This window comes from Yimella radicis (genome assembly GCF_054778255.1).
Window position 1 is genome coordinate 171,876 of the sequence record NZ_BAAGZR010000010.1, and the last position, 113,923, is coordinate 285,798.

Sequence of the window (113,923 nt, forward strand, 5' to 3'; positions counted from 1 at the left end):
CGGTCGCCGAGTCCCGCGGTCTTGTACGGCTTCTTGGCGGGGTCGGGCCCGTCGTCCTTGGACGAGGCCCCAGCAGTTCTGATGTACTCATGAGACCACTCCACCGCTGGGCCAGGCGACCAGTGAGAACCAATCACTGATGCCGGTCAGCGGCCACCGCCTGGTCGCCACCTCCACCGCAGTGCCGGACGATCAGTGGTCGACGATCCAGGCGATGCTGACCCCAACCACAACGGTGAGGACGTTCAGGATTGCGAAGACCAGACCGACGACGCCGAAGACACGTGGCGCGCCGGCCGAAGGCGTCCGGTCGCGGGTCAGGCCGGCGAGGAACGCCGCGGTAGCGCCGAACATGCCGGGGGTGCCGGAGAAGAACAGGATGATCGTCGGCACGGCGAGCGCGCCGAAGATCATCGCGCCCATCTTGGCGCGTTCTTCGGTGCGAGAGAACCACCAGGCACCCAGCAGCGAGATGGTCAGGCCCCCGATGCCGAACCCGATCACTCCGGTGAGTTGCTCGTGCAGGGTGCGGGGTCCTTCATCGACATGATCAGTGGCGATGGCGGCCAACAGGTTGAGGGCCATGCCCACGGTGCAGATGGCGAACACGATGCCGAGCAGGACCCGATAGGAAGGAACGACTCCTCGTCCGGGTGTGGTGGGGGGTGGTTGGGTCATGGGAACTCTCCTGAAATTCATCATTCCGTCTGTCCGGGAGGCAGTTGGTGGTGGACTTCTAGGATCGACCGGGCGACGGCCTGCGGTCGATGCCGTGCCCACCCCTGCCGGTCCCGGAGTCGTCCCGGCCGGTCCCGGAGTCGTCCCCGATGTGCCGACGACCCGTGACTGCCGCCTGAGAAGACACGACAATGGTGTGGTGACCACCGTCCTGAGCGCACCGCCGACACCGCTGGAGCCGGCTCCGTCCGCGGTGCCGACGAGCGTCATTACGGGGTCGCTGCTGCTGACTGCGGGCTGCTGCGTGCCGCTGGTGGCCGAGTTGCCGCGCGATGGGACACCCGCCGGTGTCGCCCTGCCGCTCATCGCATGGCTCGCGCTCGGCATCGCGGGCGTCGTCCTGTTGGATCGGCGACCTCGCTCACCGATCGCGTGGGCCTGCGTGACGGCGGCCGCGACCCCGATGGTCGTCATGTGCGCCGGATACCTCTGGCCTGGCGGCGAGCACGGCGAGCCGCAGATGCCGCGGTTCGCAGCCGAGTGGGGGCCGCTGACGCTCGCGGCGCTGGTGCTGCCGATTCTGGCCGCGACAGTTCCACAGGCCCGGTCTCGCGGCGATCGGCGATGGCGGGTCTGGATTGTCGCGACTTGCGTAGGCGCGCTCGGTGTGGCCTGCCTGACCTGGTTCGCAGCAACGGCCGAGAGCTATGGCATCTGCGCGGCGGCTGGGATCGGGGTCGTCGCGCTGGTCGTCGCGACGTCGGGATTCGTGGCCGAGCCACGTCCGGTCATCGAGCCGCTGGTCGACATCGCTCTCGCCGCATCCGGCATCGCGGTTGCTGCCGGGGCGGGTGGCGTTGTCCTGGCGGTCGCCCGGCATGAGCAGATCTTCGGACCCGAAGCGCTCGGAGCCTTTGCGACGGCGGCGACCCTGGCACTCAACATCCCGGCGGCGTGGTGGCTGCGGCGCGAGTTCCTGACCCGGCGCTACGGAACCGGCGTACTCTCCGCCGACGAGATCGCCGCCCTGACGGCCGATCTGAAGACCGCGGCCGATCCACGCGCGCTCCTTACCAAGGCCGGTGCGATGGTGACCGCCACCAGCGGCGTCGGCGAGACGAGGCTGCTGCTCGACGACGTTGCGGCGCCGGACGGATGGGTCCGCTGGCCGTTGCTCGTCGGTGACGAGTTGGTAGGCACGATGCTGCTGCTCCCGTCGCATCCAGGCGGGCTGGAGGCACGTCAGACTCGCGTCTGTCGTCAGTTGCTTCCGACCGTCGCGCTCGTTGCGCGAGCCGTGACATTGGCGATCGATGCCGAGTATGCACGCCACGACGTCGCCCACCAGCGCGATCTCGAACGGTCGCGCATCCTGGCCGACCTGCACGACGACCTCGGACCTGTGCTCGCCGGCATGAGCATGCGGGTGCAGGCTGCGCTGGAGGCGCACCACCTGCCCGAGCTCGATGATCTCGCCGACGACCTCGCGGCCTGCCGGGCCGATCTGCGCCGGATCGTCTCGGGACTCGCGCCGGTGGCGCTGCACGAAGGCGACCTGGACGCCGCCATCACTCACCTGGTCGAGTCGTTCAACGACGGCGTCACCCGCGTCACGCTGACGACCGAGGTCCCCGACCGGGTCGACACCGACAGGGCCGTTCTCGTCTACCGTGCGATCGCCGAGGGAATCACCAACGCGATCAAGCACGCTCACCCGGCACAGGTCTCGATCGGCTTCGATGACGGCCCGGACGGTCTGCGGGTGTCCGTGACCGACGACGGCATCGGCGGCGCGGTGGTTCCCGGTGTCGGCCTGCAATCGCTGCGCGGCAGGGCAGCCGAGGTCGGCGGAACACTGTCGATCGAGCCGATGCTGCCGACCGGCACGCGGCTCCTGCTCACCCTTCCCTCGGTGGCACGATGATCCGGGTGGTCGTGGTCGACGACCACCCGGTGGTCCTTGCCGGACTCAGTGCGCTCATCGCAGCCGACCCGGAGATGACGGTGGTCGGCAGCGCCGCGAGCGCGCGGGAAGCCGAATCGCTCGCGTTGGAGACCGAACCCGACGTGTGTGTGCTCGACCTCCAACTGCCCGATGGCGACGGCATCAGCCTCGGCACCGCACTGAAGTGCCGCTGGCCAAGCACCCGGGTGCTCGTGCTGACGATGGCATCCGATCCCGGTGCGGTGATCCGCAGCCTCGGCGCCGGACTCGACGGCTACCTGCTCAAAGACTCCGATCCAGCCGAGCTCCGCGCAGCAATACATTCCGCCGCACAAGGCTCCACCGTGCTCGGGCGGGGTGCGAGCGGCCCCGTCGTGTTCGCCGCGACAGTGCTACCGGACACCAACCCCCTGGCTGCCCTCGACGCCCGCGACCGCGAGATCCTCACCCTCCTCGTGAAGGGTTTCAGCCCGGGGCAGATCGCCGAGCGGCTCTTCCTCGCACCCAAGACCGTCCGCAACCGCATCTCCACGATGCTCACGAAGCTCGCAGTCACCAGCCGCGAGGATGCCATCGCCCTCGGCCTGGCCGGTGGCCTCGGCACCTGACCGCCGCTCCTGATTGTCCCGTCGTATCGCACCCGGACACACCGCCTCGGCCGTCACGCAAGAACATGCATCTGCTGCACCCAGGTCCGCCGCGGACGAGTCTCAGTGACGATGGCGTTCGGGCAGCGCGATAACTTGTCGTCGACGACACCGAGGGCGACCGACAGGGGCAGCACGTGACCACCGATGCGACCGATGGCTTTGTGCATGTTCGCGGTGCCAATGAGAACAACCTGCGCAATATCGATGTGGACATTCCTCGCAACGTGATGGTGGCGTTCACCGGGATCTCCGGGTCGGGGAAGTCGTCGCTGGCCTTCGGCACGCTGTACGCCGAGGCGCAGCGCCGCTACTTCGAGTCGGTCGCGCCCTACGCGCGCCGGCTGCTGCAGCAGGTCGGCGCCCCGCACGTGCAGGAGATCACCGGCCTGCCGCCTGCGGTCGCGCTTCAGCAGCGCCGGGGCGCGGCCACCTCGCGCTCGTCGGTCGGCACCATCACCACGCTGTCCAACCTGCTGCGGATCCTCTACTCGCGGGCCGGCGATTACCCGGCTGGTGCCGATCACCTCGCGGCCGAGGCGTTCTCGCCCAACACCAGCGCGGGCGCGTGCCCGCGCTGCCACGGCCTGGGCGTCGTCCACGACGTCACCGAGGAGCTGCTCGTCCCTGACCCGTCACTGAGCATCCGTGCAGGGGCGATCGCCGCTTGGCCGGGCGCGTGGCAGGGCGCCAACCTGCGCAGCATCGTGATGGGGCTCGGCATCGACGTCGACAAGCCCTGGCACAGTCTCAGGAAGCGGGACCGCGACTGGCTGCTGTTCACCGACGAGCAGCCCTCGGTGCTCATCGAGCCGGAACCAGGTCGCGTCGACCACGGCTACTACGGGAAGTTCTGGAGCGCGCGCAGCCACGTGATGCACGTGCTGGCCGACTCCACGAGCGAGCGGATGCGCGAGCGGGCCATGCGGTTCGTGCAGGAAGCGCCCTGCCCGGATTGCCAGGGCAGTGGACTACGGCCCGAGGCCCTCGCGGTGACCTTCCTCGGGCGTTCCATCGCCGAGGTCAACGACCTGCCCTTCACAGCGCTGGTGACTCTGCTGCGTCCGGTCGCTGAGCGGCCCGCGGGTGCCGACGAGGTCGCGGTGCGGATCTGCGCGGACCTGGTCGCGCGCGTCGAGGTGCTCCTCGATCTGGGCCTGGGCTACCTGAGCCTGGGACGGAGCTCGACGACGCTGTCGCCCGGAGAGGCGCAGCGCCTGCGGATCGCCACCCAGCTGCGTTCGGGTCTGTTCGGGGTCGTCTACGTCCTGGACGAGCCCTTCGCCGGACTGCACCCGGCCGATGCAGAGCCGCTGCTGGATGTCCTGGACCGCCTCAAGGCGTCCGGCAACACGCTGTTCGTCGTGGAGCACGACCTCGACGTCGTACGACGAGCAGATTGGGTCGTCGACATCGGCCCGGGTGCGGGCGAGGCCGGAGGTCGGGTGCTTCACAGCGGCCCAGTCGCGGACCTCGAAGAGGTGACGGATTCGGTCACCAGCGCCTACCTGTTCGGTCGCTCTGAGCGGCTTGTGCACGATGCGCGGGCCCCGCAGGGCTGGCTGCGACTGACCGGCGTACATCGCCACAACCTGCACGACCTGTCTGTCGACATCCCGCTGTGCGTGCTGACCGCCGTCACCGGGGTGTCCGGGTCCGGCAAGTCGACCCTGGTCACCCAGGTCCTGGCCGAGGACCCGACTGCTCGTGAGTCGTTCGACCGACTGGTATTGGTCGATCAGCGCCCGATCGGCCGGACGCCGCGGTCCAACCTCGCGACATACACGGGGATGTTCGACGCCGTGCGGAAGCTATACGCCGCCACGGACGCGGCCCGTGCCCGCGGCTACGGCGCCGGCCGCTTCTCCTTCAACGTCGCCGGGGGCCGGTGCGAGACCTGTCAGGGCGAGGGATTCGTCTCCGTCGAGCTGCTCTTTCTGCCTGGCACCTACGCTCCCTGCCCGACGTGCCACGGCGATCGCTACAACCCCGAGACGCTCCAGATCACCTATCGCGACAAGAACATCGCGGAGGTCCTCGCCCTGTCCGTCGACGATGCCGCGAGGTTCCTCGCCGACGTGCCGACCGTTGCACGCAGCCTTCGGACGCTGCGCGAGGTGGGCTTGGGATATCTGCGACTGGGACAGCCTGCGACCGAGCTGAGCGGCGGTGAGGCGCAACGCATCAAGCTCGCTACCGAGCTCCAGCGGGCGCACCGGGGCCACACTCTCTACCTGCTCGACGAACCCACCTCAGGACTGCACCCCGCCGACACCGCGCTGCTGCTGCGCCAGCTGCACCAGCTCGTCGACGCCGGCAACACGGTGGTTCTCGTCGAGCACGACCTCGACGTGATCGCCACAGCCGACTGGGTCATCGACCTCGGCCCGGGCGGAGGAGACGCCGGCGGTCGGGTCGTCGCGACCGGGACGCCGGCCGGCGTCGTGCAGGCCGACGGGAGCGTGACCGCGCCCTACCTCGCGCGGCGGCTCGAGCGGACATGAGCTGGCTGCGGTCGCCGCTGCGCACGTCGAAAAGGATGACGACATTGACCGTCTACCTCGCTTGGACCTCGGAAGACCTGGCCGACCTAGCCGACCTGGAGGGGCCGTGGCATGAAGCGATGCTTATTGCCCCGGGACTTATCGCCGTGAACAGCACTGAATCGCTGTCAGCCGTCTATCACGCCATCAAGTGGTCCCTGCGACGTGAGGCTTCGCTCATCGTGGTCCCGGTGCACCAGACGCCCAAGTCGCGGGGCATGGCCGCCGGAACGACTACCTGGTTGCGTGAGCGGACCGCGAGGCATCCGACTGGCGCGGGTGAGCATGCCTGACTTCACCTGCATAGGTGCCTGCGGCCAGGGCATCGACGATCGCACGCTCGGCGCCCCGTTGGACCGCGAAGTCGCTCTGGTGGGTGGTCATGGATGCCAACCTACGATCGCCACTGCGTGACGGAGCCACACCAGACTCATTTAGCAGGCGTCAGTCTCCCAACGCGGCCCGTGTCACCCGCCCGTGGCCCCGGCGATCGCGAGGTCGACAAGCTCGACGAGCCGCCGCTCGACGGTCCCCCGGCTCGCCCGCGCCGTCCGGGTCCGGTTCAGCTCGAGGATCGCCCCGGCGACGATGAGCCGGGCCGCCGCCTCGGCGCGCTCGGCGCCGGCGTTCTCGTGCAGGGTCCGTGCGATCTCCCGCTCGAGGCTCGCGACGAGTTCGATGACCTCGCCGCGGTGGGGGCCCTCGGTGCCGAAGAGGAGCTCGCGGGCGATGGCCGCGCTCGTGTCGGGGTCCTGCAAGGCCCGGGTCGCGAGCGGCTCGAGGAGCTGGCGGACACGCGCGGCCGGGGCCTGCCGGCCGGCCCGGGAGCGCAGCACCGTGGGGATCGTGTCGGCGTACTCGTCGGCGACGACCATCATGAGCAGCTCGGCTTTCGAGGCGGCGTACTGGAAGACGGTACCGACGGCCACGTCGGCGCGATCGGCGACCTGCACGACGGTCATGCGCTCGAAGCCGTTCTCGCGCAACAGCTCTCGGGCAGCTCCCAGGATGCGGGCGCGCTTGTCCGCCTTCGCTCGCTCCCGTCGTCCGAGCGCCGGCGACTGCGCCCGGTCAGGGTCGGCGGATGTGATCTTCGGCATCCCTTCATCGTAGCGGGGTACAAATATGAAGGCGTTCATGTTTGAATGAATTACACGAATCGATAAGGAGCACTCCATGGCCACGATGACCGCCGTCCGCGCCGACCTCCAGGCACACACCGTCTCCGTCGAGCAGGTGCCCGTCCCCACGCCCGGCCCCGGTGAGATCCGCATCGCCGTCAAAGCCGCCGGCGTCTGCCTCTCGGACGTCCACCTCGTCGAGGGAACCATCTCGCCGCTCTTCCTCGACGGGCACGTGGTGACCCTCGGCCACGAGGTCGCCGGCGTCGTCGACGCGCTCGGGCCCGACACGCACGGCCCGGAGGTCGGCACCCGAGTGCTCCTCCAGGCCGGGCACCGGACCCGCGAGGGACGCGTCCTCACCCGTGGCGTCGACTACGACGGCGGCTATGCCGACTACGCCGTGGCCCGCGCCGAGACGGTCGTCCCGATCCCGGACAGCCTCCCCTTCGAGCAGGCCGCGATCATCCCGGACGCGATCTCGACGCCCTGGGCAGCGGTGAGCACAACTGCGCACGTCCGCGCCGGTGAAGCCGTCGGCGTCTGGGGCCTCGGCGGGCTCGGCGCGCACGCCGTCCAGCTGCTCCGGATGAGCGGGGCCGCCCCGATCATCGCCGTCGACCCGATCGAGGCCGCGCGCGACCGCGCCCTCGCCCTCGGAGCCGACGCCGTCGCCTCCCCGGACGAGGCGCCCGAGGTCATCGCGAGCCTCGCCCCGGGCGGCCTCGACGCGGCCTTCGACTTCGCCGGCGTCGGCCCAGTCCGGACCCAGGCGCTGCGCGCCCTCGGGGTGCACGGCCGGCTCGTCGTCGTCGGTCTCGCCGGCAAGGGCTTCGAGATCGAGAGCGACACCGCGTTCGCCTTCAAGGGCCAGGCCGTCCTCGGCAGCTACGGCAGCGAGGGCAAGCACGTCCTCGAGCTCGTCCACCTTCTCGAGCACCAGCGGCTGGACTTCTCGACGAGCGTCACCCAGACCTTCCCCCTCGACCAGGCGCCCGAGGTCATCGACCGGCTCGAGCGCAAGGAGGGCAACCCGATCCGCTTCGTCCTCATCCCCTGAGCCCTGCCTCCGCAGGCGCGCCCAGACCCACAACCGCACAACCGCATTCGCACACGGAAGGACAACCATGTACTACGCAAGTGGCAACTACGAGGCCTTCGCCCGCCCGCGCAAGCCGGAGGGAGTCGACGCCAAGCGCGCCTACTTCGTCGGCGCCGGCCTCGCCTCGCTGTCCTCGGCGGTCTTCATGATCCGCGACGGCCAGATGAAGGGCGAGAACATCACGATCCTCGAGCGGATCAGCCTCCCCGGCGGAGCGCTCGACGGCATCCGCAAGCCGAAGAAGGGCTTCGTCCTGCGCGGTGGTCGCGAGATGGAGGATCACATGGAATGCCTGTGGGACTGCTTCCGCTCGATCCCGAGTCTCGAAGTCCAGGGCGCCTCGGTCCTCGACGAGTTCTACTGGCTCAACAAGGACGACCCCAACTACAGCCTTCGTCGCCAGACCGAGAAACAGGGCCGACCCGTCGAGAGCGACGGCAAGTTCACCCTCTCCCGGCAGGCACAGAAGGACCTGACCCGCGTCTTCCTCGCGACGCGGGAGGAGATGGAGGGCAAGCGGATCAACGAGGTCTTCGGCAAGGACTTCCTCGCGAGCAACTTCTGGCTCTACTGGCGCACGATGTTCGCCTTCGAGGAGTGGTACAGCGCCCTGGAGATGAAGCTCTACCTACACCGCTTCATCCACCACGTCGGTGGCCTGCCGGACTTCTCCGCGCTGAAGTTCACCCGCTTCAACCAGTACGAGTCCCTCGTCCTGCCGATGACGCGGTGGCTCATCGACCAGGGGGTCACCTTCCAGTTCGACACCGAGGTGACCGACGTCGACTTCGACATCACGGCGGCCCGCAAGCGCGCGACGAGGATCCATTGGCTACGTGAGGGCGTCGAGGGTGGCGTCGACCTCGGTCCCGACGACCTGGTCCTCATGACGATCGGCTCTCTCGTCGACAACTCCGATGACGGCGACCACCACACGCCGGCCCGGCTCGACGAGGGCCCGGCGGCGGCCTGGGACCTGTGGAAGAAGGTCGCCCGCAAGGACCCGGCATTCGGCCGCCCGGAGGTCTTCTGCAGCAGCATTCCCGAGACGAAGTGGGAGTCGGCGACGGTCACGACCCTCGATGAGCGGATCCCCGAGCACATCCGCCGGATCTGTGGCCGTGACCCCCTCTCCGGCCGCACGGTGACCGGCGGGATCGTCACGGCGCGCGACTCCTCGTGGCTCCTGTCGTGGACGGTCAACCGTCAGCCGCAGTTCAAGGCCCAGGGCCCCGGCCAGGTCGTCGTCTGGGTCTACGCCCTCTTCAGCAACGTCCCCGGCGACTACGTGAAGAAGTCGATCCAGGAGTGCACGGGCGAGGAGATCGTCCAGGAGTGGCTCTACCACATGGGTGTCCCCGTCGAGGAGATCCCCGAGCTGGCGGCCAACGGCGCGACCTGCGTGCCCGTCATGATGCCCTACGTCACGAGCTTCTTCATGCCGCGCAAGGCCGGCGACCGCCCCGACGTCGTCCCCGAGGGGGCGCAGAACTTCGCCTTCATCGGCCAGTTCGCCGAGACGAGCCGGGACTGCATCTTCACGACCGAGTACTCCGTGCGCACCGGGATGGAGGCGGCCTATTCGCTACTCGGCATCGAGCGAGCCGTCCCCGAGGTGTGGGGGTCGACCTACGACGTGCGGGCGCTCCTCGACGCCTCGGCCCGACTCCGCGACGGCGACCCGATCAAGGTCCCCGGCCCCGGGCGGGTGCGCTCCAAGCTCGTCGACCGGCTCGACGACAACCAGATCGGACGCCTCCTCGAGCAGGCCGGGCTCCTGCGCGGCTGAGCCGTCAGGCGCCGGCCGTGCGGCCCGCCTCGATGGCGACCCGCCGGGCGAGCCGGTGCTCACACGCCGGACCTCGGCCTCGCGCTCCCGACGCCGGTCCTCCTCGCTCTCGGTGGGCAACGTGGAGACAATGGTTTCCGTGAGCACCCTCGCTGACGCCGTACTCCCACTGATCCGCACCCGATCGGACCTCTACCGATACAGCGCCGCCAACGCGCACGGCCGGGACATGCACGAGGCAGTCGACATCCTCGAAGCCGCCATCCCCACGACCGAACCGGCCGAGATCTACTCGGTCACGCACCGGGCGCTCGCGTCGTCGCTCAAGGTAATCGCGCGCGCGGACGACTCCAGCGGTATCATCGGCGACGCGTGCCGTCGGCTGCTGGCGCTCCACCCGCAGGCAGCCGCCGCGGCCCGGACGCCGGTCGGGAAGCTGATCGACTGGATGATGAAGTTCCAGTTCGATGACGACGAAGTCGACTACTTCGAGCTCGACCCGGTGGCGTACGCTCCGGCACTCGGCGACGTCGGGATGGCCTCCTACCGGAAGAAGCTGGCCGAGGTCGAGGCGAAGCTTGGTCCCCGTCCGTCCGACCGGTGGAACTCCGGCCACTCCCATACATGGTTCACGCTGGACTGGAACGCCCAACGGCTGGCGGTGCTGGACCACGACAGCGAGGCGATCGTCCGCACGCATGCCAGGGACCGGAAGGTCGCGGCCTGGCTGGAGGACACCGCCGAAGCATTCGAGGAGATCGGCGAGATCGATCTCGCCATCGACTGGGCGAAGCAGGCCACCGACTTCGACCGCGGCCATCAGGCACGCAAGGCCGCGGACTACTGGTGCGGCCTCTTGGAGGCACACCGGCCAGCCGAAGCGCTCGACGCGCGGCTCTCGGTGTTCCGCAAGTGGCCCTCGTCGACGTCCGCGGCCCGTCTGCACAAGGCCGCCGGCAAGGCGTGGTCCGATTACCAGGACGAGGTTGTAGCCAGCCTCGCGGCGAGTCCGAGCGACGCGGTCCTCTTTACCCTGCGCACGCTGAAGGAACCCGAGTTCGCCTGGAACCTGGCGCATTCACTCGCACTCGACAGTTGCTCCACGTGGGCCGAGCTTGTGAAGGTCTGCGAAAAGATCGATCCGCTTGCCGTGCTTCCCATCCATCAGCGCCTTGTGGAGGAGCTCCTCCAAGAGGCGAGCGCCAAGAACTACAGGCTCGCCGCCAGGCGGCTGGCGACGATGCGCAAGCTCAGTGCAGGGTCGGCGAAGTCAGCGGAGGTCAACGCCCTGATCGCGGATCTGCGCGAGACCCATCGGAGGCGAGCGCGTTTGCAACAGGAGTTTGACCGAGCAGGGTTGCCCTGACAACGACAACTTCAGTCACCCGTCCTTGCGCACTCCAATGCTGCGTCAGCTCGTCTCCTTCGGCAGCCTTGAGGTAGCGCTGCCTGTGCCCGCGTTCGATCGCCTGGCGCAGCATGTACGTCGGTGTGCCGTAGACAACGCATTGCGCGGTGGCCGTCGCCGGAGTGACCGTCGGGATCTCCTGCCACCAGCCGATGTGCTTCGCGGCCAGGTCGTCGTGGTGCACGACGTAGTCGTCTCCGTCCGCGCGCCTGAACCGTCGCCGCTTGGCGATGGTGAGGTGGATGCGGTTGGGATTCACGTCGCTGATGCCGTAGGCGTCGAGCGCGGTCTCGTGCGATAGCGCGGCTTCCGGCACCGTGGTCCACAGCACGGCGAGCATGAGACTGTCGCGCTGGCCAGCCGGGAACTGCGGGAACCGGTAGACGCCATGAGCTGCTCGTTCAAGGGTTCCCCGATGTACGAGCATCTGGAGCGCGTGCTTGCCGATGCCGGCGTCCCTGGACTGCTGCGAGGTGACGAAGCCGCGTAATTCGGCCGCGATGTCCCACAGCACCGGCCTGGCGAGCCGCTTGGCACTCACGGCAGAAGTGTCATGAGAACGTAACACTATTGCTTGGGTGCGTCGCCGTCCGGAGAACTTGAGGAGCGATATCTAAGCGGATATCATGATGGGCATGGCTGGAACGATCATCGAGCGCGCACGCCGCGGAAGTGGACTGTCGCAGCGCGAGTTGGCGCGCCGCTCCGGCACCTCGCAGCCAACGCTCTCGACGTACGAGCACGGCACGAAGTCGCCGACGCTCGCTGTCGCCGAGCGAATCGTCAACAGCAGCGGCTTCGACCTCGACCTCGTGCCCCGCGTCAGTTTCACGACCCACTCCGGCGCCCGGGGCGAGCCGTTCGTTGTGCCTGATCGCTTGTGGCGCCTCGACACCGCGGCGGCCTTCGGGACTGTGACTTTGCCTCAGCACCTGCACTGGTCCGGCCCGTCACGGGCTTACAACCTTCGCGACCGGCGCGACCGGGCCAGGGTCTACGAGATCGTCCTCCGCGAAGGCGAGCCCGCCGATCTGCTCACCTACATCGATGGAGCACTGCTGGTCGACCTCTGGGGCGACCTTGTCATCCCGGCGGGGATCCGGAACGAATGGGAGCCGCTCATCACCTCATTCGGCGCGATCGCATGAGTGACTCTGGGCTCAGCGAGTTCCAGGTAGTGCTGGCCACGCTTTTCTTCTCACTGCCCGAGTCGGCCGGGTTCCTGCTTGCAGGCGGCGGAGCTCTCATCGCCCAGGGCATCGTGCCTCGGCCAACTGAGGATCTCGACTTCTTCACCGCCCGCCAACTCGGGAGGGTCGATACCGCCAGCGATGCGCTGGTCACCGCTGTCACTGAACGCGGGTGGTCCGTCGAACTTAAGCGCACCGGCGAGGAGTTCCGGCGCTGGGCGATCACCGGCCCAGAAGTCGTCCTCATCGACCTTGCCGTCGACAGCCCGCCGACCGGTGCACCCACCGTCACCATGGCAGGGCCGACCTTCGCCCCCGCCGAGCTCGCCGTGCGCAAGACGCTCGCGCTGTTCGGGCGCGCGGAGCCGCGCGACTTCGTCGACGTCTACGTGCTCAACCAACGGTTCGATCGAGCCGACACAGTGCGGGCTGCAGCCGAGACAGACTTGGGTTTCGACCTCCCCGTGTTTGCGCAGACGCTCCGGTCGCACCAGCGCATCGGCGACGAGGACTTCCCCGACGTCGGCGTGCCGATCGCCGAGATCCGCGCACACTTCGACGCGTGGGCCGACGAGCTCGATCGGCGTTAGTCATCGTCGCGCGCGAACGCCTGATCAAGCAGCTCGGCGGTCAGCGGGTTCACTTGCTCGTTGCGGCGGATGTAGTGCTCGATAGTCACCTTCGGATCGGTGTGGCCGAGCAACTCCGAGGCCAAGTTCAGGCTGGCCTGCTCGTTGATCACCGTCGCGACCGTACGGCGGAACATGTGCGGGCTGACGCCCTCGATGCCCGCGGGACCGAGGACCTTGCGCAGTTGGCGCCGCACGTTGGCCGTCGTGAGCGGGGTCCCCTCCCGGCTGCGGAACACGAGCGCGTCCAGCGAATGATCAGCCATGATGGCCAACCGTCGTCGGAGTGCCTCGGCTGTGAAGGACGGCAGCGCGACCACCCGGTTGGAACGTTCGGTCTTCGGGTGCTCCTGTCGGTAGGTCCCGACGTCGCGCTCGGAGATGACCCCGCCGCAAATCCGTAGTGTCGCCGGCGTCGTCGTCAGGTCCAGATCGCGGCGGCGGATCGCGAGGACCTCGCCAATCCGGGCGGACGTGCCCAGCATGACTTCGACGATCTGGCCGAGTTGGCCGTCGGGATTCGGGCCCGAGGTACCGCTGGACTGTTCCCACGCCTTGATCACGGCGCGGATCGCGTTGCCCTCGGTGGCGCTCAGGGCCGTCGGGGTCCGCTTCGGCTTGTGGAGTCGGGAGACGTTGTCGATCGGATTGCGCACCAGCACTTCGTGCCGCACCGCCAGCGCGAACGACTGCCGCAACACAGTCCGCGCCCGCTTCGCCGCGGAGTACGACTCCTGACCCAACTGCTTGAGCAGGGCATCGCAGCGCGCGACGCCGATCTCGCGCAGCGAATAGCCGCGGAAGGCCGGGAGGACCAGCCGCTCCATGTCCCGCTCGTAGTTGAAACGGGTCGCGGGAGCGATCCGGTTCTCCAGGTCCAGGTCCAGGTCCGCCAGCCAGTAGTTGACCAACGCCAGAAAGGGACTGTCGGGCGTGAGCGTGGTGTCTACGGGCTGAAAGACGTTGCGCTGGGTGAGCTTCTTCTTCAGAGCCGCCTCAGCCGCCGGTCTCGACGTCGCCGTCGCCTGCACCAGTCGCGTCTGCCCGTCCCAGTCACGGAACCGGGTCCGATCCTCAACGTTGCCCTTTGCCCGCGGGATGAACGTGATCTCGCCATACCCGCCAATGGGGATGCGTGGCCTCCTCAAGAGAGCCGCCCTCGTGCCGTTCCTCCAGCCACGCGGCGATGTCACTCGCCGCGCACCGCAGGTGCTTGCCAAACTTGTAGGCCCGCGGCGCCCGGCCGGACAGCCGCCAGTCGTAGATGGTCCGCACGGGGACACCGAGGTACTCGGCGAGTTCCTCGACCCCGATGAGGGGCTCCAGCCCCAGGTCCGTGGCGTTCATACACATCAGGTGTGCGAGGCGAGACGAGCAGTCCCGAAGCGACCGGATCGGTCTCGATACGCCCGCTCGTTCCTCGCGGGCTACTCGACCACCGACGGTCAATGTGATGGGTAACGATGGGAACGCATGTTTGCCCCCAAAGCGAGAGTCCAGGTCAACCTGTGGCTGACCTGGACTTTCCTGGTAGCGGGGGCAGGATTTGAACCTGCGACCTCCGGGTTATGAGCCCGGCGAGCTACCGAGCTGCTCCACCCCGCGTCGGTATGTCCATAACCATAAATCACCGGTTCGCCGTTCACCAAATCGACGCGTTGACTCACGCTAAATGCCCGCGTGGGTGGAGTCATTGACTCATCCCAGAATGCCCGCGTGGGGTGCAGCCTCGATGGATGGAGCTCACGGTGGGTCAGCGCAAGGCGGTCCTGGTCTCGCAGGTGAAGGCGTGGCCGAAGGCGACGAAGGCGGAGAAGACAGCGATCCTGGACCATCTGGTCGCGGTCAACGGGTGGCACAGGGACCACGCCCGCAAGATGCTCCGCCGCGCGGTCGCCGGTCACGACCCGAATCGTCCCCGAGCACAGCGTGATCCGGTCTACCGCTACGACCCTGCCGTGATCGATGCCCTGGTGACCTGCTGGGTGGTCCTGGACGGCCCCACCGGGAAGCGACTGCACCCTGCGCTGCCCGACCTGACCACCGCGCTGATCGCCCACGGCGAACTGCACTGCACCCCTGACACGTTGGCCGCGCTGCTACGAATGTCACCCGCCACGATCGACCGGGCCCTACCCCCGGATCTTGGACACGGGGTGTGATTACGCAGCAGGTCGCAGCGTAGCGGTGTAGCCGGTCTCGAAGGCGACCGGCGAGGTGTAGCGACACCACGAGTGGCGTCGCTTGGTGTTGTAGCGGACGAGCCATCTGAAGACCTGCCGACGGCAGGTCAGCTCGTCACTCCAGCAGGCGGCGTCTTGGAGGACTTCACGCTTCATCGTGGCGTTGAACGACTCTGCGAGGGCGTTGTCCGCGCTGGATCCGACGGCGCCCATGGACTGGGTCACGCCGAGCTTGCGGCAGAGCTTGGCGTAGGCCTTCGAGCAGTAGACCGACCCGTGGTCGCTGTGGAACACAGCGCCCTTGAGGCTGCCCCGGGTCGCGGCGGCGGCCTTGAGGGCGTCCTCGACGAGTTCGGTGCGCATGTGGTCGGCGATGGCCCACCCGGCCAGCCGACGGGAGTAGCAGTCGATCACGGTCGCCAAGTACAGGTTCGTCCCGTCGGCCAGCGGCAGGTAGGTGATGTCGCCGACATAGCGCTCGTTGGGGCGCTCGGCGGTGAAGTCACGCTGGAGCAGGTCGGGGTACTTCTGCCCCGACGGCTCGGGGATCGTGGTGCGGACCCGGCGCTTCTTCATGTAGCCGCGGATGCCCTCAAAGCGCATCACCCTCGCGACACGCTTGTGGTTGACCCGCTCACCGGCAGCCGCGCTGTCACCGAGTTGAGCGTTGAGCTCGGCGGTGATCCGCGGCGCGCCCTGAGTGTTGTCCTCGGCATGGACCGCTCTGATCCGCTCAGCCAGCGCTGCGTCGTCAGCTGCTCTGGCTTCGCGGGCCGGCGCGGCCTTGAGCCAGGCGTAGTAGGACGAGCGCTCGATCTCGACGAGCTCGCACAGTCGCTTCACCTCGAAGGTGGCGGAGTTGTCGGCGACGAACTGGAAGCGACTCACCAGCGCGTCTCCCCGGCGAAATACTTGGCCGCCCGCTGCAGGATCTCCCGCTCGGTCGTGAGCTTGGTGGTCTCCGCTCGCAACGCCGCGTTCTCGGCCTCGAGCCGGGCGATCCTCTGCTCCGGCGTCTCGTCCGTCGGTGCCGACGAGCTCGCGGCGGACGTCTTGGCTTGCAGCGGGCTGGAGGTCAACGTCCCGTCAGCGGCGGTCTTCTTGCCGGTCCCGTAGACCTCGAGCCAACCCCGCAGCGTGCCACGCACGATGCCGAGGTCCTCGGCGATGCCGCGGACCGTGGCACCCGGGGTGGACTCGTACAAGTCGACGGCCTGACGACGGAACTCCTCGGAGTAGTTCTTCCTGGCCATGATTCTCGGATCATCTCGCTTCCCCAGCACCAGGTGCTGGATTCAGCGTGTCCAAGAACCGGGGTCAGGCCCCGCGACAACAATGGAGCCTTCCACTACACCCTGGACGCCACCGACATCGCGACCGGTTGGACCGAAGCGATCAGTGTCCGCTCCAAAGGCGAACGAATCGTCGCCGCCGGCCTGACCGACCTGATCCTGCGATTCCCGTTCGGCATCAACGGAATCCACTCCGACAACGGGGGCGAGTTCATCAACCACCACCTCGCGAAGTGGTGCGACGCGCGACGTATCACCCTGACCCGCGGCCGGGCCCACCACAGCAACGACCAGGCCTACGTCGAGCAGAAGAACTGGTCCAGCGTCCGCCGCGCGGTCGGTTACTACCGGTACGACACCCGCCACGAGCTCGACCTGCTCAACCAACTGTGGCCCCTGCAAGCAGCACTCGACAACCTCTACCTGCCCCAACAAAAGCTGCGCAGCAAGTCTCGCAACGGCGCCAAGGTCACCAAAACCTACGACACCGCCGCGACCCCGCTGCACCGCCTGACCCGGGACCACCCGCAGTACCTCACCGATCAAGACACCGCTGACCTGAGCACACGAGCCACCCAGATCAACCCCGCCGAACTACGCCGTCAGATCCACGCAATCCAAGCCAGTCTCATCGAACTCGCCCGCCGCAGAGGCAAAGTCGAACAACGACCCAAGCGCAACGCGACCTACCTCAGCCGCAAGAAAATCCACCCCACCAAGCGGGCAAATTCAGATGAGTCAACGACTCACTCCACGCGGGCATCTTGACGTGAGTCAACATGATCGACAACTCAGCGTCATTCGGAGGCGAGCGCGGCCAGTGCTGAAAGTCCCTGCGCCTCAACGCTGTTCGACCAGCGCGAACACCGTCGGCCACCCAGCCCTTGACTTCGAGCCGACATTCGAGGACATTTCAACACATGATGAATTCAACGCCTGATGAGTTCACCTCGCGAGCGGCAGTCTCCGCGCGTGACCTCGTCGTCAGCCGCTCCGGCAACGAGGTTCTGCACGGCCTCACCTTCGAGGTACCGCGAGGCTTGATCGTCGGGCTGATGGGCCCGTCCGGCTGCGGCAAAACCACCCTGATGCGCTCGATCGTCGGGGTGCAGAAGATCGAGCGCGGTGAACTGAGCGTGCTCGACCACTCCCCGACCGACGCCGGGCTGCGTCGCAAGGTCGGCTACGTCACCCAGGCGGTCAGCGTCTACCGCGACCTCACCGTGCGCGACAACGCTGCCTATTTCGCTGCACTGCAAGGCTTTTCGAAGCACGACGCCGATCGAGCGATCGAGACCGTCGGGCTGGGCGAGTTCGCCGACCGCCCCGTGGAGAACCTCAGCGGCGGCCAGGCGAGCCGCGCATCCCTGGCCTGCGCGCTCGTCGGCGAACCGGAGCTGCTCGTGCTCGACGAGCCCACAGTCGGACTCGATCCGCTGACCCGCGAGGACATCTGGGCCCACCTGCGGGGGCTGTCCGAAGCCGGCACGACGCTGCTGGTGTCCAGCCATGTGATGGACGAAGCCGCCCGCTGCGACAGCGTCATGCTCGTGCGCGACGGTCGCCTACTGGCCCATCTACCGCCGGACGACCTGCTCGAACGCACCGGCAAACACTCCATGGAGGACGCGTTCCTCGCCCTCATCCGCACTGGAGGCAACCGATGAACCCGCGAATCGCAACTGCCACGATCAAACGCATCCTGCAGCAGTTGAAGGCCGATCACCGCACGATGGGGTTGATCGTGATGGTGCCGACCCTGTTGCTGACGCTCTTGTACTTCGTGTTCAACGACGAGCGCACCTTCGACCGGGTCGCGCTCACCATGCTCGGCATCCTGCCGATGCTCGTGATGTTCCTGGTCACCAGCGTGGCCATGCTGCGCGAACGCACCAGCGGCACACTCGAACGCCTGCTCACCACTCCCCTGCACCGAGCCGATCTGCTGATCGGTTACGCGGTCGCCTTCGCGGTGACCGCTCTCGTCCAAGGGCTGGTCCTGGTGGCTGTGACGCACTGGCTGCTCGGCGTCGACCCGGCCGGGCCGATCGCCTGGGTGCTCGTGGTCGCGGTCATCGCCTCGATCGTCGGTGTCGCCACCGGCCTGCTCGCCAGCGCGTTCGCCCACACCGAGTTCCAGGCCGTGCAGTTCATGCCGCTCGTCATCGGCCCGCAGATCTTCCTGTGCGGGTTGCTCGCACCGCGCGAGGGAATGCCAACCGTCCTGCAGTGGCTCTCGGACCTCCTGCCGATGACCTACGCGGTCAAGGGACTGCAAGCGATCAGTTCGCAGGCCGACCCGTCGGCGGACGTCCTGACGAACGTCGGTGTTCTCGCCCTCTTCGCGCTCGGCGCGTTGGCTCTGGCCGCATGGTCGATGCCGAGGCAGACCAAGTGAGCCGCCGCACCGGACGCCGCTCCGCAGGCTCGAGCGCGAAGGACGACATCCTGGACGCGGCACGAGAACTGTTCAGCACCAACGGTTTCGACCGCACGACGCTGCGCCGGGTGGCCGACGAAGCAGAGGTCGATGTCGCACTGATCAGCCACTACTTCGGCAACAAGCGCGGCCTGTTCGTGGCGGCGGTCGAGTTCCCGTCGGACCCGGCCGTGGTGCTCGAGCCGGTCCGCACCTGCCCGATCGACGAACTCGCTGCGACGGCGTTGCGCCAGATCCTCACCGTGTGGGCCTCACCGGCCGGGCCGAGCATCGTCGCCCGGTTCCGTCAGGCTCTCATCAACGGCGAGGACGAACTCGTCCGCGGCCTGCTGACCGGCGTCATCCTGACCCCCATCCGCGAGCGCCTGGACGACCATCGGGATGTCGAACTGCGACTCACCCTCTTCGCCAGTCAGATCGCCGGGTTGCTGGTGACCCGCCAGATCCTGGGTCTCCCTGCGGTCCGGGACGCCGAGATCGACGAACTGGTCGACGCCGTCGCGCCCAATCTGCAGCGCTACCTGACCGGCGAACTCTGACTAACGCGTGGCGGAAGCCGGTGCTGCGGACGAGCGAGCCGTGGCAGGCGCAGACGGCGACGGGCTGGGAGAGGGCGACGGGCTCGGAGACGGTTGGGTCGGCGTGCCCGCAGCTCCGTTCAACCGCACGGCTCGGTCGAGCGCGGCCTTCATCTCGTTCATCGCCTTCTGGTAGCCGGCCAGGTCACCCTTCTTGAGGGCGTCCTGCCCACGCGTCCACGCGCTGTTGGCGTCCGAGAGAGCCTTGTCGACGGTGTCTGATTGATCGGGCTGCTCGTCGTCGTCGCTGCCGGCGGCGCTGGCACCGAACAGATCGTCGAGCGCGTTCTCAAGAGTCACGCCCCAGGCAAGCTTGTTGCCGAACTGCACGACAACCGCCCGTTGTAGCGGGAATCCCGTTGTGCCGGAGGCCTTTACGTAGATCGGCTGGACGTACAACAGCCCGCCCGCGAGGGGAAGCGTCAGCAGGTTGCCGCGCTGCACTCGGTCACCGTTGGCCTGCATGAACACCGACAGCGTCTGGGGGAAGGTCGTCGATGCCTCGTTGGAGGTGTTGACGTCGTTCTGGAACTGCGCGGGCCCCTTGATCGTGACATTACGAGGCATCGTCCACAGCCGCATCGTGCCGTAGCTGCCGTTCGGCTGACCGGGTCTCGGCGTCGCATCTGAGTCGACGGCGAGGTACGCAGCGAGGTTCTGCCGGCTTTGACCGCCGCTGCTGACCGGGATGTAGGACGAGGTGAGCGAATAGGTGGGTTGCTGCACCCCCGGCATGGAGATCGACAGGTAGTACGGCGGCTGCTGACCGCTGCCCGCCCGCGTCGGGTCGGCCGGCACCTGCCAGAAGTCCGTGCCGCTGAAGAAGGTCGCCGGGTCGCTCACGTGGTACTTGCCGAGAATCTCGCGCTGCACCTTGAACAGGTCCTCGGGGTACCGGACGTGCTCACGCACCGCCGTCGGCATCTGCGACAGCGGCAGCACCGTGCCACCGAACGACTTGCGCCAGACCTTCAGCACCGGGTCCTGCTCGTCCCAGGCGTACAACTTCACCGAACCGTCGTACGCATCGACGGTCGCCTTCACCGAGTTGCGGATGTAGTTGATCGACCCCTCGCGGATCGAGCGGACGTTGTCGGCGTTGTTGGTGATCGAGTCCTCGGTCGAGGAATCGAGCGACGACATCTGGGAGTACGGGTAGCGCGCGCTCGTGGTGTAACCGTCGATGACCCACTGGATGCGTCCACCGGCCATGATCGGGTACGGGTCGCCGTCGACAGTGAGCCAGGGAGCGACCTTCTTCACCCGGTCCGAAGGGTTTCGGACGTCGAGGATGCGCGACTGTTCGTTGATGCTGTCGGAGAACAGGAAGTTGTACTCCTGGTACTTGACCGCGTACGCGAGCTTGCGGAACACCCCGCCGAGCGCGACGCCGCCGTTTCCGGCGTAGGTGGTGCGACGCTCGCCGCCGGTGCTGCTGTCGGGGTAGTCGAGTTCGGCCGGAGCCGCACCCTCCGGTCCGCCGACGATCGAGTAGTTCGGCGACATCTCGCCGAAGTACACCCGCGGCTCGAACTTTCCGACCTTGCTCTGCTGCGGCATCGTCGAGGCGAGCCAGTTGGGCTGGCCCTCGTCACCGCGCTGGTTGCCGTACGCCGCGACCACGCCGTACCCGTGCGTGTAGACGGTCTTCTCGTTCACCCAGTTGCGCTGTCCCGCAGGGATACCCGACTGATCCAATTCGCGGACGCCGACCACGACGTCGGTCTCCTTGCCGTCGACCTTGTACCGGTCGACATCGAGCACGTCGGCGAACTGGTAGTACTGCTTCTGGCCCTCGTACTGCCGGAAGGTCGGCGAGATGATGTACGGGTCGACCAACCGGATGCCGGGAATCGCTGCGGCGTCCTTGCGACGTTCGGCCGGCTTGGCTGCCGTCTCCGGCTGCTGATTGGTCGCCACCAGGTTGGTGATCCCGTACGCCTGTTTCGTGGCTTTGATGTTGTGCGCAATGTACGGCGACTCCAGCGCACGCGCGTTCGGGTTGACCTTGAAGTTGGCGATGATCGTGGGGTAGATCGCCGACAGCACCAACGTGAGTACGACCATCGAGGACAGCCCGATAACCGGTAGGCGCCAGGTACGCGTCCAGATCGTCGCGATGAACATGCCGGCGCACAGCACGGCGGCGACCGCGAGCACGGTCTTGGTGGGGATCTGCGCGTGGTCGGCGGTGTAGTCGATACCGGTGATCAGCCGCGCATCCTTCGTGGTGAGGGCATACCGGTCGAGCCAGTAGGCCGCAGCCCGGACGAGGACGAGGCCGGCCGCCGCCAGCGACAGATGCAGCCTGGCCGCCGAGGTGAATCGGGAGCCGGGTTCGCGGGTGAGCGAGATGCCGCCGTAGATGTAATGCACCACCACCGCTGCGACCAGAGCAAAGATCAGCACCATCGTCAGCAGCGCGGTGACCAACTGCCACCAGGGCAGGCTGAACACGAAGAAACCGATGTCCCTGCCGAACTTGGGATCCTTCACCCCGAAGTCGGTGCGGTTCCACCACAGCAGAAAGGTCTTCCACTGACTACCGGCGACTCCGGCGCCGAACAGACCGACCAGGATCGGGATGCCGTTGAACGCGGTCGACCGCGCCGGCTCGACCAACGCGCGGTAGCGCTCCATCGCGTCGGGTTCGATAGACCCCGGCGGAAGGAAAGGACGGTGTCGGTAGGCCAGTCGCATGCTCAGCCACACCAGGCCCGCCGTCAGCAGGAAGCCGGCGATGAACAACCCGGTCCTGGCCAACATCTCGTTACGGAACACCTGCGAGTAGCCGATGGCGTCGAACCACAACTTCTCGGTCCACAGGCGAGCCCCGAATCGGATCGCGAGGTAACCGAGGAACAGCGCGACACCCAGCATCAGCCAGCGCCGGCGTCCGGCCCCGCGTCGCCGCGCTTCGTCCAGCGCGGTCCACGCGTCGTCGCGTCCGCCCGGCCCGTCTGCCGAACCGCCGCGTGCGTTGTCGTCGGCCGAACTCACGTGTACCTCCGTCGGGCTTCGCGCCAACTGGCGTCCTGGAGACCTTAACCCGGCGACCCCGCCGAAGGACCGCCGGTTCGCCGGGATCAAGACCTGTGCGAGACGATGACGCACATGACCGACGAGCAAGCGCCCGATCAGCCGATCTCCGAGCAGTCCCTCGACCAGCCCGAGTCACGGCCCGAGTCACGGCCCGAGTCACAGCCCACGGCCAAGCCGCTTCTCAGCCCGTTGGGTGAGTGCGCCGTCGACACCGAACGTCACGTCGCCGCCGCCGGCTGGGACCAGGCGCCGCGCCTGTTCGCTCTCGCGACCAACTCTGCGCTGCTGGCCAACGAACCGGCACTCGCCGATCAGTTGAAGGGCGCCGACCCGGACTCCTTCAGCGCCATCGAGCAGGAGGGCATGCCGCGTACTTCGTCCATCGAGTCGATGCTCGGACGCCTGGCGTGGCCGCCCGAGGTGGAGGGTGTGCTGCTGGCGATCGAACGCATCGTGGTGCCGCCGGAGGCCGAGAACGACCTGCCCGACAACGCCGAACAGGCCGCCGAGGTGCTGGCCGCGCACCCCGACCGACGCGACGTCCGGCTGCTGGTCGGTGTGCTGCGCGACGGTGAGGCGATCTGCCTGCTGCGGCAACGCGAACACGACGAGGACGACAAGGTCGCCGTGGGCACGGACATCGCACCCGGCTTGGTGGCCGCACTGCGGGCCAGTCTCGACGACGAGGACTGACGCCTTATTTCGTGCAGGCGGGGAATCCGGTGGTCTCGCCCTTGGCGATCTTCGGCATGGCGGCGAGCGCCTCCTTGAGGCTCGCGACCTTGATCACCGTCACACCGTCCGGCTCGTGGCCGACGACCTCGTCGCAGTCGGACGCGGGCGCGAGGAAGTAACCGACCCCGGCGTCCTTCGCACCGACCATCTTGTGGCGCACTCCCCCGATCGGCCCGACTTCGCCCATCTCGTTGATCGTGCCGGTGCCGGCGATCTTCTTGCCGCCGGTCATGGCGCCGGGCGTGATCTTGTCGTAGATCGCCAGCGTGAACATCATTCCGGCCGACGGTCCGCCGACATTGCCGGCGTTGACCTTCACCTCGAACGGCATCGTGTACTCCGGGTCGAGTCCGATACCGAAGACCGCCCGCCCGTTCTGGGCGGCAGCCGTCTTCGCCGACACCGACACTGTCTTTCCACCGCGCAGCACCTGGACGGGCACCGACGAACCGGGTTTCACGCCGTCCATCGCGGCGTGCACGGACGCGAGGTCGGTGACCTTCTTGCCGGCGATGCTCAGCAGTTGGTCCTTCACGACCAGCGCCTTCCCCACGGGCGCGCCCTCGGCGATCATGCCGACGAGCACCTTCTGCGGCACCGTGAAGCCGGCCGAACGCATGGCGACGACCTCGGCAGTCTCCTGCGAGTCGGTCATGTCGGCGGCGTTCTTCTGCTTGATCTGGTCGCCGCTGACGTCCTTGGGGAACCACGCCTCCTCGGGCTCGATCTGCGCGTTCTTGTCCAAGAACTTCGCCTGGAGGTACTCGATCACCGAGACCGGATAGTTGGGTCCGCCGGCGAGCGAGACGGTGGTGAAATCGAGCGACCCGGACGTCGGGTAGGTCTTGGCGCCCTGGATCGCGATGACGTCCTTGCCGTCGACCTTCCCGAGAGTGTCGGTCGCCGGGCCGGGCCGCAGGATCACAACCGGCACCTTGATGATCGACATCAAGGCGATCGCGATGACGACCAGCACGGTGACGACGATCAGCAGAATGTTGCGGAACGACAGTCCGCGCCGGCTGACCGCCGATTGCGCGGACGGCTGCCCTTCGGCGTGTTCGGGCGATGGGTCGTGCGATCGGTCGGGCGTCGGTGCGCTCACAGGCCGACCCACTCGTCCGAACCGTCCGCGAAACTCTGGTGCTTCCAGATCGGCACCGTCACCTTGAGGTCGTCGATCAGGCGGTGGCACGCGTCCAGCGCGGCGCCACGGTGCGGCGCGCTCACCGCGACGACCACAGCGAGGTCACCCACCTGCAACGAACCGACGCGATGGACCGCTGCCACCTTGCTCACCTCGTCGCTCAGCACCTGCTCGCACACCCGCCGCAATCCATCAACGGCACTGGGATGCGCCGAGTACTCCAGCCCGTCGACATCCTTGGCGTTGTCGTGGTCACGCACGACTCCGACGAAGAGTCCGATGCCTCCCGCAGCGGGGTCCTGGACGGCCGTCAGCACCTCGTCCACGGACAAAGGGGTGTCGCGGACGTCGGTCAGCGTGACCCGCGCTTGGTTCATCAGGACTCCAGGTGCTTCTCGGGCGGCGTACCGACGTAGCGTAGGCACTGTGGGCTCGACTTCTCGAACCTGCCACCGGGAACGATTCGCATCGCCGTGTGGTTGACCCGAGCAAGTGACCTACGACCGACCGACGACCGGACCGAGGATCAGACCCACGATCCGTTGCGCGAAGGAACGAGATGAACCCCGAAGAGCGCCCCGACGACGTACCCGACCTCAACGAGTTGCTCAAGCACCTGATGGGCGGCGGCGACGACATGCGCGAGGCCATGTCCGAGCTCGGCCTCGGCCACATCGATCCGGCCATGTTCGCCCAGATGCAGCAGCAGATGGCCGCGATGATGGCGGCGCCGTCCGACGGCAGCAGTTTCAACATCGATGCCGCCCGTGACGTCGCCCGCCGTACCGTCTCGACCGAGGGCGACCCGAGCGTGTCGGCCGCAACGGCCAAGGACGTCGACCAGGTGGTGATGGTCGCCAACCTGTGGCTCGACCAGGTCACCGACTTCGCCTCGACCGGAGCCGGCAAGGCCTGGAGTCGTTCGGAGTGGGTCGAGGCGACGATGCCCACCTGGCGCCGCCTGGTCGAACCCATCTCGGACGCCGTCAACGCCGCCGTCATGCGCGCGATGCGCGACCAGATCGGCAATCTCGGCGCCGAGCAGTTCGGCATGCCGCCGCAGATGATGGGTCAGCTCGAGCCGATGCTCGGTCGGATGAGCAGTGCCGTGTTCTCGATGCAACTCGGCCAGGCCGTCGGCACGCTCGCCGGTGAACTGGTCACGGGCACCGAGGTCGGGCTTCCCCTGGTCGAGGGCAACCCGGTGGTGATCATGCCGACGAACGTCGCCGCGTTCGCCGACGGACTCGGCATGGACGCCGGCGAGATCCACCTGTACCTCGCGGTGCGCGAAGCGGCTCGCACGCGCCTGTTCCAGAACGTGCCCTGGCTCGGCCCGGCCCTCATCGCCGCCGTGCAGTCCTACGCCGCCGACATCTCGATCGACACCGAGGCGATCGACGAGGCCATGCGCAACGCCGACATGCAGGACCCGGCTGCACTGCAGGAGTCGATCTCCGGATCGATCTTCCGCCCGGAGCCGAGCGAGGCCCAGAAGCGCACCCTCGCTCACCTGGAGACATTGCTCGCCCTGGTCGAAGGCTGGGTCGACACCGTGAGCGACCGTGCGGTGCGCCCGCACCTGCCGCACGCCGACGCCCTGTCCGAGGCGGTTCGCCGTCGCCGCGCGACCGGTGGTCCGGCGGAGAAGGTTTTCGCCAGCCTGGTCGGACTCGAATTGCGCCCACGTCGCATGCGTGACGCCGCCAATCTCTTTGCCGCACTTGAGGATTCCAAGGGAACGGCGGGCCGCGACGGGGCCTGGAAGCACCCCGATCTCGCTCCCGGCGCCGACGACCTCGACGACCCGATGGGTTACGTCAACGGCGAGAAGGAGCAAGCCTGCGAGAAGTCCGCGCAGCCGGACGAGATGGACGACGCGCTCGCCGCATTGCTGGCACAGGGCCGCGAGGAGATGGAGTCGGAGAAGTCGGACTCCCCGGCCGACGAGCCCGGCAACGGTGACGAGTCCGGCGACGATCCCAAGGCATGAGCTTCGCACACCTGCAGGCGGACGTCGTCCGCCTGCTGGAGCATTGGGACGCGCCCACTGCCGAGCTTAACGACGTGCGCGAGGAGTACCTCGCACACCTGGCGGTTCATCCGGACGCGGTGAGCCGCGACGGAGTGTCCGACCACCTGACCTGCGGTGGCTTCGTCTTCGACCCAAGGCTGGAGCATGTCGCCTTGATCATGCATCGCAAGGCCCGGCTGTGGCTGCAGCCGGGCGGTCACTTCGAAAGTGATGACGCCGGCGTCATCGATGCCGCGGTGCGCGAGGTGCGCGAGGAGACCGGGCTACCGGTCGATGATGCGAACGCGATGATCGTCGACCTGCACCATCATCAGCTCTCGGCTGCGTTCGGCCGCTGCACCTCTCACCGCGACGTGCGGGTCGCGATCGTGCTGGACGAACCGGCCGAGTGCGTCGTCTCCGAGGAGTCGGACGCTGCCGCGTGGTGGCCGGTGGACGCGATCCCGCAGCCGACCGATCCCGATCTACCCGCGACCGTACTGCGGATCAGGGATCTGCTGGCTCGTCGGGCAGGTCGTCCATCGGCACCGGCGGCAGCCCCGAGCCGAAGCTGACTCCCGCGAGAAACGCCTCTGCGCGTTCGAGCTGCGGATAGCGCGCCACGAGCGCCTTGAAGGCCGGCCCGTGGTCGGCGTGCAACAGATGCGCCAGTTCGTGCACGAGCACATGGTCGATGACGTACTGCGGCATGTTCTGCAACCGGTCCGACAGCCTGATCTGCTTCGAACTCACCGAGCACGAACCCCACCGGCGTTGCTGGTTGCCCACCCAACGCACCGATGCCGGCACTGCTTTGCCGTCGAGGTAACGCTCGGACGACACCCGTGCCCGCTGCATCAACGCCTGGTCGGACGCGGCCGGGCGGCGTTGCCTTGCCATCACCCGACGCACCAGCCCAGGGACGAGACGGTCGAGCTCGGCCGAGGAGATGGTGCCCGGCACCCGCACCACGACGCGTCCGTCGACCAGCGTCGCCGAGAGCGTCGAGCGGCGGCGGGAGGAGCGGACGATCTCCACCTCAGGCGTTGGTTCCATGCCGGTGAACCTACGTCCGAGCACCGACACGGCACGAATCGTCCACCACCTCGCTCAGAACCGGCACCATGAGCCGGGCGCTGTGGAGAACCGGAACCGGCTCGGTTGATCAGTGGCACTCTGACCGGACGCCCCGGTCGCAGCCATCCTCCACGTCACGGAGAAACCACCATGATCGAACCGATCACCCTGTCGCCCAACCGTTCTCGCGCGCTGCGCTACGACGAGTCACATCTGTTGATCGGCTTGGGAGCACGCTCACCCCAGGTCGTCGGGCCGTTCCGACCCGCGGTGATCAACCGCATCGTCGCTGCCGGCGCCCTCACCCGTTCGCAATGGGCGACCGCCTTCCGCGGACTCGACGCACGCGCCGCCGACGCACTGCGCGACGCGGTCACTTGCACGCTGCCGCCGGATCTGCGCGGACTCGACTTCGCGGTGCACGGGTGTGGCCCGGTGGCTGTCGCGATCGCGCACCTGCTCGACCAGCTCGGCGCCACCGCGAATCCGCACCTTCCGATGCTGGGCATCACGGTCGGCGCACCCGGCGCACGCCTGGGCCCGGGAGTCTCACGATTGGTCATCGAACTCGGCCCGGATCAGATCGTCGTCGGACCCCTGCTGCAAGCGGGTGCCGGTCCGTGTGAAGGGTGCCTGAACGCCCGACGGCACGATCTCGACCGGCGCTGGGAACGCATTCGTCCCCAGGTGCTCGGCAACGATCTGTACGACGACGAACCCACCACATCCCCCGAACTCGCCCATGTAGCAGTCGGATTCGCCGGGCTGGTCGCACGCGGCCTGATGAGCGACAACCCGCTTCCCATCGGCTCGGCGATGTCGGTCTCCAGTTCGCTCGGCCGGGTCATGCATCACGTCTGGCCGATCCACCCGCTGTGCGTGTGCCAGGAGCAGCAGGCGGGGTGATCCTGCCTTCCCGGTCGCATCTTGTCGTCCACGTCTGGTCGTCCGGGCATGAGCGGGACGTCGGTCAGCCGGACTCAGCCCACCGTCAGTCACAATGTCCCCATGACGGATCTTCCTCGCAAGGCCGTCGTGCGAACCGCACGGCTGGCATCGCTACCTCTCGGGATAGGGGCGCGGGCCGCGGTCGGGTTCGGCCGCCGGGTGGGAGGTGCGCCCGCCGAAGCCGTCACCGCCAAGATGCAGGAGCAGACAGCCGCACAGCTGTTCAAGGTGCTCGGGGAGCTCAAGGGCGGAGCGATGAAGTTCGGGCAGGCGTTGTCGGTCTTCGAGGCCGCGCTGCCCGAGGAACTCGCCGCGCCGTACCGCTCGATGTTGACCAAACTGCAGGACTCCGCACCGGCCATGTCACAGGAGTCGGTCAACAAGGTGCTGCGTGAACAACTGGGCACCCGCTGGCGCGGCAAGTTCGAGTCGTTCGAGAACACGCCGGTGGCCTCGGCCTCGATCGGTCAGGTGCACCGAGCGGTCTGGAAGGACGGCCGTGAGGTGGCGGTCAAGGTGCAGTACCCGGGAGCAGCCGAAGCGATGCTCTCCGATCTCAACCAGTTGGCACGCGTCATGCGCGTCTCGACCTCGTGGGTTCCCGGGCTGGATGTCGTGCCGATCCTGGACGAACTACGCGCCCGGATGAGCGAGGAGACCGACTACCGCCTGGAGTCGGTGATGCAGGAACAGTTCGTCGAGGCTTATGAGGGCTCCGAACACTTCGCCCTTCCCCACGTCGTCCACGCCACCGACCTCGTCCTGGTCAGCGAATGGGTCGAGGGCACCCCGCTGTCACGGATCATCGCCGAGGGCAGCCAGGAAGAGCGCGACCTGGTCTCGCGTCGTTACCTGGAGTTCCTGCTCGGCGGGCCGGGACAAGCAGGGTTGCTGCACGCCGACCCGCACCCCGGCAACTTCCGACTGCTGCCGGACGGGCGCCTGGGCGTGCTTGACTTCGGCGCGGTCAACCGTCTTCCGGACGGATTGCCGCCGGTGCTCGGCGAACTGGTCACGCTCGCGCTGGAGGAGGATGCCGAGGGCCTGCTCGACCTGCTGCGGGAAGCCGGGTTCGTGAAGTCGTCGATCGACATCGACGCCGACCAGCTGCTGGAGTATTTCGCTGTCCTCATCGAGCCACTACGGCACGACGAGTTCGAGTTCACCCGCACCTGGCTGCGCAGCGTGTTCAACTACATCAACGACCCGCGCAGCTCCCAGTTCAGTGTGGGCCTTCGCCTCAATCTGCCGCCGGAGTTCGTGCTGATCTACCGCACCTGGTTGGGCGGGGTGGCGGTGCTCTGCCAGATCGACGGCACCGTGCCGGCCCGCCGGATCTTCGCCGAGAACGTTCCCGGCGCCGACTTCTGAGTCAGCCCGCGACGAGAGCGCAGGGGTGGTGGGCGTGGTGCGTCCCCCGAAATCGCACCACACTCATCACCCCTGCGCCCTTGCCGACCTGCTGTCGACCGTTCACCCGACTTCCGCCGGACGAGACGGTGGTCATGCCGCGATCGCGTTCTTGCGCGGACGTCCACGAGGACGCTTGCGCGCGATCACGACGCCGGCCTGGAACAGCTCGCCGCCCCAGACGCCCCACGGCTCACGCCGCTCGACGGCTCCGGCGAGGCATTCACGCCGCAGCGGGCACGTGCCACACAGCGCCTTGGCGAACTCGATGTCGTCCGGCCGTTCGGCGAACCACATCTCCGGGTCGTTGACCTGGCACGGCAGTTCGATCCCGCCCTCCTGAGAGTCGATGGTCTGGTCGATGAAGTCACGGAGCCCCGTGTCTATCGCTTCGAACATGTCTGTTGATCTTTCGTGGTCGTGTGCTTCGTCCGCGGAATACACGAAGGCCGCGGACCCTGTCAGGGTTCCGCGGCCTTTGAATGAGGACCGTCAATCTGCGATCAGATCGAGACGGTGACCTCCTGCCGCGGAGGGTTTTCGACATCGGTGCCGAAGAAGGGGGCATTGCCACTGCGCTCACGCGAGTACTCGGCGGCGACCATCGAGACGACGGACACACTGCTCCCCTGGGTCGAGGCAGAGATGCCTGCGAGGGTCGGCGAGGACGAGTGCGCAAAACGCAGATCGGACAACAGGTCCGTCTTCGTGCACATGGTCTTGGTCTCCATCAGGCCAACCCTCCTCTCGACTGATCAACGACCCCAGCAAACCCACGACGGGGCCGGGCTGAACGTGTCTCAGGCTACGTGCGCCTTCTCACACGGGGCAACTTATTTAATAACCAATTTCTCGATGCACTAAGAATCAGTCGGATTCCATTGCAGCACAAGACTTTTCGATCATGTCATCGGCAGACTCGCCGCGCAGGACGCCCAGCACCGACGGTCCGTAAACCTTGAGCTTGCGGGCGCCCACCCCGGAGACCCCGACCAATCCACTCTCGTCGACCGGACCGCGCTCGGCGATCGCGATGAGGGTCGCGTCGGTGAAGACGACGAACGCCGGCACCCGCTGGCGGTCGGCGACGCCCTTGCGCCAGGTGCGCAGAGCCTCGAAGGTCTGTTCGTCGTAGGTGGGCGGACAGTCACTGCAACGGCCGATCTTTCGCTCGGCCGCCGTATAGAGATCCTTCGCGCAGGTGCGGCAGCGCACCAGCTTGGCGCGCTCGACCTTCTTACCCCGGCCCGTCGAGCGCTTCTCGCTGCGCTGCCGCGGCGCCACACCGTCGAGGATTCCGTCGGCGGCGTGCAGGAAGCGCGAGACCGAACGGGTCGGCTTGCCGCCCGGTTGACGTGCCTGCGCCCAGGTCAGCACCAGGTGCTTGCGGGCACGGGTCAGGCCGACGTAGGTCAGTCGGCGCTCCTCCTCGATCGCTTCGGGGCCTTCGGCATGCGACAGCGGCAGCAGGCCGTCGGAGCATCCCGCCAATACGACGGCGTCCCATTCCAGGCCCTTGGCCGCGTGCAGGGAAGCGAGCGTGACCCCCTCGACGGACGGCGCGTGCTGCTCGGCCATCCGTCGGTCGAGTTCGACGATGAGGTCTGGCAGGCGTGCCTGCGGGTTCGCGGTCACCAGATCGTCGGCGACGGTCGCGAGGGCTTCGAGCGATTGCCAGCGTTCGAGCAGGGCCCCGCCGGTGGGCCGTTGCGGCGACCATCCGGCCGCGGTGATGACGTCACGCACCAGCGCACCCAAGGGCGCCGAACCGTCGTCCGAACGAGCCGCACCTCGCAGGAGGACCACGGCCCGCTTGACCTCGTCACGACGGAAGAAGCGTTCCCCGCCGCGCACGAGGTAGTTGATGTCGGCTTCGGCGAGCGCCTGCTCGATCGGCTCCGACTGTGCGTTGATGCGGTAGAGGACGGCGATCTCGCTGGCCGGAACGCCCTGCGCGAGAAGCGTTTTGATGCGCTGGGCGATGCCGGACGCTTCGGCGACGTCGTCGGCGAACTGGTGCAACTCGACTGCCGGACCGTCGTCGGACTGCGCCTGCAGTTGGGCGTATCCCCCGCCCTTGGCGGCGCCGAGCACGGCGTTGGCCAACTGCAGCACCTGCGGGGTGGAGCGGTAGTTGCGCACCAGGCGAACGGTCTGTGCGCCGGCGTGCTTGGTGGCGAACTCGCGCAGGTGTCGCGGGGAGGCACCGGTGAAGGAGTAGATCGTCTGGGCCGGGTCGCCGACCACACACACGTCGCTTCGGTCGCCGACCCACAGATCGAGCAAGGTCTGCTGGACGAGGTTGACGTCCTGGTACTCGTCGACCACAAAGTGGCGGTATTGCTCGCGGACGGCGCGCGCCACGTCATCCCGCTCGACCAGGAAGCCGGCCATGAGCAGCAGGACGTCCTCGAAGTCGATCACGTGGCGCCCCGACTTCACGTCCTCGTACATCTCCCACAGACGCGCCATCGCGATGTGGTCGAGGTCGGCGACATTGCGCCCCGCCTTGGCCGCGTGCCGCGCGTACGTCTCGGGGGTGAGCATGCCGACCTTGGCCCACTCGATCTCGGAGGCGATGTCGCGGATCGCCACCCGATCCAGCTGCAGCCGTAGCCGAGCCCCGGCTTCGCCGATCACCGGCGCCTTCTGCCCCATGATCTGCGGCGGAGCCCCGCCGATGACCTTCGGCCAGAAGTAACCCAGCTGACGCAGGGATGCTGCATGGAAGGTGCGCGCCTGCACCTTGTCGAGCCCCAGTCCGCGCAAACGCGTGCGCATCTCTCCCGCCGCTCTGGCGGTGAAGGTCACGGCCAGAACGCGTTGCGGTTGGTAGGCACCGCAGTGGAGGCCGTAGGCGATCCGGTGGGTGATGGCGCGGGTCTTACCGGTGCCGGCGCCGGCGAGAACGCACATCGGACCGAGCGGGTTCGAGGCGACGATCCGTTGCTCGGGATCGAGGCCGTGCAGTACCTCGTCGGGCGTCACGAGACGTCTCCGGGCTGCGCCGGCAAGGCCGCGCCGTACCAGCGCTCGATGAGGTGGCGAGCGATCGACAGGCGCGGCGGGACCGTGAGTTCGCCGCCGGCCAACGCGTCCTCCAACTGGGCCCGCGTGAACCAGCGGGCAGTGCGGATCTCCACCGGATCAAGGCGCAACCGCGTCTCGTCCGTGCGTGCGGCGTAACCGATCATCAACGAGGCCGGCATGGGCCACGGCTGGTTGCCGACGTACTCGGCCTCCACGATCGGCAAACCCACTTCCTCCATCACCTCCCGAGCCACGGCGGCCTCCATCGACTCACCTGGCTCCAGGAAACCAGCGAGCACCGACATGCCCGTGGGAAGCACGAAACGGGTGCCCTGGGCCAGCAACAGCCGGTCGTCCGGATCGACCACCGACATGATGACCGCGGCATCCGTGCGCGGGAAATGATGATGCCCCTCATCGCAGGTCATGACCCAGCCCGCTTTGGTCAGTGCGACGGGGCGTCCACAACGGGCGCAGAACCGTTGGGTAGCAACCCAGTTCGCCATGGCGACCGAAGTTGTTGCCAAGCCGAGATCGGCGACGGGCAACCCCGGTGCCAGCGATCGCAGGCTGCGGTGCGTGCGGTCGCTCTGCCGGGCGAGGTCCCCCGGATCAGTGGTACCGGCATCGCCGGGCACCTTCTGCTCCGGGACGTCGAACACGGCGACGAAGTCGGCTCCCTCCTGTCGGCCGAGGTACGCAGCCGGAAGGTCGCTGTCGGCCGGCTGCGGAGCCCGCAGCAGCAACCGCACCACATCGCCCTGGGTGGTGACCGGCATTCGCTCACCACGCAGGTGCAGTACCCGGGTCCGGGGCGACGACAACAGGCTCTGCAGCAGCGATGGATCCTCCCGGCGCAAGGAGTCACGGTCGAGGATGCTGCGCGACAGCATCAGATGCGCGTGCCGGTCATCCCCGCCGGGGGTCGGAACGAGATCTGAATCGCGATGAGTTGGGGACGAATCGGCCACGGCTCCCAGGCTAGGCGACCGTATCCGCGTACCGTGAGGCCGTGCTTCGCAGTCCCTACGTTCTGGCCGCCCTCGCTGATGCAGCCCTCCCCCGCGTGCAGCCCCGCTCCGTGGTCGCGCTGCCGACCCGCGTGACCGACAAGTACCAGCAGGCCCGGGTCGAGTCGTCCGACGGGCAGCCCTGGACCGTTCGCGTCTCGCGCAACGCGGCGGCTGCGGCTGCCGCCGAGCAGGCCGGCAGTTTCACCCGCCTGCTCGCCAAGCGGGTGCCCTTCGCGGTGCCCGTGGCCGAGGGACGGATGACGCTGGCCGATCGCAATCTGGTCACGGTGGCCCCGCAGCTTCCTGGCGACCCGATGGTGTGGCGCGGCCTGACCGGCGGCAGCCAGGAGGCGATCGAGGTCGGACGCGCCCTGGCCGCCCTGCACGACGTCGACCCTCGAGTTGCCGACGAAGTCGGGGTGCCCAGCTACGACTGCGACGGCTACCGCTCGCGCAGATTGGCGATCCTCGACCGCGCCGCCGGTACCGGACTCGTGCCCTCGGGCCTGCTGGCCCGCTGGGAACGGGCCCTGGAGGAAGTCTCGCTCTGGCGCTTCCCGACGTGTGTCACGCACGGGCCGCTCGAAGGTCATGACGTCTTCTGGGGGTCGGGTAAGGTCTGCGCGATCGCGTCCTGGGAGAACGCCGCGGTCTGCGACCCGGCCGACGATTTCGCGGCCCTGTGGGTGCTGGCGCCGTCGGAGGCCTTCGACACCGTGCTCGAGTCCTACTCCGCGGTGCGCACGGAGGCACCGGACAAGCACCTGGAGCGACGCATCCGGCTCAGCGCCGAACTGCAACGCATCACGGTGCTGCTGGACGCCGTCGCCGCCGACGACGACGCGCTCATCGACCGCCGGGCTGCCGCTCTTCGCCGGCTCAACGAACAGACCTCCGGTGACGAAAGCCTGATGCCGGCACCCCCGCGCAGGTCCAGAGCGGTCACCGCCGACCAGTTGGACGAACTCGCCGGCGAGGACAGCGTCGACGTCGACAGTGCGTCGCCCGAACCGGATGTTCGTGAGGACGACTTCGCGGCCACCGACGCCGTCACCACGGACGCCCGTACAAAGGACACTTCGACCGAGGACGAGCAGCACCTGCGCGACGACGACACCGTCGAAATGCAGATCAAGCGCGACCCGAAGAACTGAATCCGCTACTCCTGCAGCGGGATAGCGGTGATCAGCCGGTCGATCGCGTCGTCGCCGGGCAGTGCCGGGCGTACCGTTTCACCCGTCGCGGCGTAGTAGAACGCGGCCTTCACCCGCTCCGGCTCGATGCCGCGTAGTCGTGCATACGCCAGCCGGTAGGCCGCCAACTGCAGGACACGTGCCGAACCGCTGAGCCCCGACGGCGGACGACCGGTCTTCCAGTCGATGATCAGATAGCCATCGGCGTCCTCGAAGACCGCGTCGATCCGACCGCGCACCGACACCCCGGCGACCCAGGTCTCGATCGGCACCTCGATGGCGATCGGGGCACGTCCGGCCCATTCGGAGGCGAGGAAGTTGGCCTTCATCGTCTCCAGGTCGGCGTCGACGTCGGCGTCCAGATCGGCGAACCCGGGCAGTTCGTCGATGTCGACGAGGGCTGCCTTCGAGTAGTGCTCCTCCACCCAGGCGTGGAAGCGGGTACCTCGGCGCGCTGCGTACGCGGGCGGGGAAGGCATCGGCCGGCGCAGGTCGAGCGCGAACTTCTCCGGGTCGCTCGCCAACGCCACCACCGACGAGGCGGACAAGTGACCGGGCAACTGGACGGTCGGCACCCGCACCCCGGTGCCGACCGCGCGTTCGTGCAGCAGGGTGCGTAGTTCGCGTCGCCGACGACGTTCGGCATCGGAGAACGGACCGTCGACCTCCAGAGCGCCGAGGGGATCGGGGCCGGCCGCCGGCGTGATCTCCTGCAATGCGTTCAGCACGTGTTCGCGGCCTTCGAGCAGCGCGCTGCGACGCCGGGCCAGCGGGTCGTCGGGCCACACCATGGACAGCCCGTCGACCAGCCGGGGATTCGTCGCGTCCGGGTCTGGATCGGGTGAATTCGGTTCGAAAACAACGTGTCCGGCGTCGATGACGTCGCGCAGGAAGCGGGAGGGCAGGCGGCATTTGCTCCCCGAGAACCACACGGACGAGGTCATCAGCATCGAGTGCTTCGCCCTGGTGAGCGCGACGTACGCCAGCCGCCGCTCCTCCGCGAGGCCGTGCTCGCCGTTCGCCTCGCGGAACTTCTTGTACTCATCGCGCAGTTCGACGAGGTCGGCGAGTTCACCAATGGGCAGCGACGGCAGCCCGTCGCTGTCGCCCCGCAGGTCATAGGGCACACCATCGAGGCCGACCGTCCAGCCCTTCTCCTCCAGCACCCAGGTGCTGCGGTCGTTCGGGTCGGTCTTGGCGCCGACACTCCATCCCTGCAGGTCGGTGTTGTAGGTGGCCGAGCGGCGGTGGTTGGGGAAGACGGTCTCGGTCATCCCCGGAATCGCGACGTGATCCCACTCCAACCCCTTGGCCGCGTGGATGGTGAGCACCTGAATCGCCGCACTGTTGGACTCGATCTCGGCCTTGTCGAGGCCGCGTTCTTCGTCCTCGGCTGCATCCAGCCAGGACAGGAAACCGCCGAGCGTCGGGCGGTCGGCACTGGCGGTGAAGTTCATCGCGACGTCGGCGAACGCGTCGAGGTGTACCCGCGCCGTCTGCGGGGTCACTCCGGGCCGCGACATGACCTCGATGTCGAGACCGAGTGCGCGTTCGGCCTCGCCGGTGAGTTCGGCAAGCGGGAGACCGGTCAGACGGCGCAGGCTGCGGATCGCCAGCGACAAACCGGAAAGTCGCTCTCGAGCAACAGAACTCATCGGAGTTCCGGCCGGCCCGGCCCAGTCGACCGGCGGCAGATGATCCAAGGCTTCGACCAGGGACGGCCGATCGCGGGTGTCGGGCTCACGGTCCTGTTCGGTGCGCGGAACCTGTGGTCTGCCGTCCTGTTCGATGCGCCGCGACCAAGCGGCGAGCACATCGAGGTCGGCCGCACCGAGCCGCATCAGCGGGCCGGTGAGCAACCGGATCAACCGGTCGCCCCGGGTTGGGTCCTGGACCACCCAGAGCAGGCTCACCAGATCGGCGACCTCGGGCGTCATCAGCAGACCGCCGACGCCGACGACTTCGACCGGCAGGTCAGCGCGATCGAGCGCGTCGATCATCAACGGGAACAGCGAGCGTTTGCGGCACAGCACAGCAGCTGTCGGGTGATCGCCGTTCTGGTCGGGTTGCCACCGCTGCGCGAGCCACGCAGCGACGTGATCGGCTTCCTGCTCGATCGTCTCCAGACGGGCAGCGAACACTGCCCCTTCTCCCGCGGTCTCGGCTGCCTGCAGGGCGGGAACGGCCACCGGGCTTCCCTGCCGCAGCGGGGCGGCCACCACGTTGGCCGCGGCCAGGATCGCCCGGTCGTTGCGCCAGCTGCGCGACAGCGGTCGGACGGCGGCGTCACCGCAGGCGTCGGCGAAGTGTGCGGGGAATGATCCGAGCGTCGTGGCACTGGCCCCGCGCCAGCCGTAGATCGACTGGTGCGGGTCGCCGACGGCGGTGACCCGCACCGGCTCGCCCTCGGCCACGAAGAGATTCTTCAACAGCTGCAACTGTGCCTCGCTGGTGTCCTGGAACTCATCCAGCAACACCGCCTTGAACCGGCGCCGCTCCAACTGACCGACCCCGCCGAATCGCGACGCCAGGTTGGCCGCGAGACCCATCTGGTCGGCGAAGTCGAGTGCTGACCTCGCCTGCTTGAGTTGCTGGTACCGCTCCACGAGCGGCAGAACCGCCAGTCGCGCTCGCATCGCAGCCACGAGGTCGCGGTAGTCGGGGTTGGACACCTTCTTCAGCCGCCCGGCCTCCTGCAGATCCTCCAACCCGTACAGGATCGCCTCGATCTCCAGCCGCAGGTCCTGCGGCCTCAGCAGGTGCTCGGACATCTCACCCGACAGCGCGACCACGGCTGCGGTGACAGTGGATTCGACCTTGTCGACATCGTCCATCGGCCCGTCGTAGCCATGCACGACCTCGGCGGCGTACTGCCAGGCCGCTGCCTCGGTGAGCATTCGGGAGTCGGGCTCGACGCCGAGGCGCAGGCCTTGCTCACGCACGAGTCGGCCGGCGTAGGAGTGGTAGGTGAGCACGGTCGGGCTGTCGGACAGCCCGAGCGTTCCGTCGGCGTCCTGCTGCGGCACCCAGAGGCCTGCGGCACGCAGCGCGCGCAATTGACGAGCGACGCGTTCGGCCAATTGGCCTGCTGCCTTGCGGGTGAAGGTGAGCCCGAGCACCTGATCGGGCTGGACGAAGCCGTTGGCGACCAGCCACACCACCCGGTTCGACATCGTCTCGGTCTTGCCCGAACCCGCACCTGCGACCACCAGCATCGGGGCGTCCGGGTCGGCCTCGATGATGGCTCGCTGCTCGTCGGTCGGCGGGAACATGCCGAGCCGGCGCGCGATCTCGAGGCTGCTGTGCATGACAGCCGTGCTGCTCATCAGCTCGACTCCCCTTCCTGAAGTATCGGGCAGGCCGCCCGCACCGAGCAGGTGCTGCATTGCTTGCCAGGAGTCGCGGTGAACTCGGCGGCACCCATTCCCTCGGCGGTGGCGTGCAGCAGCCGGTCGGCCCATTCCGGATCTTCGGTGGACGACAGCGGCACCTGCTGCTGCAGGTTGTAGTCCTCCTTGACGCCCTTGCCCGAGCCCTTGCCCACCTGCAGCAAGGCCGCCCCGGCGGAGGTCTCGTCGGCTCCGAAGGCACCGTGCTCGACGGCCCATTGGTAGGCGCCGAGTTGCGGGTGTTCGGCGACTTCCTTACCGGACGGTGCGGACCCTCCGGTCTTGAGGTCGATGACCCGGATGCCCTCGGTCTCGTGCCGCTCGATTCGATCGACCTGTCCGGCCAGGCGGACGCGTCCGGCGCCGACCTGGAAGTCCTGTTCGACGCCGATCGGGGTCCACCCGCCGGCGGCCGCCTGGTCGACGTAACGGTGCATCCGCGCGAGCATCAGCGAGGCCAGCCGGAACTGCTGCCGACTGATCCACGACTCGCCGAGACCCAAACGGCCCCAGCGGTCCCGTAACGCCTGCTGCATGCGATCGGGATCGGTGTCGGCGTACTCGGCCGCGATCTCGTGCACCAGGATCCCGATGTTCGCCGCACCCTGGTCAGGACCGTCGCCACCACGGGAGGTGAGAAACCAGCGCAGCCCACAGGTGCCGAAGTCGGCCACCTTCGAGGGTGAGACCCGCACCGGCTGATCCACCCGCCGCACCGGATCGGTCGACGTGAGTTCGTGAAAGGCCCACCACTGATCGAGGTCGGCGCCGGCGACGTCGCGGTGCGCGAGTTCGGCGAGCAGCCGAGCCGCCTCGACCGGAGTGAGTTCCCCCTGCGGACCGGACTCGGGAACGACGAGTTCGCGGCGAAGCTCGGCGACCATCGAACGCAGGTTCAACCCGCGTCCGACATCGGTGTGCTTCCTGCCGTCCGGATCGTCGATCGGGTCGACGATGTCGAGATAGACGCTCGGCTGCTCCTCATCCGATCGAACCGCGGTGATCAGGACCCGCTCTGAGGCGCGCGTCAACGCGACGAGGAACTGCCGGGTCTCGTCGTAACGCACCGCCGCGGCCTGCGAGCGCAGATCGGCAGGGCGTCCGGTGAGCGCATCGACCAACGCTTCGGATCCGAGCAGCGAACCGCGCAGCCGCAGGTCGGGCCACACCCCTTCCTGCACTCCGGCGAGCACCACGAACTGCCACTCCTGGCCGGCGGCCGCCTGAGTGGTCAGCAGATCCACCGCGTCCTGCGCCGGGGCCGAGGAGGTCAGCCGGTCACCGGCGACCTCCTGGTCACGGATGTGGTCGAGGAAACCGGCCGGTGACGCACCGGGCAGCCGGTCGACGTAGGACGCCGCCGCCCCGAAGAGGCCGACGATGGCGTCGAGGTCGTGGTCGGCACGGGCGCCCGAGGTGCCACCGGCGAGCGCCGCGCGTGCCCACGGACCGGCGACGCCGGCGGCGATCCACATCTCCCACAGGACGGTCTCCGCGGACGCGTCCGTCGCCTGCCACGCGGCCGTGCCCGCCGCAAGGACGGCGCAGATGCGCAAGAGGCCGACCGCGTCCGGGCCGACATCGCCGAGAAACTCGGGTCGGTGCACCGTCTCGACCAACAGTTCGTCGCTGGAGCGACTGCCTCCATCGGCCAACTCTGCCGAGCGGAGGGCACGACGAAGACGCCGGATGGACAACGAATCCATTTGTGCCAGAGGAGAACTCAGCACATCGATGATGTCGTCGGGGGTCCAGTCGGGCACCCGACCCGCGGCGAGGTCGGCCACGACTTCGAACAAGGTGAGCAGCGGTCGGACTGCCGGTTCGTCACGCAGCGCGATGACCGTCGGCGGCATCGCCACCGGCACACCTGCACTCTGCAGCACCCGACGCAGCGCGGAGATGCGGGCCTGCCCCCGCGTGATCACGGCCATCTGCGACCACGGCACGGAGCCCTCGAGGTGCGCACAGCGCAGTTCGGCTGCGATATGAGCCGATTCCTGACTCACCGCACGCAGCATCGCCACCTCGACCGACCCTTCACGTGCGGCAGCGGACGGGCTCCGGTGCTCGCCGCCGGCCACCGAGCCGATGCGTGCGGTCACCCGCGCGGCTGCTTCGCGGATGGTGCGCGGCGAACGATGAGCGGTGCCGAGTTCGAACCGGGCCGGTGAGCCGGCGCGCTCGGCGAGATCGAGGAACAGCCGCGGGTCGGCGCCGCGGAAGGTCTGCACCGCGACATCGGGATCGCCGATCAACATCAACCGGGTCGTCGGTCCGGCGAGCAGCGACACCAGCCGTGCTGCGGCTCGAGTGAGTTCCTGTGCGTCGTCGACGACGATCAGCGCGAACTCCCGATGCAGTTGCTCGAGTTGGTCGGGCATGGCCTCCAGCAGGTCGGCCGCACCGCCCATGATCCAGGCAGGGTCGTAGGCTCCCGGCCGGGACAGAGCCGTGACCTGGTCGTACTCGTCGAGCACGTGTGCGGCAGCGATCCACTCCTGCCGTTCGTGCTCCTCACCGAGCAGACGCAGGTGGTCGGCATCGACACCCCACTCGACCGCACGCATCAGCAGGTCTCGTAGCTCGTGCCGGAACCCTCGGGTCGCCAGCGCCTCGTGCACGAAGTCGGGCCAACGCGGGCCGGGCACCTCACCGGACGCGTGCCCGGCGAGCAGGTCACGCAGAATCACGTCCTGCTCGGGGCCGGTCAACAGACGGGGCGCCTCCCGCCCCTCCACTGCAGCAATCCGGCGCAGGATGCCGAAACCCAGCGCCTGGGGAGTGCGCGCCATCGGTGCGCTGGAGGTGTTCGCCAGACGTGCTGATGCTCGCTCCCGCAGCGCGCCGGCACGAACGCGGGTCGGCGACAGGATCACGCAGGAGTCAGAAGGCACTCCTGCATCGACGGCGTCGACGACTGCTTCGACCGCGAGCAGGCTCTTGCCGGTGCCCGGCGCGCCGAGCACCAGACGGGTCGCCGCGGGACTCGACACCGCAGCGCCCTGGGCGGCGTCGAGAACGGGAGCCTGCACTGCGTCGGGTGCGCAACGGACCAGTTCGACCATGCCAGCCATCACACCAGCCGCCACCGACAACCTCGGGGCGTGGGCCGGACGGGGCCTGCCCCAGGACGCGCTCAGGCGGGGTCGAGGGCCGGATCGACGGCGGCGGCCCAGGCCAGGATCCCGCCGTCGAGGGAGCGCGCGTCGATGCCGCGCTCCAGCAGCAGACGTGTTGCTTCGGCGGACCGGACGCCGGAGCGGCACATCATGACCAGTGGCAGCCCATCGGCCTCGGGGGCGGCGCCCTGCCGGATGTCGTCCAGTGGCAACCACTGCGAACCGACAACGGACGCCTGCTCCCACTCCTGCGCCGAACGCACGTCGACCAGCCGCACCGCGCCCGAGGCGAGCAGCCGCCCGGCTTCGACCGCATCGACCATCGGCACGACCTCGACCCGGTCGGTCGACGACGCGGGATCCTCGTCACGGATGTCGATCGGCGCCGCGTCCGGGCCGCAGACCAGGCATGACGGGTCGGCGGCGACAGGGATCTGCGACCACTCGAACGCGAGCGCGTCGAACACCGCGATCCGACCCACCAGCGGAGCACCCAGACCGAGCACGAGCTTGAGTGCCTCGGACGCCTGGGCTGCTCCGAGCAGACCCGGCAGAACTCCGAGCACACCGGCCGCAGCACACGAAGGGGCAGCCGCCGGGTCGGGCATCACCGGGAACAGGCACCGTAGACACGGCCCCTCCCCCGCAGACCACACCGTGAGCTGGCCGTCGAACTGGTTGATCGCCGCCCACACCAGCGGCAGACCGAGCAGCACACAGGCATCGTTGAGCAGGAAGCGGGTGCCGAAGTTGTCGGTCGCGTCGACGACCACGTCGTGATCGCTGCACAGATCGACGACATTGGCGGCGTCGAGTCGCTCACGGACGGCGACGATCCGGACGTCCGGGTTCAAATCGCCGACGGCTCGTGCGGCCGAGTCGACCTTCGCCGCCCCGACATCGCCGGTGCGGTGGATCACCTGACGCTGCAGGTTGCTGAGATCGACCTCGTCGTCGTCGACCACGGTGATCGTGCCGACGCCGGCAGCCGCGAGGTACTGCAGCACCGGCGCGCCCAGACCACCTGCTCCGATGACGAGCACCCGGGCGTCCAGCAGGCGGCGCTGACCGGCCGGGCCGACGGACGGCAGGGACAGATGGCGCGCGTATCGGCGTACCTGGTCGTCATCGAGAACGCCGACCGGATTCACCACCTGTGATCTGCCCTCTTCCGATGCTTCACCATCCATGCCGTCCAGCCTAGATCTGTGCATAAGATGACGAACTGACCGGCGAGTAGAACTTGGAGGTAATGATCGTGGGCGACTCGTCTGACACGACTGCGCGCGGTGGTCGGCTGCCTCGTTCGGCTCGGCGGGCCCAGCTCATGGAGGCCGCCCAGTCGGTTTTCGTCGAGGCGGGCTACCACGGCGCGGCGATGGACGAGATCGCCGAGCGCGCCAATGTCAGCAAACCGGTGCTCTACCAGCACTTTCCGGGCAAGCTCGACCTCTACCTCGCCCTCCTGGAGCACCACACGCGTGAGGTGCCCGAGCTGGTGAATGCCGCCCTCACCTCCACCGAGGACAACAGCGACCGGGTGGCTGCGGCGATCAGCGCGTTCTTCCAGTTCGTCGAGCGCAAGGACGCCGCCTTCCGGATGGTGTTCGAGTCCGACCTGATCAACGAGCCGGTCGTCGCCGCCCGGGTCGAGCGGATGGGCACGCTCAGTGCGACCGCAGTGTCCGAGGTCATCGCCGAGGACACCGGCCTGCCGCCCGAGCAGGCGATGGTGCTGGGCGTGGCCCTGGTGGGAATGGCGCAGGTCGTCGCGCGGTTCTGGGTGTCGCAGGAACCCCGCATGCCGCGTCAGGAGGCCGAGCGTCTCGTCACGGTTCTCGGCTGGCGCGGCATCGCCGGGTTCCCCAAGACCGCCGACCAGGACTGACCTCTCGCCGAGAGCCGACATAGGCTCGGAGCAGAACCGGTCCGAACAGACTTCAGGAGAGCCATGGAAATCCGCATCGGAGTGCGCAACATCGCGCGCGAGATCGTCATCGAGTCCACCGACTCCGCCGACCAAGTACGCGAGCTGATCACCAACGCGCTGAGCGCGGGCACCGCGATCACGCTCACCGACGAGAAGGGCCACACCGTCGTGGTGCCGGCCGAGGCGCTCGGCTATGTCGACATCGGCTCGGAGCAGGAGCGCCGCGTCGGCTTCGGCAGCTGAGCCACGGGCGGCACTGCTCGACCACTACGTGCGAACGGACACGATCCCACCCGAAGGGAGGGGGGTCGTGTCCGTTTCGTTACCAACTTGGGGTTGACCTCATCCCACCACTGCCGCCGTCTCCGGAGTAGCTTCGTCGACAGGTAGGTGGAGGAAGCGCCAAATGGGTGCCGAATCTGCTTGCAACACAGCAGGACCCGAACCACAACCCCCGTGTTCGGGAAACGGCCCCCTGAAGGCCAGATTCACCCCAAGGAGTATCAATGCTCTGGAGCATCATTTCCTGGATCATCGCCGGTATCATCATCGGCGCACTCGCCCGTCTGGTGGTGCCCGGTAAGCAGAACATCAGCATCGCCATCACCATCGTTCTCGGTATTCTCGGCGCCCTCATCGGTGGCTTCCTGGCCCGTCAGCTCGGCGTCGGTGACACCAAGGGCTTCGATTGGATCCAGTTCATCATCAGCGTCATCATCGGTGCGGCCTTGGTCTTCGGCTACACCGCGATCACCTCACGCAGCAGCCGCGTTTGAGCAACACCTCGCGCAAACGAGCGAGCCCGCCATCCGTTCGGGGTGGCGGGCTCGTTCGTGTCCGCTGTTCAGGCAGACAGCCCCAGAGCTGCCATCCGCTCGGTGTGGGCCTCGGTGATGCGGGTGAACAGGTGCATCACCTCGGCGAGGTCGAGACCGCGCCCTGAACCGTCGTCGACGAGCAGTGCGGTGAGTTCGTCATTGTCTGCGGCCGCGCGCTGCGCCTGCGACAGTGCCTCCCCCACGATTCGCCTGCCCCACAAGGCCATCCGGGCGGCCAGCTTCGGGTCGCGGACGATCGCTGCTTCGAGTTCCTGCTTGGCGTAAGCGTAGTGATCGGCGTCGTCCAGCACCTGCTCGACGAGGGCGCGGGTCTGCGGATCGACGAAACGCCCGCACTCGGCGTAGAAGTCCGACGCGATCGACGAACCGGCGTAAACCTTCATCAGGCCCTCATACCAGTCGGTGGGCTGGCAGCGGCGGTGCCATTCGTCCAGCGCCGGGCGGAACCGCGCCATCGCCTCATGCGGCTTGGCACCCAACTCCTCCAGGCGGGCGGCGAGCAGCTTGTGGTGCTCGAACTCGCGGATGGCGACCTCGGCCAGCCGCACCTTCTTCACGGTCGAGGGTGCGCGATCGGCATCGGCGACCACTGTGAAGAAGCTGACGAGTTCGCCGTACGCGAGCATGCCCAGCAGCGAAACGACGCCAGCGCGGAAGGTCGGGTCGTCGAGGTCCTGCGCGCTCCTCGCGGGGCGTTCGACGGTTTCGGAAGGGGTCAGGTCATCGGCCATGGCCGTGATGCTATCCACCTGCGGCTACGATTGCCTTGTCAACAACGGTGCCCGGTCGGCACACATGACACGCATCGAACCATCGGCGGCCCCGAGGCCGCCCGCGAAGACTCCCGATCGGCTCCCCTCAAGTCACGCCTGTGCCGCACCCGCGTCCGCACGGCGTAGACGCCCGATCGAAGGAATCGACCACACCCATGACCGACATCCACACCGACCCCACCACTGAACCCACCACTGAGCCCGACGCCGAGCCCACGATCGCCGAGGCCGACATCGTCACCCTCGATGCCTCCGACGCTGCGCCGGCACCTGTCGTCGAGCAGACATTCGCCGATTTCGACGTCCGTCCCGGCATCGTCGCCTCGTTGGCCGACGCCGGCATCCTGGCTCCGTTCCCGATCCAGTCGATGACCCTGCCGGTCGCACTGGGCGGCCACGACATCATCGGCCAGGCCAAGACCGGCACCGGCAAGACCCTCGGCTTCGGCGTGCCGCTGCTGCACCGGGTCACCGGCCCGGACGAGGACGGATTCGACACCCTCACCGTGCCGGGTGCACCGCAGGCCCTGGTCGTCGTGCCGACCCGCGAGTTGGCCGTCCAGGTCACGAACGACCTCAAGACCGCGTCCACGCGCCGTTCGGTGCGCGTCGAGGCCGTCTACGGCGGACGCGCGTACGAACCGCAGATCGCCGCTCTGAAGCGCGGCACCGAGGTCGTCGTCGGCACGCCCGGCCGTCTGATCGACCTCAGCCAGCGCGGTGACCTCGACCTGCGCAATGTGAAGGTGACCGTCCTCGACGAGGCCGACGAGATGCTCGACCTGGGCTTCCTGCCGGACGTCGAGAAGATCCTCGCGATGACTCCCGCCTCACGCCAGACGATGCTGTTCTCGGCCACCATGCCCGGCGCCGTCGTCGCACTCGCGCGCCGATACATGACCCAGCCGACCCACATCCGCGCGATGACCGAGGACGGCGGCAACGCCCACACGGTCAAGGCGACGACCCAGTTCGTCTATCGCGCCCACGCGATGGACAAGGTCGAGATGCTGGCCCGCATCCTGCAGGCCAAGGGCCGCGGCCTCACCATCATCTTCACCCGCACCAAGCGCACCGCCGCCAAGGTGTCGGACGATCTCGCCGAGCGCGGGTTCGCCGCGGCCGCGATCCACGGTGACCTCGGCCAGGGTGCTCGTGAGCAGGCGCTGCGTGCGTTCCGCTCCGGCAAGATCGACACGCTGGTCGCGACCGATGTCGCAGCGCGAGGAATCGACGTCGACAACGTCACCCATGTCGTCAACTACCAGTGCCCCGAGGACGAGAAGACCTACGTCCACCGCATCGGACGCACCGGACGCGCGGGCCAGACCGGCACCGCAGTCACGTTCGTCGACTGGGACGACCTGCACCGCTGGACGATGATCAACAAGGCCCTCGACCTCGGCATCCCGGAACCGGTGGAGACCTACTCCTCCTCCGACAACCTGTTCACCGACCTCGACATCGACCCCTCGGTCACCGGGAAGCTGCCGCGCTCGGCGCGTACCCGTGCCGGCCTCGATGCGGAGGAACTCGAGGACCTCGGCGAGGTCGGTGCATCGGCCGGCAACCGTGCTCGCGGGTCCGGCCGTGCCTCCGGTGCCGGCCGTGGCCGCAGCGGTGGCAACGGACGTGGCGGCCGCGACGGAGAGCGCCGCTCCGGTGGACGCGACAGTGGACGCGACGGTGCGTCCGAGAGCGCACCGAAGCGGTCGAAGGACGACAGCGGGTCTGCGAGTGGCGAAGGTGCCACACGGCCGCGTCGCCGTCGCCGGACCCGCAGCGGGAACGCCGGCGGAAACGGCGACGCGTCGGGCAGCACTTCGTCGTGAGCACGCAGCGGCCGTTCTCCGATCGGGTCGTGAGCCATCTGCGGCTCGCCGATCACCGGCTGCGCACCTCCGAACCGGGCTCGAACCGGCGCCGTTACTCGATCTGCCGGATGACGCTGCACAACATCGCACCGATCGACAGTTTCTACCTGGGCTTCTTCCACGGTGAAGACACGGTCGTGATCCCGTACATCTACGACCACGATCGGCACCTGCAGCCGGACGTGACCAAGTTCGGCAAGGGCGGTCTGTCCCACTGGATCCGCAGCAGCGGGCGGCCGTACGTCTTCCGCTCCGATGACGGTGCGCTGCTGAGTCGGACGATCCCGTTCGGCGACCCGGACGAGATCTCCGCCGACGCGGTGATCGTGCCGCTGAAGGACCCTGACACCGGTGACATCGCCGGACTGATGTCGATCCAGAGCTTGACGCCGGACGTGTACGACGACGAGGTCGTTCACGCGGCGCTCTGGCTCGGGGAGGCACTGATGCTTGCGCAGGCTCGCGACCGCCACGTCGGAGCCGCACCCGAGGCGCTGTACTCCTTGCATCCCGAACTCAACAGCGCGATGTCGGGCGATCCACGAGAACGCTTCGTCCAGATCACCGACCAACTTGAGGCGGCCTACCGTCGGACCGGCGAGATCGCTCGGGCCGTCGAGGAAATCGGCGACGACAAGTTGCTCCGTGACATCGCGGCCGTACGCATGACGCTCGAGCAGACCCAGGTCGACATGGCCGAATGGATGCTCACCCAACCGTTGACCTCCGGCGCGGTCGACGATCAGCAACCGGTGCGGGTCGATCTGACTCCGCGCGAGCACCAGGTCGCGACGATGATCGCCACCGAGCAGCTGACGAACGCGCAGATCGCACAGGAACTCGGCATCTCACTGAAGACAGTCAAGACACATGTCGGCAGCGTGCTCGGCAAGCTGGGTGTCGGCCAGCGCTCGGCGATCGTTTTCGCGATGGCCGACCTGCTGGCCACATCCCCTCCGGAGCCGCGCAAAAGGTCCTAGGACCCTCGCCGGCGAACCTACGCCGAAGTCTCATGGCGACGCTTGACGAAACCCGGCACGATGTTCATGGCGGAGATTCGAGGAAGGGTCCGATGTTCCATCGGCCTCGAAAGACCACCACGCGGTAGCCAGCATGCAGGGGGGATGCTGGCTATCGGTGTTTCCCGAGCCGCTCAGGCGGTCGACCCGGGCGGCTGCAACGCTGCGGGGGTCGCCCCGGCAGGTCCTAGACCTACTCCGGGTACTGAACCGATGGCGCCGAACGGACCCACCGACTCATGGCACGAACGCCTCGGTCGGTCCGCTCGCCAGGGCCAGCAACCGCTCGAACTCGGCGCGGTCCGTGGTGTTCTCACCCAGACGGTTGGGCTTGCCGGCCCCGTGATAGTCACTGCTGCCGGTACGGATCAGCCCATGACGGGTCGCGTACTCCAGCGCGTGGGCCCGCTGCGCCGGCCCTTGGTCACGGTGATCCACCTCGATCCCTGCGAGCCCGGCTTCGATCATCGCCTCCACCGTGGCGTCGGCGACCACCCGTCCGGTGACGTGGGCGAACGGGTGGGCGAGCACCGGCACCCCGCCCGCCGCCAGCACCAGTTCGACCCCGCGTACCGGATCGACCGCGTAATGGCCGACGTGGTACTTGCTGCCGGAGAACAGAAACCGGTCGAAGGCGTCCGCCCGGTCGGCCACGGCACCGATCTGCACAAGCGCGTCCGCGATGTGCGGACGTCCGATCGTGGCGCCCTGCGCGACCTGCTCCTGCACGTGTTGCCAGGTGAGGCCGGTGTCGGGTTCGAGCAGGTCGACCATCGCCATGGCGCGCCCCTCGCGGGAGATACGCGCGTTCTCCATTTCGCCCAACAGCCCGCTGTGCTGCGGGTCGACGAGGTAGCCGAGCAGATGCAGACTCAGGTGATCGATCTCGCAGGAGATCTCGATGCCGGGGACGAAGCCGATCCCCACGTCCTGCGCGACGCTCCGGGCTGATTCCCAGCCGGAGGTCGTGTCGTGATCAGTCAACGCCACGACGTCGAGACCGGCTTTCTGCGCCGACCGGATGACGTCGGCGGGAGTCTGGGTTCCGTCGGACTCGATGGAGTGGGTATGGAGGTCGATGCGCACCCCAGCAGGCTACGCCGCAGGCACAATCGGACAGGCCGGGCAGGGAATCAACGAGGCCGATCCACCGGGCGGAGGAACGGCTACTGTCGGTGCGAAGTCAGACGTCGTGGCGCGATGACCGCTCGCTGCCCACGTGGATGACGCTCGACTCGAAGAGGAACTGATGAACGACGCACCCCGGCCGCTGCGGCGCGCCGTGCTGCTCATGTGGGTCGGTGCCACCCTCTCCGCGCTCAGCGCCCTGGTGGCATCGACGCTGCGCGACGATATTCGAGCCGGACTCGAGGAACGTGGCCGCACCCACCCCCGGGAGCGGCTTACGGCGATCGAGGTGGACCAGGCGACGAGCACGATGGTCACCGTGCTGGCTGTGTCCGCCTGCGTCGCAGCAGTCATCTGGTTGGTCATGGCCTGGCTGAACCGACGTGGACGTCGGTGGTCGCGGATCGCGGCGACCGTGCTCGCGCTGTTCGCGCTGCTGCACACCTGGAGTCTGCTGACACGCGGCTATCCGTCGCCGGTGGCGACCGTGCTCGCGTTGGCGGTGGCTCTGGTGGGGGTGGCGGCAGCGGCACTGTTGTGGCATCCGGAGAATGCTGAACATTTCGCGCGCTCAGAGGTATCCCGCACTACCCTGGACGCCCGGCAGGACCGCACCACGGTCTAGCCTTGCGGCATGCGCCTAACTGCCTGCCTCGCCACTGCTGCCACTGCCGTCCTGCTGACTTCGTGTGCCTCCGATGCGCCGGTCACGGTCAACTCCTCGACCAACTCCTCGACGAGTTCCTCGACCACGTCCTCTGCCGCGAGTTCGACGTCGACCGAGTCGCCCTCCTCCTCGACCTCCAGCAGCACCTCCTCGAGCTCCAGCCCGCAGTCCTCCTCGCCCAGCGAGAGCCCGACCAGCTCGGCATCGAGCAGCGCAGGCGGCGGGCTGCCGTCGGGCGCCGAGGCCGACAGCAAGAACGAGTTCCACGTCACCAAGCCGGCCGGTTGGGCCAAGGCGACCGTGCCGAACGCCCAGATCGTCCTCGCGATCAAGGCCGACAAGCCGACCGGTGGCGTCTTCAGCAACTTCAACGTCGTCAGCACCCCGGGGGCCCCGGGGCAGAACCTCGATGCCTACGTCAACGCCGGCGCCACGCAGATGCGTCAGCAGAACGCCACCGTGACCCCGGTGGCCGACCGAAAGATCGCCGGCGGCGATGCCAAGGGCTACGTCGTCAAGCGCACGGTAAGCGGCAAGGACATGTCGCAGACGCAGTACTTCACCCAGAAGGGCAACACGGTCTACATCTCGACGATGACCAACGCCACGAGCGAGAAGGCTGCGGGTGACAGCGCGATGAACGCGATCCTCGGCTCCTGGACCTGGACGAGCTGATCCGTGGCCGTGCGACGATGGTCGGGTGAGTGAAGAGCAGAAGAAACCCGAGCACCGAAGCCGTCCGTACACCAAGGCATTCCGCCAGTTCGTTGCGTCCGGTTGGGCCGAACGGGACACCAGCGCGCCCGACCGCGCACGGGTGGCCGATTTCGCGGCCGACCGGCGCGCGTCGGCCAGCGCCGATTTCGCCGGTCGACGACTGGTCGTGCCTGCCGGCGGCCTGAAGGTCCGCAGCAACGACTGCGATTATCAGTTCCGGCCGCACTCGGCGTTCGCCCACCTGACCGGCCTGGGCAGTGATCGCGAACCCGATGCGGTGCTGGTGCTGGAGCCGACCGAATCCGGCCACGAGGCCGTGCTGTACTTCCGTCCGCTGGCCGGGCGCGACACCGAGGAGTTCTTCGGCGACTCGCGCTACGGCGAGTTCTGGGTCGGCGCCCGCCCGACGTTGGAAGACATCGAGGCCGAGCTGGGTGTGACCGCTCGGCACATCGACGAGCTGCCCGACGCGCTGGCCAAGGATGCCGGCGCCGTCCAACTCGCCGTGGTGCGCGACGCCGACCGCGAGATCACCGCGTTGGTCGACAAAGTGCGCAGCGAAGCGGGTGTCGAGCAGCAGGAGACGACGCTCGACGACGAGCTGGCCCGCGTTCTTTCCACCATGCGTCTGATCAAGGACGACTGGGAGATCGAGCAGATGCAGGACGCGGTGGACGCCACCGAGCGTGGTTTCGAGGCGGTCATCGCCGATCTGCCGAAGGCGTTGGAGAGCGGACGCGGCGAGCGCTGGGTGGAGGGCGTCTTCGGACTGGTCGCCCGCCACGAGGGCAACGGCGTCGGATATGACTCCATCTGCGCCTCCGGTGACCACGCGAACACGCTGCACTGGATCAAGAACACCGGCGAGGTGAAGGACGGCGACCTGCTGTTGCTCGACGCCGGCGTCGAGGTCGACTCGCTCTACACCGCCGACATCACACGGACGTTGCCGATCAACGGCACGTTCTCCGAGGTGCAGCGCAAGATCTACGACGCGGTGCACGCCGCCCAGGAGGCCGGCATCGCCGCGGTGAAGCCGGGCAACAAGTTCAGCGATGTGCACGCGGCCGCGATCCGAATCATTGCCGAGCACCTGTTCGAGTGGGGCCTGTTGCCCGAGGGAGTCGATGTCGAGAAGACGCTCGACACCGAAGAGGGCCAATACCACCGTCGGTGGATGGTGCATGGCACGAGCCACCACCTAGGTATCGACGTCCATGACTGCGCGCTGGCCCGGAAGGAGGATTACATGGACGCCGAGCTCAAGCCGGGCATGATCCTGACCGTCGAGCCGGGGTTGTACTTCAAGGCGGACGACCAACTCGTGCCGCAGGAGTTCCGTGGCATCGGCGTCCGAATCGAGGACGACGTCCTGGTGACGCAGGACGGGCACCGCACCCTGTCCGATCACATGCCACGCAGCAGCTGCGACGTCGAGGAGTGGATCGCCCGGGTGCAGCGCGGCTGATCGGCCCCACGACGAAGGTCCTCAACCGAATTCGGTTGAGGACCTTAGTCATGTGCGAGGAGGCTGCTGTGCTGGCAGCGGCTTCCCGACGAATCAGCGGCTGAACAATCCGCGCAGGGCGCTGGAACGCGACTTCTCCGTGCGGTATGCGTCTGCAGCCTTGACGATCGCCAGCTGGTGGCGCGTGAACGGCGTCTGACCGAGCATCACCGGCCTCCTCTCCTGGGTCTTGTCGGTGGCCTTGATGTTCTCTATCGTACATTTCGATATCGAAAACTTCCAATTTGAAACAACGAGACCTTCGACACACTCCTTCCCCGGACGACAGCCGCCCGCCGAGAATTCGGCGGGCGGCTGCGGTCGGGTCGTCACCAGCTCACCAGAGGTTCAGACTCCGCTCGAAAATGCCTGCGATGTCTTCCTCGGTCACCGGCTTGGGCGAGGTGGTGAGCAGACGCTGCTGCTTCATCGTCCCCTCCACCAGGTCGGAAATGTCGCTGCTGTCGTAGCCGACCGCGCCACACCCGTTCGGGATGTCGATGTCACGCATGAGGTCGATGAGGACGGTCGGTAACAGTTCGGCGTCAGGGACGGAGTCGTAGTTCTTGTCAGCACCGGCCGCGAGCAGCCGGGCAGCTTTCAGGTGCCGCTCGGGGTCGGCATCGAACGTGAACCGGAAGGCCTCAGGAGCCGTGAGCGACACCGACATTCCGTGCGGCACCATCGGCTCGTGAGAGGGGTAGTCCTTCGGGTGGAAGTCCTTGACCCGGCCGGCGATCGGATAGGCGTTCGCGTGCGGGATGTGCACGCCGGCATTCCCGAAGCCCATGCCGGCGAAGGTGGCGGCGAGCGCCATGTCCGCACGTGCCTCCAGGTTGTCTCCGTCGTGGACCGCCGTGCGGAAGGACCCGGCCAGCAGCGCCAGTGCCTTCTCCGACCACATGTCGGCGATTGGGTTCGACCCGCAGTAGGGCACCCGCTCGTGCGGTTGCTTGTGCTCGTAGGAGGTGTACGGACGCGCGGTGTACGACTCGAGGGCGTGGCACAGGATGTCCATCCCGGCGGCGGCGGTCACCCCGGCCGGCTGGGTGAGCGTGACCATCGGATCGATGACGGCCATCGTCGGACGCAGCCGGGCGTGACTGATCCCGGTCTTCACCTTGAGCGAGAGCACGTCGAGCACACAGATGGTCGTGCTCTCCGAACCCGTACCGGTCGTGGTGGGGACGGCGACCAGCGGCTTGAGCGGGTTCTGGGGCGCCTTGCCACCACCGACGGGTGCGTTGATGTAGTCCATCAGTTCGCCCTCGTTGGACGTCATCAGGTTGATCGCCTTGGCGGTGTCGATGCTGCTGCCGCCCCCGACGGCGACGAACGCGTCCCATGGGCCGTTCGACCGGCCGTAGTCGACGGCCTCACGCAGCGAGTCGTCGGTGGGCTCGACATGTGTGCCGTCCCAGACGATGGCCTCGATGCCGAACTGACCCATCTGGTCGGCGACGCGCTGTGCGACCCCGGCTTCGGCGACGCCCGGGTCGGTCACGACCAGGACGCGCTTGGCTCCGGTCAGGCTGAGGTCGTAGCCGATCTCGTCGGCCGCGCCGGGACCGAACTTCAGCTGCGGCGCACCGTAGGTGAAGACGCTCTCCGGGGACTGTGGCGTGGGAAGGGTGCTCATCGTGTGGCCTTTCGGGATCGGGTTGCGGGTTGACGTCTCTGGGTGACCATGGCGCCTGCGGCGTCGGCATAGTCGACGGCGATCAGTTCGGGGCTGATCGAACCGTCGTGGTGGATCCACTGTGCGATCGAGGTGCACATGGTGGAGATCGAGTTGCCGAGTGTCACCACGAGGCGGTCGGCATCGGGGTTCTCGCGCAGAGCGGCGCGGATGTCGTCATCCAGCATCCTCTGCACGTCCTTGCGGTACCGGGTGATCCGGCTGCGGTCCGACGGCGCGAGACTGCGCATCTCGCTCGCACCGAGGAAAGCCAAGCGGGGACGCCGTGCGTGGTAGAGCGCGAGGCATTCGACCGTGCGATGCAGTCGCTCATCGGCATCCGGGTCCCCGTCGCGGGCGGCTTCCAGGCGCCAGAAGAGGTCGGCCATCGTGAGGTCGAGCAACGCAGGCAACATGGACTGCTTGGACCGGTGATAGTGATAGAGGCCGGCCACGCTGAGCCCCGCACAGTCGGCGATGTCGCGGATCGACGCTCCGTGAAAACCCTTCTCGCAGAACGCGATCAGCGCACCGCTCAGTGCTGGGTCGAGCGGGAGATCGTGGAATGTGCGCCAGTCACCGGCGCCGCTGTCCGGCAGGTCGGGCCATGAAGCAAGACCCTTGGCTGTCGCCGGCGGATGCGGGAGGTCGCCCACATCGCCGGGCTCGAGCAGCCGCGGCGCGGACACGTCGAGCTCGTCGGCGATGTGGAACAGCCGGTCCACCGAGAGCGCGGTGTTGCCGTTCTCGATACCGCTGAGTGTCGCCGGGCTGACCTCGAGCCGAGCGGCGAGGTCGCGCAACGAGATTCCCTGTCGCTGCCGGTGCGCGCGCACCGATCGCCCCACGCGCACGCCCGTGGTGATCGTCGACATGTGTTCAGGCTAGATGAACATGATGATCCGCGAAAGAGTTGTTGGACGAGCGTCTACCTGGTGAGAATCTGGCTGGATCCCTGTTGACATCCCGTCGTCGGCTTGTGACGCTGACCACACACGTCAAATATGACCGAGCGGGCGTTCGGCCCGCTTCTCACTGCGGAGGTCCCACATGTCAGACGCCATCAGCCTCGACGAACTGCTCAAGGACTCCCCCTCGAACTGGGGCAAATGGGGCCCGGACGACGAGGTCGGTTCGCTGAACTACCTCACCGATCAAGAGGTGTTGCGTGGCATCAAGTCGGTCACCAAGGGCGAGGTGCACACCCTCCAGCGCTTGATCAACGACCCGAAGGGCGACCCGGTGTGGCCAGGCCGCGCCCCCGCGGAGCGCACGATGCTGCTGGACGAGGCCACCTGGGACAGCGACGACGCACCCCAGTATCCCGGCGGCCTGCACTACGCCGACGACAAGATCAACGCCTTCCTGCAGGGCTCCACGCAGTACGACGCCCTCGGCCACGTCTGGTACGGCGGCAAGCTGTGGAACGGCTACGACGCCCGCACCACCGTCGGCGGCATGGACAAGGCCAGCGTCGAGCCGATCGCGCAGCGCGGTGTCGTCGGACGCGGCATCCTGCTCGACATGGCGCGGTTCGTCGGCAAGGACGCGATGGACAAGGGTGAGACCTTCACCCACGAAGACCTCGTCAAGTGCGCCGAGGCCCAGGGCACGACGATCGAGAAGCACGACATCATCGTGATCCGCACCAACTTCATCCAGCGCTTCTTCGACGAGGGTGAGAAGTTCTACGAGGGCTTCAACGAGCCCGGCCTGGTCTACAGCCCCGAACTCGTCGAGTGGTTCCAGGACATGGAGATCCCCAACCTGGTCACCGACACGATCGCCAACGAGGTCACCTACGACCCGAACAACGGCGTCGCCCTCGTGCTGCACAACGCGCTCATGCGCAACCTCGGCGTCACGCTCACCGAGATCTGCGACCTGGAGACGCTCGCGGAGTCCAGCGCGCAGGACAAGCAGTACACCTTCCTGTACGCCGCCGCTCCCCTGAAGGTGCACCGCGCCACCGGTTCGCCGGTCAACCCGCTCGCGATCAAGTAGCAGCGAGCACGAGAGGACCTGACGCAGAATGAGCAACGCCGAGCACCCCTGGCTGGCGCGGTACGAGGACGGTCAGCCGCACCGCATCACCGCCGACCGACCTGACATGTTGTCGCTGTGGCGTGAAGCCGTGAAAGCCGCACCGGACGACACCGCCGTCCTGTGGTTCGACCGCGCATTGTCCTGGAAGGAGATCGACGAGCGATCCGACACGCTCGCAGTCTTCCTGCAGGAGAGCGGTTTTGCCGAGGGTGACCGGCTTGCTCTCTACCTGCAGAATCATCCCGCTTTCCTCATCGGGTTGGTCGCCGCGTGGAAGGCCGGTGGCTGCGGCGTCGCGATCAACCCGATGAGCAAGGCCCGCGAACTCACCTACCTGCTGGGTGACTCCGGTGCCGTGGCGGTGCTGTGCCACGACGAGCTGTACGACCAGGTCGTCGCGGGCGTGGTCGAAAGTGGGCAGACGTCCGTCCGCACCGTGGTCAGCGTCAACCCGCTCGATGAACAGAGCCGCGACGACGAGCGCCTGTTCGCCGACGTCCGCCGGGGCGACGCCCCCGAGGGCACGACCGCGCTGTCGCAAATCATCGAGGAGTACGCCGGGCGCGAGCCGAGGACGCGCACCCCTGCCCCGGACGACATCGCGGTGCTGACGTACACCTCCGGCACCACCGGTGTACCGAAGGGTGCGATGAACACCCACGCCAACATGGCGTTCAACTCCTCCACCTATCTGCGGTGGATGAAGCTCACCAGCGAGGATCGCGTGCTCGGCATCGCACCGCTGTTCCACATCACCGGGCTCGTCGGGCACGTGGGGGCGGCGATCGCGGCTCGTTGTCCACTGGTGCTGGCCTACCGCTTCGAGCCGAACGTCGTGCTCGACACCTTGCGTGAACACCGCCCGACGTTCACCATCGGATCCATCACGGTCTTCATCGCGCTGTCCTCGACACCCGGCGTCAGCAAGGACGACTTCTCCTCATTCCGGCTGATCTACTCCGGTGGCGCACCGATCGCGCCGGCGGTGACCGACCGGTTCGAGAAGCTGTCCGGTCACTACATCCACAACGCCTACGGTCTGACCGAGACGAACTCGCCGACGCACTGCGTGCCGGCTGGATCAAGGGCTCCGGTCGATGAGGATTCAGGTGCACTGTCAGTGGGAGTCCCGGTGTACGACACCGTTGTTCGCATTGTCGGCGAGAACGGCGAGGAGCTTGCGCCGGGTGAGGTCGGCGAGATCTGCAGCAGTGGTCCACAGGTCATCCCGGGCTACTGGAACAAGCCGGAGGCGACCGCGGAGTCACTGCCGGGCGGCGAACTGCGCACCGGTGACGTCGGATTCATCGACGCGGACGGCTGGTTCTACATCGTCGATCGCAAGAAGGACATGATCAACGCGTCCGGCTACAAGGTCTGGCCGCGCGAGGTCGAGGACGTCCTCTACACCCACCCGGACGTCCGGGAGGTCGCGGTCGTCGGCGTGCCCGACGAGTACCGCGGTGAGTCGGTGAAGGCGTACGTGTCGCTCAATGACGGCTCGTCGACCACCCCCGAGGAACTGGTGCAGTTCTGCAAGGAACGCATGGCCGCCTACAAGTACCCGCGACACGTCGATCTGATGGACGAACTGCCCAAGACCACCACGGGCAAGATCCTGCGCCGGCAATTGCGCGACGACGCGAAGACGGGTTCGGCTGCGAGTCAGTAGTCTGCGCGCATGAGCGAGGTTGGTGCGGTGCTCCCCCGGTCGGCGATCAGCTGGCTGGTCGTCGAGGGTCGACCATGGCCGGTGTGGCACGCCGTCGACGGCAGTCGGTTGTACGTCGTGAGTGGCCCCGACGAGCAGCAACTGCCCGTGCTGCCTGAGCAGATCGAGGTCATCCTGCGTACCAAGGACACCCGCGCCCGGGTCGGCCCGGTGCCTGCGAGCGCCTTCCGGCTGCGTCCGGGCGTGCCGGCCTGGGAGCCCGCGATCACCGCTCTGATGGGCGCGCGCCAAGGCGCTCCGGGTCAACAAGTGCTGGACCGGTGGAAGGCCTCCTGTGCGGTCTGGGCGATCGACGTCGATGTCGACGCCCCGGTCCCGCAACCCGGCGCGAACGAGCCTTCCGGTGCCCGTCCGCCGGAGCAGACGCCCGCGACGACCGACCGTTGGCGGCCACGACACTTCGGACGGCTACGCCGCAGACACTGAATCCCCTTCGGGGACATAGGCTGACCTGTTGTGAGCACCCGGATCTTCGTGTCGAGAATCGCCGGGCTGACCGTGCTCGACCCCCTGGGCGACCGCGTCGGCCTGGTTCGCGACGTCGTGGTGAGTTTCACCGGTCGCAATCCCCGCGCCATCGGCCTGGTCATCGAGGTGCCGGGCAAGAAGCGCGTGTTCCTGCCGATGACCCGCGTGACCAGCATCGACCCCGCAGCCCTGATCAGCACGGGTCTGGTCAACATGCGCCGGTTCGAGCAGCGCGCCACCGAGACGCTCGTGCTCGCGGAGATGTTCGAGCGCCGGGTCACCGTGAATGACCCGGACGGCAGCTTCGAGGCGGTCGTCGAGGACATCGCGATCGCGCGCAATGCGCGCCGCGACTGGATCCTGACCAAGGTGTTCGTCCGGCAGAGCGGCCAGGCGCAGTCGTCCACCAGCCGGGCCGTGTCCCGCCTGATCCGCCGGCGTCCCGGCACGACCTCGCTGGTCGACCTCGATCAGGTGCAGGGCCTGCGCCGTCAGTCCGGGGCGCAGAGTGCCGAGCGCCTGCTGGAGACCTACGAGGACCTGCGCGTGGCCGACCTCGCCGAGGTCATCCACGACCTCAACCCCAAGCGCCGGGCCGAGGTCGCCGCTGCGCTCGACGACAGCCGACTGGCCGACATCCTTGAAGAGCTGCCCGAGGAGGATCAGATCGAGATCATCGGCGGCCTCGAACGAGGACGGGCCGCCGACGTCCTGGAGGCCATGGAACCGGACGACGCGGCCGACCTGCTCGCCGACCTACCGCCGGAGCAGGCCGAACACCTGCTGCAGTTGATGGCCCCGGACGACGCCGCCCCGCTGCGCCGGTTGATGACCTACGAGGAGAACACCGCCGGCGGCATGATGACGTCCGAGCCGGTGATCCTGGGCCCGGACGCCACGATCGCCGAAGCGTTGGCGATGATCCGCCGCGAGGAACTTGCGCCGACGCTCGCCTCAGCAGTCTTCGTCTGCCGCCCACCGCTTGAGACACCGACCGGACGCTTTATCGGCCTGGTGCACGCCCAGCGACTGTTGCGGGAACCGCCGAACACCTCGGTCGGGATGGCGGTCGACCAGACGGTCGAGGCGATCCCGGTGGATGCCAACCTCGAGGAAGTGACGCGCACGCTGGCCACCTACGACCTTGTCGTGTTGCCCGTGGTCGATGAGAATGGGTACCTGTTGGGCGCGGTCAGCGTCGACGACGTGCTCGACCACATCCTCCCGGACGACTGGCGCGAAGGTCGGCACGACGTCCGCAGCGCTTCCTCCGTCAACCGTTCGGGAGGTGGTCTGCGATGAGCGAACGTGCCGAGCGCCCGGACAAGAAGATCGACCGCAAGCAGACCGTGCGGCGCGAGACGTCGAGTTCACGCCTGGACCAGCCGCGCGAACTGCGGCGACGGTTCTTGCCACGGCCCGGCGTCGATGCCGAACGGTTCGGGGTGCTGTCCGAGCGGTTTGCGCGGTTCATGGGAACGCCGGCGTTCCTGCTCTACATGACGGTGTTCGTCGCCCTCTGGCTGGCCTGGAACACCTTCATGCCGGAGGCGGCGCAGTTCGACCCGCGTGCATTGAACTACACCCTGCTGACGCTGATCCTGTCGTTGCAGGCGTCGTACGCCGCTCCGCTGATCCTGCTCGCGCAGAACCGACAGGACGACCGTGACCGCGTCGCTCTGGAACAGGACCGTGGACGCGATGAGCGCAACCTAGCCGACACCGAGTTCCTCACCCGCGAAGTCGCATCGCTGCGACTTGCGTTGCGCGACACCGCAACTCGCGACTTCGTCCGAAGCGAGCTGCGCAACCTGCTGGAGGAGATGGAGGAGCGCGGGATTCTCGGCCAGCCCACGGAGTCCGAGCAGAAGCCGCGCAAGAAGAAGGACAAACCGCAGCGGAGTGAGTCAGGCACGGCCGCATTGGGGTGATCGCGCTCAGGCGCCTACCATGGAAAGCATGTCTGTCGCCCCCACACTCGATGCCGTCCGCGCTGCACTCGCGACCGTCGAGGACCCTGAGATCCGAAAGCCCATCACCGACCTCGGCATGGTGGAGAGCGTCGACATCTCCGACTCCGGCCACGTCAGCGTCACGATCCTGTTGACGATCTCCGGCTGCCCGCTGAAGAGCAAGCTCACCTCCGACACCACCGCTGCCGTGCAGCGGGTCGAGGGCGTCACCGGCGTCGAGGTGCGTCTCGGCGTGATGAACGACGAGCAGCGCGCAAACCTCAAGGCGTCGCTGCGCGGCGGAGCTGCGGAGAAGGAGATCCCGTTCGCCAAGCCCGGTTCACTCACCCGGGTGTATGCGGTCGCGTCCGGAAAGGGTGGTGTCGGCAAGTCGTCGGTCACCACCAACCTCGCTGCTGCGATGGCCCAGAACGGCCTTCGGGTCGGCGTGGTCGACGCCGACATCTACGGCTTCTCGGTGCCGCGCATGCTGGGCGTCGACCAGAAGCCGACGCAGGTCGACGACATGATCCTGCCGCCGATCGCCAACGACGTGAAGGTCATCTCGATCGGGATGTTCGTCCCCGGCAACCAGCCGGTCGTCTGGCGCGGCCCCATGTTGCACCGGGCGTTGCAGCAGTTCCTCGGCGACGTGTTCTGGGGCGACCTGGACGTGCTGCTGCTGGACCTTCCGCCCGGCACCGGTGACATCGCGATCTCGGTTGCCCAGCTGATCCCGACCGCGGAGATCCTGGTTGTGACCACCCCGCAGCAGGCAGCCGCCGAGGTCGCCGAGCGCGCCGGTTCCATCGCGCTGCAGACCAAACAGCGCATCGCCGGTGTCATCGAGAACATGTCATGGCTCGAACTGCCCGACGGCACCCGCCAGGAGATCTTCGGATCCGGCGGTGGCCGGGCCGTCGCAGACTCACTGTCGCGCTCGGTCGGTGCGTCCGTCGAACTGCTCGGTCAGATCCCGCTCGACACCGCGTTGCGTGAGGGTGCCGACACCGGCGCCCCGGTCGTCCTCTCCCGTCCTGGCTCCCCCGCCGCAGTCGCGCTGCGCGCGATCGCCAAGGGCCTCGGGACGCGTGCGCGCGGGCTGGCCGGACGTTCGTTGGGCCTCACCCCGAGCGTCCGCTGACCCCGCTGGTCCGGACACTCCGCGGCGGTGTCCGGGCAGCTTGTTCCTTCATCCGTGCGACCGATCGCTACGAATACTCATCGCCCGTTTCGAAGCAAGGACGGTTCACAACGACAGGTTGGAGCTATGACAGTTTCCGATCGCGCAACCGATTTGGGCGTGCTGATCGCATCGTGCGCCGCCGGTGACCAAGACGCGTTCGCCAGGACATATGACCTGGCGTCGACCCGCGTTTACGGAATGGTGCTGCGTGTACTGCGCGATGAAGCTCTGACCGAAGAGGTCACCCAAGAGGTGTTTCTCGAGATTTGGCAGAAGGCGTCGTCCTTCCGTGGGGGCGGGACCGCGTGGGGCTGGGTGCTCGCCATCGCCCACCGACGCGCGGTGGACAGAGTCCGGTCTGTCGAGGCGGCTCGCCGCCGGGACGAACGGTACGCCAACGAGCCCGTCGGCGCCGCGGTTGGTCCTGAGGACACCGTGGTCGCGGCGGAGACAGGACTCGCCGTCCGGCAATGCCTGGAAACTCTCAGCGCAGTGCAACGCCACGCCATCGAACTCGCGTACTGGGCGGGGCTGACACAGCATCAGATTGCGGAGAAACTGGGCGCGCCGCTCGGCACGGTGAAGTCCAGGGTGAGGGACGGACTGCGAGAACTGGCCGCCTGTTTGCGAGGGGTGCACGGAGGAGACAATGTCTGAGTCGATTCACGATCTTGTCGGGGTCTACGCGCTCGATGCGGTCGACGACCTGGAAAGACGACGGTTCGAAACCCACCTGACCACCTGCGCGCGTTGTCGCAGCGAACTGGAACTCATGCGATCGACTCTGGAAGGATTCTCGCTCGACACAGCACAAGTGCCGCCGCCCGGGCTGAGGTCGAAGGTACTGGCGGCGTTCGCCGAGCACGTTGCACAGGAGACCGGCGCGGACGAGCGTGCGCCGGCACGCGGGCGCACCGGTGATCGCGTTCACCGGCCCGCGGCGGCGCGGCGTCGCGGAATCAGTAGGCGAGCGCTGCTCGTCGCAGGAGCGACGGCCGCGATCGCGGGCGTAGGGACAGTCACCGTGCGGCAACTGCGCGAACCGCAGTCGGCCAACCCCGCCGAGCAGATCCTGGCCGACGACCAGGCACGCCGGAGCACAGCCACCTACCGCGGTTCACAGGTGACGGTGGCCTGGACGTCGGACGGTCTCGGCGCCGTTCGTTTCGACCCGGTCCCGCAGTCGATTGCGGGGAAGGCGTACACGATGTGGCTGATCAACGGCGCAGGCGGTACGGCCAATGCGGGAGCGCTGACGACGTCGCAGATGTCGCACAGGTCGTCGGTATCGATACAGCTGCGAGGTGACCTGCGACGGGCCAAGACATTCGGAGTCACCCTCGAACCGAGCGGTACCACCCCGCAGGCACCGACCTCCCCGCCGCTCTTCGTGGTCGAACTCGTTTGAGGCAGCCGGTCGGTCACGCCGAGACCGTGCTCCGGGCGTGTTCGTCGGTGACCTCGCCCGGATCCCATCGCAACAGATCGCCCGGTTGGCACTCGAGCACCTCGCACAACGCCTCGAGCGTCGCCAACCGAACGGCCTACGCCATCGACGTAGTGGAAGGAGTCGTGGGAGAACACTGTGCCTCGACGTGCCATCGTCAGCAACCGCCAACCGATGACGTCGCGCAACGTGCGCACCACCACTGATCCATGACGACTCCCTCTCCGACCTCTTGCACACCACTACTGCTCATCGAGCAACGATGTTGATCGTTCGTAAAACGATAGGAGCGTCAAGGATTCAGGTGGCGTCGTCGTCGTACGGGGTGGCGCGGTCGGGGTCGTAGCGCATCGGTTCCCAGGTGGAACCCATGTCGTCCATCATCGGGTCGTGCTGCCCGGGGGCCTCGGCCGCGTCGTCGTCCTCGTCGAACAGCGCCTGCCGGACGATCTTGCGGGGGTCGTACTGCCGCGGGTCGTACTGCCGCCAGTTGATGTCGGCGTACTCGGGGCCGATCTCGTCCTTGAGCTGCGACTTCGCGCCTTCGGCATACTCGCGTGCCTGCTTCACCCAGCCGCGCAACTTCGCCACGTATTCGGGCAGTCGCTCGGGGCCGATCAGAAAAGCGGCCAGGCAGACGAGAAGGACGAACTCCCAGGTGTCGATACCGAACACTGGTGTTCTCTCCTTCCCTCGTCCGCAGGCCGAAGCAAAGCCTACGACGTCCTGTGCACCGAAGACGCCGGGTGGCGGTTCAACTGCCGGCGGCGGTGCGCATTGTCACGGACTTCTGTTCACCGCCGGTCTTGAATCCGACGGTGATCGTGTCGCCGATCTCCTTGGAACGCAAGGTCACCAGGAAGGTCTTGGGGTCCTTGGTGGCCACACCGTCGATCGAGGTGATCACGTCTCCCTCCTTGATCCCGGCCTTCGCAGCCGGCCCGTCGGGGTTGACCTTCGAGACCTTCACACCGTCGCCGGAGTAGCCGGGGTCGAAGTCGACACCGATGACCGGGTACTCGGCCTTGCCGGTACGGATGAGCTGATCGGCCGTCCGGCGAACCTGGTCCGCGGGGATGGCGAACCCCAGGCCGATGCTTCCTCCGCTGCGCGAGGAGTAGATCGCGGAGTTCACGCCGATGACATTTCCCCGCAGATCCAACAGCGGGCCACCGGAGTTTCCCTGGTTGATCGCCGCGTCGGTCTGAATCGCGTTCATGTAAGAGCGGGAGTTGGACTCACTGCTGGCGCCTCCGGACGAGTCGTCGCCGCCGGTGACGACGGGCCGATTCAGCGCACTCACGATGCCGGTGGTGACCGACCCGGTGAGGCCGAGCGGAGCACCCACCGCGATCACCGACTGGCCGACCTTCAGGTCGTCGGACTCGCCGAGTTCCAGCGCCGGAAGATCCTTGCGCTCCACTTTCAGGACCGCGAGGTCGTACGTCGGGGAGACCCCGACGATCCGGGCGTCCGCTTCCGACTGGTCGGAGAACAGGACCTTGAGCCCGGCGCCGTCACCACCTGCGGACGCGACGTGGTTGTTGGTGACGATGTAACCGTCCGAGCGCAGCACGAAGCCGGATCCGCTGCCCCGCGGAACCCCGGACGAACTGCTGATCCTGATTGTGACGACGCTCGGCAGAGCCTTGTTCGCGATGGCTTCGACATTGCCGGCGGCTACGCCTGCGGATGGTGAATCTTGTTGATCTGCAAGTTCATTGCCGACGAATCCGCCGACACCGCCGCACAACAGAGCAAGCAGCGCGGCGCTCGCGATCAACAGACCGGTCCGCCGGGGAGGACGTGGTGCGGGTGCCTGCGGACCATCACCAGGACCGAGCACCGGCGGCGCCGCAAATGGGCCGGGGGCGCTGCCTGTCGGGTTCTCTGCGCCGGAGCCAGGCGTGGCCGGGCCGTGCGAGTGCGGGGCAACGCCCGGGCGCGGGATGGGAAGGGGTCTGGATCGCGGGTCCTGCGACATGGTGTCCATTCTCGATCGTGACCCGGTCGTGCACCGACGCGGGGCAGAGGCCGGTCGGGACCCACTTCTGCGGGGACTACGGACGCGGCGAGCCGGGAGCGTTCTGCTCGAAACCGATCACCCGCGCCATCGGCGCCTGCCCCGTGGCCGGCTGACTGCGCATCACCGGCATGCGAGCGGGCGTGCCGTTCTGCACCGGAGCATGAATGGCGACGACGGCCGCGCTGATGCAACCGACGACGGCCAGCGCCGCGATACCGATCGGCTTGCGCGCGGAGACGTACTGAGCGGGCGCGTGGCAGGGAATCGTCGCCGGCGATTTGGACGAGGACCGTCGGGTCGGCATCGGTTGGGTCGGCAGATCACCCAGACTGAGCAGTCCGGCCATGAAGTCGGAGTCGCCGCGAGGCGCGTTGGCCGGAACCCCGCGCATCCGCTCGATGAGATCCCGCTCGGCGGCCACCTTCGAGCGACAGCACTGGCACGCGACCAAGTGCCGCTCAAGGACGGTTGCCGTCTTGGCGTCGAGGACTGCGTCGACGTAATCGACGAGCACGTCGTGCTCGGGACAGATCATCCGCCGACCTCCACGGGCCGCCCCAGACCGAGCGAGGTGCGAGCGGGGACGACCGGTTCGACCGGGCGAACCGCGGGGTCGCGGTGCGCCAGGGCGGCACGCAGTTGGGCGCGGCCGCGGTGAATGCGGGATCGGACGGTGCCCAGCTTGACGTCCAGCGTCGCGGCGACTTCTTCGTAGGACAGGCCCTCGATGTCGCAGAGCACGACCGCGGCGCGGAAGTCGGGCGACAGTGCATCGAGCGCACGCTGGATGTCGTCGTCGAAGTGTGCGTCGGCGTACAACTGCTCCGGGCTGCCGGTGCGGCTGACCAGCCGGGCGGCGGCGTCGTCGGACAAGGCGTCGAACCGGATGCGCTGCTTGCGGCGCATCTTGTCCAGGAAGACGTTGGTGGTGATGCGGTGCAGCCAGCCCTCGAAGGTGCCGGGACGGTATGAGCCCAGGGAGCGGAACACCCGGACGAAGACATCGTGCGTGAGGTCTTCGGCGTCGTGGACATTGCCCGTCAGGCGGTAGGCCAACCGGTAGACCCGCGTGGAGTGCTCGGCGACGATCTCCTCCCAGGTCGGCGGCTGCCAGCCTGCCGGGGCCTGGTCGGGCACCACTGTCTTGGTTCGCTTCAACGTCGTCCTATCGGGCGTTGCGGTCATGTCGTTGTCCCCCAGTTCGTCCAGTCGTTGCGCGGCTCCAGCCTCACCCACCCGGCTGTGTGTCAGCTGTGTGACCGCGGTGCAGGTGCTGTCGAGCCCACCGACTGGACGCCCGAGAGCGTCATTCGGTTCAACGATCGGTCTCGCTTGTTTGTTTCCCCTGATCGATTCCGCATCCATTTTCGCACTGTCGGGCGCGCCAAGTAGATTTGTCAGCCATGACATCCATGCGACCCGGTACCTGGACCTACGCCGAGGAGTTCACGGTCGAACCGGAGCACATCGAGCGCGCGCGATCCCGTGGCGACGAGCTCGGATGCGTCCCCGTCGGCACCGGCACGGGAGCGGCCCTGCGCATGCTGACCGCGTCCTGCCAGGCCCGGTCCGTCGTCGAGATCGGCACCGGTGCCGGCGTGAGCGGCCTGTGGCTGCTGACCGGCATGCCGTCCGACGGCATCCTGACCACCATCGACATCTCCAGCGAGCATCAGCACGCCGCCAAGCAGGCGTTCGCCGAAGCGGGCTACCCACCGCAACGCACCCGCACGATCGTCGGCAGTGCGCTGTCGGTCCTGCCCCGGCTCACCGACGGTGGCTACGACCTGGTGCTCGTCGACGGCGAGAAGACCGAGTACCCCCAGTACGTCGAGCAAGCGCTGCGCCTGTTGCGTCCGGGCGGGGTGCTCGCGATCGACAACATGCTCTGGCACGACCAGGTCGCCGACCCGACCGCTCGCGACGAGGTCACCCGTACGCTGCGCGACCTCGGCAAGCAGTTGCGCGACGACTCAGATCTCGCCACCACGATGCTGCCCGTCGGCGACGGACTGCTGGTCGCGATCAAGCGCTGACCGTCCGGAACAGCACGAAAGTCCCGTGGATCAGTTGATCCACGGGACTTTCCGTCATCTGTACCGGGTGATCAGCCGATGCAACCCTTGATGGCGTCGCCCAGCGCCTGCGCCTCTTCGGCGTTCATCTCGACCACGAGTCGGCCACCGCCTTCCAGCGGCATGCGCAGCAGGATGCTCCGGCCTTCCTTGGTGACTTCGAGCGGGCCGTCGCCAGTCCTCGGCTTCATCGCCGCCATGGGTGCTTCCCCTTCCGCCGTGTGGCTTTCGTGACGGGCGCGTCGGCATCCACACAGTTCGTTTTTGTCTTGCCGATGACTCGGTGACGCACCCTTTACGCCGACCATTATCCCCCAGTGCGGGCGCGGGGAGGAAATTCGGCGGTCAACGAATTGCAACGATCCCCCGACCGGCCCCGGTCTGTCGCAACGGCGCCCATCCCACGCCGCGACAGACCGTGGCAGCATGTGGCCATGCTCGCCAGGTCCGCCGTCTTCGACATCTACGGCGACCACCTGCTGTCGAGCACGAAGTGGGCCCCCGTCGCGGCACTTGTGCAGCTCACCGGCGTCATCGACATCGCCCCGGCGGCGACCCGCACCGCGATCTCGCGCATGGCCCGCGAAGGCTGGCTCACCGCCCAGACCCGGGACGGCGCGCGCGGCTACGCGATGACCCCACGGGCCGCGCAGCGCCTGGCCACCGCCGGACAACGGATCTACGCCGACCACACGCCCGAGTGGGACGGTCGGTGGCACATCGTCGTCGTCGAACACAGCGGCGACCGGTCGGCTCGAGCCCGCGTCCGGGCCTCGATGGAGTACCTGGGCTACGCCAGGCTGGCCGTCGACACCTGGATCGCTCCCCGTGCGAGCGACGACCTCGCAGGCACCCTCGGGCCCGGCTATCGCGAGTTCCACTCAGAGTTGTCCGGTGACCCGCGGCAGTTCGCGTCGTCGATGTGGGACCTGGAGCAGATCGCCGACGCGCACCGACAGTACGACCGCTGGCTGACCGAACTGGTGCAGGGCTTCCCCGACGATGCGAGCGACGAAGAGCGTTATCTGACAAGGACGCTCGCAGTTCACGAGTGGCGCAAGTTCCTGTTCCGTGACCCCGGCCTGCCACCCGAGGTTCTACCCGACGCGTGGCCGGGCACCGTTGCGTCCGAGCGCTTCCGCGACGTGGCCGCCCGGCTGCGGCCGGGAGCGTCCGCGTACGTTGAGTCCTGTATCCGCACCGCACTCGGCCGGGCCTGAAAGCCCGTCCGTGGCCTGATCAACCAAGGAGAACGTCCATGACCGAGGCCCCTGTCGTCGTGGAGCGGGACGGCGGTGTCGCGACCGTTCGGATCAACCGCCCGAACGAGATGTGCGCGCTGGACATCCCGACCAAGGATTTGCTGCTGTCGTCGTTGCAGGCGACTGCTGAGGACGAGAGCGTGCGGGTCGTCGTGCTCACCGGCACCGGCCGCGCCTTCTGTGTCGGCCAGGACCTCAAGGAACACCTCGGGCTGCTCGAACTCGGTTCGGACGCACTCGACACCACCGTCGAGGAGCACTACAACCCGATCGTCGAGTTGCTGTCAACCATGAACAAACCGGTGATCGCCGCGGTCAACGGTGTTGCTGCCGGCGCAGGCGCTGCCTTCGCCTTCGCCGCCGACCTACGCGTGCTGCGCGCGAGCGCTGGTTTCAATCTGGCGTTCACCGGTATCGCTCTATCCTGCGACTCCGGGTCCTCGTGGACGCTGCAGCGTCTGGTCGGTATCGCCAAAGCGAAGGAGCTGCTGTTCTTCCCGCGCACCGTCAAGGCCGACGAGGCCCTCGAACTCGGGTTGGCGACCACGGTCGTCCCCGACGATGAATTCGATTCCGCCGTCGCCGAATTGGCTCAGCGGTTAGCATCGGGACCAACGATCGCGTACGGATCCGTCCGGCGCGCGGTCGGATTCGCGGCAACTCATGAGCTGTCCGAATCGTTGGCCAAGGAAGCCGAGTTGATGAAACTCACCGGGGGCACGGCCGATCACCGCTCGGCCGTGGACGCGTTCATCGCGAAGAAGCCACCGGTGTTCGAGGGACGCTGAGCACGAAGTCGAGGAAGTAGGGCACATGGACTGGACGACACTCTTCTGGATCGTCGCCGGACTCGCCCTGATCGGGCTCGAGGTCCTCGGCGGCGAGTTCGTCCTGCTCATGCTCGGCGGTGGCGCTCTCGCAGCAGCCGGCACCTCCGCGGCCGGCGCCGACACCTGGGTCAGTGCCGTGGTGTTCGCAGTCGTCTCGATCGCCCTGCTGCTGCTGGTCCGTCCGCCGCTCAAGCGACACTTCCTGTCCGGACCGATGCACGCGATGAACACCGACGCCCTGCTCGGCGCACGCGCAGAAGTGGTCGAACAGGTCACCGAGGACGGCGGCCTGGTGCGGATCGGCGGCGACATCTGGACTGCTCGTCCGGCTCGACCGGACATGACCTTCGAACCCGGCGAGAAGCTCGTCGTGGATCGGATCGACGGTGCTGTTGCCGTCGTTGACAGCGACAATTTCGGGGAGAACTGAATGGAACCGTTACTCATCATCGCGGCGATCATCGCCATCCTGGCGGTCATCATCGTGGTCAAGTCGGTGGCCGTGGTGCCGCAGGCGGAAGCAGCCGTCGTCGAGAGACTCGGCCGATACACCAAGACGGTGTCGGGGCAGCTGCTGTTCCTCATGCCGTTCGTCGACCGGATCCGCGCTAAGGTCGACCTGCGCGAACGGGTGGTGAGCTTCCCCCCGCAGCCGGTGATCACCGAGGACAACCTGACGGTCAACATCGACACTGTCGTCTACTTCCAGGTGACCGACCCCCGCTCTGCCGTCTACGAGATCAACAACTACATCGTCGGCGTGGAGCAGTTGGCCACCACGACTTTGCGTAACGTCGTCGGTGGCATGACGCTGGAGGAGACGCTCACCTCCCGTGAGGTCATCAACACCCAGCTGCGTGGCGTCCTGGACGAGGCCACGTCCCGCTGGGGTCTGCGCGTCGCCCGTGTCGAGTTGAAGTCGATCTTCCCGCCGCCCTCCATCCAGGAATCGATGGAGAAGCAGATGAAGGCGGATCGCGAGAAGCGTGCAACCATCCTGGCCGCCGAGGGTCATCGCGAGTCGGCGATCAAGTCGGCCGAGGGTGACAAGCAGAGCCAGATCCTCGCCGCAGAAGGTGCCAAGCAGGCCTCCATCCTCGCCGCCGAGGGTGACCGTCAGTCGCGCATCCTGCGCGCCCAGGGTGACCGTGCCGCGCTGTACCTTCGGGCCCAGGGTGAGGCCAAGTCCATCGAGAAGACGTTCGCCGCGATCCGTGCGGCCAAGCCGACGCCCGAACTGCTGGCGTACGAGTACCTGCGTCAGATCCCGGAGATGGCCAAGGGCGAGGCGAGCAAGGTGTGGGTCGTGCCGAGCGACTTCGGTTCAGCGTTGCAGGGCTTCGCGAAGTCCTTCGGGCAGCAGAGCGACGACGGCACCTTCCGCTACGAGATGCCGTCCTACGAGGACGTCCCCAAGGTGGACGAGGACGAGGTCGAGGAATGGTTCGACCTCAGCCGCGACCCGGCTGTCGCCAAGGCCGTCGCCGAGGCCGAAGCCGTCGCCCGTCAGTCCGTCGCCGGCGACATCATGGAGGAGGACGCCAAGCGTCGCTCAGAGCGCCGTGCCGACCGTCAGGCAGCCAAGGACCAGGCGGCCGTGCGGAACCAGCAGCCCGCCGCGCAGGATCCACGGGCGATCACCGGCGGTGACGGTGGCTCGACCCAGGCTCACCCGACACTGCCGCCGCAGCAGGCTCCCGACGGCTTCGGCCAGGGCGTCCAGTTGCCCAAGCACCCGGGGCAGCAGGACTGACCCATCCGCTTCACCGAACAGCCCCGCCGATCACCGGCGGGGCTGTTCGTTTCGGACGTTCCTCACCTGGTCTCGATCGCGGCACTCCGCTAACGCTCCGCACCTACTCGACCAGCGTGTGGGTAAGTCTCGTAATGCTCCGCACCTACTCGACCAGCGTGTGGGTAAGTCTCGTAACGCTCCGCACCTACTCGACCAGCGTGTGGGTAAGTGTCGTAACGCTCCGCACCTACTCGACCAACGTGTGGGTAAGTCTCGTAACGCTCCGCGCCCACTCGACCAGCGTGTGGGTGAGTCTCGTCCTAATCTGCCTTGGTGTCAGATCGCGCTGTCGGCGGGCGGGGTGAAGTGCAGCAGTTCGTCCACCCACCAGATCTGCCAGCCGAGGAAGACGACAGCCCAGGCGGCGGTACGCCAGCCGACCAGCAACCGGTCCCCCGACCGCTGTTGCGCGGCCCCGACCAGGATCGCGGTGATCGGCCAGAGGAACAGCAGGAAACGGAAGGTGCTGCTCCAGACGTCCACGATGGCCAGCAGGTACAGCGAGTACGACACCATCCACGCGCGCAGCACGAAACCCAGTCCGCGCGACCAGGGCCCCGTCATCATCATGAACACGACGGTGACCAGGACGAAGAGCACGATGACGCCCCTGCCCTCACCGAACAGGATCTGGAAGTTGGTGTACCAGGGCTTGAACGGCACGACGTCTCCGGCACGCCACCCGGCCTGGGTGCGCGTGTAGGCGTCCAACTCCCCTGTGCGCCAAGCAGCCACGGCCGGCCAGGCAAGGCCGCAGATGCCGGTCGCGATCAACGTCCCGGACGCGCCCAGGACGTCACGAGGGCGCAGCCGCAGATCGTGCCGGCGCAGCACCATTCGCAGCAGCACCGCCAGCACGACCCCGACGAGCGACAGAGCGATCGGTCGTTCGAAGCCGAGCAGCAGCGCGGTGGCGCTCGCTGTCAACCAGCGTTCCCTGGTGATCGCCCACAGGAAGATGGTCAGCAGCAGAATCCCGAGTGACTCGGTGTAGGTCATCTGCAGCACCGGCGACGAGGGCGCCACCGAGAACAACAGCGTGGCGGCGAACGCGCCGCGCGCACCGATCCGTTCACGCAACAGCACGCTCATCAACACGACAGCGGCACCGGCACAGGCGATCGAGATCAGTGATCCCGCGGCGCCGAACGACAACCCGCTGACCAGCATCAGTCCCGCTGTCATGGCCGGGTAGAGCGGCAGGAACGCCCAGGTGTTCTGCGCGACCTCGCCTTCCTGGTCGAGCGGCAGCACCTTCGGGTAGCCCTCACGGATAATCTGCTCGTACCACTTGCCGTCCCACGAATGGACGATGTCCCAGTAGCCGAGCGGTCCGCGCTCCTCCCGGTAGGCGACCACCATCTCGCCCGTGTGCGGCGCAATGCGGGCCATCAGCACCGCCGAGAACAACCGCGCGAGCAGGAACACGCCGAGGACCCACCAGCCCAGGTGGGCGTCGACGGACCGACCCAGACGCTGCTGGACGCGCATCAGCGCCGAACAGGCTGCCAGGCTCATCGCGGCTCTGCGTGCCGGTGACATCCGGCGAGATGATCGTCGACGAGACCGCATGCCTGCATGGCTGCATACATGGTGGTCGGCCCGACGTGCGCGAAACCGTTCTGTTTCAACGCTTTCGACAGTGCCACAGACTCTGGTGTCCGAGCCGGCACGTGGCTAGGGTGCGTCGGCGGACGGTGGTGCTGCGGGGCGAACGACCAGACGAATTCGTCGAGTCCGCCTCGCTCACGCAGGGTGAGCGTCGCCCGCGCGTTCGTGATCGCCGCGTCGATCTTGCGCCGGTTACGCACGATGCCGGCGTCCTTCATCAGCCGGTCGACATCGCCCTGGTCGAAGCAGGCGACTGCATCGGGGTCGAACTCGGCGAAGGCCGCGCGGAACGCGGGTCGTTTGCGCAGGATCGTGATCCACGCGAGGCCTGACTGGAAGGCCTCCAGGCAGATCCGCTCGTACAGCACCTGCTCACCGTGTACGGCCCGACCCCACTCGTCGTCGTGATACGCGAGATAGAGCTGATCGGACCCGGCCCACGCACAACGTGGTATGCCGTCCGGTCCGATAACGATTGCGTTGTCCCCCAAGGAAATTCTCTAATACTCGATGCGGTGGTCCCGCTCGGCACGCAGACGGGCGATCTCGGCGTCGCGGTCGTCGAGCGCCTCACGGAGGCGGTCGAGGACGTCGTCGACCTGCCCCATGCGGTAGCCGCGCACGGTCTGGTCGAAGCGCAGGGACGCGACGTCGTCCGAGGTCAGGTGGCCGTCGGGCAGGGTCTCGAAGGGTGTCGTGGTGACCGCGTCGTCCATGAACCCGCCGAAGCGTCCCATGACAGCGGCAACCGCCAGGCCGGCCACGACCACGAGCAGGACGATGAGAACGACGATCACCCGGACAGGGTAATGCCCGGAGGCCTCGCGATCCGACTCACGCCGGAGGGTGCAGCAGGCGGTCCTCACGGATGATGATCTCGACCGCCTCGGCCGGGTCGTCGACGATCTGCAGTCGCTTCACGTCGTTCGGCGAGATCATCCCCTCGGCCAGCAGCGTTCCGGTGACGAAGTCGAGCATCGGAGTCCAGAAGTCTGCGCCCAGCAACACCACCGGGAAGCTGGTGATCTTCTGTGTCTGCGCGAGCGTAATCGCCTCGAAGAGTTCGTCGAGCGTGCCGAATCCGCCTGGGAGTACGACGTATCCCTGCGAGTACTTCACGAACATCGTCTTGCGGACGAAGAAGTAGCGGAAGTTCACACCGAGTTCGACGTACTCGTTCAAGCCGGTCTCGAAGGGTAGTTCGATGCCGAGTCCGACGCTGACTCCCCCGGCCTCGCAGGCCCCCTTGTTGGCTGCCTCCATCGCGCCCGGTCCACCACCGGTGATGACCGCGTAGCCGGCTTCGGCGAGCAACCGTCCGACCTGCACAGCCTTGGCGTAGTGCTCGCTGCCGGGCTGGAGACGGGCCGAGCCGAACACGCTGATCGCCGGTCCGAGTTCGGCGAGCGCGCCGAATCCCTCGACGAACTCCGCCTGGATGCGCATCACCCGCCAGGGGTCGGTGTGCAACCAGTCGGAGTCGGGTTGGCGATCCAGCAGACGCTGGTCGGTGGTGGTGCGGGGCACCTGCGAACCACGCAGCGTCGTGGCCCCGCGGCGGTAGTCACGGCGTTCGATCTCGACCATCTCGATCTCGGCGCGAGTCATACCGATCGGCTCCTCCCCCTTGGCTGCGTTCATCGTGCTTGGCCCCCGTCCGCGAAGTCGGGCGACAGCCATCGCCGCATGGCCTCCAGGGCGGCGTTGATCTGATCCTCGGGGCAGCGTTCGTCGTCGGTGTGTGCCAGGTTCGGGTCACCGGGCCCGAAGTTCACCGCCGGGACGCCGAGCGCCGAGAACTGTGCGACGTCCGTCCAACCCTCCTTGCCGACGACCGGGAGTGCGAGCGCGTCGACGAACCCCTTGGCGGCGGGCTTGTCGAGGCCGGGCTTCGCCCCGTCGGCGGCGTCCTTGACCTCCATCTCGTACCCGGCGAAGACCTCGCGCAGATGGGCCAGCGCCTGCTCGGTGTCGCGATCGGGTGCGTACCGGTAGTTGACCGAGACGACGCATCGGTCAGGGATGACATTGCCCGCGATGCCGCCGGCGATACCGACCGCGTTCAGCGCCTCGTGGTAGGCCAGGCCCTCGACGTCGACCGTGCGTGGCTCGTACGCGGACAGCCGGGCGAGAATCTCCCCCGCCTCGTGAATCGCGTTGTGTCCGTTCCACGGTCGTGCCGAATGAGCGGCGATGCCCTTGGCCGACACGTCGACCTTCATTGTGCCCTTGCAGCCGCCCTCGATCCCGCCGTCCGTCGGTTCGAGCAGCACCGCGAAGTCGGCCTGGAGCCAGTCGGGGTGATTGCGCACGAGCCGGGCCAGGCCGTTGAACTCGGCTTCGATCTCTTCGCAGTCGTAGAAGACGTAGGTGACGTCGCGGGTCGGTTCGGGCACTCCCGCCGCGAGCGCCAGCTGCACCGCGACCCCGCCCTTCATGTCGGTCGTCCCACGCCCGAGGAGCATCCCGTCGACCCGGCGCACGGGAACGTTCGGCGGGTCGGTGATCGGGACGGTGTCGATGTGCCCGGCGAGCACGACGCGCTCTTCGCGGCCGAGGTCGGTGCGGGCGACGATCGCGTTGCCGTCCCGCTGCACGCTCAGATGCGGCAGTTCGCGCAACGCCGCCTCGATCGCGTCCGCGATCGCCTGCTCGTCCTTGCTCACCGATGGGATGTCACACAGGGCGGCGGTCAAGGTCACGACGTCCGTGTTCAAGTCGAGAGAAGCCATGGAACACATCTTGTCGGACGGTCGCTACCGGGCTTCGCGGGGAGTCTCACCTAGCCTTGAGGCATGACCGAGCAGCGCAACGCCTGGGGCTACGGCCTGGCCACGATCACCACCGACGACCGGGTGCTCGACACCTGGTTCCCCGCCCCGCGACTGGGGCAGGCCCCGGCGGACGATCCGTACGGTGCACCTTCCGAGCTGGCCTCCCAGGTGCGCGAGGACCCGCGCCGCCAGGTGCGCACGAAGGTGGTGCTGACCAGCATCGACCTGGACGAGGCACCCAAGGACGCCTCGGACGCCTACCTGCGCCTGCACCTGCTCTCCCACCGGATCGTGCAGCCCAACTCCATGAATCTGGACGGACTGTTCGGCGTGCTGCAGAACGTCGTATGGACCAACCTGGGCCCTTGCGCCCCGGAGAACTTCGAGAGCGTCCGGATGCGCCTGCGGGTCGACGGACCGGTGCAGGTCTTCGGTGTCGACAAGTTCCCGCGGATGACCGACTATGTGGTGCCGAGCGGAGTCCGGATCGCCGACGCGGACCGTGTCCGTCTGGGTGCGCACCTGGCCGAGGGCACTACGGTCATGCACGAGGGCTTCTGCAACTTCAATGCCGGCACCCTGGGCACCTCCATGGTCGAAGGCCGCATCGTGCAGGGCGTCGTGGTCGGTGACGGCTCCGACATCGGCGGCGGCGCCTCGATCATGGGCACCTTGTCCGGCGGTGGCACCGAGCGGGTCAGCATCGGCGAGCGTTGCCTGCTCGGTGCGGAGAGCGGCATCGGGATCGCGCTCGGCGACGACTGCGTGGTCGAAGCAGGGCTCTACATCACCGCCGGCACCAAGGTCACCATGCCCGACGGTTCGGTCGTGAAAGCACGCGAACTGTCCGGCGGATCCAACATGCTGTTCATCCGCAACTCCGAGACCGGCACCGTCGAGTGCCGTGCCCGCGAGGGGAAGGGCATCGAGCTCAACGAGGCCCTGCACGCCAACACCCACAGCGGCGACCACACCACCGGCGCCCGAGCGTGATCTTCGGACGCAAACGGCGCCGCGACGAAACCACGGAACTGTACGACCGGCATCGCAACGACTCCGCTGACTCCTACGCCGACTCCTACGGCGACCCCCACGGCGATGCCGACAGCGACTGGGACGATGAGGACGCCCTTCACCTCGGCAACGCGCGCTTCGAGTCCGATCACCGGCGCACTCGCCTGTCCAGCACGCTCGGCTGCTTGCTACCGCTGGGCTTGCTGGCTCTCATCGCCGGTGGTGGTTACTACGGATATCAGCGGGTGCAGGACGCCGTCGGATCCAACTCCTGCAAAGTGCGTGACGACCGCTTCGACTACCAGTGGAGCCCGGAGCAGGTGGCCAACTCGGCCACGATCAGCATGATCGGTACCGACGTCCTGCGGCTGCCCACCAGGGCGAGCCAGATCGCGAACGCCACCGCGATACAGGAGTCGAAACTGCGCAATCTGCGCAGCGGTGACCGGGACTCGCTCGGACTGTTCCAGCAGCGTCCGAGCATGGGCTGGGGCACCGCCGAGCAGATCCTCGACCCGGTGTACGCCAGTCGCCGGTTCTACGCCGCTCTGGTGAAGGTCGACCAATGGCAGACCCGGCCGTTGACCGAAGTGGCGCAGGACGTGCAGCGCTCCGGTTACCCGGAGGCGTATGCCGATCATGAGACCCAGGGTCGCGTGCTGGCCACCTCCTTCGAGGGGAAGTTCCCCGAGTCGCTGGGCTGCCGACTGGACGACCCGACCGAGCCGGGCTCTCCTGCCGACGTCGTCGCGAAGCTTCGCGAACAGACCGGGGTGACCGCCACACCGAGCGGCAAGTACGTCACGGTGCGTGCACAGTCCACGAAACAGGCGTGGGGCATCGGCCATTGGGCCGTCGCGCATGCGCAGTCCGAGCAGATCAGCTCGGTCGTCGTCGGCGGGCGGGCCTGGAACCGCACGTCCGACCGCTCCGGCTGGACGTGGGACAAGGCGAGCAATCCGACGGCCTCCGAGACGACGGTGCGTATCGAACTGCACTGAGCGGGGTTGTGGAACTGCAAGCCGACCCCCGCACACCCCAGTCCGGTCGTCCTGTTGCACGGCACGTTCTTTAACCTCGGTCAGAACTTCGCGGCGATGTCGCCGATGGCCCTCGAACTCTGACGGGCCCGCACGCAATAACGACCGGATCCCTCTCCTACCGCTGTAGTAGAGGGATCCGGTCGTTATTGAAACCGCTCGGTGTGGGTCAGGCGGACGGGTAGTCGCGCTCGGTCTCACCGATGTAGATCTGGCGCGGACGGCCGATCTTGGTGGCTGGGTCCTCGACCATCTCGCGCCACTGGGCGATCCAACCCGGCAGGCGGCCGATCGCGAACAGCACCGTGAACATCTCGGCGGGGAAGCCCATCGCCTTGTAGATGATGCCGGTGTAGAAGTCGACGTTCGGGTACAGCTTGCGCGACACGAAGTAGTCGTCGGAGAGCGCGATCTCCTCCAGCCGGCGAGCCATCTCCAGCTTCGGGTCCTCGACGCCGAGCGCCTCGAGCACCTCGTCGGCGGCCTTCTTCACGATGGCCGCACGCGGGTCGTAGTTCTTGTAGACACGGTGCCCGAAGCCCATGAGCTTCACGCCGTCTTCCTTGTTCTTGACCTTCTCGACGAACTTGTCGACGTCGCCGCCGAAGTCGTTCTCGATGGTGTCGAGCATCTCCAGCACGGCCGAGTTCGCGCCACCGTGCAGCGGACCGGACAGCGCGTGGATGCCGGCCGAGATCGAGGCGAACAGGTGCGCGTGACCCGAACCGACCAGACGGACGGTGGAGGTCGAGCAGTTCTGCTCGTGGTCGGCGTGCAGGATGAACAACTGGTCGAGCGCCCTGGTGACGGTCGGGTTCGGGGTCCAGTCCTCGGTCGGGTAACCGAAGGTCAGACGCAGGAAGTTCTCGACGAGGTCAAGGTTGTTGTCCGGGTAGAGCGTCGGCTGACCGGCGCTCTTCTTGAACGCGTAGGCGGCGATGGTCGGCAGCTTGGCCAGCAGCCGGATCGTCGACAGCTCGATCTGCTCCTTGTCGGTGATCGACAGGGAGTCCTGGTAGAAGGTGCCGAGCGCGGACACCGCGGCCGACAGGACCGACATCGGGTGCGCGTCACGCGGGAAGGCGGCCAGGAGGTCCTTGAGATCCTCGTGCAGCATCGTGTGCCGCTGGATCTTGCCAGTGAACTCCTCGAGCTCTTCCTTGGTGGGAAGCTCGCCGTAGATCAGCAGGTAGGAGGTCTCCAGGAAGGTCGACTTCTCGGCCAGCTGATCGATCGGGTAGCCGCGGTAGCGCAGGATGCCCGCGTCGCCGTCGATGTAGGTGATGGCCGACTTGCAGGATGCGGTGTTGACGAATCCGACGTCGAGCGTGACATTGCCGGTCTCTTTCAACAGAGCCGAGATGTCGTAGCCGTCGTTGCCCTCGGTCGCCGGGATCACGGCGAACTCAAGCTTCTTGTCACCCGCAGCGAAGGTGGCCGGAGCGGTGTCAGTCATAAGGGAAATGCCTTCCGTCCTCGCGAAAATCCGGCGCAGACGCCGGTTGCTGAGCCTGACGATGACGGTACCCCAGCACTGCACCGGCAGATGGGGCACCCCGGGTGTCAAGAATTACAGTTCTGCAGACGTAGTGAAACGCGTCCGCCGCCCACCGGTCAACCGTGATCAATCGGCGGTCAGACGCGCCGCCGCCTGCTCGATCCACTCGTCGGGGGCGGTCAGCGCGACGCGGACGTGGGCTGACGCAGCTGCGCCGTAGAAGTCTCCGGGTGCCACCAGGATTCCCTTGCCGGCGAGTTCGTCGACAGTCGTCCGGCACGGTTGCCCTTTGGTCGCCCACAAGTACAGACCGGCCTCGGAATGGTCTGTGCGCCAACCGGATTCGCGCAGTGCGCCGAGAAGGGTGTTTCGACGCGAGCGGTAGCGCTCCTTCTGGATGGCGACGTGCTCGTCGTCCTGGACCGCGGCGAGCAGGGCACGCTGCACCGGCCAGGGCGCCATCATCCCGGCGTGCTTGCGGAAGTCGACCAGCCTCTTGACCAGAGCCGGATCACCGGCGACGAACGCCGCCCGGTAGCCGGCCATGTTCGACTGCTTGGACATCGAGTAGACCGACAACAAGCCGGTGTGGTCGCCGCCGCAGACCCGCTCGTCCAGGATGCTCGGCGTAGTGAGGTCGTCGACACCGTCACGCCAGTCCAACTCGGCGTAGCACTCGTCGGACGCGACGATCACGCCGCGCTCACGGGCCCACCGGACCACCTTGGCCAGGTGATCGATGGGCAACACCTGACCGTGCGGGTTGCCAGGAGTGTTGAGCCACAACAGTTTCGGAGCACGCGGACCGAACTGAACGGTCGACTGAGCAGGCACCGGGGTCGCGCCGGCGATGCGCGCCCCGACGTCGTACGTCGGGTAGGCGATCTCGGGAAAACCGACAGCATCTCCCGGCCCGAGGCCCAGGATCGTCGGCAGCCAAGCGACGAGTTCCTTGCTGCCGATGGTCGGCATGACGCCGTCGGGGTCGACACCGGGCGCATTGCGCCGGCGCGCGAACCAGGCCGAAATCGCCTCGCGCAGATCGGGGGTGCCCCAGACCTGCGGGTAGCCGGGCGCATCCGCGGCCGCGATCAACGCGTCACGGACGACCTGGGGAGTCGGGTCGACGGGCGTGCCGACCGAGAGGTCGACAATGCCGTCCGGATGCGAGTTCGCGACAGCCTTGGCCTGCGCCAGGGTGTCCCAGGGAAAATCAGGAAGATGACGATCGACGGGCACGCGCCGGCCGGATCACTCGTCGTGCGACTGCGGCGGCAGCGCCGCGATCAGCGGGTGGTCCTTGGGGATGAGACCCATCTTCGCCGCGCCGCCGGGGCTGCCGAGGTCGTCAAAGAACTCGACGTTGGCCTTGTAGTAGTCGGCCCACTCCTCGGGGGTGTCGTCCTCGTAGTAGATGGCCTCGACCGGGCAGACGGGCTCGCAGGCACCACAGTCGACGCACTCGTCCGGGTGGATGTAGAGACTGCGTTCACCTTCGTAGATGCAGTCGACGGGGCATTCCTCGATGCACGCCTTGTCCTTGAGGTCGACACAAGGCTGGGCGATGACGTACGTCATGAGGAGTCCTCCTGATGATGATGGACCGGCTGGTCACTTTCTGCTGACCTAGTATGCAAGCCGTATGGGCGACGAGCTTACTAAGTCTCACCTTCCCTGGCCGGTTCGTGTCGGACGCAGGGTTGCGGTCCGTCGCCGACTTCTTCCGGGCGACCCGACCGGCGCCGTGTTCACCGACGTGACCGGCGAGCTGCTCTGCGCGGACGGCAGCGGGATCGAGGTCGATTCCCGGCACGGACGCGTTCGTGTCGAGTGGGCCGACGTCGTCGCGGCCAAGGAGATTCCGCCGAAGGCATCACGTCGTGGTCATCCGCACCGCACCGTCCCCATCGACGACCTGCAACGACTGATGGTCGACGGCCTGCCGCCGCTGACCAGCGAGCATCTCGGCGATTGGCTGCTGCGCAGCGCCGAAGGATTCACCGGACGAGCCAATTCCGTTCTTGCCGTTGGCGATTCGGGCTTCTCGCCTTCGGACGCGGTGGACCGCTGCGTGGACTGGTACGCCCGCCTCGGATTGCCTGCGTTGTTCCAGATCGCCGGCCCGGTCGGTTTCGATCCATCGGATCACCCGGTGGTGGCCGAGATCGACCGGCGCGGCGGACGTTGCTCGCCGCGGGTCGCCGTCATGACCGCGGCGGTACGCGAGATCGCGCTGGCGCGATCCGCAATAGCCGTCACCGTCGATGCCACAACCCGACCGACGGACCAGTGGTGGAGTGCGGCGAGTCCGCGCACGATCGACCGACGAACCGTCGCCGCACGCGTTCTCGCCGGCGTCGAGGACGGCCGATACCTGACGCTCTCCGACACCGCGCCGCGCGCGAACACCCGCCTCGCATACTCCCCCGGCTGGGTCGGGCTCTTCGACCTGCACGTGGCAGAAGCGTTTCGCGGCAAGGGCTTCGGGCGGACCCTCGTCGGAGCTGCTGCCCGCGAGGCCGACCGACGCGGCGTCCGCTCGATGTATCTGCAGGTGAGCAGCGACAACGCACCGGCCATCGGGCTCTACGAATCGCTCGGGTTCAGCACGCACCACGAGTACATCTACGCCCGTCTCTGAGTCACTCGCGTTTCCGCCCCGCCGGTTGAACCGAACACCCGTCACGCGCGCTGGCCCGCGCTCCTAGGGAGAGGGCGCACTCAGCGCCGCTGGTTGAGCCGAACGCCCGTCGCCGCTGGTTGAGCCGAACGCCCGAGGGACGAGGGCGTACGCGCCGAAACCAAGGCAACCACCCACGGCCACCCAGCCACCGCCGTTCTCCACGACCGATCGCCGCTGGTTGAGCCGAACGCCCGAGGGACGAGGGCGTACGCGCCGAAACCAAGGCAACCACCCACGGCCACCCAGCCACCCCCGTTCTCCACGACCGATCGCCGCTGGTTGAGCCGAACGCCCGAGGGACGAGGGCGTACGCGCCGAAACCAAGGCAACCACCCATGTCCACCCGACCACCCGTTCTCCACAACCCGCGAGTAACCAATTCGGTTGTCCACAAACGACATTCGTTCGAACCATTCCAAACTCGGTTCGAACAGGTGTACGATGAAGGCATGTCGAACACCACGACGAAACCCCTCGGGCAGGACACGATCACCCCGCGTGACCTGCTCGAAGCAGTGATGCTCGAAGGCAGTGTCGACGCAGCCATCGAACTGGCATCGCACCCCGAACTGGTACCAGGCGCGAACCCCGCGACCATCCAACTGCTCATCGCCCAATTGCTGGCACACAACGTGTTCGAACGCCTCAGCAGCGACGACCCGTTCACCGTGGACGCAGCCGGCGACGAGTTTTTCACGCAGGACGACCTCACCGGGATCGACCAACAGACGGACGGTGAGCAAGGTGATGGCGACCAGGGTGACGACGAGGATCACTGGGTGACACAGGCCCGGCAGTTCGAGGAATCGATCCGGGTGGCGCACTCGGTGATGAACACCGCCGGCGCCGTCCGGGCGATCTCGATCAGCCTGCACCGCCGGCGTGCGCACCTGGACCACACCCACCGGCCGCACCTACACCACCGAACCCGGACTCCTACAGACCTACCGGGACGCCGAAGGACTCTGATCCGTCGCCGCGTCAGTGTGCCTTTTCGAGCGCGGACTCCTCGGCCTCGAGTTGCTCGACGAATTGACGCTTGCCCGCCTGCCAGGCGTTCTCGTCCTGCCCGGTGCGCCAGTAGCCGGAGATCGAAACCTGATCACGCGGCAGGCCCCGTTCGATGAACAGGTACTTGCGCAGGTCCTTGATCATGTCGGCGTTGCCATGGACGAACGCGTGCACCTCACCGTCCGGCCATTCGGCACGCCGCACCGCGGCAGCGAGACTGTGCCCGTGGCCGAGACGCTCCTCGTCCCGGTGCACCCAGGTGATCTCGACACCCTCCCCGGCCGGCATCGGGATGTGCGAATCGACGTCGCGAACCTCGACGAAGACCTTCGCCGAAGCTCCGGCGGGAAGTCGTTCGATGGCGGCGGCGATGGCCGGCTGCGCTGACTCGTCACCGATCAACAGGTGGACGCCGGCGTCCGGGCTGGGCGCCCAAGCTCCACCGGGACCCATGAACCCGATGCTCTCCCCCGGCTGCACGCGCGCGGCCCACGGCCCGGCGATGCCGGCGTCCCCGTGAACGACGAAGTCGAGCGCCAGCTCACGGGTGCTCGGGTCGAACCAGCGGATCGTGTAGGTGCGGGTCACCGGCCACTGCTCGCGCGGACGTTCCTCGCGAATGAGTTCGGGATCGAACGGCCACGCGTAGTCGGCGCCCGCCGGCGGGAAGAGCAGCTTCACGTAGTGGTCGGTGAACTCCAGTTCCCCGATCTGCGCCAGGTCGTCGCCGGCGACGACCACCCGAACGAGTTGCGGTGCCACTTGCTCGGTGCGGACGACGGTGACGGACTTCGGGACGCGGCGCGGACGATCAGACATAAGGTGAGCCTAACTTCATGCGAACGGGGCCTGTCGCTCCCCCTGAAGAGCGACAGGACCCGTGGCACTCGCGAGCTCAGGAGCTCTTGACCTCGCTGCGCACCATCCGCCAGATGCCGAGGGTCAACGGCAGTACCAGCCAGATGAGCACGGAGACGACAAGCTTGGCCCAGTCGTCACCTTGCATCTGCGCATCGAACAGCGGCTGCAGAGTCTGGCCGGTGTCGGCCCACTCACCGACCGTGCGCATCCAGGAGACGGAGGCGACCATCGACCAGACGATCGGCAGGAACAGGTAGGTGACGATCGCGCCGGGGGTGTTCTGGATGAGCGCACCGAACGCGAAACCCATACCGACATTGATCAACTGCGCGACCAGGATGCCGACGACCACCTGCCACGAGACCGACCACGACGGGTCGGAGCCTCGCACCATGTCGGTGAGCAGCGTGAAGCCTGCAGCCATGAGCGCACCGAGTGCGACGATGGCGAAGCCGGCGATGAGGACTGCCAGCAGCTTCGAGGCGGCGACCCGTGCCCGCTTGGGTTCGAGGGTGAAAGTCACCAGCCCGGTGCGCTGCGACCATTCGGTGGTGACGGCCATGATGCCGAGGATCGGCAGGAGGAAGCTCTGCGGAATGATCGTCGCACCGAGGAAGTTGCCGAAGTCCTTGTTCGTGTCCGCCTTACCGGTGAACGCGAGGAGCGCGACAACGACGGCCGTCACCAACGCGATGCCGATGAGCAGCCAGCGCCCGCTGCGGGTGTCGATGAGCTTGCGCAGTTCGACGGAGACCAGGCGCATGAACGGCACTCGGGATACCTCGCCCGGATCGAGTCGAGACGGCAGCCGGACACCCGACGGTGCCTTATCGAGGTGCTGGTCGGTGGTGGCGTTGATCATGCTGCGACCCCTTCTCGGGCGTCGCCCGCGGTGAGTTGGAGGAACATGTCCTCGAGCCCGGCGGCGCCGGCACTGGTGAGTTCGGTGAGGACGATCTGGTGCTGCAGCGCAACCTTGCCCACAACGATCGGTTCCGCGTCGACGCGCAGCTTCTGCCCCACAGCGGTCACCGAAACGCCTTGTCCGGCAAGAGCTTCACCCAGGCGCTGGTTGTCGGTGCTGGTGACCGAAGTGCCTGCTGTGGCGAGCAGTTCCTGCTTGGTCCCCTGCGCCACGATGCGACCGCGGCCGATGACCACGAGGTCGTCCGCGATCACCTCGATCTCGTGCAACAGGTGTGAGGACAGCAGCACGGTGCCGCCCTCGTCCGCGAACCCACGCAGCAGACTGCGCATCCAGCGAATGCCCGCCGGGTCGAGTCCGTTGGCCGGCTCGTCCAGGATCAGCACCTTGGGGTCACCGAGCAGCGCATGGGCGATCCCCAGCCGCTGGCGCATGCCTAGCGAGTAGTTGCGCACCTGACGCTTCGCCTCGACGGGGGTGAGGCCCACGACTTCGAGCAGTTCGTCGACCCGCCCCTTCGGCAGACCCATCGTGCGAGCGCCGAGAGTAAGTACCTCACGTCCGGTGCGCCCCGGGTGCTGGGCCGACGCATCGAGCAACACCCCCACGTGGCGGCCCGGGTTCGGCAGCGCGGTGTACTGCCGCTCGAGAATGGTCGCAGTACCGGCGGTGGGTGGTGTCAGCCCGACCATCATCCGCATGCAGGTCGACTTGCCTGCTCCGTTGGGGCCGAGGAATCCGGTGACCCGGCCGGACTCGGCCCGGAAAGTCACGTCGTCCACAGCGCGGTGGGATCCGTAGGTTCTGGTCAATCCGTTGACTTCGATCATGGTGACCATCCTTCGCGTCCGAGGACGGCGGCGCATCGGCCTCGGGGATGCACCTGGTGCGACTTTCGTAGGGGGTCGGCTGCGACCAGGGACGGATACCGGCCTGCCCCGCCGCTGCCTACGCTGGAGCGATGACCGCAGCTCTTCGTCCCTCCGCACCGCAGGCACCGGCGCATTCGTCGGGACGCTTGGGGCACGCCTGGGGCGAGGCATGGCGCTTCGGCTCGGCGACGATCCTGAGCGTCGTGCTCGTGCTGGTGCTCGCCACCAGCAACTACCCCGGCTACGAAGCCGAGTCGCGCTGGTGGATCGTCGAGATCGGGGCTGGCCTCGCCTCCCTGGGCCTGCTGTTCTTCCGGCGTCGCCGGCCGATCGCGATCTGTGCCTCGACGATCGTGCTGTCGTCGGTGGCGGTCGCAGCGGTGCCTCCTGCGGCGATCGCCTTCATCTCGTTGAGCACCCGCCGCCGGTGGGCGGAGATCGTGGTCGCATCGACCGGGTGGCTGGGCGGCCAGGTCGTCTACGAACTGCTGCACCCCATGCCACAGCGCTCCACCGCCGACATCATGAGTTCCGTCATCATGTCGCTCCTGAGCACGGCCTTCTGTGTGGCTGTCGGCGTCGCGATCGGCGCCCGCCGGGAGTTGGTCGCCAACCTACGTCGCCAAGTCCAGGCCGCGGGCGAACAGGAGAAATCACGCGTCCAGCAAGCCCGACTAGGTGAACGCAGCCGCATCGCCCGCGAGATGCACGACGTCCTGGCTCACCGGATCTCGCTGGTGGCCATGCATTCCGGCGCGCTCGCCTATCGCACCGGATTGTCCGAACAGCAGGTGCGCGAGGCCGCAGAGATCATCCGCGACAACTCGCAGATTGCGCTGACCGAGCTGCGCGAGGTGTTGGGCGTCCTGCGCGACGCCGAGAACGTGGGCATCGAACCGCCACAGCCCAATCTGTCTGCCGTCCAGGCTCTCGTGCAGGACACCCCGACCGACGACGGACCGATTGATCTCGTCATCCATGGGGACCTTGACGACATCCCGGAATCGTTGTCTCGCAGTGGTTTCCGGGTCGTGCAGGAGGTGTTGACCAACCGACGCAAGCACGCGCGTGGGGTCCCGATCACGATCGACATCGACCGCGACGAGGTAGGCCTACGCATCCGCACGAGCAACCCCGTCACCCGACAGGAGACCGGTCTGCCGGAATCAGGACTGGGTCTGTTGGGACTCACCGAGAGGGTGGAACTTGCGGGCGGCTCGCTGCACTACGGCATCGACCGATCGGATCGGTTCGTGGTGAAGGCGGTGCTGCCCATGCTGCGCGACAGTGAGAAGGTCGGCGTGTGATCCGGGTACTGCTGGTCGACGACGACGCTCTGGTGCGCACCGGGCTGCGGATGATCCTCGGCGGCGCGCCCGACATCGAGGTGGTGGGTGAGGCGAGCGACGGTGCTACCGGGCTCGATATCGCCCGCGACTGTAAGCCGGACGTCGTACTCATGGACATCCGGATGCCGGTGATGGACGGCATCAAAGCCACCGCGACGCTGCGTGCGGCGGACGACGCGCCACACGTCATCGTCCTGACCACGTTCGACGCCGACGACCTTGTGGTGCAGGCATTGCGCGCCGGTGCCGGCGGCTTCCTGCTGAAGGACTCGCGACCCGAGCGACTGGTCGGTGCCGTCAAGGCGGTTTGCCAGGGCGAGCCGATGCTCTCCCCCAGCGTCACCCGGCAACTGGTCGACCGGGTCACTGCATCCACGCCCGTCAACCCCGCGAACGCCGCCCGCCTGGAGCGACTCACCGATCGCGAGCACGAAGTTGCGGTCCTGATCAGCCGTGGGTTGTCCAATGCCGACATCGCCGCCGATCTCTACATGAGCGTCCCGACCGTGAAAGCCCACGTCTCGCGCATCCTGGCCAAACTCGACGCCGGCAACCGCGTCCAGGCGGCGATCATGGTGCACGAAGCGAGCCGCTGACCCGGCTGCTGCTCGATCGCCCAGGTGCCCGGCCCTCAGAGCGCTTGGTCGAGGATCTGTGCCAGGTGAAGACCCTTGCGATCGGCGAGGTCATCGGCTTGGGTCCGGCAGGAGAAACCGTCAGCGAGCAGGACGGCGTCAGGTGAAGCTTCGAGCGCAGGGAGCAGCTGTTGCTCCGCGATCTTGACCGAGACCTCGTAATGCCCTTGCTCCACACCGAAATTGCCGGCAAGACCGCAGCAACCCGACAGTCGCCGGACGTCGGCTCCGGCAGCCTTGAGCAACTGCGCATCGGGTGACCAGGTCATGACCGCGTGATGGTGGCAGTGCGGCTGGGCGATGATCGCGCGACCGGACAGGTCCGGTGCACGCCAGTCGGGCAACGACGACAGGAACTCCGCCAACGTGAGAACCGCGCCCGCCACCCGGTCGGACGCCTCGCCGCCGATGAGTTCGTGGGCATCGCTCCGGTACACCGCCGTGCATGACGGCTCGAGACCCACGATCGAAAGCCCTTGTGCTGCAGCGAGATCCAGCTCATCAATGGAACTGCCGAGGGTCTTCTTCGCCTCATCCAGCTGGCCGGTGCTGATCAGTGTCAGCCCACAGCATCCGTCCCGCTCGATGATGACCGGTTGCGCACCAGCGGCACGCAGAACCCGGACCGCAGCCGCTCCGGTGTCGGGAGCGAAGTAGTCGGTGAAGGTATCGACCAGAAGAACGACCTGGCCGGGTTCGACGTTCGCCGCATCGAACAGCGGCACACCGTTGTCGCGACACCAGGCACGGAAGGTGCGCGGTGCCAATCGCGGAATGGAGCGACGGGGGTCGACGCCGGCCAGCTTCTTGGCGAACGCGAACCTGTCACCCACGCCACTCAGCGTCGAAGCAAGACGAGAGGTCTTGCGACTCAGGCGAACCCACTGCGGCAGACGGCCCAATGAGTAGTGCGACGCCGGACGTCGCTTGCCCTTGTACGTCTGGTGCAGCACCTCGGACTTGTAGGAGGCCATGTCGATGCCGGTCGGACAGTCGGACAGACAGCCCTTGCACGACAGGCACAAGTCGAGAGCGTCGCGCACCTCGGGCGCGTCCCAGCCGCTGACGAGTTCTCCGTTGAGCATCTCCTGCAGGACACGGGCGCGGCCTCGCGTGGAGTCCTTCTCCTCGCCGGTGGCGAGGTAGGAGGGGCACATGACTCCGTGCGTGCCGCTGTTGTCGGCGCGGCACTTACCGACGCCGGTACAGCGGTGGACCGCTTGCGCGAAGTCGCCGCCGTCATGCGGGTAGCGCAGCGCGAGCGGCACCGCGGGCTTCCTCGCCGCAGGGATGCGCAGGTGTTCGGTCGGAGCATCTGGGTCGACGAGCACTCCGGGGTTGAGCAGACCGTCGGGGTCGAAGATCTGCTTGACCCGAGCGAACAGTTCGATGGCCTGCGGTGAGTACATGTGCGGCAGTAGTCCGCTGCGTGCACGGCCGTCCCCGTGCTCCCCGGACAGCGAACCGCCGTACTTCGCGACGAGCTCGGCCGACGCATCCAGGAAGTCACCGAACCGGGACGTCCCTCCCGGCGCGGCCAACGGGAAGTCGATCCGAATGTGCAGGCACCCGTCACCGAAGTGACCGTACGGAAGCCCGGAAAGATCGTGCTCGACCAGCAGGTCGTCGAACTCGCGCAGGTACGGACCGAGTTCCGCCGGCGGAACGGCTGCATCCTCCCAGCCGGCATGGGCCGGCAGATCCCGCGGTGAGCGTCCGGACAGTCCGGCGCCGTCCTCACGCACCCGCCAGAGCGAGGCAGAAACGACGGGATCAGTGACGATCATGGAATCGAGGCAGGACCCTTGTGCCACAACGAGTTCGGCCTGACGCTGCAGTTCCCCGTCGTCCTCACCGGCCAACTCGACGAACAGCCAGCCGTCTCCGCGCGGCAGCGGCGGCACCGCGGCCGGTCCGCGTCGGGCGGCGAGGACGTCGACGATCCGGCGGTCCATCCCCTCGACGGCGATCGGCGCGAACGGCAACAGCCCGGCCGCGGCATCGCCGGCGTCGTAGATGTCGGCGTAGCCGAGCACGATCAACACGCGCCGTCCGGGTTCTTTCACCAGTCGGACGGTTACCTCGGTCGCGATGGCCAGCGTCGCCTCCGACCCGGAAAGGAACCGTGTGACGTCGAAACCGTTCTCCGGCAACAGTTCCTGCATCGCGTAGCCGGAAACCTGACGTCCGAATCGGCCGAACTCCTGTCGGATCAGCGCCAGCGAGGAGCCGACCAGCGCGTCCAGTTCGCCAAGCACCGGCGCGGACGCCGACACATCGCTGCGAGGAGCACCCACGGACGTTCGCAGCACGGTGCCGTCGGCGAGCGCCGACTCGAGCGCGAGCAGGTTGTTCGAGGTCTTGCCATAGCCCAATGCCCTCGATCCGCACGCGTTGTTGCCGATCATGCCGCCGATCGTGCAGCGGGTGTGCGACGAGGGATCAGGACCGTACCGCCACCCGGCAGCGAGCGCCTGTCGTTGCAGGGCTGCATGGACGATGCCCGGCTGGACGACGGCAATACCTGCCTCCGCGTCCAGGGACAGCAACGTGTTCATATGCCGCGAGAAATCAAGCACGACCCCGCTGCTGATCGCGTTGCCGGCACAGGAGGTGCCCGCTCCCCGTGCCACGACCGGGAGCCCGAGCTCACGACAGACCGACAAGGTCGCGAGCACCTCGTCCCGATCGTGCGGACGCACGACCGCCGTCGGCAGCAAGCGGTACATCGAGGCGTCGGTCGAGTACGCGGCGCGGTTCGTGCCGTCGGCCAGGACGTCACTGACTCCGGCCCGGCGCAGGGCGTCGGCAGCGATCGAAGGAGTGGTGCTCACGCCCCAGAATCTACTTCTTGGTCGACGTCGCCGCCGGTGCGGTCGAGGAGGGAGACACCGAGGCAGACGCCGAGGCAGACACCGGTGCGGTCGGTGTGGTCGGTGGACTCGACGCAGCCGCGCCGGTGGCCGACGCCCGTGGCGCCGTCGAGGTCGACGGGGCGTTCGGGTCAGGGCCGCAGACGACCTTGTCGGACGGGATGTACTTCGTGGTGTTCGCCTCGTTCTTGACCACCTTGCCCGAGAGGTCGGTGACGACACGGGTGACGGTGACCTTGAAGCCCTGAGCCGGCGCCTGCACCTCGCACCCCTTCTTGGTGATGTAGCGCGTCTTGGGCTCGGTGAATGCGAACTGGGGTCCGGTGTTCGTCGAGACGTTGAAGGTCTTTGTGCCGTACAACCTGATCATCGCGGCGCTGTCCTGCGTGCCGGCCTCGATGCGGATCGGGCGGCCGGTGTCGTTCGTCCACCGCAGGTCGATCGTGGGCACCCAGAGCGTGGACTCGCGTCCCATCGGGTACCGCGGGATCCAATAGGCGTGTGGTGTGTGCTCATCCAGACGGACTCCTGCAAAGAATGCGGCGTTGTACATCGTCGTCGAGACCTGCGAGATGCCACCGCCGGTGCCCTTCTCGTGGATGCCGTCGACGAGCACCCCGGCCTCGACGTAGCCATTCGCCTTGGTGATCGGAGTCAGTGACTGCAGAAGACTGAACTGCTCACCGGGTGCGATGACCATGCCGTTGATCTTGGCCAGCGCGACCTGGATGTTCTTGGTGCGGGATTCGTTCTGGGCACCGCCGGGGTAGCGCGACACGAACTCGGAGATCTTCTGCGTGCCGAGGTTCTTCAGGTCGGCGGCCACCATCGCCGCCTTGACCGGCTTGGACTTCAGCGTGAGGGTGCGGGTCGGGTCGGTCAGCGCCTTGATCAGCAGCGGGCCGGCGCCTGAAGGGTCCACCTCGAAGCCGTTCTTGGCTCCCACGATGCTGCCACCCGGACCGTAGTGCGCGTTCTCCGCAGGTGTGGTGAGTTCACCGGACAGGGTGTCGAGCACTTCGCGCAGCTTGGCCTCGTCGATCACCGGCTTCAACGTGCCGTCCTGGACCTTGGCGCTGAGCACGGCGCTGATCGCGACGGGCGTGATCTTGGAGGTCTTGGCGCCGACCTTGACGGTGACCGGCCCGCTCATCGCCGGGCCGGCGAAGTCCTTCACGAAGGCGTCGATCTCGGCATTGGTCAGCGGCGGCTCGACGTGGCCGATGGTGGCGGTGTAACCGGTCTTGGCCGGCCAACCCTTCGCGATCTGCTGGGCGACGGCGTCGGCGCGGATGCCTGTGCCGTCCTTGGAACGGACGACGTCGACCTTGCCGCTGTTGAACTTCACCGACCCGTTGACGGCGGACCCTTTGAAGGTGCCGGCGGCCGCGGTGATCGCAGCAGCCAACTTCTGAGTGTCGGCCTTCGCCGTCAACGGCCGGTTCTCGCGCGCGCCGAACAGGTGCTTGCCCACCACGGACGGATTCAGCGAGAACCCGGTGAGTCCGTCGGCCGCGCGTCCCGGATCGAGGGAGAGACCGGAACGGGCGGCGTCCAGAGTGAACTTCTTGCCTCCGGCGCTCACGGTGATCGGACGATTCATCATCGAACGCGTTCGGGTCGAGACGGCGTCCTCGGCCTTCGCCTTCGTCATGCCGCCCACGTCGACGCCTGCAATCGTGGTGCCGTCGGGGATCTTGTCGGTGACGGCGGCAGCAGTGCCAACGTAACCCAGACCCAGGACGACCGCCGTGCCACCGGCGATCGCGGCGATCCAGCGGCCCCGACGCGAAGGCTTATCACTCACTGCGTTCTCACCCATCTGTCCATGCCTTGATCCGTGCCGACCCTCGCTTGTCGCCGGGCCACACCGCGCAGGCGCGATCTACTTGTGGCTGCCGAAGCGGCCCCTGAAATAGACCAGCGCCTCCCCCGGCTGGTCGGCGATGTGCAACGACAGTACGTCGCCGACCACGATCGTGTGGTCGCCGGACACGAGCGTGTCACCGGTTCGACACACGATCGTTGCCAGCGCGCCGTCGAGCAACGCGACACCCGTCTCGTCACGGTGATGCGGCACCCGATCGAGCTGACTGTGCAGGGGGCGCCCCCGCGTCGAGAGCCACACCGCGGCGGCGCGCTGCGAAGCGTCCAGGATGTTGACGCTCCAGACACCCGCGGACATCACGGCGTCGTGGAAACGAGCCTCCCGCTCCACGCAGATCAGCAACCGCACCGGATCGAGCGACACCGACGTGACGGCATTCGCCGTCATCGCGTGGTCGTGCCCGTCGGCCACAGTGGTGACGACGGTGACCCCGGTGACCAGACGTCCGATCGCCTGCCGGTAGGCGTCGGGGTCGACATCCACCGGTAGGCCGTCAATACTCTGATTCATGGGGGCCACCATCTAATTGCGTTGCGGCTCAGGACTTCTCGGCGTTACGCGCCTTCGATGCAGCTCGGTTGCGCTCACCGGCGTCGAGAATCACCTTGCGGATACGGACGCTCTCGGGCGTGACCTCCACGCACTCGTCCTCGCGGCAGAACTCCAGACTCTGCTCCAGCGACAGCTTGCGCGGCGGGATGACCTTCTCGAAGTTGTCGGCCGAGGAGGCACGCACGTTGGTGAGCTTCTTCTCCTTGGTGATGTTGATGTCCATGTCGTCGGCGCGGGAGTTCTCGCCGACGATCATGCCCTCGTACACCTCGGTGCCGGGCTCGACGAACAGCACGCCGCGCTCCTGCAGGTTGACCATCGCGTACGCGGTGACCGGGCCGGTACGGTCGGCGACCATCGAACCCGACATGCGGGTGACGATCTGGCCGTACCACGGCTCGTAGCCGTCGAAGACGTGGTGCGCGATGCCGGTGCCGCGGGTCTCGGTGAGGAACTCGGTGCGGAAGCCGATGAGGCCACGCGAGGGCACCTTGAACTCCATCCGGATCCAGCCGGTGCCGTGGTTGGTCATCTGCTCCATGCGACCCTTGCGCGCCGCGAGGATCTGGGTGATCGCGCCGAGGTACTCCTCCGGCGTGTCGATGGTCAGGGCCTCGACCGGCTCGTGCGTCTTGCCGTCGATCTCCTTGGTGACCACCTGCGGCTTGCCGACGGTCAGTTCATAGCCCTCACGCCGCATCTGCTCGACCAGGATCGCGAGCGCCAACTCACCACGGCCCTGCACCTCCCAGGCATCCGGACGCTCGGTCGGCAGGATGCGCAGCGACACGTTGCCGATGAGTTCGCGGTCGAGGCGGTCCTTGACCAGGCGGGCGGTGACCTTCGCACCACGCACCTTGCCGGCCAGCGGCGAGGTGTTGGTGCCGATCGTCATCGAGATCGCCGGCTCGTCGACCGTGATGAGCGGCAACGGGATCGGATTCTCCGGGTCGGCGAGCGTCTCACCGATGGTGATCTCGGGGATACCGGCGACGGCGATGATGTCACCCGGGCCGGCGCTGTCGGCGGGCTGACGCTCCAGGCCCTGGGTCATCAACAGTTCGGTGATCTTCACCTTCTGCTGGGTGCCGTCATGACGGCACCAGGTGACCTGCTGGCCCTTGTGCATCTCACCGTTGTGGATACGCAGCAGCGCCAGGCGTCCGAGGAAGTTGCTGGAGTCGAGGTTGGTGACGTGTGCCTGCAGCGGAGCGTCGTCGTCGTACGACGGTGCCGGGATCGTCTCCAGGATGGTCTTGAACAGCGGCTCCATCGAATCGCCTTCGGGCAGTTCGCCGTTCGCCGGACGAACCGTCGAGGCAACACCGTTCTTGGCGGACGCGTACACGACCGGGAAGTCGAGCTGGTCCATGTTGCCCTGCGCATCGTCGAGCAGGTCCATGAACAGTTCGTAGGCCTCTTCCTCGACCTCCTCGATGCGCGAGTCGGGGCGATCGACCTTGTTGATGCACAGGATCACCGGCATGTGCGCGGCGAGGGCCTTGCGCAGCACGAAGCGGGTCTGCGGCAACGGGCCCTCGGACGCGTCGACGAGCAGCACGACGCCGTCGACCATCGACAGGCCGCGCTCGACCTCTCCGCCGAAGTCGGCGTGGCCGGGGGTGTCGATGATGTTGATGGTGATCTTCTGGCCGTCGGCGGCGGGGCCGTCGTAGCTGATCGCGGTGTTCTTGGCGAGGATCGTGATGCCCTTCTCGCGCTCGAGGTCACCGGAGTCCATCACCCGCTCACCGGTCGTCTCGACGGTTTGGCGTTCGGAGAACGCACCCGTCTGCCAGAGCATCTTGTCGACAAGAGTGGTCTTGCCGTGGTCGACGTGAGCAACGATGGCGACGTTTCGAACGTCGTCGCGGGTCTTCAAGGGCATGACCGCGATTGTCTCATCCCGGGCACACTGCTTCCGACCACAGACCATCGGTCCCCGACCGCGCACGGCCTTGACCGGACACCAGGACTCAGATCGGTAACGGCCTGGATGGAGCTGGTGTGTTTGTCCTCACGTGCGGTCTAGGGTCACCACATCCGTACGGAGCGGGGTCATGCTGCCCGCCCACCCCGATGAGGAGAAAAGATGCAGACCTCCAGGAAGGCCTCCGCGCTCGCGGTTGTCAGCGCAGCCGCGCTGGTGCTCAGCGGCTGTGCCGAGTCCAAGCGCGAAGAGGGTGGAAAGGGGTCCGAGAGCGGCGGCCAGTCGAACGCCACGATGACCTTCGCCGCCGCGGGTGCGCCCAAGACCTTCGACCCCTTCTACGCGACCGACGGCGAGACCTTCCGCGTCGCCCGTCAGATCTTCGACGGCCTGGTCAACTTCAAGCCTGGCACCGCCGACCTCGCACCGGGCCTGGCCACCAGCTGGACCCCCAGCAAGGACGGCAAGACCTGGACCTTCAAGCTGCGCAGCGGAGTGAAGTTCACCGACGGGACGCCGTTCAACGCCGAGGCCGTCTGCAAGAACTTCGAGCGGATGGACAAGCAGAACGAGGCCGGCCAGACGGCGGCCGAGTACTGGTCGGACAACATGGGCGGCTTCAACAAGTCCAAGGACGACCTCTACCAGGGCTGCACCCCCAAGGGCACCGACTCGGTCGAGCTGAAGCTGTCGCGTGCGACCTCCAAGTTCCCGTCGCTGCTCGGCCTGCCGGCCTGGTCGATGCAGAGCCCCACCGCGCTGGACAAGTACAAGGCCAACGACGTGAAGGCGCAGGGCGACGGCATCACCCAGTCCGAGTACGCGTCCAAGTACCCGACCGGTACCGGTCCGTTCAAGTTCGAGAAGTACGACGTCCAGAACAAGACCATCACCCTCGTCCGCAACGACGACTTCTACGGTGAGAAAGCAAAGGTCGGCAAGCTGGTCTTCAAGATCATCCCCGACGGCACCTCTCGTAAGCAGGCGTTGTTGGCCGGTGACATCGACGGTTACGACCTGCCCAACCCAGTCGACTGGGACTCGCTGAAGAAGGCGGGCATGAACCTCGAGGTCCGCCCCGCGTTCAACATCCTCTACCTGGGTCTGAACCCGACGAAGAACCCGGCACTGAAGGATCTCAAGGTCCGCCAGGCGCTGTACCACGCGATCAACCGCGAACAACTGGTCAAGAACCAGCTGCCGGAGGGCGCGACCGCCGCCACCCAGTGGTACCCCAAGACCGTCGACGGCTACAGCGACTCGGTCATGAAGTACGACTACAACCCGGAGAAGGCCAAGCAGTTGCTGAAGGAGGCCGGACAGTCCAGCCTCTCGATCGACCTGTGGTACCCCTCCGAGGTCACCCGGCCCTACATGCCGGACCCGCAGAAGATCTTCCAGGCGATCAAGGGCGACTGGGAGAAGGCCGGCATCAAGGTCAACACCGTCACCAAACCGTGGAACGGCGGCTACACCGACGGCACGGCCAACGGCGCCTCGCCGGCATTCCTGATCGGTTGGACCGGCGACTACAACACGCCGGACAACTTCATCGCGAACTTCTTCATGGGCAAGCAGATGGGCATCTCCGCCTACCCGTGGGGCGCGCAGTTGAAGAAGGAGATCACCGACGCCGACAGCATCGTGAACGCCGATCAGCGCACCGCTGCGTACAAGAAGCTCAGCGAGAAGCTGATGAAGGAGTACGTGCCGGGTCTGCCGATCTCGAACTCGCCGCCGGCGATCGTGTTCGGCAAGAACATCAGCGGCATCGTCGCCAGCCCCCTCACCTCCGAGGACTTCTCGACGGCCGTCAAGAAGTAAGCAGGCTCCGACCTGACGAACGGCGGCGGCCGTGCCCTAGTGTTGCCGGGCACGGCCGCCGCCCGTTTCGGCCCTTCCGCCACCTTCGCACGAAAGGTTCCCGCGTTGCTGCGATACATCGCTCGCCGGGTGGTCCAGATGATCGGCGTGATGTTCGCGCTGTCGCTGTTGATCTTCGTGTGGTTACGAATGCTCCCCGGAGGCACCGTCTCGGCGATGCTGGGCGAGCGAGCCACACCTGAACGCGCCGCTCAACTGCGCAAGACCCTCGGTCTCGACCAGCCACTCCCCGTCCAGTACTGGAAGTTCCTCACCAACGCCCTGCAGGGCAAGTTCGGAGTCAGTTCCCAGGTGCAGGCCGGTTCCGACGCCATGGACGTGTTCCTCACCCGCCTCCCGGCCACCATGGAACTCGCCGGCCTCGCGATCGTGATCGCACTGATCACCGCGATCCCGCTCGGTTACCTCGCCGCCAAGCGCCGCGGAGGTATCTTCGACGCGCTCGGCATCGGCGTCTCGCTCGTCGGTGTGGCCGTGCCGGTGTTCTTCCTCGCGGTGGTCCTCAAGCAGTTCTTCGCGGTGGACTGGCACCTCTTGCCCGTGTCCGGGCGCCAAAGCCCCGAGCTCGAGGCGACCCGCGTCACCGGCTTCTTCATCTTCGACGGACTGATGACGCGGGAGTTCGATGCCGCGTGGGACGCCTTCAAACACCTCATCCTGCCCGCGATCGCCCTCGCGACCATCCCCTTCGCAGTGATCTTCCGGATCACCCGTGCCGCGGTGCTCGACGTGCTGGACGAGGACTTCATCCGCACCGCGGAGGCCAAGGGCCTCAAGCCGAGCACCATCCGCACCCGCCACGTCATGCGTAACGCCATGCTCCCGGTCGTCACCACGGTCGGCCTGCAGGTCGGCGGGCTGCTCACCGGTGCGGTGCTCACCGAAACCGTCTTCTCGATCCCGGGCCTCGGCGATGCGATGAAGGTCGGTTTCCAGGAGCGCGACTTCTCGGTCGTGCAGGTGCTGATCATCATGGCCGCCCTCACCTACGTCCTCGTCAATCTGCTGGTCGATATCGCCTACGCCTACATCGACCCTCGAGTCAGGATTCGGTGATTCGACCATGGTCTTGAACAGCAACTCCAAGAAGGCCCGTATCGACGAACTCGCCGAGCGTGCGGCCGTCCAGGACGGACTGGACGGCGGTGGCATCAATGACGGCGAAGGAGTAAGCCTGATCGCGAGCGCCTGGGCACGGCTGCGGCGCAACCCGATGTTCATCGTCGGGGCGATCATGGTCGCCCTCATCTTCCTCGTCGCGCTCTTCGCCGACGTGCTGGCGCCGCACGATCCCACGGTCCGCTACCTCGCCGACAAGGTGAGCCGGGCGAACAACCCCGTCCCGGGAGCGGAGCCGGGCTATCCGCTCGGCGCCGACGACCTCGGGCGTGACCTGCTCAGTCGTCTGATCCACGGGTCCCGCAACACGCTGATCATCGCGTTCGGAGCAACCGGCCTGGCCTTCTTCGGCGGTCTGGTACTCGGCACCCTGGCGGGCGCCTTCGGCGGATGGATCGACTCGGTGGTGATGCGCGTCGTCGACATCATGCTGTCGCTGCCCTCGCTGTTGCTCGCGTTCTCGATCGCGGCCCTGTTCGGACGCGGCTCGCAGACCACCGTCATCGTCGCCATCGGCATCGCGATGATGCCGACCTTCGCGCGCCTGCTGCGCGGCTCGATGATGGCGCAGCGCTCCAGCGACCACGTCCTGGCGGCGCGCTCGCTCGGCGTGAAGAAGTCCGCGATCGTTTTCCGGCACATGCTGCCCAACTCCCTGTCGCCGGTGCTGGTGCAGGCCACCATGGTGTTCGCCACCTCGATCATCGACGCAGCGGCGCTGAGCTTCCTCGGCGCCGGTAACCCCGACGACACCAAGCCGGAATGGGGCCAGATGCTCGGCCTGGCGCAGGAGTACTTCGACACCTTCCCGCACATGGCCGTCTACCCCGCGTTGTGCATCATCGCTGCCGCCCTCGGTTTCACGCTCATGGGCGAGTCCCTGCGTGAGGCCCTCGATCCCAAGTCCCGGAGGTGACCACGGTGACCATCACCGCTGATGCCAACCCCGACCGTCCGGCAGCGTCCGCCGACGTCCTGCTGCAGGTCCGTGACCTGACCGTCGACTTCGGCACGAAGGGCAGCAAGCCCTTCCGTGCGGTCGATCACGTCTCGTTCGACGTCCGCCCCGGCCAGACGGTCGGTCTGGTCGGTGAGTCCGGTTGCGGCAAGTCGGTCACCTCGATGGCGATCATGGGCCTGTTGCCCAAACGGGGTAACAAGGTCTCGGGCACCGTTCAGTTCGAGGGCACCGACCTGCTGTCGCTGTCCGACAACCAGATGCGCGAGCGCCGCGGCCGCGACGTCGCGATGATCTTCCAGGACCCCCTGTCGTCGCTCAATCCCGTTGTACCCCTGGGCATTCAGGTCACCGAGGTCATCGAGCGGCACCGCGGACTCTCCCGCAAGCAGGCCATGCCCGAGGCCAAGGAACTGCTCGACAAGGTCGGCATCCCCGACCCGAATCGGCGGCTGAAGGAGTACCCGCACCAACTGTCCGGCGGTATGCGTCAGCGCGCGCTGATCGCGATGGCGCTCGCCTGCAAACCACGCCTGCTGATCGCCGACGAACCGACGACCGCCCTCGACGTCACCATTCAGGCGCAGATTCTCACCCTGCTCTCAGAACTCGTGCGTGACTCGGGTACGGCGCTGGTGATGATCACCCACGACCTGGGTGTCGTCGCCGGCCTGTGTGACGAGGTCAACGTGCTGTACGGCGGACGTATCGTCGAACGCGCCGCGCGGCACGACCTGTTCGCGCAGCCTCGTCACCCGTACACCTACGGTTTGCTGGAATCGATCCCCAGGTTGGACGCGGCCCGTGGCCGGCTCAATCCGGTGCCCGGTTCGGTGGCCGACAACCTGCCGTGGACCTCGGCATGTGCGTTCGCGCCCCGGTGCTCGCAGCCGATCGGTCGGTGCACCGAGCAGACCCCCGAGTTGGAACAGATCGAACCCGGACTGGACGGTGACCGGCTGCTGCGCTGCTTCAACCCGATCGAAGGAAAGGACCGCCGATGAGCACCGCCACCACCGCGCACGGCCGCTCGCAGCATTCGCCCGGCGACGACGTGCTGGTCGAGGTCACCGGTGTCAAGGTGCACTTCCCGATCAAACGGGGAGTGATCTTCGACAAGACGGTCGGCTATGTGTACGCGGTCGACGGCGTCGACCTGCAGATCAAGCGTGGCGAGACGTACGGTCTGGTCGGCGAATCCGGTTGCGGCAAGTCGACATTCGGACGTGCGTTGCTACGCCTGGAAGACCTGACCGAGGGCACGGTGATCTTCGACGGCGTCGACGTCGCCTCGCTTCAGGGTGAGGAACTGCGCCGCAAGCGCAAAGACATGCAGATGGTCTTCCAGGACCCGCTGTCCTCCCTCGACCCCCGCCAGACCGTCGAGGCGCTGCTGCTCGAGGGCATGAACGCCCACGGACTCGCGAAGGACAAGGCGGCCGCCAACAAGCGGCTGCGCGAACTGCTCTCCGCGGTCGGCCTGCCCGCGGCAGCGCTGAAGAAGTACCCGCACGAGTTCTCCGGTGGTCAGCGTCAGCGCATCGGCATCGCCCGCGCGCTCTCGGTCGACCCGAAGCTGATCGTGGCCGACGAACCCGTGTCCGCGCTCGACGTCTCGGTGCAGGCCCAGGTCATCAACCTGTTGGAAGACCTGCAGGAAGAGTTCGGCCTCACCTATCTGGTCGTCGCGCACGATCTCGCGGTGGTTCGCCACATCAGTGATCGCATCGGCGTGATGTACCTCGGTTCGCTCGTCGAGGAGTCGGACGCCGACGATCTGTACGCGCACCCGCTGCACCCGTACACGCGCGCCCTGATGTCAGCCGTCCCGGTGCCCGACCCCGTCGTCGAGGACAACCGCGAGCGGATCATCCTCGTCGGCGACCTGCCGAGCCCGGCCAACCCGCCGAGCGGCTGCCGATTCCACACGCGGTGCCCGTGGAAGCAGGAGACGAAGTGCGACACCGAGCGTCCCGAACTGCGCATCGTGCAGATCGACGGCGTGCCCCAGGGACACCAGGTCGCCTGCCATTACGCCGAACAGATCGCGTCCGGGGAGTTGCAGCCCCACGAGGTCAAGGCGGTCGCCACCGACCAGACCGGTGACTCCTCCGACGAGGCCGGGTCGATGTTCGAGCCCGAGAAGCTGTAGGCCGCAAAGACGCGTGCGACGTGGTCGTCCTGGTGCAAGGCGACCACGTCTCACGCGTTTTCGGTTCAGGCTTCGGGCCAGAACTCGCGCATCACCGTCCGTAGCGTGTCTGCGCTGGCGGTGAAGCGCTGCGTCTCCTGCTCGTCCAGGTCGAGTTCGACCACCTCGCGCACCCCGCGGCGGCCGATGCTGGCCGGCACCCCGATGTAGATGCCCTCCTGGCCGTACTGCCCTTCGAGCAACGCGGACACCGGCAGCGTCACCTTCTGGTTCGACAGGATCGCCCGGGTGATGCGGGCCAGCGCCATGCCGATGCCATAACTGGTCGACCCCTTGGCGGCGATGATGTCGTAGGCGGCGTCCCGCGTCCGAACGTAGATGTCCTCGATGTCGGCCTCGATCTGCGGGTTCGCGGCGATCCGCTTGGCGAGGGAGCGGCCCGCGATCGACGCGGCGCTCCACACCGGCAGCTCGGAGTCGCCGTGTTCGCCGATGATCATCGCGTGGACGTTGGTGGTGGCCACCTCGAAGTACTGCGCCAGGTTGTACCGCAGTCGCGCCGTGTCGAGGCTGGTGCCCGATCCGAGCACCTGTGCCGACGGCAGACCGCTGTGCCGCCAGGTGGCGTAGGTGAGGATGTCGACCGGGTTCGTAGCCACCAGGAAGATGCCGTCGAACCCGGACGCCATGACCTTGCTGACGATGTCCTGGGTGATGCGGACGTTGGTGCCCACCATGTCGAGCCGGGTCTGGCCGGCCTTCTGAGCAGCACCGGCACACAGCACGACGATGGCGGCGTCCCTGCACTCCTCGTAGCCGCCGTGGGTGACGGTGATCGGACTCGGCGCCCACGCCTCGCAGTGGTTGAGATCGGTGACCTCGCCACGGGTGCGGTTCTCGTCGGTGTCGAGCAGCACCAGTTCGTCGGCGATGCCCTGGTTGACCAACGCGTACGCGTAGGCGATGCCGACCGCGCCGGCACCGATCAGGACGACCTTGTTCTCGACGTACTTCATCGGGCTCTCCCCTGCAGACGGATGCGCTGACGGGGCCGAGCCTACGAGCCCGCCCGTGACCAACGCGAATGCAGCAGGTGAACGATCGGCAGATCGTCGCGCAACCAGCCCACGTCGAACAGGTCATCGAGCGGCAGCCAGCGCAACTCGTCGTGATCCTCCAGCGGCGCGGGTACGCCCGAGGTGATGACAGCCAGGAAGACGAACATCAGATAGTTCTCACCGAGCGGCCAACCGCCGTCCTGCGGACCGGGCACGTCGTCGCCGAGATGGACGTGAACTCCCAACTCCTCCAATAGTTCTCGGCGCATAGCCACCTCGTGGCTCTCACCCTCGTCGACCTTGCCACCGGGGAACTCCCAGCCGCCGGCAAGGGCTGCGGGGGCTGACCTGCGGGCGGCGAGCAGAAGCGTCGGTGCAGCCAGATCGTCGACGATCGCAGCCCCGACGACGTGCCGGTTCACGCGTCCGCCTTCACACCGTGCGGATCAGTGAAGAACAACACGGCGACGACGCCGATGAGGACGACGGCCGCCGGCAGGTACAGCGATTCACCCATCGCGCGGGAGAACTCGTGGGCGACGTGCGGGATGTGACCGATCGATCCTCCGGCGGCGCCCGGTTCCGGTGAGGTCAACCCCGCCCCCGCGCCGAGCCGGTCGGCCAGTCGAGCCTCCATCAACGAGGCGATCGCGGCACTGCCGAGCACCGCGCCGACCTGGCGGGTGGTGTTGTAGACACCCGAACCGGCGCCGGCTCGCTGCGGCGGCAGGGTGCGCGTTGCGGTCACCGACAGCGGTGACCACATGAAGCCGTTGGCGACGCCCAGCAGCAGGATCGGCATCAGCACGAGCCACAACGGCGTGTCTCGGTCGAGCAGATACCCGAGCCACACCAGCGCCACAACGAAGCAGGAGAGCCCGAACCCGGCGAGGATCCGCGGATGCATCCGGTCGACCAGGCGTCCGACGAAGGGTGCGAGCGCGGCGGTGAGCAGGGCCATCGGTGCGAGCAGCAGCGCCGCCTGGGTCGGCGTCCAGCCGCGCACCACCTGCGCCCAGAGCATGATCGGGAACGCCATCGCGGTGATCGCCAGTCCGACGGTCGCGATCGCCACGTTGGCGAGGGAGTAGTTGCGGTTGCTGAACAGGACCAGCGGCACCAACGGCTCGGATCGGTTCACCCGCTGCCAGTACACGAAGGCAGCCAGGACGAGCAGTCCCCCGATGATCAGCAGTGGCACCGAGATGAACCCCGTGATGGTGCCCCAGTCGTAACGCTGTCCCTCCTGAATACCGAACACCACCAGGAACATCCCGACCGCCGACAGCCCCACACCAAGCAGGTCGAAGCGATGCGACTGCACCGACAGGTCGGGCACCAGGCGCCAGGCCAGCACGAACGCGAGCACCCCGATCGGCACATTGATGATGAAGATCCATTCCCAGCTGAGCTCGTCGATCAGCACGCCGCCGAGGATGGGACCCACGAGCGTCGCGACTCCCGCGGTCGCGCCCCACGCACCCATCGCGGCGCCACGCCGTTCGGCCGGGAAGATACGCGTGATGATCGTCATCGTCTGCGGCGACAACAGGGCTGCGCCGACGCCCTGCACGACGCGCGCGGTGATGAGCCCGCCGATGGACGACGTCAGGCCGCACCACAAGGACGCGAGCGTGAACACGGTGAGCCCGACGAGGTACACCCGCTTGGGACCGAAGCGGTCGCCGAGGCGTCCGGTGATCAGCAGCGGCGTCGCGTACGCGAGCAGGTAGGCGCTGGTCACCCACACCACCCCGGTGATGTCGGCGTCCAGTCCCTCGATCAGCGCCGGCGTCGCGACCGAGACGATCGTGGAGTCGACCAGGATCATGAAGAACCCGAACAACAGCGCGAACAGTGCGCGCCAGGAATCCTTCAGATCATCGGTAGCCATGCGGCAACGATAGGCCTGCTGTCGGCTGGTCAGATGAGCCTTCCCTTCGTGGACACCGCCGCTTCGCCCGAGCACAGTTGGAGGGAGCGCTCCGTGCACAGTTCCGTGCACGGTTCCGTGCACGGTTCCGTGCACACTTGCGAGCACAGACAGACGACGCGCGGGAGGAACGACATGAGCACCGACGCCACGAAGGCGGACGTCGTCGTCCCGCACCCCGACGAACCGCACACCGAGAGCACGGCCAGCCGGCTCAATTGGTTGCGCGCCGCAGTGCTGGGCGCCAACGACGGCATCATCAGCGTTGCGGGGCTGGTCATCGGTGTCGCCGGTGCGACCAACGACCGTCAGTCCTTGTTGGTCGCGGGCAGCGCCGGACTGGTCGCGGGAGCGCTCTCCATGGCGGCCGGCGAGTACGTCTCGGTCAGCACTCAGCGCGACGGCGAGAAAGCGTTGATCGCCAAAGAGATTCGCGAGCTGGAGGAGATCCCCGAGGAGGAACTCGAGGAGCTCACGCAGATCTACCAGAGCAAGGGTCTGGATCGCGAGCTCGCGGAACAGGTCGCGGTGAAGCTCACCGCCAACGACGCGCTCGCCGCGCACGCCGAGGTCGAACTCGGGATCGATCCCGACGAATACACCAACCCCTGGCACGCCGCCTGGGCCTCGATGGGCGCGTTCACTCTCGGGGCGCTGCTGCCGGTGCTGGTCATCCTGCTGCCGAGCAGCATCAACGTGCCGGTGACCTTCCTCGCGGTCGCCATCGGTCTGATGACCACCGGCGCCGTCAGCGCCCGTCTCAGCGAGGCGAACGTGCGCGCCGCCGTCCTTCGCAACGTCCTCGGCGGATCGATCGCGATGGCCGTGACCTTCGGCATCGGCAGCCTGGTCGGCACCGGAGTCTGACACACGTCTGACTCACCGAGTGGCCGGGCTACGGTCGGGTGGCCGGGTTATGTCCCGGCCACCGGTTCACAGCCCGGCCACTCGGCGAGTCTCAGAACAGACCGGTGACCTGACTCTCCGCATCGACCGAGATACGTTCTGCACCAGGAGTTTTCGGCAATCCGGGCATCGTCATGATGGTGCCACAGACGAAGACGACGAAGCCTGCGCCGGCGGCGAGACGGACCTCGCGCACCTCGAGGGTGTGTCCCGTGGGCGCTCCGCGCAATGCCGGATCGGTCGAGAAGGACATCTGGGTCTTGGCGACGCAGACCGGCAGGTCGCCGTACCCCTCCGCCTCGAGTGCGGCGATCTGCCTGCGGACCGCGGCCGGGATGTCGACCGAACCCGCGCGGTACACGCGCGTCGCAACGGCGTGCAGCTTCTCCTCCAAGGATGCCTCGTCGCCGTAGGTGAACTGCAGGTCGGGTGACGGGCTCTCGGCCACGGCGAGTCGGACGGCGCGCGCCAGGTCGAGTGCACCTTCGCCACCGTCGGCGAAGTGGGTCGCGAGTTGCACCGACACCCCGCGGTCGGCCATGCGCTTGCGCAGCAGATCGATCTCGGCGTCGGTGTCGGACGGGAAACGGTTGATGCCCACGACGACCGGCAGACCGAAGACGTTCTGGATGTTCTCCAAGTGGCGGTAGAGGTTCAGCAGACCGTCGTCCAACGCCTGCAGGTTCTCGGTCGTCAGATCGGCCGTTGCAACGCCGCCGTGGTACTTCATCGAACGGATCGTCGCGACGATCACGACGACGTCCGGACGCAGCCCGGTCATGCGGCACTTGAGGTCGACGAACTTCTCTGCGCCGAGGTCGGCACCGAAGCCTGCTTCAGTCACGACCCAGTCCGCGTGTGCGAGACCGGCATTCGTCGCCATGACCGAGTTGCAACCATGCGCGATGTTCGCGAAGGGACCGCCGTGCACGAACGCCGGGTTGCCCTCGAGGGTCTGGACGAGGTTGGGCGACAACGCGTCCTTGAGCAGGGCTGTCATCGCGCCGTCGGCCTTCAGGTCAGCCGCGGTCACCGGCTCGTTGTCACGCGTGCGGGCCACAACGATGCGTCCGATCCGTTCGCGCAGGTCCTCCAGGGAAGTGGCCAGACAGAAGATCGCCATGATCTCCGAGGCCACGACGATGTCGAACCCCGACTCGCGCGGGATGCCGTTGATGACGCCGCCGAGTCCGATGACGATGTCGCGCAACGCCCGATCGTTCACATCGAGCACCCGCTTGAGCAGAATGCGCCGCTGGTCGATGCCGAGCTCGTTGCCGTGGTGCAGGTGGTTGTCGAGCATCGCAGCCAAGAGGTTGTGAGCCGCTGCGATCGCGGCGAAGTCACCGGTGAAGTGCAGGTTGATGTCGGCCATCGGGTTCAGCTGCGCGTAACCACCACCGGCCGCGCCGCCCTTCATCCCGAACACCGGACCGAGCGAGGGCTCGCGCAGGCAGACGATCGCGTTCTCGCCCAGCTGGTTGAGCGCGTCGGTGAGACCGACGCTGGTCGTCGTCTTGCCCTCGCCCGCCGGGGTCGGACTGGTCGCGGTCACCAGCACCAGCTTCGAACCGGGCCTGCGCTCCGAAGCGGCGACGTGTCGCACGTCGACCTTGGCTTTGTGATCGCCGTACTTGTACATGGCCCGAGCCGGGATGCCGGCTCGTTCGGCGACGTCTTCGATCGGCCGCATGGGGGTGGTGGCGGCAATCTCCACATCACTGGGTTGCGTCATGGATCACACTCTGCCGCACCCGCTCCGGCGGCGCAGCGGATGCCGGACCGAACTCGACTAAGCAAACGCTTACCAAGCCGGGATCGAACGTCTACCGTGGGAACAACCACTGCCGTCCGATGGATCGAGGCTGAACGATGCAACGCCAGTTGACCGACGAGGACCGGGCTTTCCAGCAGGAAATGCGCCGGTTCTTCACCGAGACCGTTCCCGAGGGGCTTCGCTCCGGCCTGTCCAAGGACGGCGAGGTCGACCCCGACGTCATGCGTCGCGCCCAGCGGTTGCTCAACGAGCACGGCCTGGCCGTCCCGCACTGGCCGACCGAGTTCGGTGGCAAGGACTGGACCGAACTGCAGCGGCACATCTGGCGCACCGAGATGCAGGCGGCCAACGTCCCGCCGCCGCTGGCGTTCAACGCCAACATGATCGGCCCGGTCATCGCCTCCTTCGGCTCGCAGGAGCAGAAGGAGCGCTTCCTGCCGCCCACCGCGAACCTCGACATCTGGTGGTGCCAGGGCTTCTCCGAGCCGGACGCCGGCTCCGACCTGGCCTCGTTGCGCACCACCGCCGTCCGCGAGGGCGACGAGTACATCGTCAACGGTCAGAAGACCTGGACGACGCTCGGGCAGTTCGCCGACTGGATCTTCTGCCTGGTGCGCACCGACCCGAACGCGCCGAAGAAGCAGATGGGCATCTCGATGTTGCTCATCGAGATGAACTCCCCCGGCGTGACCCTGCGTCCCATCAAGTTGATCGACGGCGGCCACGAGGTCAACGAGGTGTTCTTCGAGAACGTCCGCGTGCCGGCTGACCAGCTCGTCGGCGAGGAGAACAAGGGGTGGGACTACGCGAAGTTCCTGCTCGGCAACGAGCGTGTCGGTGTCGCTCCCGTGGGCTCGATCAAGCGCAACCTCGCCGACGCGAAAGCCTATGCGGCACAGACGAAGACGGCGACCGGCACGATGCTGGACGACCCGCTTCTCGCGGCCCGGATCGCCGAGCTCGAGGCCGAGGTGATGGCCCTCGAGGTCACCGTCATGCGCGTCGCGGGCAACAGCAAGGAGGGCAAGCCGGACCCGGTGTCCTCGATCCTGAAGTTGCGCGGCAGCGAGTTGCAGCAGGAGGTCCTCGAACTCATCACCGACATCGCCGGACCGGCGTCGCTGCACTGGACGCCGACCGACGACATCGAGGAGTGGGCCGCGCGCTCCACGCCCATGTATCTCAACTTCCGCAAGGCATCCATCTACGGCGGATCCAACGAGGTGCAGCGCAGCGTCATCTCCGGCGGCATCCTCGGACTGAAGGGCTGAACAACCATGGACTTCACCTACGACGACGAACAGAAGGCCCTGCAGAGCGCGGTGCGCGAGATGGCGAATCGCCTTGTGCCGCAGGAAACTTCCGGTGATGTACCGGTCGGTCCGCGGCCGCTCGACCGGGACGCCTGGACGGCCATCGCCGAGATGGGCTTGCTGGGTCTGCCCATCTCCGAGGACGCCGGCGGCATGGGCGCGAGCCCGGTCGAGGTGTCCATCGCCGCGGCCGAACTGGGCGCTGCCCGCCTCGAACTCCCCTACGCCGACGCCATGGCGGCTGCCGTGGTGGTCGCCCGTGGCGAGGGCGGCGACGACCTGCTCGAGTCGATCGTCGACGGCAGTTCGGTCGTCCTCACGGCACTGGCCGAGCCCGGCCGCGCCTGGGACCCCGAACACCCGGAGGCGACCGCGACCAAGTCCGACGACGGATGGACGATCACCGGCCACAAGCTCGGCAACAACGACCTGACCGAGGCCGACGCCGTCGTCATCACGGCGCAGTGCCCGGACGAGGGCTGCACCTGCGTCTTCCTGGTCAGGGAACCGAAGGCGTCCGGCGCGAGCGTCTCGTTCGAAAGCGCCGAGGCGATCCGCCTCGGCGACCTCGACCTGCTCGCCGAAGGCCTCAATGTCGGCATCATCGCGCTCGGCGGTGAAGCGCTCGGCGCCATGGGTGCGGCGCTGCGCTCGACCGTGGAGTACCTCAAGACGCGCAAGCAGTTCGGCGTGCCGCTGGCGGCTTTCCAGACGCTGACCCAGCGTGCTGCCGACATGTACGTCAGCGTCGAACTGGCCCGCAGCACAGTCAATTTCGCATCGATGGCCATCACCGACCACCCGGGTGACAGCGCGACCGCGTCGCGGCTGAAGCTGATCACCGGGCGCACCGGTCGCCACGTGGGACAGGAAGCGATCCAGTTGCACGGTGGCATCGGCATGACCGCGGAATACTCGGTCGGCCACCACACCACGCGACTGACGCAGATCGAGCACACCTTCGGCGACAGCCGGTACCACCTGGCCCGCCTGGCCGCCGGAGTGCGCGAACACGAGATGGTCGACGTCCTGGCGTGAGCCCGACTCCGTTCACTACACTGGATAGTAGGTACGAGTGGGAGGTTCAGCCATGATCGTCGTCGGCTACAACGACACCCCGGACTGCGAACGCGCGCTCGAATGGGCGGCCAGTGAGGCACGACGCAGCGGCGACAAGCTGCGCGTCGTGTCCGCCACCGGAATGCCCACGTTCGCGGACGCCGGCGCAGGGGTGATGATCGACCGCCAGGTCATTGAGGACGGCGCCGCCGAGATGGCGAAGATCGGTGCGGAGAAAGCGTCCGCGCTGGGTGCGTCCGACGTCGAACCGCACCACTCGCTGGGCAACCCGGCCGAGATCCTCGTCGAGGCAGCTGAGGGTGCGCGCGTGATCGTGCTCGGCAGTCGCGGACGCGGTCCGGTGCTATCGGCTCTGCTCGGTTCGGTCTCGTATGCCGTTGCGGCACACGCGAAGTGCCCGGTCGTGGTGGTTCGCGCGGATGCACCGTCCGTCGGTCCGCAACACCCGATCGTGGTCGGGGTGGACGACTCCAAGCCGTCCCAGCGGGCCCTCGCGATGGCCTGCGAGGTGGCCGCCGAACGCGGCGCGCCGCTGCACCTGGTGGCCGTGTGGTCGCAGCCTGCCGCGACCATCGCAGCCGCCTCGTACGTCGACGGCGCGGTGCTGATGACCGCCGGTGAAGGCATCCACGAAGCGGTCGAGGCCGAGTTGCGCGGCACTGCTGATCGGCTCCGCACCGATCACCCCGACCTCTCCATCACCGCCGAGGTGATCGAGGGCGATCCGGCGTCCGCTCTCGCCGCCGAGGCCGACCGCGTCGGCGCCTCGATGCTCGCCATCGGCACGCGCGGTCGCGGCGGGTTCCGCGGCATGATGCTGGGCTCGGTGAGCCACGGTGTGCTGCACTCCGCCAAGTGCCCGGTGGCGATCGTGCGCTGACCACGACGAGTCCGGTTCGAGTGTCATGAGGGATGAGGCGTGTCTGCCTCATCCCTCATGACACTCGCGGGCCCCGGCGGGAATGCGGAGGCGGTCCCCGGCTTTGATAGGAGCATGAACGTCGACATCTGGTCCGATCTCGCCTGCCCGTGGTGCTTCATCGGCACCGAACGTTTCCACCAGGCGCTGGCCGATTTCGAGGGCCGCGACGACGTCCGGGTCATCTGGCACAGCTACCAGCTCGACCCGAACCTTCCCGAGCACTTCGAGGGTTCGGAAATCGACTACCTGACCGAATCCAAGGGCATGCCCCGCGACCAGATCGAGGCGATGACCGAGCAGGTCGCCGGCGTCGCCGCTGCCGACGGTCTGCAGTTCGATTACGCCAACCTCAAGGTCGCGAACAGCCGGCTGGCACACCACCTGGTGCACCTGGCTCAGTTGCGCGGCGTTGCGACCGAGGTCAATCGCGCGCTCTTCGCTGCGCACTTCGAGAACGGCGAGGACATCGCCGACAAGGACGTGCTGACCCGCATCGGCACCGAGCACGGGCTGTCCGCGGACGAGATCGGTGAGGCTCTCGGCTCCGAGCAGTACGACACCGCGATGCGCTCGGACACCGATCAGGCCAAGGGCATCGGGATCAACGGCGTACCGTTCTTCGTCGTCGACGGACGCTTCGGCGTCAGCGGCGCGCAGCCGGTCGACACCTTCGCCAAGGCGCTCACGCTTGCCCTCCAGGACGCCCCCCAAGGCGGCGGCTGCTGCGGCGGAAGCTGTTGCGGCTGAGGTCTATCCGACCGCAGCTGCCAGTCGGTCGATCGAACCCAGCAACCGTTCGGACGTCGTCCAGCGCGCCCGTTCGAAGCGCTGTTCGTCGGTGAGGCCGGTCCAGTCGTAGGTGTGCGTCACCCGGGTCGAGCCGGTGTCGATCGGTTCGAGTTCCCAGCGCCACAGATGGCCCGCCTGCGGCTCGCCGACACCGGAGGGCTTCCAGGCGATCAGCCGACCCTCCTCGAACTCGACGACGTGGTTGTCGCGTTCCTTGCCCTTCGTCGTGGTCATCCGGAAAACATCACCGACCTGGCGGACCCGTTGTCCTGCAGCGGCTTTCGAGAGGTTGTCGTTTCCGTCCCACTCCGGCTGCCGGGCAGGATCGGCGATGAGTTCGAAGATGACGTCCGCGGGTGCGTCGATGTCGCGGGTGGCCGAGACAACCCTGACGAAGTGAGGAATCACAAACGCCTGATGTGTCCGACCCGATCGAGACCACGACGATCGAGGAGACCAACGACCAGGGCGAGGCCAAGGAGGCCCGCTGCCCGGTGATCCACAGCGCGGCAGCGGACCCCGATCACAACAAGCGGTGGTGACCGAACCGCCTGAACATCAAGATCCTCGCCAAGAACTCCCCGGCTCGTAACCCGCTCGGCGAGGAGTTCGACTACGTCAAGGCGTTCGAGACCCTCGACCTGGCCGAGGTGAAGAAGGACATCGCACACGTGATGACCGACTCCAAGGACTGGTGGCCGGCCGACTTCGGCACCTACGCCCCATTCATGATCCGCATGGCCTGGCACGCCGCCGGCACCTACCGCGTCCAGGACGGCCGTGGCGGTGCTGGCACCGGCCAGCAGCGTTTCGCTCCCCTGAACAGCTGGCCCGACAACGTCAGCCTCGACAAGGCCCGCCGCCTGCTGTGGCCGATCAAGAAGAAGTACGGCAAGTCGCTGTCCTGGGCCGACCTGATGGTCCTCACCGGCAACGTGGCGCTGGAGCAGATGGGCTTCAAGACCTTCGGCTTCGCCGGCGGACGCTTGGACGCGTGGGAGCCGGACGACGACGTGTGCTGGGGTCCGGAGACCGAGTGGCTCGGTGGCGACCACGGTGGAGCGGAGCGTTACAAGGGTGACCGCAAGCTCGACAACCCGCTGGCCGCCGTCCAGATGGGTCTGATCTACGTCAACCCCGAGGGCCCGAAGGCAACCCTGACCCGGTCGCCTCGGCCAAGGACATCCGAGACACCTTCGGTCGCATGGCGATGAACGACGAGGAGACCGTCGCGCTCATCGCCGGTGGCCACACCTTCGGCAAGACCCATGGCGCCGCCGAGGTGGGCGACCACCTCGGCCCCGACACCGAGGCGGCCGGCCTGGAGAACCAGGGCCTGGGTTGGAAGAACAGCTTCGGCACCGGCCACGGCGACGACACGATCACCAGCGGTCTGGAGGTCACTTGGACCTATCACCCGACCCGCTGGGACAACGAGTTCTTCCACATCCTGTACGCCTACGACTGGGAGCTGTTCCACAGCCCGGCCGGTGCGCAGCAGTGGCGTCCGAAGAACGGTGGCGGCGACGACATGGTGCCGATGGCTCACGACCCGTCCAAGCGTCGTGAGCCGCGCATGCTCACCAGTGACCTGGCGCTGCGGTTCGACCCCGAGTACGACAAGATCTCGCGCAAGTTCAAGGACGACCAGGACGCCTTTGCGGACGCCTTCGCCCGCGCGTGGTTCAAGCTGACCCACCGCGACATGGGACCGCGTGAGCGTTACGTCGGCCCGGAGGTTCCGGGCGAGGAACTGCTATGGCAGGACCCGGTTCCGGCCAACGAGCTCGGCACCACCGAGGCGAACATCGCCGCTGCCAAGCAGGCGATCGAGGGCTCCGGCCTGACCGTTCAGCAGCTGGTCAAGACCGCCTGGGCCGCTGCATCCTCCTTCCGAGCGAGCGACAAGCGCGGCGGCGCCAACGGTGGCCGTATCCGCCTGGAGCCGCAGCGCAGCTGGGAGGCCAACGACCCGGCAGAGCTGTCGCAGGTCATCCCGGTGCTGGAGAAGATCGCGTCCGAGAACAACCTGCCGGCGGAGTACGCGCTGCTCGACCGCTCGAACCTGCTCACCCTCACCCCGGGTGAGATGACGGTTCTGCTCGCGGGTCTGCGTGGCATCGGCGCCAACACCGCAGGCTCCAAGGTGGGCGTGCTCACCGACCGCGAGGGTGCGCTGACCAACGACTTCCTAGTCACGCTGCTGGACCTGGAGACCTCCTGGGAGCGCGGCGAGGGCGACCTCTACAACGGCAAGAACGCCACCTCCGGTGCCACCTTCACCGGTAGCCGCGCCGACCTGGTCTTCGGTGCGAACTCCGAGCTGCGCGCCGTCGCCGAGGTGTACGCCTCGGACGGCCATGGATCGCGCCGACTTCCAGCGTGCCGAAGAGGTCCTTCAGATAGGCGGGGACGGTCGCGAAGCCGGCGCCGTAGAAGGAGATGATCACCAGCGCGAAGACGACGAACATCCACGTCGCATTGTGTCCGGTCGAGGCGAGCAGCAGGTACATGACCGCTCCGACACCCAGGTACAACATGTAGATCGGCTTGCGTCCGATGTAGTCCGACAGTGCCGACCAGACGAAGCGCCCGCCCATGTTGGCCAGGCTGAGCATGCCGACGAACCCGGCCGCGACCGCTGCGGTGATCGCCGAGCTGCCGCCGCCCATGATCGCCATTCCGGTCGCCAGGCCCGGGCGGTCGGGGAACCACTTGATCAGCGTCGAGACCGGTGAGATGTAGCCGATGCCCAGACCGATGCCGCCGAGAATGCCGTACCCGAGGTAGAGCAGCCAGAGCTGACCGGTCGCGATGCCGAGCGAGCCCACCAGGAAGCCGGTGAACCAGAAGACGGCGGAAACCAGCATCGCCCGTCGCGGACCGTTGCGCTCGACCCAGCTTCCGCCGATCGCCGCGGACAGACCCAGGCAGACGATCGCGATCGAGAAGACCCACGGTCAGATTCACGACGAGGGCCGCAACGCCCCTCTCCGGCACCACACCGATCGGCGAGGAGAGATGTGCTGTGTAACCGGCGTCCATCTTGCCGCCACCTCGCGTGTCCCATATCCGGGTCGGGGTGGTCGGGTTGTATGCGCCCCCGGCGGGAAAGAAACCCGCCACGTCGACGAGCACACGGGCCGACGCTGCGGTGAAAAAGGGCAATCTTGCCGTCGGAGCCCACTTCGACGATCGCCTGATTGGCGAGCGTGCCGCCCGTGACGTAGTTGAGGTTGGACGCGCCCGGTCGTGGGTCTCCCGAGCGTGCCCGCCGAACTCTGGACCGCGCCGGACCGGCCGCCGCAGGCTCGACGAAACTGTGACCTGAAACGCGGGAGGGCGGGGACCGCCGATCAGTCGCCGACGGTGTGCTTCGCGCGAGTCACGATCTTCGGGTCGGGCGCGAAGACGACGGACTCGTCCTTGTCCTCGTAGTCGAACTGGTGCAGGAAGGCGCGCATCGCGTTGATGCGAGCCCGCTTCTTGTCGTTGCTCTTCACCACGATCCAGGGCGCGTACCGCTTGTCGGTGAGCTCGAAGTTGGCTTCCTTGGCCTTTGTGTAGGCCTCCCACCGGTCGAGGCTCTCCAGGTCCATCGGCGACAGCTTCCACTGACGCACCGGGTCGATCTGGCGCAGCGCGAAGCGGGTGCGCTGCTCGTCCTGGGTCACCGAGAACCACAGCTTGGTGACGGTCGTGCCGCTCTCGACGAGCATCCGCTCGAAGCGGGGCGCCTGGCGCATGAAGACGTCGTACTCCTCGTCGGTGCAGAAGCCCATGACGCGCTCGACACCCGCGCGGTTGTACCAACTGCGGTCGAACATCACGATCTCACCGGCGGTCGGCAGGTGGTTGACGTAGCGCTGGAAGTACCACTGGCCCTGTTCGGTGTTGGAC

At 67.3% G+C, this 113,923-nt stretch carries 104 protein-coding genes, 1 tRNA gene and 3 pseudogenes (1 of these 108 running past the window's edge); 57 read left to right on the forward strand and 51 right to left on the reverse strand.

The window, feature by feature from the left end; translation table 11 throughout:
- Positions 1-192: 192 nt before the first annotated feature.
- A complete protein-coding gene (locus tag ACYU8W_RS10280; protein ID WP_499468809.1) occupies positions 193-678 on the reverse strand; it encodes a hypothetical protein in 486 nt (161 codons plus the stop codon).
- A 199-nt stretch (positions 679-877) separates the two neighbouring features.
- Here ACYU8W_RS10280 and ACYU8W_RS10285 point away from each other — a divergent pair, with 199 nt between their 5' ends.
- The 4 genes from ACYU8W_RS10285 to ACYU8W_RS10300 all read left to right on the forward strand — a co-directional run bounded on the left by ACYU8W_RS10285 (position 878) and on the right by ACYU8W_RS10300 (position 6,106).
- Positions 878-2,602: a sensor histidine kinase gene (locus ACYU8W_RS10285; protein ID WP_499468811.1), complete on the forward strand. Its 1,725-nt coding sequence runs from the start codon at positions 878-880 to the stop codon at positions 2,600-2,602.
- Positions 2,599-3,231 (forward strand): response regulator, encoded by a 633-nt coding sequence (locus tag ACYU8W_RS10290; protein WP_499468813.1) that lies wholly within the window; start codon positions 2,599-2,601, stop codon positions 3,229-3,231. Before ACYU8W_RS10285 ends, ACYU8W_RS10290 begins: the two co-directional genes overlap by 4 nt.
- 176 nt (positions 3,232-3,407) lie before the next feature.
- Positions 3,408-5,774 (forward strand): ATP-binding cassette domain-containing protein, encoded by a 2,367-nt coding sequence (locus ACYU8W_RS10295; RefSeq protein ID WP_499468815.1) that lies wholly within the window; start codon positions 3,408-3,410, stop codon positions 5,772-5,774.
- Complete coding sequence (locus tag ACYU8W_RS10300; RefSeq protein WP_499468817.1) at positions 5,771-6,106, forward strand: hypothetical protein; 336 nt, start codon at positions 5,771-5,773, stop codon at positions 6,104-6,106. Before ACYU8W_RS10295 ends, ACYU8W_RS10300 begins: the two co-directional genes overlap by 4 nt.
- A 174-nt stretch (positions 6,107-6,280) precedes the next feature.
- Here ACYU8W_RS10300 and ACYU8W_RS10305 read toward each other — a convergent pair whose 3' ends face one another.
- On the reverse strand, positions 6,281-6,913 hold the full coding sequence (locus tag ACYU8W_RS10305; protein ID WP_499468819.1) for a TetR/AcrR family transcriptional regulator: 633 nt from the start codon (positions 6,911-6,913) through the stop codon (positions 6,281-6,283).
- Positions 6,914-6,989: 76 nt separating this feature from the next.
- On the opposite strand from ACYU8W_RS10305, the gene ACYU8W_RS10310 reads away from it, so the two are divergent.
- From ACYU8W_RS10310 to ACYU8W_RS10320, 3 genes are all read left to right on the forward strand, one after another.
- Entirely contained in the window at positions 6,990-7,994 is a 1,005-nt protein-coding gene (locus ACYU8W_RS10310) for a zinc-binding dehydrogenase (protein ID WP_499468821.1), read from the forward strand.
- A 67-nt stretch (positions 7,995-8,061) separates the two neighbouring features.
- Positions 8,062-9,825 (forward strand): oleate hydratase, encoded by a 1,764-nt coding sequence (locus tag ACYU8W_RS10315; RefSeq protein WP_499468823.1) that lies wholly within the window; start codon positions 8,062-8,064, stop codon positions 9,823-9,825.
- 229 nt (positions 9,826-10,054) lie between these two features.
- The gene (locus ACYU8W_RS10320; RefSeq protein WP_499468825.1) at positions 10,055-11,191 is read left to right on the forward strand and encodes a DUF6880 family protein; all 1,137 of its coding nucleotides are present in this window, start codon (positions 10,055-10,057) and stop codon (positions 11,189-11,191) included.
- On the opposite strand, the gene ACYU8W_RS10325 is transcribed toward ACYU8W_RS10320, so the two are convergent.
- Positions 11,106-11,774, reverse strand: coding sequence for a type IV toxin-antitoxin system AbiEi family antitoxin domain-containing protein (locus ACYU8W_RS10325; RefSeq protein WP_499468827.1), 669 nt, complete (start codon positions 11,772-11,774; stop codon positions 11,106-11,108). The two genes, ACYU8W_RS10320 and ACYU8W_RS10325, sit on opposite strands and share 86 nt — an antisense overlap.
- 94 nt (positions 11,775-11,868) lie before the next feature.
- On the opposite strand from ACYU8W_RS10325, the gene ACYU8W_RS10330 reads away from it, so the two are divergent.
- Entirely contained in the window at positions 11,869-12,381 is a 513-nt protein-coding gene (locus tag ACYU8W_RS10330; protein WP_499468829.1) for a helix-turn-helix domain-containing protein, read from the forward strand.
- Positions 12,378-13,013 (forward strand): nucleotidyl transferase AbiEii/AbiGii toxin family protein, encoded by a 636-nt coding sequence (locus tag ACYU8W_RS10335; RefSeq protein ID WP_499468831.1) that lies wholly within the window; start codon positions 12,378-12,380, stop codon positions 13,011-13,013. Before ACYU8W_RS10330 ends, ACYU8W_RS10335 begins: the two co-directional genes overlap by 4 nt.
- Here the strand turns inward: ACYU8W_RS10335 and ACYU8W_RS10340 are convergent.
- The 3 genes from ACYU8W_RS10340 to ACYU8W_RS10350 form a co-directional block, all read right to left on the reverse strand.
- Positions 13,010-14,083 (reverse strand): tyrosine-type recombinase/integrase, encoded by a 1,074-nt coding sequence (locus ACYU8W_RS10340; protein ID WP_499468833.1) that lies wholly within the window; start codon positions 14,081-14,083, stop codon positions 13,010-13,012. The genes ACYU8W_RS10335 and ACYU8W_RS10340 overlap by 4 nt on opposite strands.
- Before the next feature lie 43 nt (positions 14,084-14,126).
- The gene (locus ACYU8W_RS10345; RefSeq protein ID WP_499468835.1) at positions 14,127-14,399 is read right to left on the reverse strand and encodes a helix-turn-helix transcriptional regulator; all 273 of its coding nucleotides are present in this window, start codon (positions 14,397-14,399) and stop codon (positions 14,127-14,129) included.
- A 181-nt stretch (positions 14,400-14,580) separates the two neighbouring features.
- Positions 14,581-14,657 (reverse strand) — tRNA-Met (locus tag ACYU8W_RS10350).
- Between the two features lie 131 nt (positions 14,658-14,788).
- Here ACYU8W_RS10350 and ACYU8W_RS10355 point away from each other — a divergent pair.
- On the forward strand, positions 14,789-15,214 hold the full coding sequence (locus ACYU8W_RS10355) for a hypothetical protein (RefSeq protein WP_499468837.1): 426 nt from the start codon (positions 14,789-14,791) through the stop codon (positions 15,212-15,214).
- Here the strand turns inward: ACYU8W_RS10355 and ACYU8W_RS10360 are convergent.
- Positions 15,215-16,488, reverse strand: a protein-coding gene (locus ACYU8W_RS10360) for an IS3 family transposase (RefSeq protein WP_370447369.1) whose coding sequence is annotated in 2 segments (ribosomal slippage) — positions 15,215-16,140 and positions 16,140-16,488 — 1,275 coding nt in all. Because the reading frame shifts where the segments join, the coding sequence is not laid out codon by codon here.
- 33 nt (positions 16,489-16,521) lie between these two features.
- Between ACYU8W_RS10360 and ACYU8W_RS10365 the strand changes: the two genes are divergently transcribed.
- From ACYU8W_RS10365 to ACYU8W_RS10380, 4 genes are all read left to right on the forward strand, one after another.
- The gene (locus tag ACYU8W_RS10365; protein WP_499468839.1) at positions 16,522-17,295 is read left to right on the forward strand and encodes an integrase catalytic domain-containing protein; all 774 of its coding nucleotides are present in this window, start codon (positions 16,522-16,524) and stop codon (positions 17,293-17,295) included.
- A gap of 152 nt (positions 17,296-17,447) precedes the next feature.
- Positions 17,448-18,194 (forward strand): ABC transporter ATP-binding protein, encoded by a 747-nt coding sequence (locus ACYU8W_RS10370; RefSeq protein WP_499468851.1) that lies wholly within the window; start codon positions 17,448-17,450, stop codon positions 18,192-18,194.
- On the forward strand, positions 18,191-18,925 hold the full coding sequence (locus tag ACYU8W_RS10375; RefSeq protein WP_499468857.1) for an ABC transporter permease: 735 nt from the start codon (positions 18,191-18,193) through the stop codon (positions 18,923-18,925). Before ACYU8W_RS10370 ends, ACYU8W_RS10375 begins: the two co-directional genes overlap by 4 nt.
- The gene (locus ACYU8W_RS10380; protein ID WP_499468859.1) at positions 18,922-19,506 is read left to right on the forward strand and encodes a TetR/AcrR family transcriptional regulator; all 585 of its coding nucleotides are present in this window, start codon (positions 18,922-18,924) and stop codon (positions 19,504-19,506) included. Before ACYU8W_RS10375 ends, ACYU8W_RS10380 begins: the two co-directional genes overlap by 4 nt.
- Here ACYU8W_RS10380 and ACYU8W_RS10385 read toward each other — a convergent pair whose 3' ends face one another.
- Positions 19,507-22,545 (reverse strand): UPF0182 family membrane protein, encoded by a 3,039-nt coding sequence (locus ACYU8W_RS10385; RefSeq protein WP_499468861.1) that lies wholly within the window; start codon positions 22,543-22,545, stop codon positions 19,507-19,509. It lies immediately after the preceding gene.
- 114 nt (positions 22,546-22,659) lie between these two features.
- Between ACYU8W_RS10385 and ACYU8W_RS10390 the strand changes: the two genes are divergently transcribed.
- Positions 22,660-23,280: a PPA1309 family protein gene (locus ACYU8W_RS10390; protein WP_499468863.1), complete on the forward strand. Its 621-nt coding sequence runs from the start codon at positions 22,660-22,662 to the stop codon at positions 23,278-23,280.
- A gap of 4 nt (positions 23,281-23,284) precedes the next feature.
- Here ACYU8W_RS10390 and ACYU8W_RS10395 read toward each other — a convergent pair whose 3' ends face one another.
- The gene (locus tag ACYU8W_RS10395; RefSeq protein ID WP_499468865.1) at positions 23,285-24,427 is read right to left on the reverse strand and encodes a YlbL family protein; all 1,143 of its coding nucleotides are present in this window, start codon (positions 24,425-24,427) and stop codon (positions 23,285-23,287) included.
- A complete protein-coding gene (locus ACYU8W_RS10400) occupies positions 24,424-24,846 on the reverse strand; it encodes a molybdenum cofactor biosynthesis protein MoaE (RefSeq protein WP_499468867.1) in 423 nt (140 codons plus the stop codon). Before ACYU8W_RS10400 ends, ACYU8W_RS10395 begins: the two co-directional genes overlap by 4 nt.
- Before the next feature lie 182 nt (positions 24,847-25,028).
- Here ACYU8W_RS10400 and ACYU8W_RS10405 point away from each other — a divergent pair, with 182 nt between their 5' ends.
- Both ACYU8W_RS10405 and ACYU8W_RS10410 read left to right on the forward strand, forming a co-directional pair.
- Complete coding sequence (locus tag ACYU8W_RS10405; protein WP_499468868.1) at positions 25,029-26,462, forward strand: zinc-dependent metalloprotease; 1,434 nt, start codon at positions 25,029-25,031, stop codon at positions 26,460-26,462.
- Positions 26,459-27,058, forward strand: coding sequence for an NUDIX hydrolase (locus ACYU8W_RS10410; protein WP_499468869.1), 600 nt, complete (start codon positions 26,459-26,461; stop codon positions 27,056-27,058). The genes ACYU8W_RS10405 and ACYU8W_RS10410 overlap by 4 nt, the downstream gene beginning before the upstream one ends.
- Here the strand turns inward: ACYU8W_RS10410 and ACYU8W_RS10415 are convergent.
- Complete coding sequence (locus ACYU8W_RS10415; protein WP_499468871.1) at positions 26,991-27,539, reverse strand: M48 metallopeptidase family protein; 549 nt, start codon at positions 27,537-27,539, stop codon at positions 26,991-26,993. The two genes, ACYU8W_RS10410 and ACYU8W_RS10415, sit on opposite strands and share 68 nt — an antisense overlap.
- Before the next feature lie 171 nt (positions 27,540-27,710).
- Between ACYU8W_RS10415 and ACYU8W_RS10420 the strand changes: the two genes are divergently transcribed.
- On the forward strand, positions 27,711-28,466 hold the full coding sequence (locus ACYU8W_RS10420) for a hypothetical protein (RefSeq protein WP_499468873.1): 756 nt from the start codon (positions 27,711-27,713) through the stop codon (positions 28,464-28,466).
- Positions 28,467-28,568: 102 nt separating this feature from the next.
- Positions 28,569-29,879: an ABC1 kinase family protein gene (locus ACYU8W_RS10425; protein ID WP_239702241.1), complete on the forward strand. Its 1,311-nt coding sequence runs from the start codon at positions 28,569-28,571 to the stop codon at positions 29,877-29,879.
- 132 nt (positions 29,880-30,011) lie between these two features.
- Here the strand turns inward: ACYU8W_RS10425 and ACYU8W_RS10430 are convergent, their stop codons facing one another.
- The 4 genes from ACYU8W_RS10430 to nudC all read right to left on the reverse strand — a co-directional run bounded on the left by ACYU8W_RS10430 (position 30,012) and on the right by nudC (position 33,919).
- Positions 30,012-30,317: a WhiB family transcriptional regulator gene (locus ACYU8W_RS10430; RefSeq protein ID WP_499468876.1), complete on the reverse strand. Its 306-nt coding sequence runs from the start codon at positions 30,315-30,317 to the stop codon at positions 30,012-30,014.
- Between the two features lie 104 nt (positions 30,318-30,421).
- Entirely contained in the window at positions 30,422-30,649 is a 228-nt protein-coding gene (locus tag ACYU8W_RS10435) for a hypothetical protein (protein WP_499468878.1), read from the reverse strand.
- 136 nt (positions 30,650-30,785) lie between these two features.
- Complete coding sequence (locus ACYU8W_RS10440; RefSeq protein WP_499468880.1) at positions 30,786-32,906, reverse strand: ATP-dependent DNA helicase UvrD2; 2,121 nt, start codon at positions 32,904-32,906, stop codon at positions 30,786-30,788.
- Positions 32,903-33,919 (reverse strand): NAD(+) diphosphatase, encoded by a 1,017-nt coding sequence (gene nudC, locus ACYU8W_RS10445; protein ID WP_499468882.1) that lies wholly within the window; start codon positions 33,917-33,919, stop codon positions 32,903-32,905. The genes ACYU8W_RS10440 and nudC overlap by 4 nt, the downstream gene beginning before the upstream one ends.
- A gap of 41 nt (positions 33,920-33,960) precedes the next feature.
- Here nudC and ACYU8W_RS10450 point away from each other — a divergent pair, with 41 nt between their 5' ends.
- On the forward strand, positions 33,961-35,115 hold the full coding sequence (locus ACYU8W_RS10450; RefSeq protein ID WP_499468888.1) for a phosphotransferase: 1,155 nt from the start codon (positions 33,961-33,963) through the stop codon (positions 35,113-35,115).
- A gap of 5 nt (positions 35,116-35,120) precedes the next feature.
- Here ACYU8W_RS10450 and ACYU8W_RS10455 read toward each other — a convergent pair whose 3' ends face one another.
- The 3 genes from ACYU8W_RS10455 to moeB form a co-directional block, all read right to left on the reverse strand.
- The gene (locus tag ACYU8W_RS10455; protein ID WP_499468890.1) at positions 35,121-38,480 is read right to left on the reverse strand and encodes an ATP-dependent helicase; all 3,360 of its coding nucleotides are present in this window, start codon (positions 38,478-38,480) and stop codon (positions 35,121-35,123) included.
- Positions 38,480-41,611: an ATP-dependent helicase gene (locus ACYU8W_RS10460; RefSeq protein WP_499468892.1), complete on the reverse strand. Its 3,132-nt coding sequence runs from the start codon at positions 41,609-41,611 to the stop codon at positions 38,480-38,482. Before ACYU8W_RS10460 ends, ACYU8W_RS10455 begins: the two co-directional genes overlap by 1 nt.
- A 71-nt stretch (positions 41,612-41,682) precedes the next feature.
- Positions 41,683-42,855 carry a molybdopterin-synthase adenylyltransferase MoeB gene (gene moeB / locus ACYU8W_RS10465; protein WP_499468894.1) on the reverse strand — a complete coding sequence of 391 codons (1,173 nt, stop codon included), beginning with the start codon at positions 42,853-42,855 and terminating at the stop codon, positions 41,683-41,685.
- A gap of 62 nt (positions 42,856-42,917) precedes the next feature.
- Here moeB and ACYU8W_RS10470 point away from each other — a divergent pair, with 62 nt between their 5' ends.
- The 3 genes from ACYU8W_RS10470 (at position 42,918) to ACYU8W_RS10480 (ending at position 44,371) form a co-directional block, all read left to right on the forward strand.
- Complete coding sequence (locus ACYU8W_RS10470; RefSeq protein WP_370447364.1) at positions 42,918-43,553, forward strand: TetR/AcrR family transcriptional regulator; 636 nt, start codon at positions 42,918-42,920, stop codon at positions 43,551-43,553.
- 63 nt (positions 43,554-43,616) lie between these two features.
- Positions 43,617-43,838, forward strand: a complete 222-nt coding sequence (locus ACYU8W_RS10475; protein ID WP_129627033.1) for a DUF3107 domain-containing protein — start codon at positions 43,617-43,619, stop codon at positions 43,836-43,838.
- 263 nt (positions 43,839-44,101) lie between these two features.
- Positions 44,102-44,371, forward strand: coding sequence for a GlsB/YeaQ/YmgE family stress response membrane protein (locus ACYU8W_RS10480; RefSeq protein ID WP_499468897.1), 270 nt, complete (start codon positions 44,102-44,104; stop codon positions 44,369-44,371).
- 68 nt (positions 44,372-44,439) lie between these two features.
- Here ACYU8W_RS10480 and ACYU8W_RS10485 read toward each other — a convergent pair whose 3' ends face one another.
- Entirely contained in the window at positions 44,440-45,165 is a 726-nt protein-coding gene (locus ACYU8W_RS10485) for a ferritin-like fold-containing protein (RefSeq protein ID WP_499468899.1), read from the reverse strand.
- Positions 45,166-45,362: 197 nt separating this feature from the next.
- Between ACYU8W_RS10485 and ACYU8W_RS10490 the strand changes: the two genes are divergently transcribed.
- A complete protein-coding gene (locus ACYU8W_RS10490; RefSeq protein WP_499468901.1) occupies positions 45,363-47,039 on the forward strand; it encodes a DEAD/DEAH box helicase in 1,677 nt (558 codons plus the stop codon).
- Positions 47,036-48,061 (forward strand): helix-turn-helix transcriptional regulator, encoded by a 1,026-nt coding sequence (locus tag ACYU8W_RS10495; protein WP_499468903.1) that lies wholly within the window; start codon positions 47,036-47,038, stop codon positions 48,059-48,061. Before ACYU8W_RS10490 ends, ACYU8W_RS10495 begins: the two co-directional genes overlap by 4 nt.
- A 276-nt stretch (positions 48,062-48,337) precedes the next feature.
- Here ACYU8W_RS10495 and ACYU8W_RS10500 read toward each other — a convergent pair whose 3' ends face one another.
- Complete coding sequence (locus ACYU8W_RS10500; RefSeq protein WP_499468904.1) at positions 48,338-49,186, reverse strand: PHP domain-containing protein; 849 nt, start codon at positions 49,184-49,186, stop codon at positions 48,338-48,340.
- Positions 49,187-49,349: 163 nt separating this feature from the next.
- On the opposite strand from ACYU8W_RS10500, the gene ACYU8W_RS10505 reads away from it, so the two are divergent.
- Genes ACYU8W_RS10505 through ACYU8W_RS10515 form a run of 3 tightly spaced genes read left to right on the forward strand, consistent with a single transcriptional unit; the run spans position 49,350 to position 52,080 of the window.
- A complete protein-coding gene (locus ACYU8W_RS10505; protein WP_499468906.1) occupies positions 49,350-49,853 on the forward strand; it encodes a hypothetical protein in 504 nt (167 codons plus the stop codon).
- A gap of 9 nt (positions 49,854-49,862) precedes the next feature.
- Complete coding sequence (locus ACYU8W_RS10510) at positions 49,863-50,570, forward strand: hypothetical protein (protein WP_499468908.1); 708 nt, start codon at positions 49,863-49,865, stop codon at positions 50,568-50,570.
- 25 nt (positions 50,571-50,595) lie between these two features.
- Positions 50,596-52,080 carry an aminopeptidase P family protein gene (locus ACYU8W_RS10515; protein ID WP_499468910.1) on the forward strand — a complete coding sequence of 495 codons (1,485 nt, stop codon included), beginning with the start codon at positions 50,596-50,598 and terminating at the stop codon, positions 52,078-52,080.
- A 376-nt stretch (positions 52,081-52,456) separates the two neighbouring features.
- Here the strand turns inward: ACYU8W_RS10515 and ACYU8W_RS10520 are convergent, their stop codons facing one another.
- Both ACYU8W_RS10520 and ACYU8W_RS10525 read right to left on the reverse strand, forming a co-directional pair.
- The gene (locus ACYU8W_RS10520) at positions 52,457-53,758 is read right to left on the reverse strand and encodes a hydroxyacid-oxoacid transhydrogenase (RefSeq protein ID WP_129627062.1); all 1,302 of its coding nucleotides are present in this window, start codon (positions 53,756-53,758) and stop codon (positions 52,457-52,459) included.
- Positions 53,755-54,672, reverse strand: a complete 918-nt coding sequence (locus tag ACYU8W_RS10525; RefSeq protein WP_499468913.1) for a TetR-type transcription factor C-terminal domain-containing protein — start codon at positions 54,670-54,672, stop codon at positions 53,755-53,757. The genes ACYU8W_RS10520 and ACYU8W_RS10525 overlap by 4 nt, the downstream gene beginning before the upstream one ends.
- 175 nt (positions 54,673-54,847) lie before the next feature.
- On the opposite strand from ACYU8W_RS10525, the gene ACYU8W_RS10530 reads away from it, so the two are divergent.
- From ACYU8W_RS10530 to ACYU8W_RS10565, 8 genes are all read left to right on the forward strand, one after another.
- Complete coding sequence (locus tag ACYU8W_RS10530; protein ID WP_141927771.1) at positions 54,848-55,801, forward strand: cyclase family protein; 954 nt, start codon at positions 54,848-54,850, stop codon at positions 55,799-55,801.
- A 28-nt stretch (positions 55,802-55,829) separates the two neighbouring features.
- Complete coding sequence (locus ACYU8W_RS10535; protein ID WP_499468915.1) at positions 55,830-57,515, forward strand: AMP-binding protein; 1,686 nt, start codon at positions 55,830-55,832, stop codon at positions 57,513-57,515.
- A 9-nt stretch (positions 57,516-57,524) separates the two neighbouring features.
- Positions 57,525-58,001: a hypothetical protein gene (locus tag ACYU8W_RS10540; RefSeq protein ID WP_499468917.1), complete on the forward strand. Its 477-nt coding sequence runs from the start codon at positions 57,525-57,527 to the stop codon at positions 57,999-58,001.
- Positions 58,002-58,031: 30 nt separating this feature from the next.
- Positions 58,032-59,345 (forward strand): magnesium transporter MgtE N-terminal domain-containing protein, encoded by a 1,314-nt coding sequence (locus tag ACYU8W_RS10545; RefSeq protein ID WP_129627077.1) that lies wholly within the window; start codon positions 58,032-58,034, stop codon positions 59,343-59,345.
- Positions 59,342-59,974, forward strand: a complete 633-nt coding sequence (locus tag ACYU8W_RS10550; protein WP_129627080.1) for a DUF1003 domain-containing protein — start codon at positions 59,342-59,344, stop codon at positions 59,972-59,974. The genes ACYU8W_RS10545 and ACYU8W_RS10550 overlap by 4 nt, the downstream gene beginning before the upstream one ends.
- Before the next feature lie 28 nt (positions 59,975-60,002).
- Positions 60,003-61,139: an Mrp/NBP35 family ATP-binding protein gene (locus ACYU8W_RS10555; protein ID WP_499468920.1), complete on the forward strand. Its 1,137-nt coding sequence runs from the start codon at positions 60,003-60,005 to the stop codon at positions 61,137-61,139.
- A 126-nt stretch (positions 61,140-61,265) separates the two neighbouring features.
- The gene (locus ACYU8W_RS10560) at positions 61,266-61,838 is read left to right on the forward strand and encodes a sigma-70 family RNA polymerase sigma factor (protein ID WP_499468921.1); all 573 of its coding nucleotides are present in this window, start codon (positions 61,266-61,268) and stop codon (positions 61,836-61,838) included.
- Complete coding sequence (locus tag ACYU8W_RS10565) at positions 61,831-62,589, forward strand: anti-sigma factor (protein WP_499468922.1); 759 nt, start codon at positions 61,831-61,833, stop codon at positions 62,587-62,589. Before ACYU8W_RS10560 ends, ACYU8W_RS10565 begins: the two co-directional genes overlap by 8 nt.
- A gap of 13 nt (positions 62,590-62,602) precedes the next feature.
- Here ACYU8W_RS10565 and ACYU8W_RS10570 read toward each other — a convergent pair.
- From ACYU8W_RS10570 to sigE, 5 genes and pseudogenes are all read right to left on the reverse strand, one after another.
- A pseudogene (locus ACYU8W_RS10570) lies at positions 62,603-62,725 on the reverse strand (helix-turn-helix domain-containing protein); the annotation flags it as partial.
- 203 nt (positions 62,726-62,928) lie between these two features.
- Positions 62,929-63,303 carry a twin-arginine translocase TatA/TatE family subunit gene (locus tag ACYU8W_RS10575; protein ID WP_499468923.1) on the reverse strand — a complete coding sequence of 125 codons (375 nt, stop codon included), beginning with the start codon at positions 63,301-63,303 and terminating at the stop codon, positions 62,929-62,931.
- 79 nt (positions 63,304-63,382) lie between these two features.
- Complete coding sequence (locus ACYU8W_RS10580; protein ID WP_499468924.1) at positions 63,383-64,411, reverse strand: S1C family serine protease; 1,029 nt, start codon at positions 64,409-64,411, stop codon at positions 63,383-63,385.
- Positions 64,412-64,688: 277 nt separating this feature from the next.
- Positions 64,689-65,189: an anti-sigma factor family protein gene (locus ACYU8W_RS10585; protein ID WP_499468926.1), complete on the reverse strand. Its 501-nt coding sequence runs from the start codon at positions 65,187-65,189 to the stop codon at positions 64,689-64,691.
- Positions 65,186-65,839 carry an RNA polymerase sigma factor SigE gene (sigE, locus tag ACYU8W_RS10590; RefSeq protein WP_499469086.1) on the reverse strand — a complete coding sequence of 218 codons (654 nt, stop codon included), beginning with the start codon at positions 65,837-65,839 and terminating at the stop codon, positions 65,186-65,188. The genes ACYU8W_RS10585 and sigE overlap by 4 nt, the downstream gene beginning before the upstream one ends.
- 218 nt (positions 65,840-66,057) lie before the next feature.
- Between sigE and ACYU8W_RS10595 the strand changes: the two genes are divergently transcribed.
- The gene (locus tag ACYU8W_RS10595; protein WP_499468928.1) at positions 66,058-66,690 is read left to right on the forward strand and encodes an O-methyltransferase; all 633 of its coding nucleotides are present in this window, start codon (positions 66,058-66,060) and stop codon (positions 66,688-66,690) included.
- Positions 66,691-66,761: 71 nt separating this feature from the next.
- Here ACYU8W_RS10595 and ACYU8W_RS10600 read toward each other — a convergent pair whose 3' ends face one another.
- Positions 66,762-66,929 carry a DUF3117 domain-containing protein gene (locus ACYU8W_RS10600; protein WP_115923734.1) on the reverse strand — a complete coding sequence of 56 codons (168 nt, stop codon included), beginning with the start codon at positions 66,927-66,929 and terminating at the stop codon, positions 66,762-66,764.
- A gap of 234 nt (positions 66,930-67,163) precedes the next feature.
- On the opposite strand from ACYU8W_RS10600, the gene ACYU8W_RS10605 reads away from it, so the two are divergent.
- The 4 genes from ACYU8W_RS10605 to ACYU8W_RS10620 are packed head-to-tail and all read left to right on the forward strand — an operon-like array spanning position 67,164 to position 70,574.
- The gene (locus ACYU8W_RS10605) at positions 67,164-67,949 is read left to right on the forward strand and encodes a PaaX family transcriptional regulator (RefSeq protein ID WP_129627099.1); all 786 of its coding nucleotides are present in this window, start codon (positions 67,164-67,166) and stop codon (positions 67,947-67,949) included.
- A gap of 38 nt (positions 67,950-67,987) precedes the next feature.
- Positions 67,988-68,779, forward strand: a complete 792-nt coding sequence (locus tag ACYU8W_RS10610) for an enoyl-CoA hydratase-related protein (RefSeq protein WP_499468930.1) — start codon at positions 67,988-67,990, stop codon at positions 68,777-68,779.
- A 25-nt stretch (positions 68,780-68,804) separates the two neighbouring features.
- Positions 68,805-69,251 carry an NfeD family protein gene (locus ACYU8W_RS10615; protein WP_239702269.1) on the forward strand — a complete coding sequence of 149 codons (447 nt, stop codon included), beginning with the start codon at positions 68,805-68,807 and terminating at the stop codon, positions 69,249-69,251.
- Entirely contained in the window at positions 69,252-70,574 is a 1,323-nt protein-coding gene (locus tag ACYU8W_RS10620) for an SPFH domain-containing protein (RefSeq protein ID WP_499468933.1), read from the forward strand. It begins immediately after the preceding gene.
- Between the two features lie 318 nt (positions 70,575-70,892).
- Here ACYU8W_RS10620 and ACYU8W_RS10625 read toward each other — a convergent pair whose 3' ends face one another.
- Genes ACYU8W_RS10625 through dapE form a run of 5 tightly spaced genes read right to left on the reverse strand, consistent with a single transcriptional unit; the run spans position 70,893 to position 74,959 of the window.
- Positions 70,893-72,134 carry a hypothetical protein gene (locus ACYU8W_RS10625; protein ID WP_499468935.1) on the reverse strand — a complete coding sequence of 414 codons (1,242 nt, stop codon included), beginning with the start codon at positions 72,132-72,134 and terminating at the stop codon, positions 70,893-70,895.
- Positions 72,131-72,724 (reverse strand): DNA-3-methyladenine glycosylase I, encoded by a 594-nt coding sequence (locus ACYU8W_RS10630; protein WP_499469088.1) that lies wholly within the window; start codon positions 72,722-72,724, stop codon positions 72,131-72,133. The genes ACYU8W_RS10625 and ACYU8W_RS10630 overlap by 4 nt, the downstream gene beginning before the upstream one ends.
- A gap of 3 nt (positions 72,725-72,727) precedes the next feature.
- Positions 72,728-73,024: a DivIVA domain-containing protein gene (locus tag ACYU8W_RS10635; protein ID WP_499468937.1), complete on the reverse strand. Its 297-nt coding sequence runs from the start codon at positions 73,022-73,024 to the stop codon at positions 72,728-72,730.
- Positions 73,025-73,061: 37 nt separating this feature from the next.
- Positions 73,062-73,814: an LOG family protein gene (locus ACYU8W_RS10640; protein WP_499469090.1), complete on the reverse strand. Its 753-nt coding sequence runs from the start codon at positions 73,812-73,814 to the stop codon at positions 73,062-73,064.
- 50 nt (positions 73,815-73,864) lie between these two features.
- Complete coding sequence (gene dapE / locus ACYU8W_RS10645; RefSeq protein WP_499468939.1) at positions 73,865-74,959, reverse strand: succinyl-diaminopimelate desuccinylase; 1,095 nt, start codon at positions 74,957-74,959, stop codon at positions 73,865-73,867.
- A gap of 63 nt (positions 74,960-75,022) precedes the next feature.
- On the opposite strand from dapE, the gene dapD reads away from it, so the two are divergent.
- The gene (gene dapD, locus ACYU8W_RS10650; RefSeq protein ID WP_499468941.1) at positions 75,023-75,994 is read left to right on the forward strand and encodes a 2,3,4,5-tetrahydropyridine-2,6-dicarboxylate N-succinyltransferase; all 972 of its coding nucleotides are present in this window, start codon (positions 75,023-75,025) and stop codon (positions 75,992-75,994) included.
- Positions 75,991-77,016 carry a hypothetical protein gene (locus tag ACYU8W_RS10655; protein ID WP_499468943.1) on the forward strand — a complete coding sequence of 342 codons (1,026 nt, stop codon included), beginning with the start codon at positions 75,991-75,993 and terminating at the stop codon, positions 77,014-77,016. The genes dapD and ACYU8W_RS10655 overlap by 4 nt, the downstream gene beginning before the upstream one ends.
- 208 nt (positions 77,017-77,224) lie before the next feature.
- On the opposite strand, the gene ACYU8W_RS10660 is transcribed toward ACYU8W_RS10655, so the two are convergent.
- The 3 genes from ACYU8W_RS10660 to fdxA all read right to left on the reverse strand — a co-directional run bounded on the left by ACYU8W_RS10660 (position 77,225) and on the right by fdxA (position 80,131).
- A complete protein-coding gene (locus tag ACYU8W_RS10660; RefSeq protein ID WP_129627712.1) occupies positions 77,225-78,511 on the reverse strand; it encodes a citrate synthase in 1,287 nt (428 codons plus the stop codon).
- Between the two features lie 168 nt (positions 78,512-78,679).
- The gene (gene dapC / locus ACYU8W_RS10665; RefSeq protein ID WP_499468945.1) at positions 78,680-79,792 is read right to left on the reverse strand and encodes a succinyldiaminopimelate transaminase; all 1,113 of its coding nucleotides are present in this window, start codon (positions 79,790-79,792) and stop codon (positions 78,680-78,682) included.
- A 12-nt stretch (positions 79,793-79,804) separates the two neighbouring features.
- On the reverse strand, positions 79,805-80,131 hold the full coding sequence (fdxA, locus tag ACYU8W_RS10670; protein ID WP_129627706.1) for a ferredoxin: 327 nt from the start codon (positions 80,129-80,131) through the stop codon (positions 79,805-79,807).
- 64 nt (positions 80,132-80,195) lie between these two features.
- Here fdxA and ACYU8W_RS10675 point away from each other — a divergent pair, with 64 nt between their 5' ends.
- Positions 80,196-81,194, forward strand: a complete 999-nt coding sequence (locus ACYU8W_RS10675; RefSeq protein WP_499468947.1) for a GNAT family N-acetyltransferase — start codon at positions 80,196-80,198, stop codon at positions 81,192-81,194.
- Between the two features lie 80 nt (positions 81,195-81,274).
- Here the strand turns inward: ACYU8W_RS10675 and ACYU8W_RS10680 are convergent, their stop codons facing one another.
- The 4 genes from ACYU8W_RS10680 to ACYU8W_RS10695 form a co-directional block, all read right to left on the reverse strand.
- Complete coding sequence (locus ACYU8W_RS10680) at positions 81,275-82,135, reverse strand: hypothetical protein (RefSeq protein WP_499468949.1); 861 nt, start codon at positions 82,133-82,135, stop codon at positions 81,275-81,277.
- An 82-nt stretch (positions 82,136-82,217) separates the two neighbouring features.
- Complete coding sequence (locus ACYU8W_RS10685) at positions 82,218-83,066, reverse strand: siderophore-interacting protein (RefSeq protein WP_499468951.1); 849 nt, start codon at positions 83,064-83,066, stop codon at positions 82,218-82,220.
- 76 nt (positions 83,067-83,142) lie between these two features.
- On the reverse strand, positions 83,143-83,970 hold the full coding sequence (locus ACYU8W_RS10690) for an ABC transporter permease (RefSeq protein WP_499468953.1): 828 nt from the start codon (positions 83,968-83,970) through the stop codon (positions 83,143-83,145).
- Entirely contained in the window at positions 83,967-84,863 is an 897-nt protein-coding gene (locus ACYU8W_RS10695) for an ABC transporter ATP-binding protein (protein WP_499468955.1), read from the reverse strand. Before ACYU8W_RS10695 ends, ACYU8W_RS10690 begins: the two co-directional genes overlap by 4 nt.
- Before the next feature lie 131 nt (positions 84,864-84,994).
- Here ACYU8W_RS10695 and ACYU8W_RS10700 point away from each other — a divergent pair, with 131 nt between their 5' ends.
- The gene (locus ACYU8W_RS10700) at positions 84,995-86,212 is read left to right on the forward strand and encodes a sensor histidine kinase (RefSeq protein WP_499468957.1); all 1,218 of its coding nucleotides are present in this window, start codon (positions 84,995-84,997) and stop codon (positions 86,210-86,212) included.
- Positions 86,209-86,850 (forward strand): response regulator, encoded by a 642-nt coding sequence (locus ACYU8W_RS10705; protein WP_499468959.1) that lies wholly within the window; start codon positions 86,209-86,211, stop codon positions 86,848-86,850. Before ACYU8W_RS10700 ends, ACYU8W_RS10705 begins: the two co-directional genes overlap by 4 nt.
- 35 nt (positions 86,851-86,885) lie before the next feature.
- Here ACYU8W_RS10705 and ACYU8W_RS10710 read toward each other — a convergent pair whose 3' ends face one another.
- The 4 genes from ACYU8W_RS10710 to typA form a co-directional block, all read right to left on the reverse strand.
- The gene (locus ACYU8W_RS10710) at positions 86,886-89,723 is read right to left on the reverse strand and encodes an FAD-binding and (Fe-S)-binding domain-containing protein (protein ID WP_499468961.1); all 2,838 of its coding nucleotides are present in this window, start codon (positions 89,721-89,723) and stop codon (positions 86,886-86,888) included.
- 10 nt (positions 89,724-89,733) lie between these two features.
- A complete protein-coding gene (locus tag ACYU8W_RS10715; RefSeq protein ID WP_499468963.1) occupies positions 89,734-91,569 on the reverse strand; it encodes a VanW family protein in 1,836 nt (611 codons plus the stop codon).
- A 78-nt stretch (positions 91,570-91,647) separates the two neighbouring features.
- Entirely contained in the window at positions 91,648-92,160 is a 513-nt protein-coding gene (locus ACYU8W_RS10720) for a flavin reductase family protein (protein ID WP_499468965.1), read from the reverse strand.
- A gap of 28 nt (positions 92,161-92,188) precedes the next feature.
- A complete protein-coding gene (gene typA / locus ACYU8W_RS10725) occupies positions 92,189-94,090 on the reverse strand; it encodes a translational GTPase TypA (protein ID WP_129626220.1) in 1,902 nt (633 codons plus the stop codon).
- Between the two features lie 204 nt (positions 94,091-94,294).
- On the opposite strand from typA, the gene ACYU8W_RS10730 reads away from it, so the two are divergent.
- The 5 genes from ACYU8W_RS10730 (at position 94,295) to ACYU8W_RS10750 (ending at position 100,245) form a co-directional block, all read left to right on the forward strand.
- On the forward strand, positions 94,295-95,956 hold the full coding sequence (locus tag ACYU8W_RS10730) for an ABC transporter substrate-binding protein (protein WP_499468968.1): 1,662 nt from the start codon (positions 94,295-94,297) through the stop codon (positions 95,954-95,956).
- Between the two features lie 105 nt (positions 95,957-96,061).
- Positions 96,062-97,072: an ABC transporter permease gene (locus tag ACYU8W_RS10735; RefSeq protein ID WP_499468970.1), complete on the forward strand. Its 1,011-nt coding sequence runs from the start codon at positions 96,062-96,064 to the stop codon at positions 97,070-97,072.
- A 7-nt stretch (positions 97,073-97,079) separates the two neighbouring features.
- Entirely contained in the window at positions 97,080-98,051 is a 972-nt protein-coding gene (locus ACYU8W_RS10740) for an ABC transporter permease (protein WP_499468972.1), read from the forward strand.
- Positions 98,052-98,056: 5 nt separating this feature from the next.
- A complete protein-coding gene (locus tag ACYU8W_RS10745; RefSeq protein ID WP_499468973.1) occupies positions 98,057-99,097 on the forward strand; it encodes an ABC transporter ATP-binding protein in 1,041 nt (346 codons plus the stop codon).
- Positions 99,094-100,245 carry an ABC transporter ATP-binding protein gene (locus ACYU8W_RS10750; RefSeq protein ID WP_499468975.1) on the forward strand — a complete coding sequence of 384 codons (1,152 nt, stop codon included), beginning with the start codon at positions 99,094-99,096 and terminating at the stop codon, positions 100,243-100,245. Before ACYU8W_RS10745 ends, ACYU8W_RS10750 begins: the two co-directional genes overlap by 4 nt.
- Positions 100,246-100,310: 65 nt before the next feature.
- Here ACYU8W_RS10750 and ACYU8W_RS10755 read toward each other — a convergent pair whose 3' ends face one another.
- The 3 genes from ACYU8W_RS10755 to ACYU8W_RS10765 are packed head-to-tail and all read right to left on the reverse strand — an operon-like array spanning position 100,311 to position 103,197.
- Complete coding sequence (locus ACYU8W_RS10755; RefSeq protein WP_499468977.1) at positions 100,311-101,261, reverse strand: L-lactate dehydrogenase; 951 nt, start codon at positions 101,259-101,261, stop codon at positions 100,311-100,313.
- A gap of 41 nt (positions 101,262-101,302) precedes the next feature.
- On the reverse strand, positions 101,303-101,725 hold the full coding sequence (locus ACYU8W_RS10760; protein WP_499468979.1) for an NUDIX domain-containing protein: 423 nt from the start codon (positions 101,723-101,725) through the stop codon (positions 101,303-101,305).
- Entirely contained in the window at positions 101,722-103,197 is a 1,476-nt protein-coding gene (locus tag ACYU8W_RS10765; protein ID WP_499468981.1) for a DHA2 family efflux MFS transporter permease subunit, read from the reverse strand. The genes ACYU8W_RS10760 and ACYU8W_RS10765 overlap by 4 nt, the downstream gene beginning before the upstream one ends.
- A gap of 174 nt (positions 103,198-103,371) precedes the next feature.
- Between ACYU8W_RS10765 and ACYU8W_RS10770 the strand changes: the two genes are divergently transcribed.
- Positions 103,372-104,103, forward strand: coding sequence for a VIT1/CCC1 transporter family protein (locus ACYU8W_RS10770; protein ID WP_499468983.1), 732 nt, complete (start codon positions 103,372-103,374; stop codon positions 104,101-104,103).
- Between the two features lie 91 nt (positions 104,104-104,194).
- Here ACYU8W_RS10770 and ACYU8W_RS10775 read toward each other — a convergent pair whose 3' ends face one another.
- A complete protein-coding gene (locus tag ACYU8W_RS10775) occupies positions 104,195-105,877 on the reverse strand; it encodes a formate--tetrahydrofolate ligase (RefSeq protein WP_499468985.1) in 1,683 nt (560 codons plus the stop codon).
- A gap of 137 nt (positions 105,878-106,014) precedes the next feature.
- On the opposite strand from ACYU8W_RS10775, the gene ACYU8W_RS10780 reads away from it, so the two are divergent.
- The 4 genes from ACYU8W_RS10780 to ACYU8W_RS10795 all read left to right on the forward strand — a co-directional run bounded on the left by ACYU8W_RS10780 (position 106,015) and on the right by ACYU8W_RS10795 (position 109,981).
- On the forward strand, positions 106,015-107,190 hold the full coding sequence (locus ACYU8W_RS10780; RefSeq protein WP_499468987.1) for an acyl-CoA dehydrogenase family protein: 1,176 nt from the start codon (positions 106,015-106,017) through the stop codon (positions 107,188-107,190).
- Positions 107,191-107,196: 6 nt separating this feature from the next.
- Complete coding sequence (locus ACYU8W_RS10785; RefSeq protein ID WP_499468989.1) at positions 107,197-108,270, forward strand: acyl-CoA dehydrogenase family protein; 1,074 nt, start codon at positions 107,197-107,199, stop codon at positions 108,268-108,270.
- A 52-nt stretch (positions 108,271-108,322) separates the two neighbouring features.
- A complete protein-coding gene (locus tag ACYU8W_RS10790) occupies positions 108,323-109,192 on the forward strand; it encodes a universal stress protein (RefSeq protein ID WP_499468991.1) in 870 nt (289 codons plus the stop codon).
- 114 nt (positions 109,193-109,306) lie between these two features.
- Complete coding sequence (locus tag ACYU8W_RS10795) at positions 109,307-109,981, forward strand: DsbA family oxidoreductase (RefSeq protein WP_499468993.1); 675 nt, start codon at positions 109,307-109,309, stop codon at positions 109,979-109,981.
- A 3-nt stretch (positions 109,982-109,984) separates the two neighbouring features.
- Here ACYU8W_RS10795 and ACYU8W_RS10800 read toward each other — a convergent pair whose 3' ends face one another.
- Complete coding sequence (locus ACYU8W_RS10800; protein ID WP_499468995.1) at positions 109,985-110,431, reverse strand: SRPBCC family protein; 447 nt, start codon at positions 110,429-110,431, stop codon at positions 109,985-109,987.
- A 38-nt stretch (positions 110,432-110,469) separates the two neighbouring features.
- Between ACYU8W_RS10800 and katG the strand changes: the two are divergent.
- A pseudogene (katG, locus tag ACYU8W_RS10805) lies at positions 110,470-112,469 on the forward strand (catalase/peroxidase HPI).
- On the opposite strand, the pseudogene ACYU8W_RS10810 reads toward katG, so the two are convergent.
- Together ACYU8W_RS10810 and ppk2 are read right to left on the reverse strand one after the other, a co-directional pair.
- Positions 112,378-112,977 (reverse strand): annotated as a pseudogene (locus ACYU8W_RS10810) (MFS transporter); the annotation flags it as partial. The pseudogenes katG and ACYU8W_RS10810 sit on opposite strands and share 92 nt — an antisense overlap.
- Before the next feature lie 402 nt (positions 112,978-113,379).
- Positions 113,380-113,923, reverse strand: the 3' portion of a protein-coding gene (ppk2, locus tag ACYU8W_RS10815) for a polyphosphate kinase 2 (RefSeq protein WP_239702291.1). 341 nt of this gene lie beyond the right edge of the window; only the last 544 of its 885 coding nucleotides appear in the window; the start codon falls outside the window, past its right edge; its stop codon occupies positions 113,380-113,382.

Bases quoted from the DNA above. Each gene is read 5' to 3' on its own strand.
- sigE (WP_499469086.1), bottom strand. From the start codon at position 65,839: ATGACCGCAACGCCCGATAGGACGACGTTGAAGCGAACCAAGACAGTG.
- ACYU8W_RS10305 (WP_499468819.1), bottom strand. From the start codon at position 6,913: ATGCCGAAGATCACATCCGCCGACCCTGACCGGGCGCAGTCGCCGGCG.
- ACYU8W_RS10695 (WP_499468955.1), bottom strand. From the start codon at position 84,863: ATGATCGAAGTCAACGGATTGACCAGAACCTACGGATCCCACCGCGCT.
- ACYU8W_RS10470 (WP_370447364.1), top strand. From the start codon at position 42,918: ATGATCGTGGGCGACTCGTCTGACACGACTGCGCGCGGTGGTCGGCTG.
- dapE (WP_499468939.1), bottom strand. From the start codon at position 74,959: ATGGCTTCTCTCGACTTGAACACGGACGTCGTGACCTTGACCGCCGCC.
- ACYU8W_RS10510 (WP_499468908.1), top strand. From the start codon at position 49,863: ATGCGCCTAACTGCCTGCCTCGCCACTGCTGCCACTGCCGTCCTGCTG.
- ACYU8W_RS10490 (WP_499468901.1), top strand. From the start codon at position 45,363: ATGACCGACATCCACACCGACCCCACCACTGAACCCACCACTGAGCCC.
- ACYU8W_RS10550 (WP_129627080.1), top strand. From the start codon at position 59,342: ATGAGCGAACGTGCCGAGCGCCCGGACAAGAAGATCGACCGCAAGCAG.
- ACYU8W_RS10755 (WP_499468977.1), bottom strand. From the start codon at position 101,261: ATGAAGTACGTCGAGAACAAGGTCGTCCTGATCGGTGCCGGCGCGGTC.
- ACYU8W_RS10320 (WP_499468825.1), top strand. From the start codon at position 10,055: ATGCACGAGGCAGTCGACATCCTCGAAGCCGCCATCCCCACGACCGAA.
- ACYU8W_RS10430 (WP_499468876.1), bottom strand. From the start codon at position 30,317: ATGTTCGAAGCGATAGACACGGGGCTCCGTGACTTCATCGACCAGACC.
- ACYU8W_RS10555 (WP_499468920.1), top strand. From the start codon at position 60,003: ATGTCTGTCGCCCCCACACTCGATGCCGTCCGCGCTGCACTCGCGACC.
- ACYU8W_RS10770 (WP_499468983.1), top strand. From the start codon at position 103,372: ATGAGCACCGACGCCACGAAGGCGGACGTCGTCGTCCCGCACCCCGAC.
- ACYU8W_RS10315 (WP_499468823.1), top strand. From the start codon at position 8,062: ATGTACTACGCAAGTGGCAACTACGAGGCCTTCGCCCGCCCGCGCAAG.
- ACYU8W_RS10525 (WP_499468913.1), bottom strand. From the start codon at position 54,672: ATGTCGACGATCACCACGGGCGTGCGCGTGGGGCGATCGGTGCGCGCG.
- ACYU8W_RS10780 (WP_499468987.1), top strand. From the start codon at position 106,015: ATGCAACGCCAGTTGACCGACGAGGACCGGGCTTTCCAGCAGGAAATG.
- ACYU8W_RS10460 (WP_499468892.1), bottom strand. From the start codon at position 41,611: ATGGTCGAACTGGTCCGTTGCGCACCCGACGCAGTGCAGGCTCCCGTT.
- ACYU8W_RS10455 (WP_499468890.1), bottom strand. From the start codon at position 38,480: ATGAGCAGCACGGCTGTCATGCACAGCAGCCTCGAGATCGCGCGCCGG.
- ACYU8W_RS10390 (WP_499468863.1), top strand. From the start codon at position 22,660: ATGACCGACGAGCAAGCGCCCGATCAGCCGATCTCCGAGCAGTCCCTC.
- dapD (WP_499468941.1), top strand. From the start codon at position 75,023: ATGACCGAGCAGCGCAACGCCTGGGGCTACGGCCTGGCCACGATCACC.
- ACYU8W_RS10420 (WP_499468873.1), top strand. From the start codon at position 27,711: ATGATCGAACCGATCACCCTGTCGCCCAACCGTTCTCGCGCGCTGCGC.
- ACYU8W_RS10540 (WP_499468917.1), top strand. From the start codon at position 57,525: ATGAGCGAGGTTGGTGCGGTGCTCCCCCGGTCGGCGATCAGCTGGCTG.
- ACYU8W_RS10560 (WP_499468921.1), top strand. From the start codon at position 61,266: ATGACAGTTTCCGATCGCGCAACCGATTTGGGCGTGCTGATCGCATCG.
- ACYU8W_RS10530 (WP_141927771.1), top strand. From the start codon at position 54,848: ATGTCAGACGCCATCAGCCTCGACGAACTGCTCAAGGACTCCCCCTCG.
- moeB (WP_499468894.1), bottom strand. From the start codon at position 42,855: ATGGATGGTGAAGCATCGGAAGAGGGCAGATCACAGGTGGTGAATCCG.
- ACYU8W_RS10765 (WP_499468981.1), bottom strand. From the start codon at position 103,197: ATGGCTACCGATGATCTGAAGGATTCCTGGCGCGCACTGTTCGCGCTG.
- ACYU8W_RS10660 (WP_129627712.1), bottom strand. From the start codon at position 78,511: ATGACTGACACCGCTCCGGCCACCTTCGCTGCGGGTGACAAGAAGCTT.
- ACYU8W_RS10620 (WP_499468933.1), top strand. From the start codon at position 69,252: ATGGAACCGTTACTCATCATCGCGGCGATCATCGCCATCCTGGCGGTC.
- ACYU8W_RS10615 (WP_239702269.1), top strand. From the start codon at position 68,805: ATGGACTGGACGACACTCTTCTGGATCGTCGCCGGACTCGCCCTGATC.
- ACYU8W_RS10520 (WP_129627062.1), bottom strand. From the start codon at position 53,758: ATGAGCACCCTTCCCACGCCACAGTCCCCGGAGAGCGTCTTCACCTAC.
- ACYU8W_RS10565 (WP_499468922.1), top strand. From the start codon at position 61,831: ATGTCTGAGTCGATTCACGATCTTGTCGGGGTCTACGCGCTCGATGCG.
- ACYU8W_RS10700 (WP_499468957.1), top strand. From the start codon at position 84,995: ATGACCGCAGCTCTTCGTCCCTCCGCACCGCAGGCACCGGCGCATTCG.
- ACYU8W_RS10605 (WP_129627099.1), top strand. From the start codon at position 67,164: ATGCTCGCCAGGTCCGCCGTCTTCGACATCTACGGCGACCACCTGCTG.
- ACYU8W_RS10375 (WP_499468857.1), top strand. From the start codon at position 18,191: ATGAACCCGCGAATCGCAACTGCCACGATCAAACGCATCCTGCAGCAG.
- ACYU8W_RS10535 (WP_499468915.1), top strand. From the start codon at position 55,830: ATGAGCAACGCCGAGCACCCCTGGCTGGCGCGGTACGAGGACGGTCAG.
- typA (WP_129626220.1), bottom strand. From the start codon at position 94,090: ATGCCCTTGAAGACCCGCGACGACGTTCGAAACGTCGCCATCGTTGCT.
- ACYU8W_RS10730 (WP_499468968.1), top strand. From the start codon at position 94,295: ATGCAGACCTCCAGGAAGGCCTCCGCGCTCGCGGTTGTCAGCGCAGCC.
- ACYU8W_RS10595 (WP_499468928.1), top strand. From the start codon at position 66,058: ATGACATCCATGCGACCCGGTACCTGGACCTACGCCGAGGAGTTCACG.
- ACYU8W_RS10690 (WP_499468953.1), bottom strand. From the start codon at position 83,970: ATGATCAACGCCACCACCGACCAGCACCTCGATAAGGCACCGTCGGGT.
- ACYU8W_RS10475 (WP_129627033.1), top strand. From the start codon at position 43,617: ATGGAAATCCGCATCGGAGTGCGCAACATCGCGCGCGAGATCGTCATC.
- ACYU8W_RS10675 (WP_499468947.1), top strand. From the start codon at position 80,196: ATGGGCGACGAGCTTACTAAGTCTCACCTTCCCTGGCCGGTTCGTGTC.
- ACYU8W_RS10400 (WP_499468867.1), bottom strand. From the start codon at position 24,846: ATGAACCAAGCGCGGGTCACGCTGACCGACGTCCGCGACACCCCTTTG.
- ACYU8W_RS10790 (WP_499468991.1), top strand. From the start codon at position 108,323: ATGATCGTCGTCGGCTACAACGACACCCCGGACTGCGAACGCGCGCTC.
- ACYU8W_RS10345 (WP_499468835.1), bottom strand. From the start codon at position 14,399: ATGAACGCCACGGACCTGGGGCTGGAGCCCCTCATCGGGGTCGAGGAA.
- ACYU8W_RS10610 (WP_499468930.1), top strand. From the start codon at position 67,988: ATGACCGAGGCCCCTGTCGTCGTGGAGCGGGACGGCGGTGTCGCGACC.
- ACYU8W_RS10785 (WP_499468989.1), top strand. From the start codon at position 107,197: ATGGACTTCACCTACGACGACGAACAGAAGGCCCTGCAGAGCGCGGTG.
- ACYU8W_RS10600 (WP_115923734.1), bottom strand. From the start codon at position 66,929: ATGGCGGCGATGAAGCCGAGGACTGGCGACGGCCCGCTCGAAGTCACC.
- ACYU8W_RS10405 (WP_499468868.1), top strand. From the start codon at position 25,029: ATGAACCCCGAAGAGCGCCCCGACGACGTACCCGACCTCAACGAGTTG.
- ACYU8W_RS10740 (WP_499468972.1), top strand. From the start codon at position 97,080: ATGGTCTTGAACAGCAACTCCAAGAAGGCCCGTATCGACGAACTCGCC.
- ACYU8W_RS10505 (WP_499468906.1), top strand. From the start codon at position 49,350: ATGAACGACGCACCCCGGCCGCTGCGGCGCGCCGTGCTGCTCATGTGG.
- ACYU8W_RS10750 (WP_499468975.1), top strand. From the start codon at position 99,094: ATGAGCACCGCCACCACCGCGCACGGCCGCTCGCAGCATTCGCCCGGC.
- ACYU8W_RS10625 (WP_499468935.1), bottom strand. From the start codon at position 72,134: ATGAGCCTGGCAGCCTGTTCGGCGCTGATGCGCGTCCAGCAGCGTCTG.
- ACYU8W_RS10425 (WP_239702241.1), top strand. From the start codon at position 28,569: ATGACGGATCTTCCTCGCAAGGCCGTCGTGCGAACCGCACGGCTGGCA.
- ACYU8W_RS10795 (WP_499468993.1), top strand. From the start codon at position 109,307: ATGAACGTCGACATCTGGTCCGATCTCGCCTGCCCGTGGTGCTTCATC.
- ACYU8W_RS10355 (WP_499468837.1), top strand. From the start codon at position 14,789: ATGGAGCTCACGGTGGGTCAGCGCAAGGCGGTCCTGGTCTCGCAGGTG.
- ACYU8W_RS10685 (WP_499468951.1), bottom strand. From the start codon at position 83,066: ATGTCTGATCGTCCGCGCCGCGTCCCGAAGTCCGTCACCGTCGTCCGC.
- ACYU8W_RS10585 (WP_499468926.1), bottom strand. From the start codon at position 65,189: ATGATCTGTCCCGAGCACGACGTGCTCGTCGATTACGTCGACGCAGTC.
- fdxA (WP_129627706.1), bottom strand. From the start codon at position 80,131: ATGACGTACGTCATCGCCCAGCCTTGTGTCGACCTCAAGGACAAGGCG.
- ACYU8W_RS10300 (WP_499468817.1), top strand. From the start codon at position 5,771: ATGAGCTGGCTGCGGTCGCCGCTGCGCACGTCGAAAAGGATGACGACA.
- ACYU8W_RS10720 (WP_499468965.1), bottom strand. From the start codon at position 92,160: ATGAATCAGAGTATTGACGGCCTACCGGTGGATGTCGACCCCGACGCC.
- ACYU8W_RS10640 (WP_499469090.1), bottom strand. From the start codon at position 73,814: ATGGTCGAGATCGAACGCCGTGACTACCGCCGCGGGGCCACGACGCTG.
- ACYU8W_RS10435 (WP_499468878.1), bottom strand. From the start codon at position 30,649: ATGGAGACCAAGACCATGTGCACGAAGACGGACCTGTTGTCCGATCTG.
- ACYU8W_RS10280 (WP_499468809.1), bottom strand. From the start codon at position 678: ATGACCCAACCACCCCCCACCACACCCGGACGAGGAGTCGTTCCTTCC.
- ACYU8W_RS10330 (WP_499468829.1), top strand. From the start codon at position 11,869: ATGGCTGGAACGATCATCGAGCGCGCACGCCGCGGAAGTGGACTGTCG.
- ACYU8W_RS10775 (WP_499468985.1), bottom strand. From the start codon at position 105,877: ATGACGCAACCCAGTGATGTGGAGATTGCCGCCACCACCCCCATGCGG.
- ACYU8W_RS10485 (WP_499468899.1), bottom strand. From the start codon at position 45,165: ATGGCCGATGACCTGACCCCTTCCGAAACCGTCGAACGCCCCGCGAGG.
- ACYU8W_RS10335 (WP_499468831.1), top strand. From the start codon at position 12,378: ATGAGTGACTCTGGGCTCAGCGAGTTCCAGGTAGTGCTGGCCACGCTT.
- ACYU8W_RS10370 (WP_499468851.1), top strand. From the start codon at position 17,448: ATGATGAATTCAACGCCTGATGAGTTCACCTCGCGAGCGGCAGTCTCC.
- ACYU8W_RS10415 (WP_499468871.1), bottom strand. From the start codon at position 27,539: ATGGAACCAACGCCTGAGGTGGAGATCGTCCGCTCCTCCCGCCGCCGC.
- ACYU8W_RS10410 (WP_499468869.1), top strand. From the start codon at position 26,459: ATGAGCTTCGCACACCTGCAGGCGGACGTCGTCCGCCTGCTGGAGCAT.
- ACYU8W_RS10290 (WP_499468813.1), top strand. From the start codon at position 2,599: ATGATCCGGGTGGTCGTGGTCGACGACCACCCGGTGGTCCTTGCCGGA.
- ACYU8W_RS10480 (WP_499468897.1), top strand. From the start codon at position 44,102: ATGCTCTGGAGCATCATTTCCTGGATCATCGCCGGTATCATCATCGGC.
- ACYU8W_RS10310 (WP_499468821.1), top strand. From the start codon at position 6,990: ATGGCCACGATGACCGCCGTCCGCGCCGACCTCCAGGCACACACCGTC.